The sequence below is a fragment of the Caballeronia terrestris genome (assembly GCF_001544515.1).
GTDB classification, from domain to species: Bacteria; Pseudomonadota; Gammaproteobacteria; order Burkholderiales; family Burkholderiaceae; genus Caballeronia; species Caballeronia terrestris.
In genome coordinates this window covers 1-115,343 of sequence record NZ_FCOL02000011.1, presented here as the reverse complement: position 1 = coordinate 115,343, position 115,343 = coordinate 1, and the positions used below count along the sequence as shown (strand labels likewise).

Annotated in this window: 93 protein-coding genes and 2 pseudogenes (1 of these 95 running past the window's edge); 40 read left to right on the top strand and 55 right to left on the bottom strand. The window is 65.0% G+C overall.

Features of this window, described 5'->3' with window-relative positions:
* Nucleotides 1–1,934: the 3' portion of a xanthine dehydrogenase family protein molybdopterin-binding subunit gene (locus AWB67_RS12245; protein ID WP_087656502.1), read on the top strand. The gene continues 289 nt to the left of window position 1, outside the view; only the last 1,934 of its 2,223 coding nucleotides appear in the window; the start codon falls outside the window, past its left edge; it ends in the stop codon at nt 1,932–1,934.
* 107 nt (nt 1,935–2,041) lie between these two features.
* On the top strand, nt 2,042–2,629 hold the full coding sequence (locus AWB67_RS12240) for a nucleotidyltransferase family protein (protein ID WP_087656501.1): 588 nt from the start codon (nt 2,042–2,044) through the stop codon (nt 2,627–2,629).
* 139 nt (nt 2,630–2,768) lie between these two features.
* On the opposite strand, the gene AWB67_RS12235 is transcribed toward AWB67_RS12240, so the two are convergent.
* Entirely contained in the window at nt 2,769–3,461 is a 693-nt protein-coding gene (locus AWB67_RS12235) for a glycosyltransferase family 2 protein (RefSeq protein ID WP_087656500.1), read from the bottom strand.
* A gap of 221 nt (nt 3,462–3,682) precedes the next feature.
* Here AWB67_RS12235 and AWB67_RS12230 point away from each other — a divergent pair, with 221 nt between their 5' ends.
* The 7 genes and pseudogenes from AWB67_RS12230 to AWB67_RS12205 all read left to right on the top strand — a co-directional run bounded on the left by AWB67_RS12230 (nt 3,683) and on the right by AWB67_RS12205 (nt 10,946).
* On the top strand, nt 3,683–5,158 hold the full coding sequence (locus tag AWB67_RS12230; protein WP_235025121.1) for a UdgX family uracil-DNA binding protein: 1,476 nt from the start codon (nt 3,683–3,685) through the stop codon (nt 5,156–5,158).
* A 106-nt stretch (nt 5,159–5,264) separates the two neighbouring features.
* Complete coding sequence (locus tag AWB67_RS12225) at nt 5,265–5,759, top strand: hypothetical protein (RefSeq protein WP_087656499.1); 495 nt, start codon at nt 5,265–5,267, stop codon at nt 5,757–5,759.
* Between the two features lie 39 nt (nt 5,760–5,798).
* Nucleotides 5,799–5,947, top strand: a pseudogene (locus tag AWB67_RS41810) (type II toxin-antitoxin system VapB family antitoxin); the annotation flags it as partial.
* A 205-nt stretch (nt 5,948–6,152) separates the two neighbouring features.
* Nucleotides 6,153–8,453: an FdhF/YdeP family oxidoreductase gene (locus tag AWB67_RS12215; protein WP_087656498.1), complete on the top strand. Its 2,301-nt coding sequence runs from the start codon at nt 6,153–6,155 to the stop codon at nt 8,451–8,453.
* Nucleotides 8,454–8,525: 72 nt separating this feature from the next.
* Nucleotides 8,526–9,104, top strand: a complete 579-nt coding sequence (locus AWB67_RS12210; protein WP_087656497.1) for a glycosyltransferase family 9 protein — start codon at nt 8,526–8,528, stop codon at nt 9,102–9,104.
* Between the two features lie 28 nt (nt 9,105–9,132).
* Nucleotides 9,133–9,285, top strand: coding sequence for a hypothetical protein (locus AWB67_RS41420; protein ID WP_181505605.1), 153 nt, complete (start codon nt 9,133–9,135; stop codon nt 9,283–9,285).
* Between the two features lie 110 nt (nt 9,286–9,395).
* On the top strand, nt 9,396–10,946 hold the full coding sequence (locus AWB67_RS12205) for a methyl-accepting chemotaxis protein (RefSeq protein WP_087656496.1): 1,551 nt from the start codon (nt 9,396–9,398) through the stop codon (nt 10,944–10,946).
* Between the two features lie 60 nt (nt 10,947–11,006).
* On the opposite strand, the gene AWB67_RS12200 is transcribed toward AWB67_RS12205, so the two are convergent.
* From AWB67_RS12200 to pdxR, 3 genes are read right to left on the bottom strand one after another with little or no spacing between them, the layout of a single operon-like run.
* Nucleotides 11,007–11,321 (bottom strand): hypothetical protein, encoded by a 315-nt coding sequence (locus AWB67_RS12200; protein ID WP_200822215.1) that lies wholly within the window; start codon nt 11,319–11,321, stop codon nt 11,007–11,009.
* Nucleotides 11,322–11,336: 15 nt separating this feature from the next.
* On the bottom strand, nt 11,337–12,518 hold the full coding sequence (locus tag AWB67_RS12195) for a M20 aminoacylase family protein (protein ID WP_087656495.1): 1,182 nt from the start codon (nt 12,516–12,518) through the stop codon (nt 11,337–11,339).
* Between the two features lie 45 nt (nt 12,519–12,563).
* A complete protein-coding gene (gene pdxR, locus AWB67_RS12190; protein WP_087656494.1) occupies nt 12,564–14,039 on the bottom strand; it encodes a MocR-like pyridoxine biosynthesis transcription factor PdxR in 1,476 nt (491 codons plus the stop codon).
* A 138-nt stretch (nt 14,040–14,177) separates the two neighbouring features.
* Here pdxR and gabT point away from each other — a divergent pair, with 138 nt between their 5' ends.
* Both gabT and AWB67_RS12180 read left to right on the top strand, forming a co-directional pair.
* A complete protein-coding gene (gabT, locus tag AWB67_RS12185; protein ID WP_087656564.1) occupies nt 14,178–15,461 on the top strand; it encodes a 4-aminobutyrate--2-oxoglutarate transaminase in 1,284 nt (427 codons plus the stop codon).
* A 16-nt stretch (nt 15,462–15,477) separates the two neighbouring features.
* Nucleotides 15,478–16,926 (top strand): NAD-dependent succinate-semialdehyde dehydrogenase, encoded by a 1,449-nt coding sequence (locus AWB67_RS12180; protein ID WP_087656493.1) that lies wholly within the window; start codon nt 15,478–15,480, stop codon nt 16,924–16,926.
* Between the two features lie 45 nt (nt 16,927–16,971).
* Here AWB67_RS12180 and AWB67_RS12175 read toward each other — a convergent pair whose 3' ends face one another.
* The gene (locus tag AWB67_RS12175) at nt 16,972–17,550 is read right to left on the bottom strand and encodes a copper-binding protein (RefSeq protein ID WP_087656492.1); all 579 of its coding nucleotides are present in this window, start codon (nt 17,548–17,550) and stop codon (nt 16,972–16,974) included.
* A 158-nt stretch (nt 17,551–17,708) separates the two neighbouring features.
* On the opposite strand from AWB67_RS12175, the gene AWB67_RS12170 reads away from it, so the two are divergent.
* Nucleotides 17,709–18,872, top strand: a complete 1,164-nt coding sequence (locus tag AWB67_RS12170) for a metallophosphoesterase (protein WP_087656491.1) — start codon at nt 17,709–17,711, stop codon at nt 18,870–18,872.
* Nucleotides 18,873–19,135: 263 nt separating this feature from the next.
* On the opposite strand, the gene AWB67_RS12165 is transcribed toward AWB67_RS12170, so the two are convergent.
* Entirely contained in the window at nt 19,136–19,609 is a 474-nt protein-coding gene (locus AWB67_RS12165) for a hypothetical protein (protein WP_087656490.1), read from the bottom strand.
* A gap of 382 nt (nt 19,610–19,991) precedes the next feature.
* On the opposite strand from AWB67_RS12165, the gene AWB67_RS12155 reads away from it, so the two are divergent.
* The 4 genes from AWB67_RS12155 to AWB67_RS12140 all read left to right on the top strand — a co-directional run bounded on the left by AWB67_RS12155 (nt 19,992) and on the right by AWB67_RS12140 (nt 24,006).
* A complete protein-coding gene (locus tag AWB67_RS12155; protein ID WP_087656488.1) occupies nt 19,992–20,690 on the top strand; it encodes a GntR family transcriptional regulator in 699 nt (232 codons plus the stop codon).
* Between the two features lie 31 nt (nt 20,691–20,721).
* Nucleotides 20,722–21,513, top strand: coding sequence for an SDR family oxidoreductase (locus AWB67_RS12150; protein ID WP_087656563.1), 792 nt, complete (start codon nt 20,722–20,724; stop codon nt 21,511–21,513).
* A gap of 24 nt (nt 21,514–21,537) precedes the next feature.
* The gene (gene kce, locus AWB67_RS12145) at nt 21,538–22,470 is read left to right on the top strand and encodes a 3,5-dioxohexanoate:acetyl-CoA acetone transferase (RefSeq protein ID WP_087656487.1); all 933 of its coding nucleotides are present in this window, start codon (nt 21,538–21,540) and stop codon (nt 22,468–22,470) included.
* A gap of 207 nt (nt 22,471–22,677) precedes the next feature.
* Nucleotides 22,678–24,006, top strand: a complete 1,329-nt coding sequence (locus tag AWB67_RS12140; protein WP_087656486.1) for an MFS transporter — start codon at nt 22,678–22,680, stop codon at nt 24,004–24,006.
* 1 nt (nt 24,007) lies between these two features.
* Here the strand turns inward: AWB67_RS12140 and AWB67_RS12135 are convergent, their stop codons facing one another.
* Genes AWB67_RS12135 through AWB67_RS12120 form a run of 4 tightly spaced genes read right to left on the bottom strand, consistent with a single transcriptional unit; the run spans nt 24,008 to nt 26,860 of the window.
* The gene (locus tag AWB67_RS12135) at nt 24,008–24,589 is read right to left on the bottom strand and encodes a hydrolase (RefSeq protein WP_087656485.1); all 582 of its coding nucleotides are present in this window, start codon (nt 24,587–24,589) and stop codon (nt 24,008–24,010) included.
* A gap of 23 nt (nt 24,590–24,612) precedes the next feature.
* Nucleotides 24,613–25,119 carry a peptide-methionine (R)-S-oxide reductase MsrB gene (gene msrB, locus AWB67_RS12130; RefSeq protein WP_087656562.1) on the bottom strand — a complete coding sequence of 169 codons (507 nt, stop codon included), beginning with the start codon at nt 25,117–25,119 and terminating at the stop codon, nt 24,613–24,615.
* A 56-nt stretch (nt 25,120–25,175) separates the two neighbouring features.
* Nucleotides 25,176–25,937: an ABC transporter permease gene (locus AWB67_RS12125; RefSeq protein ID WP_087656484.1), complete on the bottom strand. Its 762-nt coding sequence runs from the start codon at nt 25,935–25,937 to the stop codon at nt 25,176–25,178.
* Nucleotides 25,934–26,860 carry an ABC transporter ATP-binding protein gene (locus AWB67_RS12120; RefSeq protein ID WP_087656483.1) on the bottom strand — a complete coding sequence of 309 codons (927 nt, stop codon included), beginning with the start codon at nt 26,858–26,860 and terminating at the stop codon, nt 25,934–25,936. The genes AWB67_RS12125 and AWB67_RS12120 overlap by 4 nt, the downstream gene beginning before the upstream one ends.
* Before the next feature lie 104 nt (nt 26,861–26,964).
* On the opposite strand from AWB67_RS12120, the gene AWB67_RS12115 reads away from it, so the two are divergent.
* From AWB67_RS12115 to AWB67_RS12085, 7 genes are all read left to right on the top strand, one after another.
* On the top strand, nt 26,965–27,435 hold the full coding sequence (locus AWB67_RS12115) for a 2,4'-dihydroxyacetophenone dioxygenase family protein (protein WP_087656482.1): 471 nt from the start codon (nt 26,965–26,967) through the stop codon (nt 27,433–27,435).
* 57 nt (nt 27,436–27,492) lie between these two features.
* Entirely contained in the window at nt 27,493–28,491 is a 999-nt protein-coding gene (locus AWB67_RS12110) for an AraC family transcriptional regulator (protein ID WP_087656481.1), read from the top strand.
* Nucleotides 28,492–28,631: 140 nt separating this feature from the next.
* Nucleotides 28,632–30,422 (top strand): acyl-CoA dehydrogenase, encoded by a 1,791-nt coding sequence (locus AWB67_RS12105; protein ID WP_087656480.1) that lies wholly within the window; start codon nt 28,632–28,634, stop codon nt 30,420–30,422.
* A gap of 57 nt (nt 30,423–30,479) precedes the next feature.
* Entirely contained in the window at nt 30,480–31,331 is an 852-nt protein-coding gene (locus AWB67_RS12100) for a 3-hydroxybutyryl-CoA dehydrogenase (protein ID WP_200822214.1), read from the top strand.
* Between the two features lie 8 nt (nt 31,332–31,339).
* The gene (locus AWB67_RS12095) at nt 31,340–32,632 is read left to right on the top strand and encodes an NAD(P)/FAD-dependent oxidoreductase (protein ID WP_087656478.1); all 1,293 of its coding nucleotides are present in this window, start codon (nt 31,340–31,342) and stop codon (nt 32,630–32,632) included.
* A gap of 86 nt (nt 32,633–32,718) precedes the next feature.
* Nucleotides 32,719–33,636 (top strand): LysR family transcriptional regulator, encoded by a 918-nt coding sequence (locus AWB67_RS12090; protein ID WP_087656477.1) that lies wholly within the window; start codon nt 32,719–32,721, stop codon nt 33,634–33,636.
* Entirely contained in the window at nt 33,633–34,535 is a 903-nt protein-coding gene (locus tag AWB67_RS12085; RefSeq protein WP_087656476.1) for a DMT family transporter, read from the top strand. Before AWB67_RS12090 ends, AWB67_RS12085 begins: the two co-directional genes overlap by 4 nt.
* Before the next feature lie 3 nt (nt 34,536–34,538).
* On the opposite strand, the gene AWB67_RS12080 is transcribed toward AWB67_RS12085, so the two are convergent.
* Genes AWB67_RS12080 through AWB67_RS12070 form a run of 3 tightly spaced genes read right to left on the bottom strand, consistent with a single transcriptional unit; the run spans nt 34,539 to nt 37,478 of the window.
* On the bottom strand, nt 34,539–35,189 hold the full coding sequence (locus tag AWB67_RS12080) for an ankyrin repeat domain-containing protein (RefSeq protein ID WP_087656475.1): 651 nt from the start codon (nt 35,187–35,189) through the stop codon (nt 34,539–34,541).
* Between the two features lie 7 nt (nt 35,190–35,196).
* Nucleotides 35,197–35,781 carry a c-type cytochrome gene (locus AWB67_RS12075; RefSeq protein ID WP_087656474.1) on the bottom strand — a complete coding sequence of 195 codons (585 nt, stop codon included), beginning with the start codon at nt 35,779–35,781 and terminating at the stop codon, nt 35,197–35,199.
* A gap of 20 nt (nt 35,782–35,801) precedes the next feature.
* Entirely contained in the window at nt 35,802–37,478 is a 1,677-nt protein-coding gene (locus AWB67_RS12070) for a pyrroloquinoline quinone-dependent dehydrogenase (protein ID WP_374729815.1), read from the bottom strand.
* 324 nt (nt 37,479–37,802) lie between these two features.
* Between AWB67_RS12070 and ydiK the strand changes: the two genes are divergently transcribed.
* Together ydiK and AWB67_RS12060 are read left to right on the top strand one after the other, a co-directional pair.
* On the top strand, nt 37,803–38,930 hold the full coding sequence (ydiK, locus tag AWB67_RS12065; protein ID WP_235025120.1) for an AI-2E family transporter YdiK: 1,128 nt from the start codon (nt 37,803–37,805) through the stop codon (nt 38,928–38,930).
* Nucleotides 38,931–39,112: 182 nt separating this feature from the next.
* Nucleotides 39,113–39,589: a DUF6572 domain-containing protein gene (locus tag AWB67_RS12060; RefSeq protein WP_087656472.1), complete on the top strand. Its 477-nt coding sequence runs from the start codon at nt 39,113–39,115 to the stop codon at nt 39,587–39,589.
* A gap of 233 nt (nt 39,590–39,822) precedes the next feature.
* Here AWB67_RS12060 and AWB67_RS12055 read toward each other — a convergent pair whose 3' ends face one another.
* The 5 genes from AWB67_RS12055 to AWB67_RS12040 all read right to left on the bottom strand — a co-directional run bounded on the left by AWB67_RS12055 (nt 39,823) and on the right by AWB67_RS12040 (nt 44,772).
* A complete protein-coding gene (locus tag AWB67_RS12055; protein WP_087656471.1) occupies nt 39,823–40,524 on the bottom strand; it encodes a hypothetical protein in 702 nt (233 codons plus the stop codon).
* Nucleotides 40,525–40,624: 100 nt separating this feature from the next.
* Nucleotides 40,625–41,734 carry an enoyl-CoA hydratase/isomerase family protein gene (locus tag AWB67_RS12050; protein WP_087656470.1) on the bottom strand — a complete coding sequence of 370 codons (1,110 nt, stop codon included), beginning with the start codon at nt 41,732–41,734 and terminating at the stop codon, nt 40,625–40,627.
* On the bottom strand, nt 41,731–41,892 hold the full coding sequence (locus AWB67_RS40785) for a hypothetical protein (protein WP_159964835.1): 162 nt from the start codon (nt 41,890–41,892) through the stop codon (nt 41,731–41,733). The genes AWB67_RS12050 and AWB67_RS40785 overlap by 4 nt, the downstream gene beginning before the upstream one ends.
* Before the next feature lie 11 nt (nt 41,893–41,903).
* Nucleotides 41,904–43,610: an AMP-binding protein gene (locus tag AWB67_RS12045; RefSeq protein WP_087656469.1), complete on the bottom strand. Its 1,707-nt coding sequence runs from the start codon at nt 43,608–43,610 to the stop codon at nt 41,904–41,906.
* Nucleotides 43,611–43,638: 28 nt separating this feature from the next.
* Entirely contained in the window at nt 43,639–44,772 is a 1,134-nt protein-coding gene (locus tag AWB67_RS12040) for an acyl-CoA dehydrogenase (protein ID WP_087656560.1), read from the bottom strand.
* A 217-nt stretch (nt 44,773–44,989) separates the two neighbouring features.
* Between AWB67_RS12040 and AWB67_RS12035 the strand changes: the two genes are divergently transcribed.
* Both AWB67_RS12035 and AWB67_RS41415 read left to right on the top strand, forming a co-directional pair.
* Nucleotides 44,990–45,970: an AraC family transcriptional regulator gene (locus AWB67_RS12035; protein ID WP_235025119.1), complete on the top strand. Its 981-nt coding sequence runs from the start codon at nt 44,990–44,992 to the stop codon at nt 45,968–45,970.
* Between the two features lie 52 nt (nt 45,971–46,022).
* Nucleotides 46,023–46,169 carry a hypothetical protein gene (locus tag AWB67_RS41415; RefSeq protein ID WP_200822213.1) on the top strand — a complete coding sequence of 49 codons (147 nt, stop codon included), beginning with the start codon at nt 46,023–46,025 and terminating at the stop codon, nt 46,167–46,169.
* A gap of 4 nt (nt 46,170–46,173) precedes the next feature.
* Here AWB67_RS41415 and AWB67_RS12030 read toward each other — a convergent pair whose 3' ends face one another.
* Nucleotides 46,174–46,833 (bottom strand): hypothetical protein, encoded by a 660-nt coding sequence (locus AWB67_RS12030; RefSeq protein ID WP_087656467.1) that lies wholly within the window; start codon nt 46,831–46,833, stop codon nt 46,174–46,176.
* A gap of 265 nt (nt 46,834–47,098) precedes the next feature.
* Complete coding sequence (locus AWB67_RS12025) at nt 47,099–48,394, bottom strand: MFS family transporter (RefSeq protein ID WP_087656466.1); 1,296 nt, start codon at nt 48,392–48,394, stop codon at nt 47,099–47,101.
* A gap of 265 nt (nt 48,395–48,659) precedes the next feature.
* On the opposite strand from AWB67_RS12025, the gene AWB67_RS12020 reads away from it, so the two are divergent.
* On the top strand, nt 48,660–49,682 hold the full coding sequence (locus tag AWB67_RS12020; protein WP_087656465.1) for a DUF2891 domain-containing protein: 1,023 nt from the start codon (nt 48,660–48,662) through the stop codon (nt 49,680–49,682).
* 4 nt (nt 49,683–49,686) lie between these two features.
* Here the strand turns inward: AWB67_RS12020 and AWB67_RS12015 are convergent, their stop codons facing one another.
* The 4 genes from AWB67_RS12015 to AWB67_RS12000 form a co-directional block, all read right to left on the bottom strand.
* Nucleotides 49,687–50,616: an SMP-30/gluconolactonase/LRE family protein gene (locus AWB67_RS12015; RefSeq protein WP_087656464.1), complete on the bottom strand. Its 930-nt coding sequence runs from the start codon at nt 50,614–50,616 to the stop codon at nt 49,687–49,689.
* Between the two features lie 39 nt (nt 50,617–50,655).
* Nucleotides 50,656–52,233: an aldehyde dehydrogenase (NADP(+)) gene (locus tag AWB67_RS12010; protein ID WP_087656463.1), complete on the bottom strand. Its 1,578-nt coding sequence runs from the start codon at nt 52,231–52,233 to the stop codon at nt 50,656–50,658.
* 242 nt (nt 52,234–52,475) lie between these two features.
* Entirely contained in the window at nt 52,476–53,648 is a 1,173-nt protein-coding gene (locus tag AWB67_RS12005; RefSeq protein WP_087656462.1) for a hypothetical protein, read from the bottom strand.
* 177 nt (nt 53,649–53,825) lie between these two features.
* On the bottom strand, nt 53,826–55,385 hold the full coding sequence (locus AWB67_RS12000) for an MFS transporter (protein WP_087656461.1): 1,560 nt from the start codon (nt 55,383–55,385) through the stop codon (nt 53,826–53,828).
* A 227-nt stretch (nt 55,386–55,612) separates the two neighbouring features.
* Between AWB67_RS12000 and AWB67_RS11995 the strand changes: the two genes are divergently transcribed.
* From AWB67_RS11995 to AWB67_RS11985, 3 genes are all read left to right on the top strand, one after another.
* Entirely contained in the window at nt 55,613–56,086 is a 474-nt protein-coding gene (locus AWB67_RS11995; protein WP_087656460.1) for a universal stress protein, read from the top strand.
* A gap of 88 nt (nt 56,087–56,174) precedes the next feature.
* Nucleotides 56,175–56,891 (top strand): helix-turn-helix domain-containing protein, encoded by a 717-nt coding sequence (locus AWB67_RS11990; protein WP_087656459.1) that lies wholly within the window; start codon nt 56,175–56,177, stop codon nt 56,889–56,891.
* 127 nt (nt 56,892–57,018) lie between these two features.
* Nucleotides 57,019–58,314: an SUMF1/EgtB/PvdO family nonheme iron enzyme gene (locus AWB67_RS11985; protein WP_087656458.1), complete on the top strand. Its 1,296-nt coding sequence runs from the start codon at nt 57,019–57,021 to the stop codon at nt 58,312–58,314.
* Nucleotides 58,315–58,319: 5 nt separating this feature from the next.
* Here the strand turns inward: AWB67_RS11985 and AWB67_RS11980 are convergent, their stop codons facing one another.
* A complete protein-coding gene (locus AWB67_RS11980; RefSeq protein ID WP_087656457.1) occupies nt 58,320–58,973 on the bottom strand; it encodes an HAD-IA family hydrolase in 654 nt (217 codons plus the stop codon).
* A 54-nt stretch (nt 58,974–59,027) separates the two neighbouring features.
* Entirely contained in the window at nt 59,028–59,558 is a 531-nt protein-coding gene (locus tag AWB67_RS11975) for a hypothetical protein (RefSeq protein ID WP_087656456.1), read from the bottom strand.
* 181 nt (nt 59,559–59,739) lie between these two features.
* On the opposite strand from AWB67_RS11975, the gene AWB67_RS11970 reads away from it, so the two are divergent.
* Entirely contained in the window at nt 59,740–60,819 is a 1,080-nt protein-coding gene (locus AWB67_RS11970; protein WP_087656455.1) for a glycosyl hydrolase, read from the top strand.
* A gap of 27 nt (nt 60,820–60,846) precedes the next feature.
* On the opposite strand, the gene ggt is transcribed toward AWB67_RS11970, so the two are convergent.
* The 6 genes from ggt to AWB67_RS11940 are packed head-to-tail and all read right to left on the bottom strand — an operon-like array spanning nt 60,847 to nt 67,948.
* On the bottom strand, nt 60,847–62,487 hold the full coding sequence (gene ggt / locus AWB67_RS11965) for a gamma-glutamyltransferase (protein WP_087656454.1): 1,641 nt from the start codon (nt 62,485–62,487) through the stop codon (nt 60,847–60,849).
* A gap of 7 nt (nt 62,488–62,494) precedes the next feature.
* A complete protein-coding gene (locus tag AWB67_RS11960; protein WP_087656453.1) occupies nt 62,495–63,370 on the bottom strand; it encodes an ABC transporter permease in 876 nt (291 codons plus the stop codon).
* The gene (locus AWB67_RS11955; RefSeq protein WP_087656452.1) at nt 63,370–64,314 is read right to left on the bottom strand and encodes an ABC transporter permease; all 945 of its coding nucleotides are present in this window, start codon (nt 64,312–64,314) and stop codon (nt 63,370–63,372) included. Before AWB67_RS11955 ends, AWB67_RS11960 begins: the two co-directional genes overlap by 1 nt.
* A gap of 5 nt (nt 64,315–64,319) precedes the next feature.
* Nucleotides 64,320–65,825 (bottom strand): ABC transporter substrate-binding protein, encoded by a 1,506-nt coding sequence (locus AWB67_RS11950; RefSeq protein ID WP_087656451.1) that lies wholly within the window; start codon nt 65,823–65,825, stop codon nt 64,320–64,322.
* A gap of 30 nt (nt 65,826–65,855) precedes the next feature.
* Entirely contained in the window at nt 65,856–66,926 is a 1,071-nt protein-coding gene (locus AWB67_RS11945; protein WP_087656450.1) for an ABC transporter ATP-binding protein, read from the bottom strand.
* On the bottom strand, nt 66,923–67,948 hold the full coding sequence (locus tag AWB67_RS11940; RefSeq protein WP_087656449.1) for an ABC transporter ATP-binding protein: 1,026 nt from the start codon (nt 67,946–67,948) through the stop codon (nt 66,923–66,925). The genes AWB67_RS11945 and AWB67_RS11940 overlap by 4 nt, the downstream gene beginning before the upstream one ends.
* A gap of 119 nt (nt 67,949–68,067) precedes the next feature.
* Between AWB67_RS11940 and AWB67_RS11935 the strand changes: the two genes are divergently transcribed.
* Nucleotides 68,068–68,934, top strand: coding sequence for a LysR family transcriptional regulator (locus tag AWB67_RS11935; RefSeq protein WP_087656448.1), 867 nt, complete (start codon nt 68,068–68,070; stop codon nt 68,932–68,934).
* Nucleotides 68,935–69,291: 357 nt separating this feature from the next.
* Here AWB67_RS11935 and fae read toward each other — a convergent pair whose 3' ends face one another.
* The gene (fae, locus tag AWB67_RS11930) at nt 69,292–69,825 is read right to left on the bottom strand and encodes a formaldehyde-activating enzyme (RefSeq protein ID WP_087656447.1); all 534 of its coding nucleotides are present in this window, start codon (nt 69,823–69,825) and stop codon (nt 69,292–69,294) included.
* Nucleotides 69,826–69,885: 60 nt separating this feature from the next.
* A complete protein-coding gene (locus AWB67_RS11925) occupies nt 69,886–71,796 on the bottom strand; it encodes an AAA family ATPase (RefSeq protein WP_087656446.1) in 1,911 nt (636 codons plus the stop codon).
* Nucleotides 71,797–72,292: 496 nt separating this feature from the next.
* Here AWB67_RS11925 and AWB67_RS11920 point away from each other — a divergent pair, with 496 nt between their 5' ends.
* The 3 genes from AWB67_RS11920 (at nt 72,293) to AWB67_RS11910 (ending at nt 76,246) form a co-directional block, all read left to right on the top strand.
* On the top strand, nt 72,293–73,540 hold the full coding sequence (locus AWB67_RS11920; protein WP_087656445.1) for a LysR family transcriptional regulator: 1,248 nt from the start codon (nt 72,293–72,295) through the stop codon (nt 73,538–73,540).
* Nucleotides 73,541–73,791: 251 nt separating this feature from the next.
* Nucleotides 73,792–75,861, top strand: a complete 2,070-nt coding sequence (locus AWB67_RS11915) for an NAD(+) synthase (protein WP_087656444.1) — start codon at nt 73,792–73,794, stop codon at nt 75,859–75,861.
* 76 nt (nt 75,862–75,937) lie between these two features.
* Nucleotides 75,938–76,246, top strand: a complete 309-nt coding sequence (locus AWB67_RS11910) for an ElaB/YgaM/YqjD family protein (RefSeq protein ID WP_087656443.1) — start codon at nt 75,938–75,940, stop codon at nt 76,244–76,246.
* A 1-nt stretch (nt 76,247) separates the two neighbouring features.
* On the opposite strand, the gene AWB67_RS11905 is transcribed toward AWB67_RS11910, so the two are convergent.
* From AWB67_RS11905 to AWB67_RS11880, 6 genes are all read right to left on the bottom strand, one after another.
* Nucleotides 76,248–77,918: an ATP-binding response regulator gene (locus tag AWB67_RS11905; RefSeq protein WP_087656442.1), complete on the bottom strand. Its 1,671-nt coding sequence runs from the start codon at nt 77,916–77,918 to the stop codon at nt 76,248–76,250.
* Between the two features lies 1 nt (nt 77,919).
* Complete coding sequence (locus AWB67_RS11900; protein ID WP_087656441.1) at nt 77,920–78,918, bottom strand: ATP-binding SpoIIE family protein phosphatase; 999 nt, start codon at nt 78,916–78,918, stop codon at nt 77,920–77,922.
* Nucleotides 78,903–79,283 (bottom strand): anti-sigma regulatory factor, encoded by a 381-nt coding sequence (locus tag AWB67_RS11895; RefSeq protein ID WP_268808006.1) that lies wholly within the window; start codon nt 79,281–79,283, stop codon nt 78,903–78,905. The genes AWB67_RS11900 and AWB67_RS11895 overlap by 16 nt, the downstream gene beginning before the upstream one ends.
* Before the next feature lie 17 nt (nt 79,284–79,300).
* Entirely contained in the window at nt 79,301–79,681 is a 381-nt protein-coding gene (locus AWB67_RS11890) for an STAS domain-containing protein (protein WP_087656439.1), read from the bottom strand.
* Between the two features lie 2 nt (nt 79,682–79,683).
* Nucleotides 79,684–80,550, bottom strand: coding sequence for an STAS domain-containing protein (locus AWB67_RS11885; RefSeq protein ID WP_087656438.1), 867 nt, complete (start codon nt 80,548–80,550; stop codon nt 79,684–79,686).
* Between the two features lie 175 nt (nt 80,551–80,725).
* On the bottom strand, nt 80,726–81,145 hold the full coding sequence (locus tag AWB67_RS11880; protein WP_087656437.1) for a hypothetical protein: 420 nt from the start codon (nt 81,143–81,145) through the stop codon (nt 80,726–80,728).
* A gap of 172 nt (nt 81,146–81,317) precedes the next feature.
* Between AWB67_RS11880 and AWB67_RS11875 the strand changes: the two genes are divergently transcribed.
* Nucleotides 81,318–81,890, top strand: coding sequence for a 4'-phosphopantetheinyl transferase family protein (locus AWB67_RS11875; RefSeq protein ID WP_327365729.1), 573 nt, complete (start codon nt 81,318–81,320; stop codon nt 81,888–81,890).
* Here AWB67_RS11875 and AWB67_RS11870 read toward each other — a convergent pair.
* From AWB67_RS11870 to AWB67_RS11845, 6 genes are all read right to left on the bottom strand, one after another.
* Nucleotides 81,880–82,845, bottom strand: coding sequence for a GNAT family N-acetyltransferase (locus AWB67_RS11870; RefSeq protein ID WP_087656558.1), 966 nt, complete (start codon nt 82,843–82,845; stop codon nt 81,880–81,882). The two genes, AWB67_RS11875 and AWB67_RS11870, sit on opposite strands and share 11 nt — an antisense overlap.
* A 75-nt stretch (nt 82,846–82,920) precedes the next feature.
* Nucleotides 82,921–83,763 (bottom strand): formyltransferase family protein, encoded by an 843-nt coding sequence (locus tag AWB67_RS11865; protein ID WP_087656436.1) that lies wholly within the window; start codon nt 83,761–83,763, stop codon nt 82,921–82,923.
* A 3-nt stretch (nt 83,764–83,766) separates the two neighbouring features.
* Nucleotides 83,767–85,944, bottom strand: a complete 2,178-nt coding sequence (locus AWB67_RS11860) for a TonB-dependent siderophore receptor (protein ID WP_087656435.1) — start codon at nt 85,942–85,944, stop codon at nt 83,767–83,769.
* A gap of 36 nt (nt 85,945–85,980) precedes the next feature.
* Entirely contained in the window at nt 85,981–87,345 is a 1,365-nt protein-coding gene (locus tag AWB67_RS11855; RefSeq protein WP_087656434.1) for a lysine N(6)-hydroxylase/L-ornithine N(5)-oxygenase family protein, read from the bottom strand.
* Nucleotides 87,346–87,366: 21 nt separating this feature from the next.
* Nucleotides 87,367–92,361 (bottom strand): non-ribosomal peptide synthetase, encoded by a 4,995-nt coding sequence (locus tag AWB67_RS11850; RefSeq protein ID WP_087656433.1) that lies wholly within the window; start codon nt 92,359–92,361, stop codon nt 87,367–87,369.
* A 10-nt stretch (nt 92,362–92,371) separates the two neighbouring features.
* Entirely contained in the window at nt 92,372–101,836 is a 9,465-nt protein-coding gene (locus AWB67_RS11845) for a non-ribosomal peptide synthetase (protein ID WP_087656557.1), read from the bottom strand.
* Between the two features lie 251 nt (nt 101,837–102,087).
* Here AWB67_RS11845 and AWB67_RS11840 point away from each other — a divergent pair, with 251 nt between their 5' ends.
* A complete protein-coding gene (locus AWB67_RS11840) occupies nt 102,088–103,848 on the top strand; it encodes a cyclic peptide export ABC transporter (protein WP_087656432.1) in 1,761 nt (586 codons plus the stop codon).
* Between the two features lie 36 nt (nt 103,849–103,884).
* On the opposite strand, the pseudogene AWB67_RS11835 reads toward AWB67_RS11840, so the two are convergent.
* The 9 genes and pseudogenes from AWB67_RS11835 to AWB67_RS11795 form a co-directional block, all read right to left on the bottom strand.
* Nucleotides 103,885–104,153, bottom strand: a pseudogene (locus tag AWB67_RS11835) (nucleotidyltransferase family protein).
* Between the two features lie 40 nt (nt 104,154–104,193).
* Nucleotides 104,194–105,129 carry an ABC transporter substrate-binding protein gene (locus AWB67_RS11830; RefSeq protein ID WP_087656556.1) on the bottom strand — a complete coding sequence of 312 codons (936 nt, stop codon included), beginning with the start codon at nt 105,127–105,129 and terminating at the stop codon, nt 104,194–104,196.
* Between the two features lie 56 nt (nt 105,130–105,185).
* Complete coding sequence (fhuF, locus tag AWB67_RS11825) at nt 105,186–105,983, bottom strand: siderophore-iron reductase FhuF (protein WP_087656555.1); 798 nt, start codon at nt 105,981–105,983, stop codon at nt 105,186–105,188.
* A gap of 164 nt (nt 105,984–106,147) precedes the next feature.
* A complete protein-coding gene (gene fhuB / locus AWB67_RS11820) occupies nt 106,148–108,247 on the bottom strand; it encodes a Fe(3+)-hydroxamate ABC transporter permease FhuB (RefSeq protein WP_087656431.1) in 2,100 nt (699 codons plus the stop codon).
* A complete protein-coding gene (locus tag AWB67_RS11815; RefSeq protein WP_087656430.1) occupies nt 108,244–109,077 on the bottom strand; it encodes an ABC transporter ATP-binding protein in 834 nt (277 codons plus the stop codon). The genes fhuB and AWB67_RS11815 overlap by 4 nt, the downstream gene beginning before the upstream one ends.
* Nucleotides 109,074–110,081, bottom strand: a complete 1,008-nt coding sequence (locus tag AWB67_RS11810; RefSeq protein WP_087656429.1) for a TauD/TfdA family dioxygenase — start codon at nt 110,079–110,081, stop codon at nt 109,074–109,076. Before AWB67_RS11810 ends, AWB67_RS11815 begins: the two co-directional genes overlap by 4 nt.
* 17 nt (nt 110,082–110,098) lie before the next feature.
* Nucleotides 110,099–110,332: an MbtH family protein gene (locus AWB67_RS11805; protein WP_087656554.1), complete on the bottom strand. Its 234-nt coding sequence runs from the start codon at nt 110,330–110,332 to the stop codon at nt 110,099–110,101.
* 112 nt (nt 110,333–110,444) lie between these two features.
* Nucleotides 110,445–111,077 (bottom strand): RNA polymerase factor sigma-70, encoded by a 633-nt coding sequence (locus tag AWB67_RS11800; protein ID WP_087656553.1) that lies wholly within the window; start codon nt 111,075–111,077, stop codon nt 110,445–110,447.
* 188 nt (nt 111,078–111,265) lie between these two features.
* Nucleotides 111,266–111,955 (bottom strand): HD domain-containing protein, encoded by a 690-nt coding sequence (locus AWB67_RS11795; protein WP_087656428.1) that lies wholly within the window; start codon nt 111,953–111,955, stop codon nt 111,266–111,268.
* A 163-nt stretch (nt 111,956–112,118) separates the two neighbouring features.
* On the opposite strand from AWB67_RS11795, the gene AWB67_RS11790 reads away from it, so the two are divergent.
* Nucleotides 112,119–113,078: a GlxA family transcriptional regulator gene (locus AWB67_RS11790; RefSeq protein ID WP_087656427.1), complete on the top strand. Its 960-nt coding sequence runs from the start codon at nt 112,119–112,121 to the stop codon at nt 113,076–113,078.
* A 132-nt stretch (nt 113,079–113,210) separates the two neighbouring features.
* Nucleotides 113,211–115,148 carry a bifunctional sugar phosphate isomerase/epimerase/4-hydroxyphenylpyruvate dioxygenase family protein gene (locus AWB67_RS11785; protein WP_087656552.1) on the top strand — a complete coding sequence of 646 codons (1,938 nt, stop codon included), beginning with the start codon at nt 113,211–113,213 and terminating at the stop codon, nt 115,146–115,148.
* Nucleotides 115,149–115,343: the final 195 nt, after the last annotated feature.

Sequence of the window (115,343 nt, the reverse complement as noted above, 5' to 3'; positions counted from 1 at the left end):
TGCGCTACAGCAACGAGCCGGTTGCAGTAGTGGTCGCGGACACGCTGGAGCGTGCCACCGATGCCGCGCGCCGCGTCACCGTGCGCTACGAAACCGCCGCGCCGACCGCCGATTTCCAGCGCGAAAAGCCGCGCGCCTACGCGCCGGAAAAGATGAACAACCGCCCGGTGACGACGAAGCGCGGCGACGTCGATGCCGGCCTGCAGCAAGGCCCGACGCGGCTCGACGCCGTCTACACGACGCCCTACGAGCACCACAATCCGATGGAGCCGCACGCAACACTTGCCCGCTGGGACGGCCCGAATCTCACGCTCTACGACGCCACGCAAGGCGTTTCAGGCGCAAAAAGCGCGGTCGCGAAGCTGCTCGGCATCCCGGACGCCAATGTGCGCGTGATCTGCCCGTTCGTCGGCGGCGGGTTCGGCTGCAAGGGCTCGGTTTGGTCGCACGTCGTGCTCGCCGCGATGGCCGCGAAGCAGACCGGGCGGCCCGTGCGGCTCGTGCTGGAGCGCACGCAGATGTGGGGCCTCGTCGGCAACCGGCCGTTCACCGAGCAGCACATGCAGGTCGCCGCCCGCGACGACGGCACGCTCACCGGCATGCGCCACGATTCGATCTCGACCACTTCGACCTTCGAGGACTGGACCGAAACCTCCGCGATCGTCTCGCGCATGATGTACGCGGTGCCGCATCAATCGACGTCGCACAAGCTGGTCAAGCTCGACATCGGCACGCCGACGTTCACGCGTGCGCCCGGCGAGACGAGTGGATCGTTCGCGCTGGAATCGGCGATGGACGAAATGGCGTCGCAATTGCGCATGGACCCGATCGCGTTTCGCCTGAAGAACTACGCCGAAACCGAGCCGCAGGAGAAAAAGCCCTGGTCCAGCAAGGCGCTGCGCGAGTGTTATCAGGCGGGCGCGGATAAATTCGGCTGGGCGCGGCGCAATCCGAAGCCGCGTTCGATGCGCGACGGACATACGCTGATCGGCATGGGCGTGGCGTCGGCGACGTATCCAGCGAACCGCAGCGAGGCGTCGGCGATCGCGCGCATCCTGCCCGACGGCACCGCGATGGTCGCCTCCGGCACGCAGGATCTCGGCACCGGCACCTATACGGTGATGACGCAGGTCGCCGCCGATGCGCTTGGTTTCGCGCCTGAGAACGTGCATTTCGCGCTCGGCGATTCGTCGCTGCCGAAGGCGCCGGTGTCGGGCGGATCGCAGTCGGTTGCGAGTGTTTCGCCAGCGGTGCGCGCCGCCGCGACCGAAGCGCGCGACCGGCTGATCGCGCTCGCGCTAGCCGATAGCGGCTCGCCGCTCGCGGGCGTCGCGCGTGACGATGTCACGGTCGAGAACGGCTGGGTCATGAGCCGCTCGACGCCGTCGAAGCGCGATCCGGCGGCGGCGATCATCGCGCGAAACGGCGGGAAGCCAGTCGAGGCGTCGGCGACGGTCAAGCCGGGCGGCGAGAAGCAGCAATATTCGTTTCACTCGTTCGGCGCGGTGTTCACCGAAGTCCACATCGATGAAGACCTCGGCACGATTCGCGTGGCGCGCGTGGTCGGCGTGTACGACGTCGGCAATCTGCTGAACGCGAAGACGGCGCACAGCCAGTTGATGGGCGGCATCGTGTGGGGGATCGGGACGGCGCTGCTCGAAAAAAGCGATCTCGACGCGCGCTACGGCCGCTATACGAACGCAAATCTCGCGGAGTACCACGTGCCGGTGAATGCGGATATCGGCGCGCTGGATATCTCGTTCGTCGGCCCGGGTGATCCGTATATCAACCCGCTCGGGGCGCGGGGGATCGGCGAGATCGGGATCACGGGGGTGTCGGCGGCGATCGCGAATGCTGTTTATCACGCGACCGGCGTGCGCGTGCGCGACCTGCCGGTGACCCTCGACAAGGTGCTGACGAAGCAGTCCGTGTAAGTGTCAAACCCGCGCGACACAACTTCGCGCGGGTTTTTTGTGACAACTTGCGACTGCCTTCGACGCGCTGCACAATCGACGCCATCCCCCTTTGCGACGGACCGGCCATGACCTTTTCATCGAATGCGACCGGCGTTCTGCTCGCCGCTGGTCTCGGCACGCGTTTCGACCCCTCCGGCATCCACAACAAGCTGCTAGCGACGCTGCCCGACGGTACGCCGGTCGTGTTCCAGTCGGCGCGGCGGTTGTTGTCGGTGGTGGCGCAGGTGGTCGCCGTCGTGCGGCCGGGCGCGGAAAAACTCGCCGATGTGCTGAACGAAGCGGGCTGCGACGTGATTTTCGCGATCGATGCCGAGCGCGGCATGGGCGCGACGCTCGCCGCCGCGGTGCGCGCAAGGTCCGACGCGGAAGGCTGGCTGGTCGCGCTCGGCGACATGCCGTGGATCGAGCCGCAGACGATCGAAGCGGTGGCACGCGCGCTCGACGGCGGCACGCCGCTCGTGGCGCCCTACTATCGCGACCAGCGCGGGCATCCGGTGGGTTTCGGGCGCGCGCACGCGAAGGCGCTCGGAACACTCGACGGCGACGCCGGCGCGCGCTCGCTGATCACGCTCAACCCGGTGCGTCGTATCGATGTAGACGATCCGAACATCCTGCGCGATGTCGATTTGCCGGGGGATTTGGGGATGGGGTGAAGGTTTTGGGTCGGCTGGCGTGGCGCGGCTCTGCCGTGCGCGACCACAGCCGCGACACTTCCCAACGCGCGATTGAGCAGCGCGCAGGCCGCGCTGACTTGCCGCAATGAAGCGGAACGTTCCGCGCTTCGAACGTCGATCAAGCCGCCATTGCCCCGACCGGGTCCGCAGGCGTGAAATAACGCCGCCCGGCTTCCACCAGCGTCGCTCCGAAGCCTTTCTTCGCCCGAAAATCCGTCCGTGCGCTCGTCACCACGCGCGGCGCCGCGCTCCATTCGATATGCGCGCCCGTCGCGATCAGCGATTCGACGAGCGCCACATCCTCGCTCGACTCCAGCGGCGCGAAGCCGCCCGCGCGCAGATACGCATGCGCCGACACCCCGAGATTCGCGCCGTGAATGTGCCGATGACCATCGGCATCGGTGTAGGTCGCGCCGAAATGCGCCCGCACCTCGGCGACATGCGGCGACCAGTCGCGCACGCCGACCACGCCGCACACGGCATCGGCGCAGCAGTCGAGTTGCTGCACGAGCCAGTCGTCGGCGACGGTGGTATCGGCGTCGGTGAACGCGAGCCAGCGCGCCCCGAGCGCGAGCGCCCGCTCCGCCCCGTGCGCGCGCGCCATGCCGACGTTGCGCGCGTCGATGACCGTCACGTCGGCGCCGAGCGCGCTTGCGATGGCTTCGGTGTCGTCGGTGCAACTGTCGAGCACGACGATCACGCGGACCTCTTCCCCCAGCAATTGATGATGATTCGCGGCGCGCTGGGCGCACGCCACGCATTCCCCGATGTGCGCTGCCTCGTTGTGGGCGGGTATGACGATGCCGAGCATGTTGTTGACTCCGTTCGTATTGGTTCGGCGGGCCGTTGCCGGCGGCCGCGATGCGGAGCGTTCAGCAAACACTGTTCCCAGCGTTTCACGTTGTGCAACGACGGCTAACCCCTTGAGAACAAAGGGCCTGATCATTTCGAAAAAGTTGCGGCGACGGCGTGGGCGTCGTTAGAATACTGTATGGATATACAGTACTTTCATCGATTTTTGCCGATCCAGTCATGCCGTTGAACAGCGTCGTCATCGAACCGTCCTATGCCTCGTGGCGCGACGCCGCGCGGGACCTGCTCGCGCGCGGCATCTCGCCGGAGGGGCTCTTGTGGCGAGAGGCATCCGACTCGGCGACCGTGTTCGGCACCATCGATCCCATCCCGGACGCGCCCGGCGCGCCGCCGCCCGTGAAGATCGCGCGCGGCTTTCTCGACATGATCGAGACAGCCTCGTGCTATCGCGTGCGCGACCGCTGGCCGTTTCTCTACAAGGCGCTCTGGCGCTGGACGCAGGGCGATCGCGCGGTCGCCTCGCTGGACGACCCCGACGGCCGGCGCCTGCATGAGATGGTCGAAGCCGTGCAGGCCGAAGAGACGCACATGAAGAAGTTCCTGCGCTTTCGGCATCGCGATCCGTCGCTCGGGCCGCCCGAGTTCATCAGTTGGTTCGAGCCGGTGCACGACCTGCTGGAGCACGCCGCGCTCAGTTTCGCGACGCGCATGGGCAGCGCCACCTGGATGATCGCGACGCCGCACGGCGCCGCGTTCTGGGATGGCGCCCTGCTGCGCGTCGATCGCACGAGCGAGCCGGAGCCGAAGCCGACCGAACTGGCGTCGCCGGGCGAAGCCGTCAGCGGCGACGCGATCGAAGCGCTCTGGCTCGCGTACTACGAAAGCACGTTCGCCCCGGCGCTCGCCAACGCAGCCGAGATGGCGTCGCACATGCCGGTGCGCTACTGGAAGAGTCCGCCGGACGCGAAAGCCGATCCGGCGCTGATCGGCCGCCCCGATCCCGGCGCGCGGCGCGACCGCCGTCCGCGCAACGTGCCGCCGGAGATGGAAGTCGCGATCGACATGGAGCCGCTCGACGGGCCGTCGCTCAAGACGAAGCCCCCCTCCCTCGATGCCTGCAAGCGCTGCGCGCTGTGGCGCAACGCGACGCAGCCGGTCGGGGGGATCGGGCCGGCGAACGCGCGGATCATGCTGGTCGGCGAGCAGCCGGGCGATCAGGAGGACCTGACGGGCAAGCCGTTCGTCGGGCCGGCGGGCAAGCTGCTCGACGAAGCGCTCGCCGAGGCGCAGATCCCGCGCGAGACGCTCTATCTGACCAACGCGGTGAAGCACTTCAAGTGGGAGCCGCAGGGCGAGGAGCGCGTGCAGCAGCAGCCCGCGCAGCGCGAGCGCGAGGCCTGCCGCCACTGGCTCGACGAGGAACTGGCGCGCGTCGCGCCGAAGGTCGTCGTCGCGCTCGGGGCGACGGCGCTCAAGTCGCTGACGGGACATCGGACGGCGCTCTCCGAGTATCTCGGCAAGACGATCGAGCATCGCGGACGGCTGGTCGTGCCGACCTATCACCCGTCGTACGTGCTGCGCGTGATGGACCCGAAGGTACGCGACGAGGTATTCGGGACGATCGTCGAGGCGCTCGTGTTCGCGAGCCAGATCGCCGACGGCACCGCCAGCGTGAGGACGCCGCTCAAGGCGTGAAATTTTCGGGCGTGTGTGATGAAACAGGACGTAACCGGCGTCAACGTTCCTGTAAGCCAAGCGTTAATACGGGCGTTACCTTCACGCTTCGAGGCACACCGCTCACATGGCCGCTCTCCCGTTCTCAGAACTTCGCCAGCAAAAACAACGTACTGCGCTCGTGCCGAAATCGGCCGGGCAGCTCCGGGCGGAACATGACCGGATCGTCGCGCGCGTGCGGCTCTTGCTGAACGTGACGATCGCGCTGGCGCTCGCCGGCTTCGCCGCGATCGTTTGGCTGCCGTTTTCGCCGGTGCCGGCCGAGTTTCGCTTCGGCGCGCAGGAGGTGCTGGGCGTCGCGGTGTTCGCGGGGTGTTTGTTCGTGCTGCATGAGCGCACGGAACTAATGCTGCGGTTGTACAACTTCGAACCCGTCGAGCAGACGACGCAAGGTGAATTGCGCGCGCTGCTGCATCGGTTGCCGGAAGGCGCGTCGTACCAGAGCGCGCTCGCGGCGGATAACCGGACGTTTGTGACCGGCGAGATCGAAGCGATTCGCGAGCGCGCGGGAGCGTTCGTGCCGAAGACTCTTCCCGCCGATGACGGGAATGGGGAGACGTGAGCACCGGCGCCGCGCACGTCATTAGCCCTCGATGACGATTTGCTCGCCAAGGCGCAAGCCTTGACGGGCCTCATGGAAGAATCAGTGTTGGTTCGTGAAGCGCTGCGCGCGCTGATCGAGGTGAAAGCGCGAGACGCCTGAGCCGTCTCGCCGAAACCGAGGCCGATCTCGAACCCGTTCCCCGACGCAAACTGAAGGAATCGTGGTGCGCTAATCTGCAACCTGTCGCGCCATCGCCGCCGCGACCGCAGCCGTCAAGCAGGAAAACTGGAAGCCGCCGCTCCGCAATCGCGGGCCGGCGGCTTTCGTTTTGCTGAACGTTGCAAAAACCGCCGCATCGAGCCTGTTTATTGCTCAATCCACGATTAAACCAGTGTTCGTGGAGAAGAACGCATGAGCAAGCCACCCCGCATCGAAAAATACGACCACCCGGCCGGCGGCTGGGGATCGGTGAAATCGGTCGCGTCGATCCTCGTGAAAGAGCACGTTGCGCTGAACGGCGCGCGCATCCTGATGCACCAGAACAAGCCCGACGGCTTCGCATGCGTCAGTTGCTCGTGGGCCAAGCCCGCCGATCCGCATCTCTTCGAATTCTGCGAAAACGGCGCGAAAGCCACCGCGTGGGAAGTCACGACGAAGCGCTGTACGCCCGAATTCTTCCGCCATCACACGCTGGCCGCGCTCGAAGCGTGGACCGATTTCGAGCTCGAATCGCAAGGCCGCCTCACCGAGCCGATGCGCTACGACGCCGCCTCCGACCGCTACATCCCGATCGCCTGGAGCGAAGCCTTCGACGAAATCGGCGCGCAGTTGCGCGGCTTCGATCCGAAGCGCGTGGTGTTCTACGCGTCGGGGCGCGCGTCGCTCGAAACGTCGTACATGTATCAGCTCTTCGCTCGCATGTACGGCACGAACAACCTGCCGGACAGCTCGAACATGTGCCACGAGAGCACGTCGGTGGCGCTGCCGGAGACGATCGGCGTGCCGGTCGGCACCGTGACGCTCGACGATTTCGATCACACCGACTGCTTTTTCTTCTTCGGCCACAACACCGGCACGAACGCGCCGCGCATGCTGCATCCGCTGCAGGACGCGCGGCAGAAACGCAACGCGCAGATCATCACGTTCAATCCGATCAAGGAGCGCGGGCTGGTGTCGTTCGCGAATCCGCAGTCGCCGGGACAGATGCTTTCGTCCGATGAAACCCGCATCAGCACGCAATTTCACCAGGTGAAGATCGGCGGGGATATCGCGGCGGTCACGGGCATCTGCAAGGCGCTGATCGAAGCCGATGACCGCGCGCGCGAAGCAGGCCGTTCGCGCGTGCTCGACGCCGCGTTCATCGCCGGGCACACGCACGGCTTCGACACCTTCGCCGACGCCATGCGCGCCGCGAACTGGACCGATATCGAAGCCGAAAGCGCCTTGACGCGCGCCGCGCTCGAAGGCGCCGCGGCCGAATACGCGAAGGCGAAGGCCGTCATGATCCTGTTCGGCATGGGCATCACGCAGCATCGGGAAGGCGTGCTCGCCGTGCAGATGCTGACCAACCTGATGCTGCTCGGCGGCAACATCGGCAAGCCCGGCGCGGGAATCTGCCCGATTCGCGGGCATTCGAACGTGCAGGGGCAGCGCACCGTCGGGATCACGGAGAAGCCCGCGCTCGTGCCGCTCGACAAGCTCGCCGAGCTGTATCGCTTCGAGCCGCCGCGCGACGAAGGCATGGCGACCGTCGACATCTGCGCGGGCGTGCGCGACGGCACCGTCGACGCGTTTCTCGGACTCGGCGGCAATTTCGCGCGCGCGACGCCCGATCAGGACGTGCTGGCGCCCACGTGGAAAAAGCTGCCGCTCACCGTGCAGATCGCGACGCACCTGAACCGCAGCCATCTGCTGCACGGCCGCGCGTCGTACTTGCTGCCGTGCCTGGGGCGTATCGAAGTCGACCGGCAGGCGGCCGGCGCGCAGATCGTCACGGTCGAGGACAGCACCGCGTGCATCCACGCATCGCAAGGGTTCGCGACGCCGGCGAGCGAGCATTTGCTGTCGGAGCCGGCGATCGTCGCGGGCCTCGCGAAGGCGACGCTCACGCCGGAAAGGGGTTCCGTCGACTGGGACGCCTGGGTCGGCGACTATTCGCTCGTGCGTGAGGCGATCGAGCGCACGTATCCCGACCAGTTCAATGACTTCAACCAGCGCATGTCGCAGCCGGGCGGCTTTCACCGGCCGCTCGCCGCCGCGCACCGCGAATGGAAGACCAAAACCGGCAAGGCCAATTTCATCACGCCGGAAGGCATGGGCGAGGACCTCGACATGCGCTTCGACGGCGAGCGCACGCTGCGCCTCATGACCACGCGCGGCGACAGTCAGTTCAACACGACCGTTTATTCCCTTGACGATCGCTTTCGCGGCATCTTCAATACCCGTCAGGTGTTGCTGATGAATCGCGACGACATGACGCGCCTGGGCCTCGCGGAAGACGAAGCGGTGACGGTCTCGACCGTCGCGAACGACGACGTCGAACGCAAGCTCGACGGGCTGCGCGTCCACGCGTTCGACATCCCCGCCGGCTGCGTGATGGGCTATTACCCGGAGTGCAATCCGCTGATCCCGCTCGCGCACCACGCGAAGCGCAGCAAGGTGCCGGCGGCCAAGGCGGTTCCAGTGCGGCTCCAGGCGATGGCGAAGGCATGAGCGTCGCGCTGGCACGATGCATGCTGACTCGGTCGGCTGATCAAAAATCTCATGCCCCTTGCAGGAGCCGCGATGCGAAGCCATCCCCTCACCCCGCTCGCCGACGAACTCGCGCTGATGCCCGACGCGCCCGCCGCGCCGTACGGCGCCGTCGAGCAGGATCCGGACTATGACGAACTCGTCGCGTTTCATGGCATCGAGCGCGAGCGGCTCGTGCTGATCCACCCGGGCAGCCACGGCGCGGCGCCCGCGTGGCCCGTCGAGCGCTACGCCGAAGTCGCCGACCAGCTCGCCGCCGACGGCTGGCAGATCGCGATCGTCGGCGATGCGCTCGAGCCGGAGCGCACCGGCGCCGTCCTGGGCGCGATGCAGACGGCCGCGCTCTTTCTCGCCGGCACGATGTCGCCCGCGACGCTGACGCGCCTGATCGGCGACGCCCGCTTCGTCCTGAGCGACGACGCCGCGCTGCCGTCCCCGGTCGCCGCGGCGCGCGAACTCGGCACGCCGCAGATTGCGCTGGACGAACGCCCCGGCGACGCAACCAGCGAAGCCATCGCGATCGATGCGCGCGCCGCGCTCGCGGGCGAGGACACCGCGCATCCGGGCGACCCGTTCACGCTGCACACGCCCGCGCTGCATGCCGCAGCCTGAGCGTTCCTACCTGACGACGAGTGCCACCATGAACTACGAGATGCAGACCAGCCCCGTTCCGGACCCGATCGCCGATCCGAACCGCGACCCCGAAGCCGATCCATTGACGCCGCCGTCGCCCGGGCATCGTCCGGACGAGCCCCAGCACCCCGACGCCCCGCCTGATAAGGACCCGATTTAAAGACGTTTAAGGGTTTTCCCGCCCCTAAAACCGCGCCGCGCACTGCCGTAAAGCCCTCATGCGCGGCCTTTCGCCGCGCCCGGACTATTCATACAGGCGGCTGGCGGAACATGAACAAACTGACGTTGAATCAAAAGCTCGGCTCGATGATCGCCGTGCTGTGGATCGGGCTGATCGCGATCGGGATCATCGGCGCGTGGCAAAACCGCGCGTCGATGATCGACGACCGGCGCGAACAATTGACGGCGCTCGTCGGCGAGGCGCACAGCGTTGCCGTGCACTATCAGGCGCTCGCGGCAAATCACAAGTTGAGCGAGGACGAAGCGAAGCAGAAGGCGCTGGAAGTGATCGCCGCGATGCGCTACGGCCGCGACGGCTACATTTCGATCAACGACTCGCGTCCCTTCATCGTGATGCATCCGATCAAGACTTCGCTGAACGGTCAGGACGTGTCGAATTTTGCCGATCCCCAGGGCACGAAGCTCTTCGTCGAGATCGTGAAGGCGGGCAACCAGCAGGGCGGCGGCTTCGTCAGTTACCTTTGGCCGAAGCCAGGCAACGAGAAGCCGGTCGGGAAGCTCAGCTACTCGCAGCGCTTCGCCCCGTGGGACTGGTATCTCGTCACCGGCATGTACATGGACGACGTGCAGGCCGCGTTCTACGCGAGCGCCCTGCGCTGGCTCGCGATCACGGCGCTGCTCGGCGTGCTCGCGACCGTCGCGATGCTGCTGGTCCTGCGCAGCATCAAACGCAATCTCGGCGGCGATCTCGAACTCGCGGTGAGCGCGGCGCACCGCATCGCGCGCGGCGATTTGACGACGCCGGTACGCGTGAACGCCAACGATACGTCGAGCCTGCTGTATGCGCTCGCGGCGATGCAGAGCGGTTTGGTCGAGACGGTGTCGCGCGTGCGTAACGGTACGGAAAACATCAACGTCGGCGCATCGGAGATCGCGGCGGGCAATACGGATCTGTCGCAACGCACCGAGCAGCAGGCGGCAGCGCTCGTCGAGACGGCATCGAGCATGGACGAGATGACCGCCAACGTGAAGCAGAATGCCGACAGCGCGACGCAGGCGGCGCGTTTGGCCGAACAGGCGGCGGACGTGGCGACGCGCGGAAGCAGCGTAGTCGATGACGTCATTCAAACGATGACGCGCATTACCGACAGTTCGAAGCAGATCGGAGACATTATCGGCGTGATCGACGGGATTGCGTTTCAGACGAATATTCTTGCGCTGAATGCCGCGGTGGAAGCGGCGCGCGCGGGTGAGCAGGGACGCGGATTTGCGGTAGTGGCGGCGGAAGTTCGCAGCCTGGCGCAGCGCTCGGCGACGGCGGCGAAGGAAATCAAGGCGCTGATCGAAACTTCGACGCAGACGGTGGAAGAAGGTGCGTCCCTCGTAACGAATGCGGGCGCGACGATGGGCGAAATCGTGCAGTCGGTGCGGCGTGTGAACGAAATCCTCGATGAAATCAGCCACGCCTCGCGCGAGCAAAGCGCGGGGATCGAGCAGGTGAATCGGGCGGTAGTCGAGATGGATCAGGTGACGCAGCAGAACGCCGCGCTGGTCGAGGAAGCTGCTGCGGCGGCACATTCGCTCAAGGATCAGGTCGATGTGCTGCGTGAGGCGATCGAGAGTTTTTCGTTGCCGGCGTAAGCGCAATTCGGAGCGGCTAAGGCTTCGGAACGGACAAAGCCCCGCAGATGCGGGGCTTTGTCATTTCGATTCCGGCGGCGGAGGTTGATCGAGCGGCTCTAGCGGAGTGATACGCAAGTGCTGCTTCAACGAAGGGTTGTATAGCGCCAGAACCTCGAACGCGGTAATCCCCAGGCGTCGCGCTATCTTGTCATCGATCTGGTTTTCCATACTCGACAACGGCCATTCAGCCTTGAGCGCGCCAGCGATGAACGGATCGATGTCCGCACGATTCACCGCGCACACAACCAGTTTTTCTTCCTCTTCGTCGTAGGAGACTACAAAGGAGCGGATGGGGAGTGTCGGCGAAATAGACCCTCGCGCTTTTATGCGCATAAAGTTTTATAAAACTTATTGCGAAAGATACCGTTCGACAAGCCGCGTCCAGTATGCCGCGCCGATCGGAAGGTTCCTGTCGTTGAAGTCGTAGTGCGGGTTGTGGACCATGCAGCCGTCCTCGCCTGCTCCGTTGCCGAGCCTTAGGAACGCGCCGGGCCGCTGCTGCAGCATGAACGCGAAGTCCTCGCTGCCCATCAGGATGTCGGCGTGCGCGACGACGTTCTCCTCCCCCACCAGTTCGCGCGCCACCTGCGCGGCGAATTCGGTTTCCGCGTCCGTGTTCACGACGACCGGATAGCCCTCCTCGTACTTCACCACCGCTTTCGCCCCGTAACTCGCCGCCTGCGCTTCGACGAGCGCCGAAATGCGGCGCTTGAGCAGCGCGCGCACGTCCTCGCTAAAGGAGCGCACGCTCAGCGCCATCGTCGCTGAATTCGGGATGATGTTGTTCGCCGTGCCCGCATGCAGCGAGCCGATGGTCACGACCGCCGGCTGCGACGGATCGACGTTGCGCGCGACGATCGTCTGCAGCGCCATCACGACGCTCGACGCCACCACGACCGGATCGACCGTCAGGTGCGGCCGCGCCGCGTGCCCGCCTAAGCCTTCGATTGTGATCGTCACTTTGTCGCCCGCGGCCATGAACGCGCCCTTGCGGAACAGGAAGACGCCCGGCGGCATGCCCGGATGGTTGTGCACGCCGAAGACGGCGTCGCAGGGAAAGCGCTCGAAGAGGCCGTCGGCGATCATTTTCTGCGCGCCGCTCGGCACGCCGTATTCCTCGGCCGGCTGGAAATAGAGGTGCACGGTGCCGCTGAAGCGCTTCGTGCGCGCGAGCTGGCGCGCGGCGCCGAGGAGCATCGTCGTGTGGCCGTCGTGGCCGCACGCGTGCATCTTGCCGGGCGTCGTGCTGGCGTACGGCTTGCCGGTCTGCTCGACGATCGGCAGCGCGTCCATGTCGGCGCGCAGGCCGATGCTGCGCGAGCCGTCGCCGAGTTTTAGCGTCCCGACGACACCCGTCCCGCCGATACCGCGCGTGACCTGCCAGCCCCATTCGGCGAGTTTTTCGGCGACGAGCGTGGAGGTTGCGAATTCTTCGTAGGCGAGTTCCGGGTGCTGGTGGATGTGGTGGCGGATTTCGCGAAGGGATTCGGCGTCGTCGGTGAGGTCGGGGATCGTGGTGTAGGTGGTCATTGTGTTCTCGGGGCGGGCGGGCGAATTCGACATTATGGATATCGGCTACCGATTAATAAACCGGTCCACCACTCCCGCCAGCGTCTCAAAAGCCGGCTCGATTTCCTCATCCGGCACGCACGCATACCCGATCAGCAGCCCTGACGCCGCGCGATCCCGCCGCGCGAAATAACCCGACAGCGGCCGCACGACGATGTTCTCCTCCAGCGCCCGCGCCGCGACCGCCCGGTCATCGACGCCCTCTGGGAGCCGAAGCACCAGATGCAGCCCGGCATCCCCGCCCGCGATCGTCAGCGTCTCGCCGTAGCGCGCCGCGATCGTCGCGAGCATCAACTCCCGCCGCTGCCCGTAGAGCGCCCGCATCCGCCGGATATGCGACGTGAAGTGCCCTTCCGTGATGAATTCCGCGAGTACCGCCTGCTGCAGCAACTGCCCTTCGCGATACAACTCCGCCGATGCCGTCGCGAAACTCGCCGCCAGCGCCTCCGGCACGACGATGTACCCGATCCGCAGTCCCGGAAACAGCGTCTTGCCGAAGCTGCCGACGTAGATCACCTGCCCCGACGCATCCAGCCCCTGCAGCGACGCGAGCGGCCGGCTGCCATAGCGGAACTCGCTGTCGTAATCGTCCTCGATGATCCAGCAGCGGTTTTGCCGCGCGTATTCGAGCAGCATCCGGCGTCGCGCGAGGCTCATCACCATGCCCAACGGATACTGATGCGACGGCGTCACCAGGATCAGCTTAGGAGGATTCGCAAGATCGTCGGACGAAGGCGCGATGCCTTCTTCATCGACGGGAATTGCCTTCAGATCAAGCCCCGAAACCTGCAAGACGCTTCTCACGCCCCAATAGCACGGGTCCTCGGTCCAGATGGTGTCGCCGGCATCGGAGAGCAGGCGCACGGCGAGATCGATCGACTGGTGGATGCCGGTCGTCACGATGATCTGCTCCGGCGAGCAATGCACCGAGCGCGACGTGCGCAGGTAATCCGCGAGCGCATGCCGCAGCGACGCGAGCCCGCCGCCCGGCGCGTAGGTCAGCAGATCGGGCCGCAAGCGCCGCCAGTATTTCGCGTGCAGCCGGCTCCAGACGCGCGCCGGAAAGCGCGACACGTCCGGCACGCCCGGCATGAACGCCCCGCCCTGGCGCTTGGAAACGCCCGCGCCCGCGATCAGCCGCTCGCCACGCGCCGACAGCACGGCGGGCGCTGCCTCGACCGCCGACGGCAGCTCGTCGAAAACGATCTCATCGGGCGCGCTGTCGGCGACGAACGTGCCGCGCCCCGTCGCCGACGAAACATAGCCCTCCAGCGCGAGCTGCTCGTACACCTGAGTAACGGTATTGCGCCCGACGCCCAATTCCGCCGCCAGCAAGCGCGACGACGGCACCTTCGCCCCCGCCGGCAATTCGCGCGACAAGATCGCCTGCTGCAACAGCCGATGCAGTTGCCGGTAGATCGGCTGGACGCTGCCGCGGTCTAGCCGCTGCGCCAGCCAATCAGACAAGACGCTCGCAGGCATCGAATTGGCTCCTATATATTTATTGAAATGGCTCTGAACTTGAGAGCCAAATCTTACTATAGTCACCACACCTACTCTGAACCAGCCGCGCCCCGCGCGAAGGAGATCCAAGCCGTGACGAACCCTGCCCAAAGCACTCTGAAAAACGCCGACCTGCAAGCCCGCAAGAACGCCGCGACGCCGCGCGGCGTCGGCGTGATGTGCGATTTCTACGCAGCGCGCGCCGAGAACGCGGAGTTGTGGGACGTCGAAGGCCGTCGTTTCATCGACTTCGCCGCCGGCATCGCCGTGTGCAATACGGGTCACCGCCATCCGAAAATCGTCGAGGCGATCCGCGCGCAGCTCGATTGCTTCACGCACACCGCGTATCAGATCGTTCCCTACGAGTCTTATGTTTCTCTCGCCGAAAAAATCAGCGCTCGCGCGCCCGGCGATCATCCCAAAAAGACCGCGTTCTTCACGACGGGCGCGGAAGCTGTCGAAAACGCGGTGAAGATCGCGCGCGCGGCGACCGGCCGTCCGGGCGTGATCGCGTTCACGGGCGGCTTCCACGGCCGCACGCTGATGGGCATGGCGCTGACCGGCAAGGTCGCGCCGTACAAGATCGGTTTCGGGCCGTTCCCGTCGGACGTGTTCCACGCGCCGTTCCCGAATCCGCTGCACGGCGTCACCGTCGAGGATTCGCTGCGCGCCATCGAGCATCTCTTCAAGGCCGACATCGAAGCGAAACGCGTCGCGGCGATCATCTTCGAACCGGTTCAGGGCGAAGGCGGCTTCTATCAGGCACCGCTCGAATTCGTGCGGGCGCTGAGAAAAATCTGCAACGAGCACGGAATTATTCTGATCGCCGATGAAGTCCAGACGGGCTTCGCGCGCACCGGCAAGCTCTTCGCGATGCAGCACTACGACGTGGCCCCCGATTTGATGACGATCGCGAAGAGCCTCGCGGGCGGCATGCCGCTGTCGGGCGTGGTCGGACGCGCGGAAATCATGGACGCAGCCGCGCCCGGCGGCCTCGGCGGCACGTATGCGGGCAACCCGCTCGCGGTGGCATCGGCGCATGCTGTGCTCGACATCATCGAGAGCGAGAAGCTGTCGGAGCGCGCGGTCGTCCTCGGCGACAAGCTGAAGGCGAAGCTCACGGCGCTCAAGAGCGATGTGCCGCAGATCGCCGACGTGCGCGGCCCGGGCGGCATGGTCGCGGTGGAATTCTGCAAGCCCGGCACGACCGACGGCGACGTCGATTTCACGAAGCGCGTCCAGACGCGCGCGCTGGAACGCGGCCTGTTGCTGCTCGTCTGCGGCGTGTACGGCAACGTGGTGCGCTTCCTGTTTCCGCTCACCATTCAGGACGCTGTGTTCGACGAAGCGCTCGCCATCCTGGAAGACGTGCTGACCGAAACGGTCGGCGTGGCGGCTTGATATAGGAGTGTTCTCAATGAATCTGAAAGACCCGGCGCTCCTGCGTCACGACGCTTATATCAATGGCGAATGGCAAGGCGCCGACGATGGCGCGACTTTCAAAGTCGTCGATCCGTCGAATGGTGTTTCGCTCGGAACCGTGCCGAAGATGGGCGCGACGGAAACGCGCCGCGCGATCGACGCAGCCAACGCGGCGTGGCCCGCGTGGCGCAAGAAAACAGCGAAGGAACGCGCCGCGATCATGCGCCGCTGGTACGAGCTGATGATGGAAAACGCCGACGATCTCGCGCTGATCCTCACGACCGAGCAAGGCAAGCCGCTCGCCGAGGCGAAGGGCGAGATCGGTTACGCGGCGTCGTTCATCGAATGGTTCGCGGAGGAAGGAAAACGCGTCGCGGGTGACACGCTCGCCTCGCCCGCCGCCGACAAACGCATCGTCGTGACCAAGGAGCCGATCGGCGTCTGCGCCGCGATCACGCCGTGGAATTTCCCGGCGGCGATGATCACGCGCAAGGTCGGGCCGGCGCTCGCGGCGGGCTGTCCGATCGTCGTGAAACCCGCCGAAGCGACGCCGTTTTCCGCGCTCGCGATGGCCGTGCTCGCCGAGCGCGCGGGCGTGCCGAAGGGCGTGCTGAGCATCGTCACCGGCGATCCGAAGGCGATCGGCGGTGAGATGACGAGCAATCCGATCGTGCGCAAGCTGTCGTTCACGGGATCGACCGCGGTCGGGCGGTTGCTCGCGGCGCAAAGCGCGCCGACGGTCAAGAAAGTGTCGCTGGAACTGGGCGGCAACGCGCCGTTCATCGTGTTCGACGATGCGGATATCGATGCCGCAGTCGAAGGCGCAATCGCGTCAAAGTATCGGAACAGCGGGCAGACTTGTGTGTGCACGAACCGGTTTTACGTGCACGAGCGTGTTTATGATGCGTTCGCATCCAAATTGGCTGAAGCCGTCGGCAAGCTCAAAGTCGGACGCGGCACGGAAAGCGGCGTCGCGCTCGGACCGTTGATCAACGAAGCAGCGGTACTGAAAGTCGAATCGCATATCGAGGACGCGCTGAATAAGGGCGCATCGATCGTTGCTGGCGGCAAGCGTCACGCGCTCGGCCACGGCTTCTTCGAACCGACGGTTTTGACCGGCGTCACGCCGGACATGAAAGTCGCGAAAGAAGAAACGTTCGGACCGCTCGCGCCGATTTTCGAATTCTCGTCGGATGAAGAAGTCGTGCGAATGGCGAACGACACGGAATTTGGACTGGCTGCTTATTTTTACAGCCGCGATATCGGTCGCGTTTGGCGCGTAGCGGAAGCGCTGGAATACGGCATGGTCGGCATCAATACCGGTTTGATTTCGAACGAAGTCGCGCCGTTTGGTGGTGTGAAGCAATCCGGTTTAGGCCGCGAAGGCTCGCATTACGGCATCGATGATTATGTCGTCATCAAGTATCTGTGTATGGCGGTTTGATTCGCCAATAAAAACGGCCTGGCAATAAATCGCCAGGCCGTTTTTCTATTTCGGCTTCACTTCAACCGCAGCCGCTGAAACGAATACTGCGTGGATGGTATCACCGGGTTTAAGCCCTTTGGTATCGATGTCGTGCGGAATATCGAACGTATCGGTACGCCACGGGCCGCGCAGCGTAATCGTGCCGTTCTTGCGATTGATGCTCTGAACGGTCGCGAGAATCTCGACCTGCCGCGCCGATTCGAATCCCGACGCTCCCGAAGCCGGCGCATAAACCGACGTATCGACGCGCTTGCGAATTCCCTTGTCGGCGCCGGATGCTTTCTCTGCGGTCACGAGTAGCGCATTCTTGTAAAGCACATCGACCTGATCGCCGACTTTCAATTGATCGAAATTGTTGACTTCATTGCTGACGACCACCGTCGTCACGACGCCTTTCGCGCCGCGCAATGTCAATGTGCGCGTGGTGGCATCGATACCGATGATTTGCGCCTGCAAATGAACCGGCTGCGCGGCGCCAGCGATTTTCTGCGCCGATGTCGCAAGCGAATCGTTTTGAGCGTAAGCGGAAATCGTAATAGCCGATGCCGCGATAATCAGCGCCGCACTCCATTTTGCTTTCATTCGATATCTCCAGAGAATTGACGCGCGAAAACAATTTATACCGCGCGCATTTACCCGCTGTCCACCCCACTGGGGCGCGGTCTTAAGCGAACCGGTAGAATCGGCTACGTCCCCGGCGCGGCGTCACGCCGCCCGCCTTTTCCTCCTTCAGGCGCTCTATGCGACGCTCCGCGTTTTTTCTTCGCGTCATCGGTATCGGCATCCTGTTTCACCTCTACGTCGGCATGCGGCTGATTCCGGCGATGCCCGTCGGCGCTCCGCTGCGCTGGCTCGCGGCGCTCGTGCTCGTCGCATCGATCCTGCTGATTCCGCTCGGCATGTCCGCGCGCACGATCGAACAGCAGCCGCTCTCCGATCGCCTCGCCTGGATCGGCCTGATCGTGATGGGATTTTTCTCATCGCTGCTCGTGCTGACTTTCGCGCGCGACGTGGTGCTGCTCGTGATCCACCTGGTCGACTGGGCGCGCGGCGCGCCGGTCGGCTCGCCCGGGTTCGTCGCCTGGAGCGCGCTGGCCGTGCCGGCGCTGGCGGTGCTGTCGTCGGCGGTCGGGTTCTACAACGCGCGGCGGCGGGCGCCCGTCGTCACCGTCGATGTGCCGATCGACAACCTGCCCGCCGCGCTGAACGGCTTCACGATCGTGCAGATCAGCGACATCCACGTCGGGCCGACCATCAAGCGCCATTACGTGGAGCGGATCGTCGCGGCGGTCAACGGGCTCCAGCCAGATTTGATCGCGGTAACGGGCGATGTCGTCGATGGCGCCGTGCCGCATCTCGCCGATCACACGCGGCCGCTCGGTGAACTGAGCGCGCGGCACGGCGCGTTTCTCGTGACGGGCAACCACGAGTACTACTCCGGCGCTGAAAAATGGATTGCGGAATTCCGTCGGCTCGGCCTGACGGTGCTGATGAACCAGCACGTCGTGGTCGAACACGACGGCGCGCGCGCGATCATCGCGGGCGTGACCGATTACAACGCGGGCAGCTTCGACCCGTCGCACAAGAGCGATCCGGCGGCGGCGCTCCGCGGGGCTCCCGCCGATGCCACCGTGCGTGTCCTGCTCGCGCACCAGCCGCGCAGCGCGCCGGCCGCAGCGGACGCCGGTTTCACGCTGCAACTCTCCGGGCACACGCACGGCGGGCAGTTTTTTCCGTGGAATTTCTTCGTGCGGCTGCAGCAGCCGTTCGTGTCTGGTCTCGACAAGCTCGGCGGACTCTGGGTCTACACGAGTCGCGGAACCGGCTATTGGGGACCGCCAAAGCGGCTCGGAGCGCCATCGGAGATAACGCGCCTGCGTCTGGTGGCGGGTTCGGGCGTATAGGAGGAAAAAGCGAGGTGGCCATCCGTATTGCTTCGGATGGCCTGGGGAAAACGACGGGATTTCGCTGAGATACAACTCTATCCCGCGTTCCGCGCTCGGGGAAAGCGCGCCGTCCGGCGGACCTCAAAGGGCCCTTTCGGGCCACCGGACGTCCGTCGCTGGCGGTCGGGGAAACTGCCAATCAACGGAAGCGAGAAGTTACCGAGGCGCGGACCGCGGCGATACTGGAAAACTCCGACAAATCCGAAAGGCGCGTCGGAAAATTACGCGCCGGCTTGCGCGCCGATATCGACGGAAACGCGCGAGCCCGCCTTCATCGCCGAGGCCTTGGCCGCGTCGCTGGCCTGCACGGACATTTCCGCGCCCTGAGCGTCCTTGAGCGTCACGACGCCGGTTTTTTCGTCGGCGCTGACGATTTCCGCGATGCGCGCGGCTTGTTCGCCGTCACCAAGCATCGTCAGGTGGACGCGGCGAGTCGTCGTGCCGAACACGCGCTGGCCGCTTTGCAGCTTGTCGAGATTCGGGACGTCCGCGCCGACTTCAAGCGTCGCGGTGCCGCCCTGTGCGTCGTCGATCGTGACGATGCGCCTGGCCGCGTCGACCGATTTCACCGTTCCCGAGACCTGCATCGACGCTTCGCCATCGAGCGTGGCAGCGCCCGGCGCGGCGTTCGCGGCGAGCGAGGCGGCGGCAAGAATGGCGACGGACGAAATATGCGAAAGGAATTTGACGTTCATGATATTGCTCCGGCTGGGACTTGGGGATTTTCTCGCAGCGATCATTTCGATCGGGGTGAAAATCGCGAGAGAAACGAGTCTGTTTTTCGAGATAACCCTTGTCAACCCATTCAGTTTCTTTCCGCTATTCCTTATTTCCGAGACAACCGCATTAATCGCTGATATTCGGCAATTTGTTGCGGGGCATTTTTAGCTCAATCTAAAAGCGATTAATCCGCGTTGAGTTACTCCACGTCCGGTTCACCGGTGCTCCGTGTTTTCCCCTACGCCGTCGACGTTGACATTGCCACCTGCGGATACGACACTGCGTACCACTGTGATCACAGGTCACACATCGCAGAGAAAGGAGTCGTCGGTGGGAATTCGTTCGGTCCAGCACGCCATGCCCGCGCTCGAAGTCGTCGCGCACGAGACGATGGCGGGCAAGGTGTATCAGCAATTGCGCGAAGCGATCATGAGCGGCCGCTTCGCGCCCGGCCAGGCGCTCAGCCTGCGCGGCGTCGCGGAAGCCGTCGGCTCGTCGACGATGCCGGTGCGCGGCGCGCTCACGCGTTTGCAGGCGGAAGGCGCGCTCGTCGACGGGCCCGGCCGCGCGCTGATGGTGCCGCCGATGACGTTCGACTTGATCGAGGAACTGCGCGACGTGCGCATCGCGCTGGAGGGCTGCGTTGCCGAGCGCGCGGCCTCGCGGATGACCGATGCGCACCTCGCCGCCGTCCAGCAAATCTATGACTCGATGCGCGCGCACGTAGAAGCAGGAGATGCCGCCGCCTACCTGCGCGCCAATTTCGCGTTCCACACGAGCATCTACACGCACGGCGCGAGCGACATCACGCTCGCCACGATCCAGAACATGTGGATGCGGATCGGGCCGTTCCTGAACATGGTCGCGCCCGACATCCCGCACATGCGGCGCTCGATGGCCGCGCACCGGCGCATCGTCGATGCGCTCTGGCGCCGCGACGGCGTTGAAGCGCGCGCCGGCATCGCGCAGGACATCGGCGACGCGGCGGGCGATCTGAGCGAGCGACTTCGGGATAACGACACGCCCGTCGCAAACGTCGCCGCAGCATCGCGCTGAAAACAATCACTGGAGGAAACAACGCATGGATATGACAGCACTCGAACTTCTCGCGCCGCGCGCTGGCTTGCGCGTTCTGATCACTGGCGGCGCATCGGGCATCGGTCTCGCCATCGCGAAGGCGTTTCTGTCGACGGGCGCGCGCGTGCACGTCTGCGACATCGACGGCAAGGCGATCGACACCCTCGCCACCGCGACGCCCGGCATCACCGGCACGCGTGCCAACGTCGCCGACGAAGCCGACGTCGCGCGCGTCTTCGACGACGTCAATCGCGAACTCGGCGGCCTCGACGTGCTGATCAACAACGCGGGCATCGCCGGTCCGACGGGTGGCATCGACGAAATCGAGGCGTCCGACTGGGAAAAAACCGTCGACATCAACCTGAACAGCCATTTTCAGTTCACGCGGCGCGCCGTGCCGATGCTGCGCCACGCGGCGGACGGCGGCGTGATCGTGTTCATTTCGTCGGTGGCCGGACGGCTCGGATACGGCTTTCGCACGCCCTATTCGGCGACCAAATGGGCGGTCGTCGGGCTGGCCAAGAGCCTCGCGATCGAGCTCGGCCCGGACAACATCCGCGTGAACGCCGTGCAGCCGGGCATCGTGAAGGGACCGCGCATGGAAGGCGTGATCGCCGCGCGCGCGAAGCAGCTCGGCATCAGCTACGAAGACATGGAAGCACGTTATCTCGAAAAGATTTCGCTGCGCCGCATGGTCACGCAGGAAGAAGTGGCGGCGAGCGTGCTGTTCCTCGCCTCGCCCGCTGGCAGCGCGATTTCGGGACAGGCGCTGTCGGTCTGCGGCAACGTCGAAACCCTCTGATACATAGGTCACGGACAAAATCTCATGGCAACCACTCGCAAAGTCATCATCACCTGCGCCCCGACGGGCGCGATCCACACGCCGTCGATGTCGCCGCATCTGCCGGTCACGCCCGATCAGATCGCAGACGCCGCGCTCGCCGCCGCCAAGGAAGGCGCCGCGATCCTGCACCTGCACGCGCGCGATCCCGAAAACGGCCGCCCGACGCAGGACCCCGCCGTCTTCGAGCGTTTCCTGCCGCGCGTGAAGGTCGAAACCGACGCCGTCATCAACCTGACGACGGGCGGCAGCCCGCACATGACGGTCGCCGAGCGGCTGAAGCCCGCGCATCATTTCCAGCCGGAAGTGGCGTCGCTGAACATGGGATCGATGAACTTCGGCCTCTATCCGATGCTCGACCGCTTCAAGGAGTTCAAGCACGACTGGGAACGCGAGCATCTCGCGAACAGCCGCGACCTCGTCTTCAAGAACACGTTCGCCGACATCGAATACATCCTGACGTCGTGCGGCGCGAACGGCACGCGCTTCGAGTTCGAGTGCTACGACATCTCGCATCTCTATAACCTCGCGCATTTCGTCGACCGCGGGCTCGCCAAGGCGCCGTTCTTCGTCCAGAGCGTGTTCGGGCTGCTCGGCGGCATCGGCGGGCATCCGGAAGACCTCGCGCATATGAAGCGCACCGCCGATCGCCTGTTCGGCGACGACTTCGTCTGGTCGATCCTCGGCGCCGGGCGCAACCAGATTCCGCTGGCGACGCTCGGCGTGGCGCAAGGGTCGAACGTGCGCGTCGGGCTCGAAGATTCGCTGTGGATCGCGCCGGGCAAGCTCGCCGAATCGAGCGCGGCGCAAGTACGCAAGATCCGCCAGGTGATCGAAGGGCTGTCGCTGGAAGTGGCGACGCCGCAGGAAGCCCGCGCGATGCTTGCGTTGAAAGGCGGCGACAACGTCGCGTTCTGATTCCGCACCCGCATTTATCTCAAATCATTAAAAAATCCGGAGACAACCGACATGAAAACCGCAACAAACAGCAAGCGCACCGGCCACTCGCGTCGATGAAACGCGCAAACGGGCTGCGGCCCGCCGTCGCCGGCCGGCTGCCGGCCCTCGCCTAACCGTTTCGGCTCCGCGCGGCCGCCCCGCCGCCGCGCACCTTCTGGAGTAACCATGTCAACGCACAACGCGCCAACACAGCAATCGTCGCTGAACAAGCTATTGATCAGGAAGCTGATGCCGCTTCTCGTGATCGTCTACGTGATCAGCTTTCTCGACCGCACGAACATCGCGCTCGCGAAGGCATCGATGGGTATCGACCTCGGCATGTCTTCGGCCGCTTACGGGCTCGGCGCCGGCCTGTTCTTCCTGACCTACGCGCTGTTCGAAATCCCGAGCAACCTCGTGATGCACAAGGTCGGTGCGCGCTTCTGGATCACGCGGATCATGATTACGTGGGGGCTGCTCTCGATCGGCATGGCGTTCGTGCGCGGTGAGACGTCGTTCTACGTGATGCGGCTTCTGCTCGGCGCGGCTGAAGCGGGGCTGTTTCCGGGCGTGATGCTGTACCTGACGTACTGGTTCGGCCGTGAGGAACGCGCCCGGGCGACGGGCTATTTCCTGCTCGGCGTGTGTATCGCGAATATCGTCGGCGGGCCGCTTGGCGGCGCGCTGCTCGAACTCGACGGCGCGCTCGGCTTTCACGGCTGGCAGTGGCTGTTCGCAATCGAAGGGCTGCCGGCGGTGGTACTTGCTTATGTCGTCTGGAAGGTGCTTCCGGATTGTCCGACGACGGCGTCGTGGCTCCCGCGCGCCGAAGCCGAAGCGCTGGAAAAGCGTCTCGCCGCCGAGCAGGATAGCCGCAGCGGCGGCCGTTCCGCGCATTCGTTCCGTACGTGCTTGCGCGACCGTCAGGTCTGGCTCGCGATCTTCGTGTATTTCTGTCACCAGTTGACGATCTACACGACGATCTTCTTTTTGCCCGGGATCATCGGGAAGTCGGGGCATTTTTCGCCGTTCACGATCGGGCTTTTGAGCGCGACGCCCTGGCTCGCTGCCGCAGTGGGAGCCGCGACGCTGCCGCGCTTCGCGAGCGATTCTGTGCGAAGCCGCCGGATTCTCGTCGGCGGATTGGTGGTGATGGCGTCGGGTCTCCTGATCGCCGCTTATTCGACGCCCGCGATCGGCCTGCTCGGCGTCTGCCTGTCGGCGTCGATGTTCTTCGTCGTGCAGTCGATCATCTTCACGTTTCCGTCGTCGCGATTGTCCGGCAGCGCGCTCGCGGGCGGCCTCGGGCTCGTCAACTCGTGCGGGCTGCTCGGCGGATTCGTCGGACCGACCGTCATGGGCCTGATCGAGCAATCGACCGGACGCGCGATGAACGGGCTCGTGGCGCTGGCTGTCGCGTTGGTCATCGCCGCGGTGTGCAGCCTGCGCCTGAGGCACGGCGCGGAAGACCGTCAGACGACGGTGGGAACGGCGGCGGCGCGCGAAGCGGTCTGACTTAAACCAGCGCCGCGATCACCTGCTCCGTCGAGCGAATGCGCCCGACGCGCGGAAACACGTAGCGAAAGGTGGATTCGTGCGTATCGGCGTGGAGGTCGCTCATCGCGTCCTCGACAAAAATCTGCTGATAGCCGTGCTCGAAGGCCGCGCGCGCCGTCGATTCGACACCGACATGCGTCGCGATGCCGCCGAGCACGATCGTCTCGATGCCGCGCCGGCGTAACTGAAGATCGAGTTCGGTGCCGTAGAACGCGCCCCACTGCCGCTTCGTGATCACGACATCCGACGCCTGCGCGCCGATCTCCGGACACAGGTCCGTCCAGCCGGCGGGTTCGGCGGCGGGCGGCGCCTGGCCGGCATCGGTGATCGGCCGCAAGCCGCCGGGCGCGCCGGGGAACGCGACCTTCACCAGCACGACGAGCGCATCGAGTGCGCGGAAACGGTCGGCGAGCGTGCGCGCGTTGGCGAGGACGTCGGCGGCGCTGTACGGCTGCACCGGCAACGCGGCAATGCCCGCCTGCAAGTCGATCAGGACAAGCGCGGTGGAACGGCTTTCGAGCCTGAAATCGTCGATAGTCATTTGAATCTTCCCGTGACCGTGAATCAAACCGCCTTCGGCGCAAACGTCATCGCGATGCCGTTCATGCAGTAGCGCAGACCGGTGGGTTTCGGGCCGTCGTCGAAGACGTGGCCGAGGTGGCCGCCGCAGCGCCGGCAGTGCACCTCGTTGCGCTCCATGCCGAACGACGCGTCCGTGCGCGTGGCGACCGCGCCGTCGAGCGGCTGCCAGAAGCTCGGCCAGCCGGTGCCGCTCTCGAACTTCGTCTTGGACGAAAAGAGGTCCAGCCCGCAGCCCGCGCACGCGAAGACGCCCGCGCGATGTTCGTCGTTGAGCGGGCTCGTGAACGGCCGCTCCGTGTTTTCCTGGCGCAGTACCTTGTATTGCGCGGGCGTCAGCAGCTTGCGCCACGCGGATTCGCTGCGGGTGATTTCGTATGACGTGGCGGCGGACGTCTGCGCCGACGCCGATCCCATTGCGCGCCACGACCCGGCGCCGCCCGCGACCGTCGCCGCGAGCGCTCCGAGGAAACTGCGTTTGGTGCCTTTCATGATGGTCACCCGAAAGATTCGCCAATCCATGTTAGACGCGCCAGGATGCCTGGTTACTATGCTTTGAGCCGATAACCCGTCCGAAAGATCCACGCGGCGATGCCCGTGAACACGCCGAGGAACACGAGCGTCATCGCAAGACTCACGCCGACGCTCACGTCCGCGAGTCCGTAGAAGCTCCAGCGAAAGCCGCTGATCAGGTACACAACCGGGTTGAACAGCGCAACCGCCTTCCAGAACGGCGGCAGGATGTTGATCGAGTAGAAGCTGCCGCCGAGGAACGTCAGCGGCGTGACGATCAGAAGCGGGATCACCTGCAGCTTCTCGAAGCCGTCCGCCCAGATGCCGATGATGAACCCGAGCAGGCTGAACGTCACCGACGTGAGCAACAAAAACACGATCATCCAGACCGGATGATCGATGCGAAGCGGCACGAAAAGCCGCGCGGTCACGAGAATGATGAGGCCAAGCACGACCGATTTCGTCGCCGCCGCCCCGACGTAGCTCACGACGATCTCCAGATGGGAGATCGGCGCGGAGAGCAGTTCGTAGATGGTCCCGGTGAATTTCGGAAAGTAGATGCCGAACGATGCGTTCGAAATGCTCTGGGTCAGGAGCGACAGCATCACGAGCCCCGGCACGATGAACGCGCCGTAGCTGATGCCTTCGACTTCCGGAATGCGCGAGCCGATCGCGGCACCGAACACGACGAAATAAAGCGACGTCGAAATCACCGGCGACACGATGCTCTGCATCAGCGTGCGCGCCGTGCGTGCCATTTCGAAGCGGTAGATCGCGCGCACTGCGTGGAGGTTCATGCGGTCTCCCTGACCAGACTCACGAAAATGTCTTCGAGCGAGCTTTGCGTCGTCTGAAGATCCTTGAACTTGACGCCGGCTTCATCGATATGGCGCAACAGCGCGATGATGCGGCCCGGTTCATCGTGGGCGTCGTAGGTGTAGATCAGCTCGGTCCTGTCAGTGGATAGCTCCATGCCGTAGCGTTCGAGCGCGGCGGGCACGTGGTCGAGCGCGTGATCGAGTTGCAGCGTGAGTTTCTTCTGCCCGAGCTTGCGCATCAGTTCCGCCTTCTCTTCGACCAGGATGATCTCGCCGCCGTTGATCACGCCGATGCGATCCGCCATCTCTTCCGCTTCCTCGATGTAATGCGTGGTCAGGATGATCGTCACGCCGCTTGCCTGCAGCGAGCGCACGAGCTGCCACATGTCGCGCCGCAGTTCGACGTCGACGCCGGCGGTGGGCTCGTCGAGAAAGAGGATGTCGGGTTCGTGCGAGAGCGCCTTCGCGATCAGCACGCGCCGCTTCATGCCGCCCGAGAGCGTGATGATCTTGTTGTCCTTCTTGCCCCAGAGCGAGAGCGACTTGAGCACCTTTTCGATATGCGCCGGATTCGGCGGCTTGCCGAAGAGGCCGCGGCTGAACGAGACGGTAGCCCAGACGGTTTCAAAGGCGTCGGTGGTGAGTTCCTGCGGCACGAGGCCGATCATCGCGCGGGCGGCGCGGTAGTCGGTCAGGATGTCGTGGCCGTCGACGACGACGCTTCCCTCGCTCGGATTGACGATGCCGCAGATCGTGCTGATGAGCGTCGTCTTGCCCGCGCCGTTCGGGCCGAGCAGCGCGAAGATTTCGCCGCGCCTGATCTCGAGGTCGATGCCCTTCAGCGCCTGAAAGCCAGACGCGTACGTCTTGCCGAGCTTCGATACGGTGATGATTGTTTGCATGGCGTGGACAATATCAGATACCGTCGAAATCGGCTCGACCGGCCGGGCCGCCTGTCACAATGACGCGGTGCAACAGCCGATGCATTCAACGAGGAGCGAGAGCCATGCTGTTCGAACAAATCGAAACCGCCTGCATCAACGATGCGGACGTCCCGTGGGTGCCGTTCACGCCGTACAGCGACAAGGTGTTCGTCAAGTATTTCAAGCTCGACCCGATCCGCGGCGAAGTCATCGCGCTGCTGAAGGCGCCCGCCAGCGGCGAGATGCCGATCCATCATCACACCGGCACGGTGATCGTCTACACGGTGCAGGGGCGGTGGAAATATCGCGAGCACGACTGGATCGCCGACAAGGGCAGCATCGTGTACGAGGTGGCAGGATCGAGCCACACGCCGCAGGCGCTTCCCGGCGACGAGGATATCGTGACGCTCAACATCATCCAGGGCGAACTGCTGTTCATGAACGAGCGGCAACAGGTGATCGCGATCGAGAACTGGCGCAGCGGCTGGGACCGCTACGCGGCCTATTGCGCGGCGAACGGCATCGAGCCGCGCGATCTGACGGCGTTTCGTTGAGCCATCAATACGGGCGTATGACAAAATAGGCCACGCTCCCGGCTCGCTAAAAACCTCTTGAACCCGCTTTCCGCCACCGTTCCCATCTCGGTCGTCAACGGCTTTCTGTCGGGCGCCGACCGTCGAGCCATCGCGCGGCTCGCCGAGCGCTCGGGCATCCCGCACGAGTTGCTGCGCGAGCCGGCCGCGCGCGTGACGCAGGAACAGTTCTCGACGCTCTATCGCCTGCTCGCGATGGAACTCGATGACGAAATGCCCGGCATCTTCAGCCGGCCGCTGCGCAACGGCACGCTGAAATATCTGTGCCTGAGCCTGCTCGACGCATCGAAGTTGGAGATCGCGTTGCATCGATTCGGGCAGTTCTTCCATCTGATCCTCGACGACTTTCGCCTGCAGTCCCAACGCGACGGCGCGCTCGGCTACGTCGAAATGATCGCGAATCCGGATGGGCCGAAGGTCAGCAAGCTGGGGTGCGTCCTGATGCTCAAGCTCGTGCACGGCGTGGCGTCGTGGCTTATCGGACAGAAGATTCCGCTCGCGGAAGTCGATTTCGATTTCGCGCGTCCGCCGCAAGCGGGCGATCACGCCGATCTCTTTCCCGGCCCCGTGCGTTTCGGCTGCGAGACGACGGGTATTCGTTTCGATGCCGCTTATCTCGACATGCCGATCCGCCAGCGCAAGCCCGACCTGAAGAAGTTTCTCGCGCGTGCGCCGGAGGACTGGATCTTCGTCTCGTTCGCCGAGCAGATGACCTCACATCGCGTGCGGCAATACATGGCCGAGCGGCTGCCGGGGACGCCGACCGTCGATGCCGTCGCGCAGGACCTGCACCACTCCGTGCGCACGCTGTGCAGGCGGCTTGCGGCCGAAGGCACCACGTTTCAGGCGATCAAGGACGAAGTGCGGCGCGATATCGCGATTCATCGGCTCACGCGCTCGGGCGACGCGATCGCGGAGATCGCGTATGACGTGGGGTTCGATAACCCAACGGCGTTTCACCGGGCGTTCCGACACTGGACGGGAAGCACGCCGAATGCGTACCGGAAGACCATCTGAGGGTTTGCACGAAAGCGGCCTGATTTGTCAATCAAAGGGCAGATTCGGATACGTGCGATAGCGAGGTAAGGCGCTACGATCGGTTATTCGCATTGCACCGCGCGCAGTGAAGCGCGGACCCCATACGGAGACAGACAAAGATGACCTACACCGCCCCGCTGAAAGACATGTTGTTCGTGATCGACGAACTCGCCAACATCGCCAACGTCGCCACGTTGCCGGGCTTCGAGGACGCCACGCTCGAAACCGCGCAAGCCGTGCTCGACGAAGCCGCGAAGTTCAACGGCGAGGTTCTGGCGCCACTGAATATCAAAGGCGACAAACATCCGAGCGCATGGCACGAGGGCGTTGTCACGACGTCCGCCGGCTTCAAGGACGCGTTCCGCCAGTTCGGCGAAGGCGGCTGGCAAGGCGTGATGCATCCGTCCGAGTTCGGCGGACAGGCGCTGCCGAAACTCATCGCCACGCCGTGCATCGAAATGCTGAACAGCGCGAACATGTCCTTCGCGCTCTGTCCGTTGCTGACCGACGGCGCCATCGAAGCGCTCCTGACCGCCGGTTCCGACGACCTGAAAGCGCGCTATCTGCCGAAACTCATCGAAGGCAAATGGACCGGCACGATGAACCTCACCGAGCCGCAAGCCGGCTCCGATCTCGCGCTCGTGCGCACCCGCGCCGAGCCGCAAGGCGACGGCACGTACAAGGTGTTCGGCACGAAGATCTTCATCACGTACGGCGAGCACGACATGGCGGAGAACATCGTCCATCTCGTGCTGGCGCGCACGCCGGATGCGCCCGAAGGCGTCAAGGGCATCTCGCTCTTCCTCGTGCCGAAATTCATGGTGAACGAAGACGGTTCGCCCGGCGCGCGCAACGACGTGCATTGCGTCTCGATCGAACACAAGCTCGGCATCAAGGCGAGCCCGACCGCCGTCCTGCAATTCGGCGATCACGGCGGCGCGATCGGATACCTGATCGGCGAGGAGAATCGCGGCCTCGAATACATGTTCATCATGATGAACGCGGCGCGTTTCGCGGTTGGCGTGCAGGGCATCGCAGTGGCGGAGCGCGCGTATCAACTCGCCGCCGCGTATGCGAAGGAGCGCGTGCAAAGCCGCCCCGTCGATGGCTCCGCGAAGCAGTCGGTCGCGATCATCCATCACCCGGACGTGCGCCGCATGCTCATGACGATGCGTGCGCTGACCGAAGGCGCGCGCGCCCTCGCCTACGTCGCCGCCGCGCATTCGGACATCGCCCATCATTCCGACGATACCGCCAAGCGCGCCGACCACGCCGCGATTTACGAATACCTCGTGCCGGTCGTGAAAGGCTGGAGCACGGAGATGTCGATCGATGTCGCGAGCCTCGGCGTGCAGGTGCACGGCGGCATGGGCTTCATCGAGGAAACGGGTGCGGCGCAGCACTATCGCGATGCACGCATCCTGACGATCTACGAAGGCACGACCGCGATCCAGGCCAACGACCTGATCGGCCGCAAGACCGTGCGCGACGGCGGCGCGGCGGCCCGCGCCATCCTTGCGCAAATCGATGCGACGCTCGCCGCTCTCCAGCAGCACGACGGCGCCGCCTTCGATGCAATGCACAGCCGTCTGCAAGCGGGCCGCGTCGCGCTCGCGAACGTCGTCGATTTCGTGCTGCAGAACACGAAGAGCGATCCGAACGCCGTGTTCGCGGGCAGCGTCGCGTACCTGAAGCTCGCGGGGATCGTGCTGTCGGGCTGGCAGATGGCGCGCGCCATGATCGCAGCGACGCAAAAGCACGCCGCCGATCCGTCGTTTTACGACGCGAAGATCGCCACCGCGCACTTCTTCGCCGATCACATCCTGCCGCAGGCCGCCGCGCTGGAGGCGTCGATCGTCAGCGCGAAGGGCAACCGGAGCGTCCTCGCGCTGGACATCGACCAGTTCTGAATTTGCGCTGGTTACAATGACTGACCGAATCCAACCCGGCAGACAGGAGCAATGCAAATGAAGATCGAAACCGTCGGCATCGTCGGAGCAGGAACGATGGGCAACGGCATCGCGCAGATCGCGGCGGTCGCGGGCCTCAAGACCATCATGATCGACGTCACCGATGCCGCGCTCGCAAAGGGCGTCGCGACGCTCACCGGCAGCCTCGCGCGCCTCGTCTCGAAGGACAAGCTCGACGCCGCCACGCGCGACGCCGCGCTCGCACGCATCGAAACGTCGACGGATTACCAGCGCCTGGCCGCCGCCGACATCGTGATCGAAGCGGCGACCGAGAACGCCGACCTCAAGATCCGCATCCTGAAGCAGATCGAAGCCGTCGTGCGGGCCGAGGCGATCATCGCGTCGAACACATCGTCGATTTCGATCACCGCGCTTGGCGCCACGCTCGACAAGTCCGAGCGCTTCATCGGCATGCACTTCTTCAACCCGGTGCCGCTGTTGCCGCTCGTCGAAGTGATTCGCGGCGTGCAGACGAGCGACGACACCGCGACCAGCGTGCGCGAACTGACCGAAAAGCTCGGCAAATCGCCGATCGGCGTGAAGAATTCGCCGGGCTTCGTCGTCAACCGCATTCTCGTGCCGATGATCAACGAGGCGTTCTTCGTGCTGCAGGAAGGCGTCGCGACGGCCGAGGAAATCGATGAAGGCATGAAGCTCGGCGCGAATCATCCGATCGGGCCGCTCGCGCTGGCCGATCTGGTCGGGCTGGACGTGTGCCTCTCGGTGATGGACGTGTTCCTGAAGGACTTCGGCGATTCGAAATATCGCGCGTGTCCGCTGTTGCGCGAACTCGTCGCGGCGGGGCATCTCGGGCGCAAGACCAAGCGCGGCGTGTACCGGTACGACTGAACGGCCGCATGATCGTCGAAGATCACAACTACTACCACGCCACCGTCCGCGATAAGGCCATCTATAAACCGCTCGCGGGCCGTGTCGATGCGAAGGTGTGCATCGTCGGCGGCGGGTTTGCGGGCGTCAACACGGCGCTCGGGCTCGCGGAACGTGGCGTGCAGGACGTCGTACTGCTGGAGTCGCATTACATCGGACGCGGGGCGTCGGGCAGGAACGGGGGCTTCGTGTTCGGCGGCTTCTCACTCGGCGAGGAGACGTTGCTCGCCGAACTCGGCGCCGACAAGGCGCGGGCGTTGTACGCGGGGACGGTCGCGTCGGTGGAACTGATCCGCGAGCGGATCTCGCGTCACGCGATCGAATGCAGCGTGGAGGACAGCGGCGTCATCCTCGCGAACTGGTTCCGCAACGATGCCGCGATGCTGCGCCGCCAGCGCGTCCTGAAGGACGCGTTCGGCATCGAGTGGGACTACCTCGACCGCGCCCGCATGCGCGAGCGCATCCATAGCGAGCGCTATCACTCGGGGCTTTTCGAGCCCAACGCGCTGCATTTTCATCCGCTCGACTATCTGCGTGGCATCGCGCGTGTCGCCGAAGCGCGGGGCGTACGGCTGCATGAGGCGTCGCCGGTTACATCGCTCACGCGCGAAGGCGCCGGGTGGATCGTCACGACCGCCGCCGGCAGCGTGCACGCCGAGCACGTCGTGCTGTCGTGCGGCGGTTATCTGGCTGGCCTGCGACGCGAGATCGACGCGAGCATCCTGCCTGTCGCCACCTACATCCTCGTGACGGAGCCGCTCGGCGCGCGTCTCGCCGATTGCTTCGGTACGCGCGCCGCGATCTACGACACGCGCTTCGCCTTCGACTATTACCGGCCGCTCGCCGATACACGCATTCTCTGGGGCGGGCGGATTTCGGTGCTCGACCGCTCGCCCGCGCAGGTGAAAGCGCTGCTGACGAAGGATCTGCTGAAGGTGTTCCCGTCGCTGACGGGCATTCGCGTCGATTACGCGTGGTCGGGGCTCATGAGCTACGCGCGCCATCAGATGCCGCAGATCGGGCAAAGCGAGCCGAACCTGTGGTTCGCGCAGGGCTTCGGCGGCCACGGCGTCGCACCGACGACGCTCGCTGGCGAGACCATCGCATCGGCCATCGCGGAAGGCGGCGACGGCTGGAAGCAGTTCAGCCGCTTCGGGCTGGCGTCGGCGTTCAAACCGGCCGGGCTGCTCGCGGCGCAGTTGAGCTATTCGCGGGCGCAACTGAAGGACCGCTACAGCGAATTCATCGAAGGAATTTTGTAGGCGACGCAGCCCTCCTCGCCGTTATGGACGCGCGCTCACGTTTGGCCGTAGGATTCCCCCGGTAAACCCGTTCGATGGAGTCGAACATGTTGTCCGAGGAAGAACTGGCCCTACTCGATGCGATCCGCGAAACCGGCAGTCTCTCGCGCGCCGCCGCACGCCTGGGCAAAGCGCCATCGACGGTCTCGCACGCCGCCCGCCAGCTCGAAACCCGCTTCGACGCCCTTCTGTTCGACCGCCGCCGCTATCGGCTGCAACTGACGCCCGCAGGGCATCTGCTCGCGGAGGAAGCGGCGCGCCTGATGCTCGACGTCTCGCGGATGACCCAGCGCGTGCGCCAGATCGCAAGCGGCTGGGAAGACCGGCTGTGGATCGTCTCCGATGAAATCCTCGAATTCGATACGCTCCTGCCCGTAATCCGCGCCTTCGATGCGCTCGATTCCGGCGTCACGCTGCGCTTCACGCACGAGGTGCTGAGCGGCACCTGGGAAGCCTTGCGCGACGGCCGCGCAGACCTGATCGTCGGCGCGACCAACGAACCGCCCGCGATCCCCGGCCTGCGCTGGTTCGAACTCGGCGTGATGGAGTGGGTGTTCGCGGTGTCGCCGCGCCATCCGCTCGCATCCGTCGACGGTCCGCTCAGGCGCGAGCTGATCCTCGCGCACCGGGCGGTCGTGGTGGCAGATTCGTCGCGGATGTCGGCGGGGCGCGCGTATGGGCTGCTCGGCGGACAGGCCGCGCTCGCCGTGCCGAACATGCGGGCCAAGGTACTTGCGCAGCGGCAAGGGCTGGGGATCGGCTGGCTGCCGCGGCATCGGGTTGCATCGCTCATGAAAAGCGGCGAGCTGATCGAGAAACCGACCGCCGATCCGCGCGAACCGAACACGCTGTATGTCGCGTGGCGCGGCGACCACGAAGGCCGCGCGCTGCAATGGTGGCTCGAACAGTTCCGGGAGCCGCGGCTGGCCAGGCTGCTGGTCGAAGGGCTTGCCGTCACGCCATGAGTGAGAAACCCACCACCACCGCCCCGCCCTGGCTGAAAATCGCGCCAGCTCTCTTCCTGCTGCTGTGGTCGAGCGGATTCGTCTTCCTGAAGCTCGGCCTCGCCTACGCCGATCCGCTGACGTTCCTCGCGCTCCGCTACGCCTGCGTCGTCGCGATTCTGACCGTGCCGTTCGTCGCGATCCGTCCGCCGCTGCCCGCGAGCCGCGCCGGCTGGCTCCATCTCGCGATGGTCGGCCTGCTGATCCAGGCGGGGTATTTCGCGTTCACTTACCTGAGTTTGAAGGCGGGCAGCACGCCTGCGGAAGTCGCGCTGATCACGTCGCAGCAGCCGATTCTGATCGGCCTGCTCGCGCCGGCGATCGCCGGAGAGCGCGTCGATGCGGTGCGCTGGGCGGGTCTCGCGCTCGGCGTGGCGGGCGCGGGGATCGTCATCCTCGCCCGCTCGACGGTACATCCGGGCGCGCCAATCGGCATCCTGTTCGCGGTGCTCGCGCTCCTTTCGATGACCGCGGGCACGCTCTATGAAAAGCGCTTCGGCGAGGCCGGGCATCCGGTAACGGCCAATCTCGTGCAGTACGCGGTCGGCCTCGCGGTCTCGGCGCCGCTCGCCGTGCTGCTCGAACCGATGCACATCGTCTGGAGCGGCGGCCTCTTCGCCTCGCTCGCCTATCTCGTGCTGGCGAATTCGATTGTTGCGATCTCGCTCTATCTCGCGATGATCCGCTACGGCGAAGCGTCGCGCGTGTCGGCGCTGTTCTTCCTCGTGCCGCCGTCGACGGCGGTGATCGCGTTCCTCCTGCTCGGCGAGCCGATTCCGCCGCTCGCCTGGGCCGGCATGGCGCTCGCGGCGATCGGCATCCTGCTGGTGATGCGCAGCGGTTCGGGCGCGCGCCGGTAGGTTTCAGTGGCCGGAGAGCAATAACGCGGCGTGCGTCGAGCCGGTCTGCTCGGCGATGTCCTTCGCCGTCAGCCCGCGATCGTCGCGCAGGTCGCGGTTCGCGCCGCGTTCGAGCAAGAGCGACACGGTCTGCGTCTGGTCGTAGCCGGCGGCCCACATCAGCGCAGTGAGGTGATTGCGATAGGCCGCGTTCACCTCGATGCCCGCGTCGAGCAGTTGCCGCACCACGGCCGTGCGCCCTTTCCCCGACGCATATTCGATCGCCGTCTTGCCGATGCGGTCGGCGGCGTTCGCGTCGGCGTGATGCGCGAGCAGGAGCGCGACGATTTCCTCGTTGCCGTCGAACGCGGCGGCCATCAGCGGCGTGACGCCCTGCACGTCGGCCTGGCTCACGTTCGCGCCGCGCTCGATCAGCATGCGCGCCATCGGCGTCATGCCCTTCTTGCACGCGCTGATGAGCGCCGTGTCGCCGATGCGGTTGCGCGAATCGATCGCCGCGCCCTGTTCGAGCGCCCGCGTGACGCCCGCCTGATCGCTCGCGCGCACGGCGTCGAGCAGTTGCGCGTTCACGCCGAAGGCATCCTGCGCCGCCGATGCGCCGCTCGCGGCCAGCAGCGCGAACGCCGCCGCACATCCGATGCGCCTGATCGTCATGTCGTGGTCATTGCAGATTGGCGACGTAGTTCGCCAGATTTTCGATATCGGCGTCGGACAGCGTCTTGGTGACGCTCGTCATGCTGCCCGCGTCGTTCGTGCGCTTTCGGGCGCGGAAATCCCCGAGTTGCTTGACGATGTACTGATACTGCTGCCCCGCCACGCGCGGAATCTCGTTTTGTCCGGTGAAACCGCCGAGGTGGCACATCGTGCACAGCACTTCCTCCGATTTCTTGCGGCCCGCGTCGACTTTCACCGGATCGGCCTTGAACACGATCGGCGCGGGTTTTTGCGCGGCGAAATAATCGGCGAGATCGTGCATGTCGTCGGGCGACAGGTTCGCCGCCATCGGACTCATCTGCGGATCGCTGCGGCGGCCCGCCTTGAAATCGCGCAATTCGAGATAGAGATAGCGTGCGGTCTGCCCGGCGAGGACCGGATAGTCGGGATTCGTCGAATTGCCCATCTGGCCGTGGCACGCCGCGCAGACGACGGCTTTTGTCTTGCCCGCTTCTGCATCGGCGCGCGCGGCGAGCGGCAGCGCGGCGAGCGAAGCAAGCGCCGCCGCGAGCAAAAGATTGATTCTCCGCATCCGGCGAGCGTCCCGGCGGTTCAAGGCAGCGCGAACACGAGCACGGCGTTGCCGCGCTTGAAGTCGAGCTGCGTGTTGCCGCCCGCCGCTACCGCGACGTACTGCTTGCCGTGCACCGTATACGACACCGCCGGCGCGTTCACCCCCGCGCCGCACTGGTATTCCCAGAGTTTTTTGCCGGTCGCGGCATCGAATGCGCGGAAGAGACCGTTGCCTTCGCCGTTGAAGACGAGCCCGCCCGCAGTGGCGAGCACGCCGCCGATCAGCGGCTGCTCGGTCTTGAAGCCCCACGCAATTTTCCCGGTATCGACGTTCACCGCGACCAGCCGGCCCCATTGCTGTTCCGAAGCGATCACCTTGAATGCGCCGCCGAGCCACAGCTTGCCGCCGGGATAGGCGACATCCTCGACCTGATACGTCATCGGCTGATGCAGGTTCGCCGCGTAGGCCATGTGCGTTTTCGGGCTGTAGGCCATCGGCGACCATTCGACGCCTCCGTTCGCCCCCGGCAGCATGCGCGCGCCGTCCGGCGTGGGCAGCGTCCAGACGCCCTCCTGCGGGATCATCGCTTCAGATATGCGGATCAGCCGGCCGTCGCGCCTGTCGTGCACATAGACGTAGCCGCTCTTGCCGCCGTGGATCACGCCGGGGATCGTCTGGCCGTTCTTGTCGCGGACATCGACCAGGATCGGAGGACTCGCAGCGTCGAGGTCCCAGACGTCGTGCGCGATGTACTGGTAGTGCCACTTGTATTTTCCGGTCTCGAGATCGATCGCGACGAGCGAATCGGTGTAGAGATTGTCGCCGGGGCGAATCGCGCCATACAGGTCCGGCGAAGGATTGCCCACGACAAAAAACACCGTGTGCGTCTGCCGGTCGACGGCGGGGGCCATCCACACGCCGCCGCCGAGCGTGCGATAGAAATCGCCGCCCTTCGATGCGAGTTGTTGCTTCTCCGCCGCGATATCACGCTTCATGTTGCGGCCGACCGCGTCGTTTTCGGCCCAGACGCCTTCGTGGCCGGTCTCGGGGATCGTGTAGAAGGTCCAGAGCAGATCGCCCGTGTTCGCGTTGAAGGCCTTCACGAAGCCGCGAATCCCGTATTCGCCGCCGTTGGTGCCGATCAGCACCTTGCCGTCCACGACAACCGGCGCCATCGTCTCCGAATAGCCGAGTTCGGGATCGGCGATCTGCGTTTGCCACAGCAGGCGCCCGGTCTTCGCATCGAGCGCGACGAGTTTCGAATCGAGCGTGCCCATGAAGAGGCGGTCGCCGGCGATCGCCACGCCGCGGTTGTTCGGGCCGCAGCAGAAAGTCGTGACCGGCCCCATGCGGTGTTTGTAATGCCAGAATTCCTTGCCGGTGACGGCATCGATCGCGTAGACGTGGTTGTAGGACGTCGTCAGGAACATCACGCCGTTCGAGACGATCGGCGCCGTTTCCATCGACTCCATTACGGCCGTCTGGAAGATGAAAGCGGGCCGCAGCTTCGACACGTTCGTCGTATTGATCTGCGTACTCGGCGCGTAGCGCGTTTCCGCATACGAGCCGTTCGAATGCAGCCAGGACGCGGGATCGTTCGCGGCGCTGTCGAGCTGCGGCTGCGTGACAGGAAGCAGCCCGTCGGGCACCGGGGAACCTTGCGTGGTTGCCGCGTTCTGTATTTCATCGGCAGCGGGGACGGCGGCGCTCCACATCAGCGTGCCGCAGATCAACAGTGGGACAAGATTGGTACGGGACCCGGCCATGACAGTCTCCCGATATTTATTGTTGTAAGGCGGTTGATTGAGCAAGATGCTTCCCGCGATCCGCTCGGCTAGAGAATAGGCAATTTGAAACGGCTTTGCCAAAATTACTAATGCTCCGACTTAAAACGTATGCGGTGAAAGGCTTCTGTCGGCTGCGGATGCAATTCCCGTGATTTTGAGTAGTATGGTTTGATGATGCGGGCATCATGCTTCCGCCTGAGGCACGCGTCGCGTAGTGCACAATGCGCTACCGCCGTTACAAGGGAATCCAAATTGAATCCACGCCAGCCGGTCGACATCGCCCGCATTCTGCTGATCATCGCGATCCTTTCCGCGCTGACGATCGGCAGCCTTTATGTCCTGCGACCGTTCCTGCCGGGCCTGATCTGGGCGACGACGATCGTCGTCGCCACATGGCCGATGATGAAGGCGATCCAGCGGCGCTGCGGCAATCGCCGCTGGCTTGCCACGACGATCATGATCCTGATCCTGCTGATCGTGATCGTGCTGCCGCTCTACCAGGCGATCTCCACGCTCGCCCTGCACGGCGGCGAGATCATGGCGGCGATCAAGGGCCTGCCGTCCTACGCGCTGCCTCCGCCGCCGTCGTGGATCCACGACGTCCCGCTCGCCGGCGCGCGCATCGCACGCGAATGGCAGACGCTCTCCGACGCCGGCCCCGGCGGCCTGCTCGCGAAGATCGAACCGTACGTGACGATCGCCGCGCGCTGGATGCTCGGGCACGCGGCGGTCGTCGGCGTGTTCGTGATCCACATGTTCATCACGGTGATCATCGCGGGCATCCTGTACATGCAGGGCGAACAGGCGGCGGCGTTCGTCACGCGCTTCGCCACGCGCATCGCGGGCCTGCGCGGCGGGGAAGCGATCAAGCTCGCCGGACTCTCGATCCGCGCGGTCGCGCTCGGCATCGTCGTGACGGCGGTGACGCAGTCGGCGTTGGGCGGCATCGGCCTGTGGATCGCGGGCGTGCCGGCGGCGGGCATCCTGACCGCCGTGATGCTGATGTTCTGCCTCGCGCAGATCGGGCCGCTGCTGCCCTTGCTCGGCAGCGTCGCGTGGCTCTTCTGGCACGACGCGACGATCGCCGCGAGCCTACTGCTCGTGTGGTCGGTCATGATCGCGATGCTCGACAACGTGCTGCGGCCGCTTCTGATCAAGCGCGGCGTGAACCTGTCGATGCTGCTGATCCTGTCGGGCGTGCTGGGCGGCATGTTCGCGTTCGGCATCGTGGGGCTGTTCATCGGACCGGTGATCCTCGCCGTCACCTCGACGCTGCTCAACGCATGGATCAACGAACAGCCGCCGCTCCCGCAAGTCGCCGATACGACGGCGCCGACCCGCGACGCCGTTACGCAAGCCCGGCATCCGAGGGATGCTTGACGGCGTAATTTTTCGCGAACGATGGAGTCGATTTAAGACGTATCGTATGGACGCAAATGCGCGACGATTGCTGCAGATCGCGACGTGTTGCATTCACGCCCGGATTGAATGTTTAGGATGGCGTACTCCATTACAATACGCGCCTTGAATATTTGCCCGTTCGCGGGCGCGGGGGAATTGCCATGTCTTTGCTCGATGTGGACTCCATCGATTACATCGGCGTTAACATCCTCTACAAAAACGTCCACGTCGGCATTTTCGACGATCTCGACTGGGACGACGAAGCCACGCATTTCGCGTTGCTGACGAAGAAAATCGATCGGTATACACAGTACATTCGTTCCGGCCAGTTGCTGGCCGGCTATCCCAACGTGCGCGGTTTCGACATCGTCTTCGAGTACGTCGCCACCCTGCCGATGACGCCGTCGGCGGCGCGTTTCTGGACGACCCGCGAACAGATCATCCGGATGTCGGGGTTCGAGGTGCGCAGCCGGACGGTGGACGTGCGGCCGGCGTTGGGATTGCTCGAGCCGGGGGATTTACCGGCATCGGCGGATGACGAAGTCGAAGTCGATGCGGCGCCGCTGTTGCTCGCCCCGCGGTTGAATCAGGATGACGCGCCCGCGATGCCTTCGCTGCGGCATGTCGTGTCGATTTGAGGTGAGGATTTGCGGGACTGGAACGCAGGAAGCGACTGGAACCGACCCTACAACATGGCTGACGAGGACATCGACACGAGCGACATCCCCGAACTGGGGGGTGGTGATTTTTTGAACGTGCCGAATTGCGCGCGCCGCCCAAGCAAGCCGTGACGTTCAAAACATAAATCGGCGCCATGGAAGAAAGACAAGCGGCCAGCCCTCCGGGCTCGGCCGCTTTTTTACGCGCGTCGTTATCTCACGCTCCCGAGAGCCGACGTAGCCACCGCCGGCACCGAAATCCCGTTGGTCTTCGCGTACTGCACCGCCTGCGACAGCGTCGACACGAGCGATTGCAACTGCCCTGGCGCCGCCTGCGCGATATAGGTCGCCGCCTGCGTCGTCGCGGGGTTCGATCCCGCCTGCAGCAACGAAGACATGCTCATCGTATTGCTCACCGCGCCGAGATCCGACTGCAGCCCAGCGTACTGGCTCACGCCCTTGCCGAGCGACGCCAGCCCCTCGCTGAACGCCTGCTTGCTCGCACCCGTCGGCGCGGGCGTCGACGAGCGGTTCGCGAACGCCTGCATCAGCGACTGCGACACGCTCTGCTGCGTCCCGCCCATCTGCGACAGCACGCTCGCGCTCGGCAACGCGCCGGCGCCGCTGGAACCGCCCGCCAGCAACCCCGCCGCCGATTGCGCCTGGCTCGCGACGCCCGTCATCCCCATCGACGATGCGAGCGTCGACTGCCCGCTCAGCACCTGCTGGTTCGCGCCAAGGTAGTTCTGCACGAGCGAACTCAGCGCCGAAGGCTCCGCCGCGCCGTTGGCAGCCGGCTCCGCTTTACCGCTGCCGAAGCCGAATTGCTGCAGATTGAGCTGCGCGTACGAAGCAGCGGGCGCGATGAGCACCGCCGCCGCCAGCATTGCGATCCAGGATGCGCGTTTCGCCATGTTCGGAATCTCCCTTTAAATTGTCCGATGATCGATCGAGCCCTTTCGACCGGCGGTCATTTCAGCGGTTCGTCCCGTTAACATTTGCTTGCGAATTACTTCAGCTTATTGCGGCGCCCAGGTCTGCGAGCGGATGCATCTCGCGCCGCCACGGCGACGCCAGAAAGTGCTGCACGCGCTCGGCGCGCACTTCGGCGAGCGTCGCGGGCGCCCAGCGCGGCCGCTGGTCCTTGTCGACGATCAGCGCGCGCACGCCCTCCAGGAAATCGCCGTCGCTGATCGCGCGGTACACGATCCCCATTTCCATCCGGAAGCAGTCCGCGAGCGACATGTGGCGTCCTCGCAGGAGCGCGCGGTGCGTGACTTCGAGCATCGTCGGGGAGTGAGACGTGAGCGTGGCGAGCGTCGCGGCGCCGAATTCCGTCGACGTGTCGCCCGCGAGGCTCGACACGATGCGCTCCACCCCGCCGCTCGTCGCGCCGCCGAAATGGCGCCGGATCTGCGCGCGATGTGCGTCGAGCGGCGCGTCGCGTTCGATGTTGGCGGGCGGGACGAACACGCGCCGCAGCGCGTCGAGCGGCTTATCCCAGGAGAGCGCTTCGATCCGCTGCATGAAATCGCGCAGCCACGCCGACGGCACGCAGACATCCGCGAGACCGTACGCGACCGCGTCCGCGCCGCCGAGCATCGCGCCCGTGAGACCGGCGTACAACTCGACATCGAGCGGCATCCGGCGCATGAAATACGTCGCTCCGACGTCGGGCAGCATGCCGATGCGCGTTTCCGGCATCGCCATCTTCGTGCGCTCGGTGACGACGCGCAATGCCGCGCCCTGTGCGAGCCCCATGCCGCCGCCAAGCACGATGCCGTCCATCAGCGCGACGACCGGCTTCGGAAAATGATGAATCGCGTAATCGAGCCGGTATTCGTCGATGAAAAACGGCAGCCACGGCGTGTTGCTGCGCGCGCCGTCGTAGAGCGCCCGGATGTCGCCGCCCGCGCAGAACGCCTTTTCGCCCGCGCCGCGCAGCACGACCGCGGCGATGGCGTCGTCGTTGCGGCAGCGCTCGAAGGCATCGGCGAGCAGCACGATCATTTCATGCGACAGCGCATTCAACGCGCGCGGCCGGTTGAGCGTCACGATCGCCACCCGGTTGACGATCTCGAAGCCGATGACCGGCTCGTCCTGAGCCACGCTTTGCGTGCTCATCGCGTGCTCCACCCGTTGAAATCGGTGCCCGCGATGAAGAATTTCGGACCGTGGCCGGTGGTCAAGATCGCGGGGGCCTTCAAATTTTCAATCGTTTGTTGCAAATTCAGCAGGCCGTCGGACGTGAACGCATTCGCCTCGCGTTTGATTTCGATCATTGCGTCCATCCTCAGTCGGCCTTCGCGCTCTGGCGCAACTCCGGAAAATCCTCTTCCCAGAACTCGAATTCACCGCGCGCCGCGCCTTCCGCCCGCGCCGCTTCCTGACGACGCAAATCAACCCGTCGGATTTTTCCCGAAATCGTCTTAGGCAATTCCGCGAATTCGATGCGCCTGATGCGCTTGTACGGCGCGAGCCGTTCACGCGAAAACGCAAACACGCTGCGCGCGAGTTCCGGACCGATCGTAAAACCGTGCCGCAGCGTGACGAACGCCTTCGGCACGCAAAGCCGCAGCGCGTCGGGGCTCGGCACGACGGCCGCCTCGGCGATCGCCTCGTGCTCGATCAGCACGCTTTCCAGCTCGAACGGACTCAGCCGGTAGTCGGACGACTTGAACACGTCGTCGGCGCGGCCGATGTAGGTGAAATAGCCGTCCGGCGTGCGTGCGGCCACGTCGGAGGTGCGGTAATGGCCGTCGCGCATCGCGTTCGCGGTTGCGGCGGGGTTGTCGGCGTAACCGGTCATCAGGCCGAGCGGCGGTTCGTCGACGGGCAGCGCGATTTCGCCTTCGTCGGCGGGATGGCCGTCGGGATCGAGCAGCGTCACGCGGTACCCAGGCAAGGGCCGCCCCATCGAGCCGGGCACCAGACGCTGGCCCGGCGAGTTTGCGATCTGCGCGGTGGTTTCGGTCTGGCCGTAGCCGTCGCGGATCGGCACGCCCCACGCGGCCTGCACGCGCTCGACGACCTCCGGATTGAGCGGCTCGCCCGCGCCGACGATCTCGCGCAGCTTCACCGCGTACGATTTCAGCGGCTCCTGCACGAGCATGCGCCAGACGGTCGGCGGCGCGCAGAGCGTCGTGACTTCGTGGCGCACGAGAATCTCCAGCGTGCGCGCGGCATCGAAACGGCTGAAGTTGTAGATGAACACGCAAGCGAGCGCGTTCCATGGCGCGAAAAAACAGCTCCACGCGTGTTTCGCCCAGCCGGGCGAGCTGATGTTCCAGTGGACGTCGCCGGGTTGCAGCCCGATCCAGTACATCGTCGACAGATGGCCGACCGGGTAGCTCTGGTGCGTATGCGCAACGAGTTTCGGCTTCGACGTCGTGCCGGAAGTGAAGTACAGCAGGTACGGATCGGCGGCGTTCGTTTCACTTTGCGCAACGAATTCCGGCGACGCGTCGTAAGCGGCATCGAGCGGGAGCCAGCCTGCGCGCTCGCCGCCCACCGCGATACGCAGCGATGGCACTTCGACCTCGTCGAACTTGTGCAGTTCGTTGCCATCGACGATCACGTGCTGCACGCGCCCGTGCGCAATACGGTCACGCAGGTCCGCGCTCGCGAGTTGCGTCGTCGCGGGCAGCACGATCGCGCCGAGCTTCATCGCGCCGAGCATCGTGTCCCACAGTTCGACGCGGTTTGGCAGCATCAGCAGGATGCGGTCGCCGCGCGCGACGCCCAGATGCTTCAGATGATTCGCCACGCGCGCCGATCGCTCGCTCATCTGCGCGAACGAAAATCGCGTCTCGGCGCCGCTTTCGTCGACGATCGCGAGCGCGGGCGCATCGTTGCCGCGCGCCATCGGATCGAAGTAATCGAGCGCCCAGTTGAAGCGATCGAGCACCGGCCAGCGGAAATCGCGGTACGCGGTGTCGTAGTCGGTGCGGTGGTGCAGCAGGAAATCTCTCGCGTCGATAAAAGCGTCGGCCGGGTTCATCGTGTCTCCAGTCGTTTTTATGGGTTGCCTACAGTTGCCGAGCGATCACCATCCGCTGCACTTCGCTCGTCCCTTCGTAAATCTGCGTGATGCGTGCGTCGCGATAGTGACGCTCAACCGGATAGTCCTGCAGATAGCCATATCCGCCGTGAATCTGGATGGCGTCGGAGCAGACACGCTCGGCCATTTCGGACGCATACAGCTTCGCCTGCGACGCCTCCGACAGGCACGGAATGCCTTCGGTCCGCATGCGCGCCGCATGCAAGATGAGCAGGCGGGCGGCGTTGATCTGCGTCTGCATGTCGGCGAGCATGTTCGCGACCGACTGATGCTCGTGGATCGGCCGGCCGAACTGCACGCGCTCGTGGGAATACGCGCGCGCCGCGTCGAAGGCCGCGCGCGCGATGCCGAGCGCCTGCGCCGCGATGCCGATGCGCCCGCCCTCCAGATTCGACAGCGCGATCTTCAGCCCCTCGCCGCGCGCGCCGAGCAGGTTCGCGGCGGGAATCGCGCAGTCATCGAAGGTGATCGGGCACGTGTCGGACGCGCGGATACCAAGCTTGTGCTCCGGCGGGCCAACGTTGAAGCCGGGCGTATCGGCCGGGACGATGAACGCGGAGATGCCCTTCTTGCCGAGGTCCGGATCGGTGACGGCGAAGACGATCGCGATACCCGCCCGCGCGCCGTTCGTCACGAACTGTTTGCTGCCCGAGAGCACCCACTGCCCGTCGCGCTCGACGGCGCGCGTGCGCAGGTTGTTCGCCTCTGACCCCGCCTGCGGCTCGGTAAGGCAGAACGCGCCGATCACCTCGCCGCTCGCCAGTTTCGGCAGATACTGGTTTTTTTGCGCGTCGGTGCCGAATTTCAGGATGGGCCCGCAGCCGACCGAGTTGTGCACGCTCATCAGCGTCGCGCACGAGGCGCAGCCCGCCGCGATTTCCTCCATCGCAAGCGCATAGGCCGTGTAGTCGCTATAGGTGCCGCCGAGTTCCGCCGGCACGATCATGCCGAGCAGGCCGAGTTCGCCGAGCTGGCGGATCACGGCGTCAGGGATTTTCGCTTCGCGGTCCCACTGCGCGGCGTTCGGCGCGAGCACTTCGCCCGCGAATTCGCGAGCGGCGTCGCGGATCATGCGCTGCTCTTCGGTGAGGAAACTGTCGATCATGGTGGGCTCTGGGAATGGGGCGGGATGCGCTTCGGAGCTGGGTTACACTTTCGACCCGAGGCTCGGCGGCCGCGCGGAATCAAGGCGTTGCGACCGAGTCTAGGCAATCGCGGCACGTTAGCCCAGCCCCAAAACGATCACGCTATCTGAGCGCTTTCGCCACCTAGTGACAACCCCAACGCACAAACCCGCGCGCGAACGCGGATCGATCTCGGTGAGCCTCGTCGAAGAAGCGCTGCGCTGCGCCGAAGCTCGCGGCATCGCGCGCGGGACGCTGCTCGCCGCCGCCGACATCGCGCCCGCGACGCTCGACTCGTCGCGCGCGCGGGTGTCGCCGGCGCAGTACGGCAAGCTGTGGAACGCCACCGCCGACGCCCTGGACGACGAATTTTTCGGCCAGGACCGCCATCCGATGCGGCGCGGCAGCTTCGTGCTGCTGTGCCACGCGGCACTGAGTTCGCGCGACGGCGCGCAGGCGCTCAAGCGCATCGCGAACTTCCTGCGCCTCGTGCTCGACGATTTGAGCTTCGAACCCGATATCGATACGACGCGCGTGCGCATCCGCCTGCGCGACCGTCGCGAGCCGAAAAGCATGTTCGCGTACGCGACGGCGTTCATCCTGATTTACGGCGTGCTGTGCTGGCTGGTCGGACGACGGATTCCGGTGCTCGCCGCGCACTTGCGCTGCCCGGAGCCGCCCGCAAGCGACGAATACCGCCTGATGTTCTGCGACGACCTGTACTTCGACCAAGCCGCGTCGTATGTCGATCTGTCGCCGGAATGCGCAGCGCTGCCAGTCGTGCAGACGGTCGCATCGCTGAAATCGTTCTTGCGCGGCGCGCCCGCCAATTTTCTCGTCAAGTACCGCAATCCCGATTCGCTCGCGGCCCGCGTGCGCCGCCGTCTGCGCCAGCTTCCGCCCAGCGATTGGCCCGACAGCGACCGCGTCGCCGCCGCGCTGAACATGGCCGAGGCGACGCTGCGCCGCCATCTGAAGCAGGAAGGCGTGACGTATCAGGCGATCAAGGACGGCTTGCGGCGCGACCTTGCGATCTCGCGTCTCGCCGACACGAACCAGACGATCGCCGAAATCGCCGATGCGCTCGGTTTCGCCGAGCCGAGCGCGTTCCGGCGCGCGTTTCGCAAGTGGACGGGCGTGCGGCCGGCCGATTACCGGCGCTCGGAATCGGCCTAAGAGCCCGAAGCCGCTGCTATAGTGAATCTCCCCTCGGCCCAAGGAGCGCACCATGACGAAGCCCAAGACGGAAGCCCCGGCAGAAGACGCACCGCTGAATGAAGAAGAACGCCTCGACGAAGCGCTCGAAGAGAGCTTCCCCGCGAGCGATCCGATCGCGGTCCATCCCGATCCGGAAGAGAAGCCAGCGAAGAAGTAAAAAGTCAGTTCTCGTCGGTACTGGCGAGCAGCGCCGCCAGTTTCTCGACGTGCTGCAGCAGCAGTTTCTTGTGCTTGTCGATCTGCTCGAGCCGCCCGGAGAGGTCGGCCTTGGCGGCATCGCCCAGTTTGTCCGAGGCGAGCAGTTCCTCCGCTTTCGGCGACATCCCGTCGAGCTGAAGCAGCGCCAGTTGCCGCTCCAGCCGCCGCAAGTCCTGCAGCAGCAGGTCGCGGTTGCGCCTGAACACCAGATCCCGCCGATGCGACTCCGCCTGCTGCAACGCCTGGTCGGCGATGCGGCGGGTGGCTTCCGTCTGCGATAAAAGCGGCTCCGGGCCGCGCAGCACCGGGCGCTTCGGCGCCGGGTGCGCCGTGCCGCGAAACACGGCGACGGGCGATTCCTCGTCGAGCGCGCGCTGCGCCTCGGCCGGGATATCGGCGCGCCCGCGCCGTTCGTCCATCCAGTGCGGCGGGAGGCCCGTGACCGTCTCCACGCCCCGCACGAATTCCTCGCTGAAATCGCGCCGCCCCGCCACGATCAGCTTCATGTGCGACGGCGAGAACGTCATCATCCGCGCAAGCCGCGACGCGCCGCCGGGCGAGCCCGTCAGCACGTTCAGATTCGCCTGCCACACGTGATACAGCGCTTCGTCGAAATCTTCCATGGGCTAGTCTCCAAGCAGACGGACGCGCTCAAGTGCGCTATTCGCTTCGTTCGCTGGCCGTGACCGCGCGAGAGCCGTGTCCAGTTCAGGCCCGCGCGCCGCGTGCGGGCTCTTCGTTTCACCGCAATCTTAACGTCATCTCGAAATCAATCGATTCACATGTTCCGCTTTTCGCGCGGCAACAACAACGTCGGCCGCAAACAAAAACGCACGGCGCGAAGGCCGTGCGTTTTTCAGTGCATCACATGCGGCGATCGAAGCCGGTTCACGGTTCGTTGCGCAGGTAGCCTTCCTTGCTCGGATCGCGCATGCGCAGCGAAACGATCAGCGAGATCGCGCACATCACTGTGACGTACCAGTAGAACGTCGATTCGCTGCCGATCGACTTCATGTACAGCGCGACGTATTCCGCCGAGCCGCCGAACACCGCGTTCGCGACCGCATACGACAGCCCGACGCCGAGCGCGCGCACTTCCGGCGGGAACATTTCCGCCTTGATGAGGCCGCTGATCGACGTATAGAAGCTGACGATCGCGAGCGCGATGATCACGAACACGAACGCCATCACGGGGCTCGTCACGTCCTTGAGCGCGTGCAGCAGCGGCACCGTGCAGAGCGTGGCGAGCGCGCCGAAGCACAGCATCGACTGGCGGCGGCCGATGCGGTCCGACAGCGCGCCGAACACCGGCTGCAAGATCATGTAGACGAAAAGCGCCGCCGTCATTACGTTGCTGGCCGTCTTCGCTTCCATGTGCGCCGTGTTGACGAGGTACTTCTGCATGTAGGTCGTGAATGTGTAGAAGATCAGCGAGCCGCCGGCCGTGAAGCCGACCACCGTGAGGAACGCGCGCTTGTGCATCATCAGGCCGCGCAGCGTGCCGGCTTCCTTGCGCTGGCGTGACTCGGCGGTCGTCGTTTCATCGAGCGATTTACGCAGATAGAGCGAGACCAGCGCCGCGCACGCGCCGATGAAAAACGGAATGCGCCAGCCCCAGGCCTTCAGTTCATCGACCGAAAGGAACAGTTGCAGCACGACGAGCACGAGCAGCGCCGCAAGCTGCCCGCCGATCAGCGTCACGTACTGGAACGACGCGAAGAAGCCGCGCCGCCGTTTCAGCGCCACTTCGCTCATGTAGGTGGCGCTGGTGCCGTATTCGCCGCCCACCGACAAGCCCTGGAACAGTCGCGCGAGCAAGAGGAAAAACGGCGCCCATGCACCGATGCTCGCGTAGGTCGGCAGAAAGCAGATCACGAGCGAGCCGCCGCACATCATCAGCACGGAGATCATCATCGCGTTGCGGCGGCCGTGCTTGTCGGCGATGCGGCCGAACAGCCAGCCGCCGATCGGACGCATCAGGAAGCCCGCCGCGAAAACGCCGGCCGTGTTGAGCAACTGCGTGGTGGAGTTGCCGCTCGGGAAGAACGCGGCCGAGAAATACAGCGCGAGGAACGAGTAAATATAGAAGTCGAACCACTCGACGAGATTCCCCGACGAGGCGCCGACGATCGCCATGACGCGCCGCCGAGTGTCTGCTGCCTGTGAAAGTGTAAGGTCGGCCATGAAGGTCTGTTTCCTTTTGTCGCTTGTTTGAATGGCGGCGGGCTGGCCGCTTTTCGTTGCCGGCCGATCGACTGAGTCGACCGCCCGGGCCGCTCTGCTGGCGTTCGCGCGGAAGTTTATACGACGATCGGCGTAAAAGCTTAACCGCCGCAACGTGCCTACGTAGTTACCCCTAGGACAAACTTTATCGATTTTTTATCGATAAAGTGTCGCGTCGAGATTCGCGGCATCTTACATTTCCCTGTTTGAAAACGACGAGGCGCTCATGACCACCCAAACACCCATCGCCCTGGACGGCACGCTTGCATCGAAGTTCGCGCGCGTCGCGCTCGGACACCTGACGCGCGAATATCCGAACAAGCTCGATCACGTCATGGCGAGCGCCGAGGACTTGCAAGGCCCGCGCGCGCTGCATCCGATCTTCTACGGCAGCTACGACTGGCATTCCTGCGTGCACGGGTACTGGCTGATCGCGCGGCTTTTCGACCAGTTTCCGCAATTGCCGGAAGCGGAGCAGATTCGCACGCTGATCGACGCGCATGTGACGGAGGCGAACGTCGCGGCGGAAGTCGCATATCTGGAGCGCCCCGCCGCGCGCGGCTTCGAGCGTCCGTACGGCTGGGCGTGGCTGTTGGCGCTCGCGGGCCAGCTTCGTTCGATGGACTCCGGCGAAGGCCGCCGCTGGGCCAACACGCTGCAGCCACTCGCCGATGCGTTCGTCGCGCGTTTCGTCGAATTCCTGCCGAAGTCGACATATCCGCTGCGCGTCGGGACGCATTTCAATATGGCGTTCGCCCTGTCGCTTTCGATCGGCTACGCACGGCAGACGCGCGATGCGGCGTTCGAGACGCTGATTATTGAGGCGGCGAAGCGCTGGTATCTGCACGACGAGGCCTGCCAGGCGTGGGAGCCGGCGGGCGACGAGTTCCTGTCGCCGTCGCTGATGGAGGCGGAATTGATGCGGCGCGTGCTGCCTGCGGGCGAGTTCATCGGCTGGTTCGACCGCTTTTTGCCGCAGCTCGCCGCGCGCGAACCGGCGGCGCTCTTCTTGCCCGCGACCGTCACCGATCGCAGCGACGGCAAGCTCGCCCATCTCGACGGCCTGAATCTGAGCCGCGCGTGGTGCCAGCGGTCGATCGCACGGGCGCTGCCGGCGGGCGATGCGCGCGTCGCGCTGCTCGAAGCCGCTGCGGACGAGCATCTGGCGTCGGGGATCGCGCACGTCGCGGGGGATTACATGGGCGAGCACTGGCTCGCGACGTTTGCTTTATTGGCGCTCGAAGCGTGACTTTTCAGCCGCCTTTGACGCCCTGCGTATTGACGTAAACCGCATACAACCCGTGGCTCGCGGCCATGAACAGCCGGTTGCGATGCCGCCCGCCAAAGCACACATTGGCGCAGCGCTCGGGCAGCGCGATATGCCCGATCGCCTCGCCTTGCGGCGTGAAGATGCGCACGCCGTCGAGTTCGTCGGTGCCCATGCCCCAGCCGCACCACAGGTTGCCGTGCACGTCGACGCGAAAACCGTCCGGCGTGCCCGCGCCCGCATCGATCAGTTCGCGGCAGTTGCTGAGCGCTCGGCCGCCCTCGGCGACATCGAACGCGTAGATCTTGCGCGGCGTCGCCCGCGATTCGACCACATACAGCACCGATTCGTCCGGCGAGAACGCCAAACCGTTCGGGCCAATGAAATCGTCGGTCATCAAGGTCACTTCGCCGCTCTGCCCGTCGATGCGGTACACGGCGGGCTTCAGTTGCGGCGCCTGCTGCTCGCCTTCATAGAAGCCGTCGATGCCGAACGTCGGGTCGCTGAACCAGATCGATCCATCCGATTTCACGACAACATCGTTCGGCGAATTCAGCGGTTTGCCCTCGAAGCGGTCGGCGAGCACCGTGATCGATCCGTCGTATTCGGTGCGCGTTACCCGCCGCGTCAGGTGTTCGCACGACACGAGCCGCCCTTCGTGGTCGCGCGTGTGACCGTTCGCGTTGTTCGACGGCTGGCGGAACGTGCCGACCTCGCCCGTCGCTTCGTCCCAGCGGAGGATGCGGTTGTTCGGAATGTCGCTCCACAGCAGATAGCGGCCGTCGGCGAACCAGACCGGGCCTTCGGACCAGCGCGCGCCCTCATAAAGACATTCCACCGATGCCGCCGCAATCCGCAGCGCATTGAACCGCGGATCGAGCACACGCACGGAGGGATCGGGGTAGCGGCGTTCCATTTTTTGTCTCCTTATATTCGCAGTAAGCCGCTATCGTAATTAATTGGGGCCGAGTTCGCCGTCCCGCAGTCGCCAAAGGTTCAGCGGATTGTCGTCGGCGAGCGACTGTGGCAGCAACGCAGCCGGCAGATCCTGATAGCACACCGGGCGCAGGAAGCGCTCGATCGCCAGCGCGCCGACCGAGGTCGATCGGCTGTCGGAAGTCGCCGGGTACGGCCCGCCGTGGACCATCGCGTACGACACCTCGACGCCCGTCGGAAAACCGTTCGCGAGGATGCGCCCGACCTTGCGTTCGAGCACCGGAATCAGGCGCTTCGCGAGCGGAAAATCGTCACCTTCGAGATGGAGCGTCGCCGTCAACTGGCCCTCCAGCCGGCGCGCGACCTTGATCATCTCGTCCTCGTCGGCGCATACGACGATCAGCGACGTCGGCCCGAAAATCTCGTCCTGCAACTGCGGCGTCGTGAGGAATTGCTCCGCGTTCGCCTGATACAAGGCCGGCAGCGCGCTGCACGCGGCATCGGTGGAGGCGCCGGTCGCCATCCGCGCCACGCCCGTGGCGTCGCGCTGTTCGATGCCATCGGCATACGCCGCCGCGATGCCCGCCGTCAGCATCGTCTGAGCGCCCTTCTTGTCGAGCGCGGCCGAGGCGGCGTCGATGAATTCCTGAAGGTGCGGCCCTTCCACCGCGATTACGAGTCCCGGACTCGTGCAGAACTGGCCGACGCCGAGTGTCACGGAATCAACGAAAGCGGTCGCGAGCGCGTCGCCGCGCACGGCGAGCGCGCCCGGCAGCGCGAACAGCGGATTCACGCTGCTCATTTCGGCGAAGACGGGAATCGGCTCGGGGCGCTTCGACGCGATGTCGAGCAGCGCCAGCCCGCCGCGCCGCGAGCCGGTGAAGCCGACCGAGCGGATCGCCGGATGCGCGACGAGCGCCTCGCCGATCGCGTTCCCGGCGCCGACGACGAGCGAAAACACGCCTTCGGGCAGGCCGCTGTCGGCCACCGCCTTCTGAATCGCACGTCCGACCAGCTCCGACGTGCCGAGGTGCGCCGGATGCGATTTCACGACGACGGGACACCCCGCCGCGAACGCCGACACCGTATCGCCGCCCGCCACCGAGAACGCGAGCGGAAAGTTACTGGCGCCGAACACCGCGACGGGGCCGACCGGAATCTTCTGCAGGCGCAAATCAGGACGCGGCAGCGGCTTGCGGTCGGGCTGCGCGGAATCGAGCGTCGCGTCGAGCCAGCGACCTTCGCGCACGAGCGACGCGAAAAGCCGCAACTGACCGATCGTGCGGGCGCGCTCCCCTTCGAGCCGCGCTTTCGGCAGCGCGGATTCGGCGTGAGCGCGCTCGATCAGCGCATCGCCCAGTCCGACGATGTTGTCCGCGATGGCTTCCAGGAATTGCGCGCGCGTTTCGAGCGGTGCGCGGCGGTAGGGCTCGAACGCGGCTTCCGCCAGTTCGCAGGCACGCGCGACTTCAGCCGCTCCGCCGCCGCCGAAGACCGGTTCGAGGTCGGCGTTGCGGGCCGGGTCGAACGCCCGGAGCGTGGCGTCGGAACCTCGCACCGCCGTTGCGCCGATCAGCATTTCTCCGGTGATCTTCATGTCCTGAACTCCTTGATGAGCCGCGCGTGGCGCCAAGCGCCCGCGGACTGCGATGGTTGGAATGGCCGTGGCCGTCGTCGCATAAGAAGCGGCCAGCGGGCGGGACGTGTCTTGAAGTGACTCGCGCTGACGCCAAGCGTTCCGCACAGGGTGGAAGGCACGCAATCGCGATGCTCGCTCCCGCGCAGTCTAGTACGTGATTTCAAGTTGTCAAACAAGCGACACGGCTTCGCCTAACAACCTTACACCAGCGAACCGAGCACCTTCAGCAGAATGCTCTTGATCGGCACCTGTGTCGCGGCTGCGACCAGCATCGGCAAAGCGGCGGGCGCGACGATCGTCGCGATGCCGCGCTTCGAGAGCGGCACGGCCCGCATGCTTTTCGCCGACGTGTAGAGCACCATCACATCCGCGGTAGCGCCGAGTTCAGGCGCGTCGAGCATCGCGGGCGGCGCGGTGTGATCGCCCTCGATCCAGCGCCTGCGCACCGCGCGCCCATGATTCGCGACGAGCGCGCCGTATTCCGCTTCAGCGCGGCGCTTGGCCGCCGCGAGCGCCTTCACGAAGCACAGCATCGGCAGCAGGAAGACGATCGAGAGCACGACCGCCACCGCCGTCATCGGCAAGCGCAGCGCGGTGACGGTGCCGCCGTGAAACAGGATTTCGTGCGCAAAGGACGACGCCGCGACCGCCGACAGCCCGAACACGACCGGGCTGAACATCGTCAGCGAGCGCTCGATGAAACCGATGCCGCCCGCGCGATCCGGATGCGTCGGCACGAACGAGAGCGGCAATTGCGCGATCCGGTGAAACAGCACGCACATCAGGACGAGGCGCCACAGCCAAGCAAAGCACAGTGCCATGAAGAGCGGCCGCACGACGAGCAGATACCACCAGCCGCCGAAGCCGATCCGCCCGCCGTTCGCCGTAACCTCCGCCGCCCAGCGCAGCGGCTCGTCGCCGTAGGTCCACGGGCCGAACGCGACGCCCGCCACGATCGCGACGCCGATCAGCACCCACGCGAGCGTGCGGTCGCGCAGGCGCGCCGTGTCGGCGAGGATCTGGTGGAAGCGCGGTTCGTCGGCGGGCGTGACGATGCCGCCCATTTTGAAGAGCGCGAGAAGCCGCGGCACGAGCGCCGCACCGACGCCCTCCGCGATCACGAAGCACGGTATCGCGATAAGACAGCGCGCGTGGATGTCGAAGTGCGACAGCAGCGACTCGCCGGCAGCGCCCTCCGACGTCCTGCGCAGAATGAAGCCCCAGACGGCGATCGGCAGCCAGGTGAAGACCGCGAGCAGAATCGCACGGCGCGCGACGCCCAGGCCCTCCCGAGGAATCAGGCCGATGCGGCGTTGCAGGCGGATCGCGAAATCGTCGCGGATAAGGGAGAAGCTGGAGAGATCGGGGTTCATCGTCGTTTTCCGTTGCGTGTTTCCGGCTTCGCATCGCGTGATTGCCGCGGCTTCATGCCGGTACAGCAAACAACCACACCGATTGTTGCGAAAAGGGACGCACTTCTACGGAAGACGCCGCGTCGCGTCAACGATTGCGATTCTTTTTGACGATAGTAGCCGCGCGCGGCGCGCGGGTCACCCCTGCTGTTCGGCAGGCGCGGGCGCTGTCGCGGGCGCCGCCACCGTTCCCGCGCGGCGGAACGTGATGTGCGAAATGCGCCGCACCAGCAGCGCCGCCGCGAGCGCGGCGATCGCCGTCAGCATGACGCCGATGTGGATCGACTGCACGAGCGCCTCGCGGGCGGCATCGACGAGTGCTTGCGCGTCGAGGCCGGTCGGACGCAGATCGGCGAAGAGTGCCTGCCGCAAGCCCTCGTCGATCAGGATGCGCGGATCGGCGAAGCGCGGCAGCCAGGTGGTGGCCGCCGGCTCGCCGATCACCCGCATCGTCCGTTCGACGACGTTGCGGTAATGATGGGCGACGATCGTCGCGACGATGCTCGTGCCGAGCATGCCGCCGACCATACGCGTCGATTGCAGGAGCGCCGTCGTGATGCCGAAGCGTTCGCGCCCGGCGATCTCCTGCCCGAACACGTTCAGGTTGTTCAGGATGAAGCCGAGCCCGATGCCGATCCCCGCCATCGGCAGTTCGATCCAGACGTGCGGCGTCGACGCCTTCGCGAACGCCAGCGCAATCGACGCGCACAGCAAGAGCCCGAACCCGATCGTGAGGATCAGCGTCGGCTTCGGCAGATGAATCACGATGCGCGTGTTGATGACGCTGCCGAGCGCGATGCAGGCGGCGATCGGCGTCGCGAGCAGCCCCGCCTGCTGCGGCGTCAGGCCGAAACCGCCTTGCAGCAGCAGCGGCGCGAAGAAAATCAGCGAAAACATCACGAATCCCGCCAGAAACGACAGCGTGAACAGCGTGACGAGTTGCGGGTCGCGGAAGATGTCGAGCGGGATGATCGGGTGCGTCGCGCGCTTTTCGCAGATCAAAAGCGCCGCCGCGCCCGCGATCACGCACGCGGCGAGCGCGAGGTTGCCCGTCGTCATGCCGTCCTTCGGCACCGCTTCGATCAGCGCCTGCAGGCAGCCGAGCGTCGCCGCGACGAGCCCCGCGCCGAGCCAGTCGATGCGCACGTCGCCCTGGCGCGGACGGTGGAAGTTCGGCAGATGCGCCCAGATGAAATAGAACGCGGCCACGCCGACCGGCAGGTTGATCAGGAACGTCGAGCGCCAGCCCCAGTGCTGGCTCATCCACCCGCCGAGCGACGGCCCCGCCGCCGTGCCGATGCCGTACGCCGCTGCCATCACGACCTGCCAGCGCACGCGGGCGCGCGGATCGGGGAAGAGATCGGGGATCGCGGCGAACGCCGTGCCCACCATCATCCCGCCGCCGATGCCCTGCAAGCCCCGCGCGAAAACGAGGAACAGCATGTCGTTCGCGAGCCCGCACAGGACGGACGCCACCGTGAACGTGACAACCGCCGCGATGACGAAGCGTTTGCGGCCGAAATAGTCGCCGAGACGCCCGAAGACCGGCACCGTCACCACCGACGCCAGCAGATACGCGCTCGCGATCCACGCGTAGTACTCGAAGCCGTGCAATTCGGCGACGATCGACGGTAGCGCCGTGCTGACGACCGTCTGGTCAAGCGCGACCAGCATGTTGACGAGACCGATGCCGAGCATCGCGAAAAGTGCGTTTCTGAACGGCAGGGCGGGATTGGACTGGGTCACGAGTCGGCTTTTAAGCGGCTGCTGGTTTAACTTACCCCTGAATTGTAAGGCAACTTTTATTCTGGGCCGCCGCGATCAAAATGATCGGAACACGGCACTCGTCAATTTCTGCCGGGTCAGACGGGTGCACGATCTTCCACAGCGTTCTCAACGTTCCACGCAAATATCGGAGGTTTCGCATGTTCAAACGCATCGTCGTCGCGATCGACGGCAGTCAGACTTCTCGCCGCGCGTTCGAGGCCGCGCTCGATCTCGCGCAGATCCACGGCGCCGTTCTGCAACCGTTTTACGTCGTGGAAAACACGCCGCTCTACTTCGACGTGCCGGGCTACGATCCGTCCGCGCTGCGCACGCAACTGGTCGAGCAGGGCAAGACGCTCGGCTCCGAATCGATCGAGGCGATGAGGGCGCGTGGCATCGAAGGCGACGTGGCGATCGGCGAGGCGACGTCGCTCGAGGATGTGTCGGCGCTCGTGCTCAAGGCCGCGCGCGACTTCAACGCCGATCTGCTCGTGATGGGCACGCACGGTCGCAAGGGCTTTCAGCGGCTGATTCTCGGCAGCGTCGCCGAAAGATGTTTGCGGCAGGCGACCTTGCCAGTGCTGCTGATTCCGTCGGCGGCGGGAAGTGAGAATCCAGCGGAACAATCCTAAAAGATTACGGCGCGCGTCATTATGTCGCCCGGGCGTGGGAGGCGTCGGTGGGAGAATGGTTTGTCATCGATCAAACTCCGAGCGCGCCATGTCCCACGTCCACGCCCTGCAAGCCCGCCGTCACGTCGCGCATTGTTCGGAGTGCGCGATGCGCCATCTTTGTGTGCCTGAAGGCCTCACCGCCGAGGAAACCGGCAAGCTCGAAGACGTCATCTCCGCGACACGCGCCGTGCGCCGCGGCGACGCCCTCTTCCGCGCCGGCGACGCGTTCGAGTCGCTCTACGCGATCCGCTCGGGCTCGATCAAGACGGTCGTGTCGCGCGAAGGCGGCCGCGAGCAGGTCACGGGCCTGCATCTCGGCGGCGATGCGCTCGGACTCGACGGCATCGGCGAAAACCGGCACATGTGCACCGCGATCGCGCTGGAAGATAGCTCTGTGTGCATCGTGCCCTACTCGAGTTTCGAGCGCATGTGCCGCGAATCCGGCTCGATCCAGCGGCGGCTGCACCAGATGATGAGCCGCGAAATCGTCCGCGAGACGAATCAACTGACGACGCTCGGCTCGCTGCGCGCCGATGAGCGCGTCGCGCGCCTTTTGCTCGATTTGTCCGCGCGCTTCACGCGGCGCGGCTACGCGGCGGCAGAATTCACGCTGCGCATGACGCGCGAGGAGATCGGCAGCTATCTCGGCATCACGCTCGAAACCGTGAGCCGCACGCTGTCGCGCTTCCAGGCGCGCGGCCTGATCGATGCGCACGGCAAGCTGATCCGCATCCGCGATTTTGCGGGCCTGCGCGCGATCTGAAGAATTTCGCCTGCGCCTGATCTGACGAATTTCGCCGGTCGTGGGATGATTGCAGATCGTTCGCGGGTGGCATGCGGTCTGCTACCCGTTAGTCTTTCTGCTCGTCCTGCTACGGAGACCTGGCGACATGAATCGCGACCCTGCCCCGCGTCATCCGCTGCTGGCACGCCTCACCGATGCGCGCCGCACCACCGATGCCCTCTTCGACATCGTCAAGCCTGAATATCTGTATGAGCGACCGATCGCCGAGCGGCATCGGATCGTGTTTTATATCGGGCATCTCGAAGCCTTCGACCGCAATCTCTTCGACAAGCGCCTGTTCGATCTACCGAGCGCGAATCCTGAATACGACCAGCTTTTCGCGTTCGGCATCGATCCGGTGGACGGCGGCCTGCCGACCGACCAGCCGCACGAATGGCCGTCGCTCGACGCGGTGCGCGCCTACACGCAGCGCATTCGCGACGATATCGACGCGCGCTTCGATCCGCTGGATATCGCGAAGAATCCCGTATCGACCGGGGAAGCCGATCCCGCGACGCTGCTCGAAGTCGCGATCGAACACCGGCTGATGCACGCCGAGACGCTCGCATACATGCTGCATCAATTGCCGCTGCATCAGAAGTCGGGGCCGACGCTACCCGCGGAGCCGGCCGCTGCCAGCGATCTCGCGCGCGACATGGTGCACGTGCCGGCAGGAACCGTGACGCTCGGATTGGAGCGCGGCGCGGGCGTCTTCGGCTGGGACAACGAGTTCGGACGGCAGACGGTCGAGGTGCCCGCGTTCGACATCGACCGGCACATGGTGACGAACGCCGATTACCTCGCGTTCGTCGATGCGGGCGGCTATGCGAATCGTGCGTACTGGAACGATGCCGATTGGGCCTGGAAGGAAAGCGAAGGCATTGCGAACCCGGCGTTCTGGCGGCGCGAGGACGGCGAACGTGGCGCCTGGAAGCTGCGCACGATGTTTGAGGAAATCGCGCTGCCGCTCGACTGGCCGGTGTACGTGAGCCACGCGGAAGCAAGCGCGTACGCGCGCTGGACGGGCAAGGCGCTACCGACGGAAGCACAATGGCAGCGCGCGGCCGATGGCGTGCCGCAAGGCGCCGAGGGCAATTTCGATTTCCGTCGATGGGAGTCGGAGTCAGTGCGTGCCAATCCGGAGAACCGGAGCGCGTTCGGCGTGCAAGGGCAATACGGGAACGGCTGGGAATGGACGTCGACGACATTTGGCCCGCTGCCCGGGTTCGAGCCGTTTCCGTTCTACCTTGGCTATTCGGCCAATTTCTACGACGGGAAGCATTATGTGATCAAAGGGGGGTCGCCCAGAACCGCCGCCTGCATGCTGCGGCCGAGCTTTCGCAACTGGTTCCAGGCGCATTATCAGTATGTTTATGCGGGGTTTCGGTGCGTTGGCAAATGAGGACATTACGCTGAGCCGCGTTCGCGGCTCATCACCCGCTCCAACTCCTCGAACTCGCTGATCACGGGCACACGCCGGCTCAATGCGCCCTGCACGCTGTCACTGAGCCGATACCCCACCACCTGCACGCCCGCCGCAAGCCCCGCCTCGACCCCGGCAAGACTGTCTTCGATCAGCAGACAACGCTGCACCGGAACACCCATCAACGATGACGCATGGACGATCAGGCCCGGGTCCGGCTTCCACGACTGGACCTCGTACGCGCTTGCGATGCGGTCCTCGAAGTACGGCAGAAGCCCCGTGACGCCGAGGCACATTTCGATCTTGTCGCGCGGCCCGTTCGACGCCACGCATTTCTCCATCGCAAGCCCGCTCACCAGTTCCAGAGCGCCGCGCATCGGCTTGAGTTCGCGCGCGAAGACCTCCGTCGAACGCATGCGGAATTCGAGCGTGAAGCGGTCGATGTCCATCACCGGGAAGTCTTCGAGAAGCGACTGCGCGAACTGGGCGAAGCGGCATCCGCGAAACCGCTCGAGGACCTGCTCGTCCGACACCCGCGCGCCAGAGTCGCCGAGGATGCCCGCGATGACCCGCGCCGACAGCGTCTCGCTATCGACGAGCGTGCCGTCGCTATCGAAAATGATGGCTTCGATATTCACTGCTCGACCTCAGGATTATTCAGGAAGACCCGATCTTACAGGTCGCGCCGCCGCTCAGCCCGCATCGCCCGCGCTGTAGAGATGCCGCATGCCGCGCAGATGCTCGGCGACACGCTGCATCAGCGCGACCGCATCGCCGATGCACAGCAGCCCTTCGCTCGCGTCTTCATCGCGAAAGAGCGGCTTGCCGTTGTCGGACGCGTCGATTTTCAGGCCACCGAAAGTCGCTTCCGGGAATGGCTCGCCGGAATGCACGGTGATCACGTTGCCGCGTCGGATCGCATCGCGCACGCGGGCGAGGAACTGAATCTCGGGCGCACGCGATTCGTCGATGTGATGATCCGACAGAAAATCGCCTATCGCGAGCAATGCGTTCGACACGAGCACGCGTTGCATCGTCGCGTGTGGAAGAAGCTCGGAATCCGATGCGATGACCAGCGCCGGCTCGTGCCTGCGCTTCAACTCCACGCCCCTCAATGGTGGCGACTGCGCGCCGGCATCGAGCGCCATCGCGAGCACCTTTAGCTGTTGCTCGATCAGGCCGACCGCGTCGTTGCTTGAATGCTTCGAGCCGCGCTTTTCCATCAGATGCTCCTCTCTCGTGAATTTGCCTGGTTTCGCAGCAAGGCCCATGCCCCGGCACGGCTGTGAAACGAAACGCGATTCAAGAACGCGGCCCTTTTAGCCGTAAACGGAGGTTATTGCAGCCCCAACCTCCGCGAACATGCCCGTCAGCACACCCGATTCACGCAGAAAATTCCTCTCGATGATGCTGGCCTCAGCAGGCGGCGCGATGCTCGCGGCCTGCGGCGGCGGTGGAGGCGGCGGCAGCGCGGCACAGGTCGACAGCGTCGGCAAGGCGAACGCCGCACCGCAGCCTGCGGTAACGGTCCCGCAACAAGCCGCCGCATCCACCGACAGCCTCTTCTACGGCATGAACGGCCACATGGCGTGGGGCAACGGCATCTACAAGACGATGTCGGCCGCCGATCAACTCGCGATCCTCAAGGACCTCGGCGTGACCAGCTACCGCTGCGACACCGCCGACAAGGGCATGTCGAAAACGCTCGCCGACGCTTTGACCGGACCGTTCGCGGGCAGCGGCGTATCGATCCTGCCAGTGCTCAACCCGATCTCGGCGGGATGGGACTGCAACAGCTCGGAATCGGCAGCGTACACGCTCGGCTACGATCTCGGCGTGAACTGCACGAAGCCGTTGAAGGGGCTGGTCAAGTACATCGAATGCGGCAACGAGCTCGACGTGGCCCTCAAGATCGGCGGCGACGGCAGTCTGTCCACCGACTGGAACCCCGCGTGCTGGCCGTCGTTTCGCGGCGTGCTGCGCGGCATGATCGACGGCGTGAAAGCGATTGATCCGACGATCCAGTGCGGCGTGAACGTCGGCATTCCGATGGCGTATCGCGCGCTGCAGATGCTGTGGAACGGCATCTCGCCCGACGGCAGCGCACAAGGCGTCGCGGGCGCCGCCACGCTGCGCTGGGAGTTCACGAGCTACCACTGGTACAAGAGCTCGGGCGACATCCAGTGCGGCGGACGCAACCGCGCGTGCGTGGACGTGCTGCAGGTATTGAAGGACTCGTTCAACGTGCCGATCTGGCTGACCGAGTGGGGCTGGTCGGGCAACGCGGATACGCAGCAGTCGGCGGCCGATTACGTGACGAAGGCGCTCACGCAGTATCGCTCGATCAAGGACAAGTACAACATTGAATCGGTGATGATGTACGACGTGATCGATGCCAGCTACGGCTTGATTCAGGCCGACGGTGCGACGCGCAATGCCGCCTACGCTGCGTTCAGGAATTTCGTGGCGGCGAATCCGGTGTGAGGGCTATCGCCGCCTGACTTTCGCAGACTAAAACCCCGCCGCCAACCCATCACGCCGGCTATCACTAGCCGCGACATACCCGCGCTCCGGCTCGTTGCGATCGAGCTTCCAGATGTACTGGCCGGAGCCGAAGTCCATATAAGGATCGTCGATGGACTTGATCGTGTGCCCCATCGATTCCAGCGCCGTCGCCGTCGTCCTGCTCAACGTCGATTCGATGTCGATCGTGAAGTCGCGGTTCACCTTCCAGCGCGGCGCGTCGCACGCGGCCTGAGGCTGCTGGCCGTAGTCGAGCATCCGCACGATCGACTGCACGTGTCCTTGCGGCTGCATGTCGCCGCCCATCACGCCGAAGCTCATCACCGCCTCGCGCGCGCCGTTCACCTCCTGCGTGAGGAACGCCGGAATGATCGTATGGAACGGCCGCTTGCCGCCTTCCACGACGTTTGCTGACTTCGGGTCCATCGAAAATCCGCAGCCGCGATTCTGCAGCGAGATGCCCGTATCCGGCACGACCACGCCCGAGCCGAAGCCCATGTAGTTCGACTGGATGAAGCTCACCATCATGCCGCGTTCGTCGGCGACCGACATGTAGATCGTCCCGCCCGCCTTCGGCATGCCGAAGTCGAAATGCCGCGCGCGGTTCGGGTCGATCAGCTTCGCGCGCTCGGTGAGATAGGCGTCGTCGAGCATCTGCTCGGGCGTGACCTCCATCGAGCGCGGATCGGCCACGTACTGGTAGAGGTCCGCGAACGCGAGCTTCATCGCTTCGATCTGCAAATGCTGCGATTCGATGTTGTCCACCGTCAGCGACTTGACGTCGAACTTGTCGAGGATGCCGAGCGCGATCAGCGCCGCGATCCCCTGCCCGTTCGGCGGAATCTCATGCACCGTGTAACCGCGATAGTCCTTCGCGATCGGCTCGACCCAGTCGGCACGGTAGCCGCGTAAATCGTCGGCCGTCATCGCGCCGCCGTGCTGCTTCGCGAACGCCGCGATCTTTTCGGCCGTCTCGCCTTCGTAGTACGCGCGAGGGCCCGCTTCCGCGAGCATGCGCAGCGTCTTCGCGTGACCGGGGAAGCGCATCAGTTCGCTCACCTGCGGCGCACGGCCGCGCGGCATGAAGACATCGGCGTAACCCGGCAGGTCCTTCAGTTCCGGCACTGCCGCCGCCCACTTGTGCGCGACGATGTTCGCGACCGCATGCCCGCGCTCGGCGATCTCGATCGCGGGCTGCATCAAATCTCCGAACGGCAGCGAGCCGAACTTGGCGTGCAGCGCCTCCCATCCGGCGATCACTCCCGGCACCGTCACCGTGTCCCAGCCGCGCTTCGGCTGGATCGCGACGCCGCCGCTGTCCTCGCCGTACTTGCGCCTGAAGTAATCGACGTTCCAGGCCGCCGGCGCCACGCCCGACGCGTTCAGGCCGTGCAGCTTCGCACCGTCCCACACGAGCGCGAACGCGTCGCCGCCGAGACCGCACGAGACCGGCTCCACGACTGTGAGCGCGGCGGCGGCGGCGATCGCGGCATCGACGGCATTGCCGCCTTGCCACAACATGCGCAAGCCGGCCTGCGCCGCGAGCGGATGCGACGTCGACACGATGTTGCGGGCGAACACCGGCATGCGCGGTGTCGGATAAGGGTTCTGCCAGTTGAATGAAGTCATTGGGCGATCAGAGTTCGCGGGGATCGAGGGCGTCGCGCAGTCCGTCGCCCAGCAGGTTGAAGCCGAGCACCGCCAGAAAGATGGCGATGCCGGGAAAAATCGACATCCAGGGCGCCTGGTCGACGAAGTCCTTTGCGGTGTTCAGCATCGAACCCCACGAAGGCGCCGGCGGCAGTTGCCCCAGGCCGAGAAACGAGAGGCTCGCCTCCGCGATGATCGCCATCGCGACGGTGAGGCTCGCCTGTACGATGATCGGCGGCAGCACGTTCGGCAGGATATAGCGCACGATGATCCGGAAGTCGCCGAGGCCGATCGCGCGCGCGCCTTCCACGTAGTCCTCCGCCTTCACGCTCAGCGCCTGGCCGCGCGTAAGGCGCACGAAGCGCGGCATCGCCGAGACGCCGATCGCGATCATCGCGTTGGTCAGGCTCGGCCCGAGAAACGCGGCGAGCGCGATCGCGAGGATCAGGAACGGGATCGACAGCAAGGCATCGGCGATACGCGAGATCACGCCGTCGACGAGCCTGCCGAAGTAGCCCGCCAAGAGCCCGAGCGGCACGCCGACCACCACCGCGATGCCGACCGACACCACGCCCGCCAGCAACGAGGCGCGCGCGCCCCAGATCATGCGGCTCAGCACGTCGCGGCCGAGTTCGTCGGTGCCGAACCAGTGCGCGGCATCAGGCGCCTTGCGCACGGTCATGAAGCTCGCCTGGATCGGATCGTAGGGCGCGAGCCACGGCGCCAAGAGCGCGATCACCACGACGAACACGACGATCAGCGCGCCCGCGACGGCGGCGCGATTCTTCATGAACTTCGCGACGCCGCGATGCCGCCTGCGCGGCAGCTTGTCGACGGTATCGGTAACGGGGAGCGTGGCCATCAGCTTCTTCTCAGCCTTGGATTGAGCAGGATATAGAGCACGTCGGCAAACAGGTTCACGACGATGAAGCTCACCGCCGTCACGAGCACCACGCCCTGCACGACCGCGTAATCGCGATTGAACACGGCATCGACGATCAGCTTGCCGAAGCCCGGAATCGTGAAGACCTGCTCGGTCAGCACGGCGCCCGCCAGCAGTTCGCCGAACAGAAGCGCGAGCACGGTGACGATCGGAATCAGCGCGTTGCGAAACGCATGCTTGACGACGACCGTGCCGCGCAACAGCCCCTTCGCGCGCGCCGTGCGGATGTAGTCGGTGCGCAGCACGCTCAGCATCGCGCTGCGCGTGTGGCGCATCAGTTGCGCGCCGAGCGCGGCGCCCAGCACGAACGCAGGCATCAGCATGGTCTTGATGCTCATCCAGAAATCGTCCGATGGCGATACATAGCCCGACGACGGCAGCAGATGCCAGCGCACCGACACGACGAAGATCAGGATGATGCCGAGCCAGAAGTTCGGTATCGACATGCCCGATAGCGCGAGAATATTCGCGCCGTAGTCGAGCGCGCGCCCCTTGTTCGCCGCCGAAAGCACGCCCAGCGGTAGCCCGATGCCAATCGCGAGAATCATGCCCATGACCGCGAGTTGCAGCGTGACGGGGAGCTTCTGCGCGATCAGCGTCGTGACCGGGACATCGGTTCGGATCGACGCGCCGAGGTCGCCGCGCAGAAGGTCCTTGATCCACAGCGCGTATTGCGCGGGAACGGGTTCGTCGAGGTGATACTTCGCGCGCAGCATCGCGATCACTTGCGGGTTCTGGTCCTCGCCCGCCATCGCGAGGACCGGGTCGCCGGGCAGCATCTTCTGCAAGCCGAAGATCATCATCGACACGAGGATCAGTGTCGGAATCGCGACCAGCACGCGGTTGGCGATGATGCGCAACATGTCGGTTACCCCTTGACCGTGACGCCCCGCAGGCGGATCAGCCCGTCCGGGTAAGGCGTGAAGCCCTGCACTTTCTTCGAGAGCACGTACGGCCACGGCTGCACGTAGAGATAGACGATCGGGGCTTCGTCGGCGAGGATTTTCGAGGCGGCATCGTAGAGCGGCTTGCGTTCCGCGACCGTCGATTTCACGCGCGCGTCGCCGAGCAGGCGATCCACTTCCGGGTTGCAATAGAGGCCGTAGTTCAGGTTGCCCTTGCAGCTCACGAACTGATGCAGGTTGCCATCCGGATCGATACGGCCCGACCAGCCGAGATAGAGCAGCTCGAAGTCGCCCTTGTGCGCGGCGTTGAGCGCTGCGGCGTAGTCGGTCGGGCGCAGTTTCAGGTTGATGCCGGCTTCCGAGAGCATCGCCTGCAGCATCTGCGCCATCTGGTTCGATACCGTGTTGTTGCCGAACGTCAGCTCCACGTCGACCTTGTCGTAGCCCGCCGCCTTGAGCAGCGCCTTCGCCTTCGCGACATCGCGCTTCGTGGTCGTGATCGACTTCACGTAGTACGGGCTCGATGCCGGCAGAGCCTGGTTCGCCGGCGCGAAGATGCCGCCGCCGATCACCTGGTTGATCGCGTCGCGGTCGATTGCGAGTTCGAACGCCTCGCGCACGCGCTTGTCCTTGAGCGCCTTCGGGGCACGCGCGCTGTTCGAGATGTTGAACGTGAGGTCGTAGAAGCCGAGGCCCGGGATCGAGACGAAGTTGAGGTTGCGGTCGTTCTTCACCGCGTTCACGTCCGATGGCGCGAGGCGTTCGAGCATGTCGAGCGAGCCCGAGCGCACGTTCGCGAGTCGCACCGTGCTGTCCGGCACCGGCTGATAGATCACCTTCTGGATCGGGTATTTGTCGGCGTCCCAGTAGCCCGCGAATTTCTCCAGCACGACACGGTCGTTCTGTACGCGCTGCACGAACCTGTACGGCCCCGAGCACACCGGATGCGTAGCGACGCCCGCATCGTCCGCGAGCGACTTCGGCGCGAGCATCATGCCGGCGCGGTCGGTGAGCGTCGCGAGCAGCGCCGAATCGGGCGCCTTCAGCACGAGATTGACGGTGCTGTCATCGACCACGTCGACATGATCCACCGACGCCAGTTCGCTCTTGCGATTGCTCGCCGGCAGCGAGCGCGAGCGGTCGATATTCGCCTTCACCGCCGCCGCGTTGAACGGTTCGTCGTTCTGGAACTTCACGCCCTGGCGCAGTTTGAACGTCAGCGTCTTGCCATCGGCGCTCGTGCTCCACGAGGTCGCGAGCATCGGCACGATCTTGAGGTCCGGCGAAATATCGACGAGCGAGCTGCACAGCGAATTCAGCACCATGCGATCAACCACCTGGCTGCTACGCGCCGGATCGAGCGTGCCGATGTCGTCCTGCAGGCCGATGCGGATCGTCGATTGCGCCATCGCGCCGCCTGAACCGACGACGCCGACAGCAAGTAGCCCGGCTACAAGAATGTTACGCATGCGGTCTTTCCTTCGAGTTGGAATGATGATCTACGTGGCGTCGGTCGCGGCCTGACGCTCGCGATAGACGGCAAGGCGCTCGGCGAGCTTCGCGCTCACGCTCGACTGGAGCGGGGCGCCGCCGCCCGCGTTCTGTATCTCGCGCCAGAAATGACACGCGACGAGCCGGCCGCCGTCCACCGTCTCGCTACGTGGCGCCGCTTCGCGGCACAGCGGTTTCGCATGCGGGCAGCGCGGATGGAAGCGGCAGCCGGGCGGCGGCGCGGTCGGGCTCGGCAGGTCGCCCGTGAGCGCCACGCGCTCGCGCCGCTGACGCGGGCTGCTCGCGGGAATCGCCTGCAGGAGCGCCTGCGTATAGGGATGCAGCGGCGTGTCGAAGAGCGCATCGACGTCCGCCAGTTCGACGATCTCGCCGAGATACATCACCGCGACGCGGTCGCTCATGTGGCGGATCACCGCCAGATCGTGCGCGACCATGACGAGCGTGAGGCCGAGGTCCTGCTTCAGCTTTTCGAGCAGGTTGATCACTTGCGCCTGCACCGAGACGTCGAGCGCGGAGACCGGCTCATCGCCGACGATCAAACGCGGCTCGCCCGCCAGCGCGCGCGCAATGCCGATGCGCTGGCGCTGGCCGCCGGAAAATTCGTGCGGATAGCGGTCCGCGTATTCGGGCTGCAGGCCGACCGTGCGGAGCAGTTGCGCGACGCGTTCCGCGCGCGCCTTGCCGTGCGCGAGGCCGTGCAATTCGACCGGCTCGCCGATGATGCGCCCCACCGTCATGCCCGGATTGAGCGATGCGAACGGGTCCTGAAAGATGATCTGCAATTCGCGGCGCAACTGACGCATCGCGCCCGCGCCCAGATGCGTGATGTCCTTGCCCTGATAGATGACCTGGCCTTCGGTGGCATCGATGAGACGCAGCAGCAGACGCCCGAGCGTGGACTTGCCGCAGCCCGATTCGCCGACGATCGCAAACGTCTCGCCCTGCTCCACCGCGAACGACACGCCGTTCACCGCGTACACCGTCGGCGCGCGCGAAAAGAGATGGCGCGTGCCGCCGAAGTGTTTGGTGAGACCGCGAGCTTCGAGGATCGCGCTCATGCAGCCACCTCGCGCGCTTGCATCGCGTGCGCAGTCTCCACCGGCGCGACCCAGCACGCCACGCGATGCGCATCGTTCACGCGCTTGTCGGGCGGCGTCTCGTCGATACAGCGCGCTTCGACAAACGGACAGCGCGGCGCGAAGCGGCAGCCTTTCGGCATGCGCTCGGGCGATGGCACCGAGCCGCGAATCGTCGCGAGCTGCCCCTCGCGCTTGCCGACGGAAGGAATCGCGCCCATCAGGCCGATCGTGTATGGATGCTGCGGATCATCGAAGATTTCGGCCACCGGCCCGTACTCGACGATGCGCCCCGCATACATCACCGCGACGTGATCCGCCACTTCGGCGACCACGCCCAGGTCGTGCGTGATCAGGATCATCGCGGTGCCGGTTTCGGCCTGCAGGTTGCGCACGAGCGAGAGCACCTGCGCCTGGATGGTGACGTCGAGCGCGGTGGTGGGTTCGTCGGCGATCAACAATTGCGGGCGATTGGCAAGCGCCATCGCGATCATCACGCGCTGGCGCATGCCGCCGGAAAGCTCATGCGGATACGCGTCGAGCCGGGTTTCGGGCGCGGGGATGCGCACGAGTCGTAGCATCGCGAGCGCTTCGGCACGCGCCTCGGCGCGCTTCAATCCACGATGCCGCTCGACGCATTCCGCAATCTGGTGTCCGACGGTGAACGCTGGATTGAGCGACGTCATCGGCTCCTGGAAGATCATCGACATGCGGTTGCCGCGCACGTCCGCGAGTTCGCGCTCGGGCATCGCGAAGAGATCGCGGCCGTCGAACATCGCCGTGCCCGCTACGACGTTCGCGGGCGGGCTCGGCAAGAGGCCCATCAGTGCGAGCGACGTCACGCTCTTGCCGCAGCCCGATTCGCCCACCACGCACAGCGTTTCTCCGGCGTTCACCGAGAGCGAGACGTCATCGACGAGATTCGGCGCCTTCGGATCGCGGGAAAACTTGAGGGAGAAGCCCGTGACTTCCAGCACCGGCCGGCGCTCGAAAGGCTTGTTCATGGTTGGCTGCTCCAGCGCACATCGATGTCCGGGAAAAGTCGTTACGCAATTATGTCCAACACGGCACATCAGAAAATATTAAACTTTCTTAACCTCATTCAAGTTATTTTTAAGTTTCGATGCTTACGATCCGCATGCTCAAGACTTTTCGCCTGGTCGCGCGGACCGGCTCGTTCGCCGCCGCCGCGGACAAGATCGCGTTGACGCAGGCCGCCGTGAGCTTGCAGATGCGCGGCTTCGAAGAGGCGCTCAAGCGTGATTTATTCGATCGCAGCGGCCGCCAGATCACACTGACGCAGCAGGGCCGCGAGATCGCGCCGAAGGTCGAACTGATCCTCGACTTGATGGCCGAACTCGAAGCGAAGCCCGCCAGGGCGATGCAGGGGCCGGTGACGATCGGTGCGGTCGTGTCGGTGATCGGCGCGTTGTCGCTGTGCGTCGCGGGGCTGAAGACCGCGCATCCGTTGCTCGACGTGCGGCTGCTCTCGGCGCGCTCCGACGAACTGACGGTCATGGTCGAAGAAGGAGAAGTGGACATCGCGGCAGTCGTCGCGCGCCCGGACGATACGCTGCCCGAGGGCCTCACGTGGACGCCGCTCTATACCGAGCCGCTAATGCTCGTCGTGAACCGCGAAGTCACCGATACCGATGCGCAACGCATCCTGCTCGCGCACGGCTTCCTGCGCTTCGACCGGCGCGTGCGCACGGGGCTCGTCGTCGATCAGGCGTTGCAGACGCTCGGTCTTCAGGTGAAGGAATATCTGGAGCTGAATTCCATCGAGACGATCGTGGCGCTCGTGCGCAAGAACGTCGGCGTGACGGTGCTGCCAAAGCTGCATCGCGGCGACTGGGAAGCCGATCCGTCGCTACGGCTAATTCCGATCGTGTATCCGCCGATCACGCGTACGGTCGGCATGATCCAGCGCGCGTCTTATGCGCAGACGGGTATCACCGATGCGATCGTCGCCATGCTGCATTCGGATTGAAGCGTCGTAACGGCGATTGCGCGAATTGTGGGTTAAGTCGGCGGCTCATCGGCCAATTGAAATCAAGGTCGCGGAGATAAACTGGTTTCCGTGGTGCAGAACAACGCACCGCGCGCGGCAAGCCTCCAGGTCGACTGAGCAAACGGACTTACCCTAACCCTGTACCGTAAAGCAGTGACGTGCGATTCGAACCGCGCCGTATCCGATGTCAGCAGCGACGTAACGCAGCACATCTGTTCCGCTGTAGCCGTAACGCAATGTTCATCGATGTTGTAGGCAGCAAGTGTAAGACGCACTGCCCCGCTCCGGCTTCGCCGGGCGGGGCTTTGCTATTTGGTGAATCGCCGACGCGGACGTTCAGCTCCAGTCGTCCATATCGTGCTTGATGGTGTGGCGATTCGCGATCAGCGTCTCCACGCTCGGCTCGTTGTTCATCGCACGCTGGATCGCGAGCTTCGTCGCTTCGTAGTTCGTGCGGTACATGTCCTTCTTGTCGAGGTTCGGATCGCTCACGCAACGCGGATCGATCCAGACGAGACTGATGATGCACAGATCGTTCGCCTGATCTTTCGGCAAGATGCCTTCGATCAGGCAATCGACGATCGCATCGGCCGTCGCGGATTGCACGACGCCGCCGAACAGGTCGATGGTCGCCATGTCCTTCAGCGTGACCTTCGGGACGATCATCGTGGCGGGCCGCACCATCTGGTTGCAGGCGCGGATCGCGAACATCGCCGTGTGGCCCTTGCTTTGCGCCATCATGTTCGCGAACGCATGACCGACCGGGCCGTCGACGCGCCCGATCAGGATCTCGGGCATCGCGTCGGTCGCCTGGCCTTCGGCCGCCATGACGGTTGCTTCGCCTGCGCGGAACGTCAGGTCGATACTCATGGATCAAACTCCTTAGAAGAGTTGCACCGAACAGACTGACGGACGCAAGGACGATGCCAATCAAGCGGCTTCTCTCTCCTCGGCAAGATGCAAACCGTCCTTGCGCGCCCGGTGCTCCTCGATCAGCCGATACACGGTCGAGCCCGGCACCGTCTCCGATTCGAGCAGTTCCCCGGCGATCGCCTGCAACACTGGCTCGTTGTCGCGCAACAGTGTGTAACAGGCTTCGTTCAGTTCCTTGAGCAGAATGTTCGCGTGCTCGATCGACGCCTTCATCTGCAAGCCCGCGTACTGCTGCGGCAACGCGGCGAGGCTGAAGAGATTGCCGTCCGCATTGAAGCCGAACTTCGACACCATGTCGAGGCCGATTCGCGATGCTTCCTGCAAGTCCTGCGCGGCGCCGCTCGATGCTTCCGAGAACGTCAGCAATTCCGCGTTCCGTCCGCCGAGCAGCACCTGAATCTCGTTGCGCATTTCGGTCTCGCGATACAGGTGCTTGTCCTGCATCTTCGTGATGAGCGCGACGCCCAATGCGCCGCCGCGCGGCAGGATCGTCACTTCTTCCAGCACGCCCGTGCCGAGCAAAGCGGCGACGAGTCCGTGGCCCGCTTCATGAACCGCGATGCGCTTGCGTTCCTCTTCGTTGAGCGCACGCTCCGCGCCGCTCACATCACCGATGCGCGCGATCTTGATCGCTTCGACGAAGTGCTTCGACTCGACCACGCTCTCGCCCGCCTTGCGCGCAACGAGCCCCGCCTGATTGACGACCATCGCGAGCGTGGCGGGCGAAAGTCCCGTCGAGAGGCGCGCGAGTTGCCGGAAATCGATGTCGTCGGATTTCGTCGTGAGCCTGTCCGCATAGAAGCGGAAGATCTCCGCGCGGTCTTCGAGGTCGGGCAGGCGAACCTGCACCGTGCGATCGAAGCGGCCCGGACGACGCAGCGCTTCGTCGAGATTGTCCGGGTGATTCGTCGCGGCGACGATGATCACGCCCTCGTTCGATTCGAAGCCGTCCATCTCCGCGAGCAACTGGTTGATGATCCGGTTGCTCTCCGATTCCGCGGGACCGCCGCCTGTGTCGGTGCGCTTCGCGAGGCCGTCGGCTTCATCGATGAAGATGACGGTCGGCGCGTTCTTGCGCGCCATTTCGAACAGATGCTTGACCTTCTGGATGCCGACGCCGTAATACTTCGCGCTGAAGTAGCTTCCGGTGATCGAGATGAAGTTCGCGCCGCACTCGCCCGCGAGCGCCTGCGCGAGACGTGTCTTGCCGACGCCCGGGCCGCCGACCATCAAGATGCCGCACGGCGCGCGCAGGCCCATGCCGCTGAATTGCTTCGGGTCGGTGAGGTACGCCTGGATGTCCGAAAGCGCGGCCTTCGCTTCGCCTGCGCCGATCACGTCGTCGAACGTGAGTTCGGGCGCCCTGCCGAGCAGCTGCGCGCCGCCCGTCATTTCACGGCGCATGAACCAGACCATTCCTCCGATCAGCAACAGCGGCAGCAGAAGGCTAAGGGCGTCGCGCGTTTTGTCGAACGCATCCATCAGACGCGCCGAATCCGAACGGATGTTCGCATCTGGCAGCCAGACGAGCTGATACGGCGATTGCGCGTCGGTCTTCATTTCGCTCAGCAGGAGCGCATTCGAAAACGACGAGTTGTGGTCGGTGACGAAGTACTTCGCGCCTTTCTTCGTCGACACGAGAATCGCGCTCGGGCTAACGCCGATCGCCGTCACGTCGTGCGCGCGAATATCGCGCAGCATCTCTGAGGCGTCGCGCTCTTCGCGGGTCCACGCGGCGGTGTCATCGCGCATCTGGCTCGCGACGCCGTTTAGTGCGGGCGTCAGTCCGGTCTTTTGCTCGTGACGCAAGAGCAGAACACTCACGAGTCCGGCGATGGCAGCGGTTGCCAGGCCGAGTTTGATATACCGCGCAGATCGAGACCACAAGGAATTTTTAGCCGGTTTCATATTCCATACCTAAAGCGGGCCACATCATGGGCCCGGACGCTGGATCAGCGTGTTCGAGTGAGGGGGACGCACCGATCGCAGCGCGGCATCGAAACATTAATGTCATGCGCGCGAGACTCAGCCGTAATGCCCAATTCAATTCGGTAAAAACGACATGAACTCCATTGCCCGCTTACCGATTACTGAATTTAACGCATTATGCCCGCGAGTGTTTTGTTTACAAATTGGGGAAAAGGCCCTTATTAAGGGTTAATTCAAGGCTTTTGATTGGTGCCCGAGTTAATCCAGTGCGCTGAAGAATAATGCGCCTGTCGAACGACGCATGAAACCAATCGGGCGTGCTTTAAAAATCGAAAGAGCTGCCATTGCCCGCGCGCATGCTGCACGCGTGTTTCTCATGCAACGCGATAAACCAAATAGATGGCTGCGTGCGCTCTGTTGCAGGGCCATCCGCCCCGCTATACTCGATCGCAAATTCCAGGTATCAAGGCACGCAATGGACAACCCTGAACTGCTCAACCTCGCTTACTTGCGCGCCTTTCGGCTGGTCGGCCAGACCGGCAGCGCAACGCGCGCGGCGGCGGCATTGTTCAGGGCGCAATCCGCCGTCACGCGTTCGCTGCAGGAACTGGAAACGGCGGTCGGTGAGCCTCTTTTCGAGCGCCGTCCATCGGGCATGTTGCCGACGCCCGCCGGCCGCGCGGTGCTGCAGCGTTGCGAACGAATCTTCGCCGAGCTGGAAGAGCTCGCCAAATGGTGCGCCGCGCGTCAATCGCGGAGGCGTTCGGTGACGGATAACGCGTTGCCCGCCTACTTGCTCAACACCCGTCGATTGCAATTGTTCTCGACGCTTGCACGGCACCGGCACATGCCGAGCGCCGCGCAGACGCTCGGCATCAGCCAGCCGGCGGTGAGCAGCGCGATTCGGATCATGGAGAGCGGCGCCGGGATGCAACTTTTCTATCGTAGTCCGCGCGGGCTGCTGCTGACGAGCGAGGGCGAGACGTTCGTGCTGCACGTGCGCCGCGCGTTGAACGAACTGCGCCATATTCCCGACGACATCGCCGCGTTGCACGGCAGCATCCAGGGCTACGTGACCGTCGGCGCGCTGCCACTCGGCCGCACTCGGATCCTGCCGGAAGCGATTGCGCGCGTGGCGGCGAAGTATCCGGGCGTGCGCGTCGTGACCGATGAAAGCGCATACGACTTGCTCGTCGCGGGCCTGCGTTCCGGCGATATCGATTTCGTGCTCGGCGCCCTGCGCGCAAACGATGCCGCAAGCGGCCTCGCCAACGAGCGGCTCATGTCGGAGGACCTGGTCGTACTGGCGCGTCGCGATCATCCGCTCGTGGGCACGAGCGGGCTGTCGCTGAAGCAGCTATCGTCTGCTCAATGGATTCTGCCGCGCAGCCACGCTCCCGCGCGCGGCATGTTCGAAGCGCTTTTCCGGCGGGCACGCCTGAAGCCGCCGATGCCGACCGTGGAAACCGCCGATCTCGCTGTCATCCGTGGCGTGCTGATGCAGACCGACATGCTCGCGGCGCTCTCCGCGCAGCAACTCTTCTATGAGTGCGAGTCGGGACAGCTCGCGGTGCTCGACATCGAAATGCAGAATACTCAACGCGATATCGGCCTGATCGTGCGCGCGGGCGGCACGCCGTCGCCGGCGGCGCGCGCGCTGATCGACGCGATACGTCTCACCGTCGACAAGGTCGCGCGCACGACGCTCGTCGCGATGCATTGAGCGCGTTCAGGCGTCGTCAGTTGAGGCGCGGTCGCGCCGATGCTTATCGGCATCGAGCGGCTCATGGCGAGCTTGCTCATCACCCAGCGACCGTCGCGCTGCTTGGCTTCAGCGCCGACCGCTAATCTCGCATCGCGCGCCCGCGCACAGAAAGCGCGGGCATCGCGCCCATGCGCCCGCTGCTAAAATCCCTCCAGATCAGCGCAAGCGTCTACCAACGCTGCGTCACCCGTACCGAGGGATTGTTCAGAATGGCCAAGTCTTTCTTCAACCTCTACAGCCACGATTTCGCGCGGGTCGCCGTCGCGGTGCCGAACTGCCGCGTCGCCGATCCCGCGTTCAACGCAGCGCAGACGATCGAGGTCGCGAAACAAGCCGCCGCGCGCCGCGCCGCGCTCGTCGCGTTCCCCGAGCTGGGCCTCTCCGCCTACACCTGCGACGACCTCTTCCATCAACGCGCCCTGCTCGACGCATGCGAAGAAGCGCTTGCTCAAGTCGCAGCGGCATCGGAGCGCTTGCCGCTCGTACTGATCGTCGGGCTGCCGCTCCGCGTCGAGCACAAGCTCTTCAACTGCGCAGCGATCGTGTCAGGCGGACGCATCCTCGGCATCGTGCCCAAGAGCTATCTGCCGAACTACGGCGAGTTCTACGAGGCGCGTCAGTTCAATCCGGCCGATAGCGCATCGGTCACGCAGGTCGATGTCTGTGGCCAGCAAGTGCCGTTCGGCGCGCATCTTCTCTTCGACGTTCCCGGCATCCCGTTCTTTCGCTTTCACGTCGAGATTTGCGAGGACGTATGGGTGCCGATCCCGCCCTCGTCGTTCGCCGCGCTCGCGGGCGCGACGGTGCTCGTCAACCTGTCGGCGTCGAATATCGTCGTGGGCAAGTCGGGGTATCGGCATCAGCTCGTCGGGCAGCAATCCGCGCGCTGCCTCGCGGCATACCTGTACACGTCCGCCGGCCGCGGCGAGTCCACCACCGATCTCGCGTGGGACGGCCAGGCGCTGATCTACGAAAACGGCTCGCTGCTGGCGGAGTCCGACCGCTTCCTGAACGAGTCGCACGTGTTATGTGCAGACATCGATCTAGAACGCCTCTCGCGCGAACGCATGAAACAGACGACGTTCGGCCAGACCGCGCACCGGCATCGCGATGAGGTCGCGAAATTCAGCGTGGTGCAGGTGCCGTTCACGATCCCCGAGGATGAGCATCTGCCGCTCGAACGCGCGGTCGAGCGCTTCCCGTACGTTCCCGCCGATTCGCGCCGCCGCGACGAACGATGCAGCGAGGTTTACAACATTCAAGTGCAGGCGCTGATCCAGCGGCTCGGGGCATCGAAGATATCGAAGGTTGTGATCGGCGTTTCGGGCGGCCTCGATTCGACGCATGCACTGCTTGTCTGCGCAAAGGCGATGGACCGCCTCGGCCTGCCGCGCTCGAACATTCTCGGCTATACGATGCCGGGTTTCGCGACGAGCCACCGCACGCTGCAGCAGGCGAAGGATCTGATGAAGGTGGTCGGCTGCTCGGCCGAGGAGATCGACATTCGCCCCAGTTGCCTGCAGATGCTGAAGGACCTGGGGCATCCGTACGGCGAAGGCACGGAGCAGTACGACATCACGTTCGAAAACGTACAGGCGGGGGAACGCACCAATCACCTCTTTCGTCTCGCGAACTTCAACAACGCGATCGTGATCGGCACCGGCGACCTGAGCGAACTCGCGCTCGGCTGGTGCACCTACGGCGTCGGCGATCACATGTCGCATTACAGTGTGAACGCGAGCGTGCCGAAGACGCTGATCACGCATCTCGTGCGCTGGGTCGCGGAGTCGGGACAGATCGGCACTTCAGGAACGGAGGTGCTCGAGCAAGTCCTCGATACCGACATCAGTCCCGAACTCGTGCCGGGCAAGTCGAGCGGCGTGCTCGAACAGAAGACCGAGAGCGTGATCGGGCCGTATGAATTGCAGGACTTCAGCCTCTACTACATTCTGCGGTTCGGCTTCACGCCGTCGAAGGTCGCGTTCCTCGCGCATTCGGCGTGGAAGGACAAGGAGCAAGGCGCGTGGCCCGAAGAGGCCCACGTCATGCGCAACCAGTACGCGCTCGCGGACATCAAGCGCAATCTCTCGATCTTCGTCGATCGCTTCTTCAGGACGAGCCAGTTTAAACGGTCCTGCATTCCGAACGCGCCGAAGGTTGGCTCGGGCGGATCGCTCTCGCCGCGCGGCGACTGGCGCGCACCGAGCGATTCGGAGGCCACGGTCTGGAAGCAGGACGTCGAGCGCATCCCGGAGTCGGCCGACGGCGAAGCGTCATGAGCACGCGCGGCACGGTTATTGCGACCCACCATCGACTTTGAGCATATTCCGGCCCCACACAAACAAGGAGCAAGCAATGAGTGACGACACCTCAAATTCATCCAATGGTGGTACTTCAGCGCAAGGCGTGAAGCCTTCGATCCGCGCGACGTCGCGTCCTTCGGACGATACGGACGGCTCGTCCGCCGCAGCCGCCACGAAGTTCGAAGCCGCACGCAAGTTGCGGCTGGTGCAGGGAAAACTCTCGGAGGCGCAGGACAACCTGAAGCTCAAATACCGCATGGCCGCCGATACCACCGACGACTTCGTGCACGACAACCCATGGAAAGCGATCACGATGGCGGCGCTCGCCGGACTCGTGATCGGGATGCTTGCAGCGCGTTAAGCTAGTGCGCAGGAAAGGCAGCTAGGCAGGCGTAGAGATCGTCGATCGGCATGGGCTTCGCGAAGTAGTGATCGAAGCCCGCGTCGTCGGCGTTTTCGCGAAAATCGGGCGTGGTGTAGCCGCTCAGCGCCACGAGAAAGAGCGCGCGCCCGAGCGCCTTCTCGCGTAGACCGCGCGCAACTTCGAAGCCGGTTATGTCGGGCAAACCGATATCGATGACCGCCACCGTCGGCATGAATGCGTCCGCCGCATCGAGCGCCGATGCTCCATCGTAAGCGACCTCGCACTCGTGGCCGCTCATCGTCAATAATGCTTCGAGCGCTTCAGCAGCGTCGCGGTTGTCATCGACGATCAGGATGCGTTGCGCGCGCTGCTGCGGCGCCATGACCATGTTGATGACATCGTCGGGCAGCGGCTCGTACACACGCGGCAGTTTGACCACAAACGTCGTCCCGCGCCCGACTCCCGAGCTCTGAACATCCGCCGATCCACCGTGATCCTGCACGAGGCGCTTCACAACGGTAAGACCGATGCCGAGCCCCGCATCCTGCCGGCCGATCGCGGTCGATGCCTGCGCAAAGAGATCGAAAACGCGCGGCAGCATCGCAGGCTCGATGCCAATGCCGTGATCCGTCACCTCTATGACCACCTCCTGCTCCGAGGCCTCGACCTTCACGACGATCTCATCCGGCTCCGACGTATAGCGCGCCGCATTGTGCAGAATATTGCTGAACACCTGCTTAAGCCGCGCGACGTCGCCGCGTACCAGCACGGCCTCTTGCGGATAAACCGTCCTGATCCGGTGCGCGCGCCGCGTGACTTCGGCGGCGGTCATCTCCAGCGCACCGGTGATGAGATCGTCGATGCGCGCGACTTCCGTATGCAGATCGACCTTGCCGCGCGTGAGCCGCGATACGTCGAGCAGGTCGTTGACCATGCGCGACAACTGCGCCGTCTGCCGTCCGATCAGCGCGAACGTATCGGCCTGTTCGCCCGTTGCCGGTTTACCGCGTCCGGCCACTTCGAGCGCGAGGCTGATCGCCGCGAGCGGATTGCGCAACTCGTGCGCGAGCATCGCGAGGAACTCGTTCTTGCGCACGTCCGCTTCTTCGAGCTCGGTCTGCTTGCGCCGCAATTCGCCGAGCGTCAGCAGCATTTCGCGATTCTGCTGCTCCAGTTCCTCGACGGGCGTCTGCGCCTTGCGGCGCGTCAGTTGATCGACGAGCACGCTCAGCTTGTCGAGCGTCAGGCGCGGCTTGTCGCGCGGCAGCAGCATCTCAATCGTGACGGTCGTGCCGCGGCCCGGTTCGGTATCGACGTTGAACGCATCGGCCATGCGGCGGCTGCCGGGCAAGCCCATGCCCGGCGTGCCTTCATGATGCACGCCGCTCAAAATCTGATCGAGCCTCGCGATACCCGGCCCCTTGTCGGCGATCTGCGCCACGATGCACTGCGAATTCGCGTGCTCCGCCGAATCGCCGACGAGGAACGTCAGCGTGCCGCCACCCGCGAATTGCACGGCATTGCGCGCGATTTCGGAGACTGCCGTGACGAAGCGCGTGCGTTGCAGATCGTCGAGGCCGAACAGCTCGCCGATCTGCCGCGCGCGATCGCGCGTTGCGACAAGACTCAGGTTGCTCGCGATCGGCGTGGAGAGGATTCGATGCAGCATGTCAGGCCGCCTTGACGACGACGATCGACGCGTCGTCGTTGTCGCGCGCGAAGTCGCGGTGCAGCACATGCGCGATGACGACCGGATGATGTCGCAGCAGGTCCGGGTGGCGATTCAGGTTCCAGCGCGTGGACAGGCCGTCCGTCGTCGCGATGAACACGCTGCGCACGTTCCAGTCCACCGTGCTCTCGCGCACGAGCCGCATGTTGTAGCCGACGGTGCCATCGGTCGAGACGAGATGCTGGTTGACCTCGCCCGTGTTCACGATCGCGACGATGTTGCCGACGCCCGCATACTTCATCGATTTCGCCTTCGGATCGAACTTCGCTGCGGCCATCACGGCGCCGCGTGTCGAGCGCATCGCTTCGTGCGCCGCGCGCAGGACGTCGGCGGGCGTGTCGTCGCGATTGCGCTGGCGGAACACGTCCACCGCGCGGCGCGATGCCTCGCTCGCGAGCGGTCCGTGGCCGAGCCCGTCGAGCAGCGTGAGCCACAGGATGCCGTCGTCTTCGAGCGCGCTCCAGGCGTCGCCGCAAATCTGCTGGCCGAGCTTCGGCGTCGATTTCGCACCGATGGTCCATGCGCACGGCTTCGCGGCGCTTGCGCCCTTGCTCCCGATGCGCGCGAGCAGCACGGTGCCACCGCCCGCGATCGAATAGAAATCGAAGAGCGCAGACTGCCGCTCGATGGTGCCGAGTCCCGCACCGAGACTGCCACCAGTGGAAAAACCATCCGTGCGCGCAGCCTCGACATTGACGATGCCCGGCCCCCGGTCCACTGCCACGATCTCCAGCCCGCTGCCCGTGCAATCCGCATAAGGCGCGATGTGGATCGTGCCGCTTCTCGCATACTTGAGGATGTTAGTGGCCGCTTCGCTCACGACAAGTGACGCGTCGGCCTGGACACGTTCGGTAAGTTCGAGTGACCGCGCGAGCGCGACGACCGAGCGCCGCGCGTGCGCGACGCCGCTCTGGTCCGAAAGATTTATCGTCGCTTCCATTGCACGATGCTCACGCGAGTCCCGCTGCCTACTGCCGAAGTAATTTCGAATTCATTGACGAGCCGCCGCGCGCCGCCCAAGCCGAGGCCCATGCTCTTGGCCGTGCTGTAGCCGTCCTCCAGCGCCTTCTCGATGTTGGGAATACCCGGACCCTTGTCCTCGAAAATCAGTTGAATGCCTTGCCTGCCGTCCTTCTCCAGCTCGATGAGCGTGAGCGTTCCCCCCTGGCCGTGCACGATCGTATTGCGTGCGAGTTCGCTTGCGGCCGTGACGAACTTGGTCCGCTCGAGCGTGCCGAACGAAAGCCGCATTGCCCAGTCCTGCACCGCTTTGCGCGCAAGGTTGACCTCGCCGGGCGTGCGAATTTCCAGGACGACCTGATTTAGCGTGACGATGAAGATTCTCCCGCGTCCGCCGAGGCCTTCAGCATGGCCATGCCCTTGTCGACGTCGAGCGCGGTTCGAATTCCCTTGAGCGTCATGCCGAGTTCCACGAGCGTGATCGCAACCGCGGGACGCATGCCGACGAGCACCGTCTCCGCATCGAGCACGCGCGCCATCGCCGCGATATGCCCGAGCGTGCGGCCGATGAACGAATCGACGATCTCCAGCGCTGAAATATCGATCAGCACGCCGCGGGCCCGGGTCTCCGAGATACGCGTTGTAAGGTCTTCCTGGAGACCCAGCACGAGTTCGTCATGCAATTCGATCTGGATCGACACCAGAAGAAACTCGCCCAGCTTGAGAACCGGAATCTGCTCCATCTTCAATCGCCCGATTTGACCGCGCCCAGCTTGGTAACGGTAAGGTTGACACGGCGCAGCGCGATCTTCAGCGCCTCCGCAAGCGTCGCTTTTGTCACCACGTCGCCGAGATCGACGCCAAGATGGACGATGGTTTGCGCAATCTGCGGACGAATGCCGCTGATGATGCATTCCGCGCCCATCAGCCGCGCGGCCGCCACGGTCTTCAGCAGATGCTGTGCCACGAGCGTGTCGACGGTCGGCACCCCGGTGATGTCGATGATCGCGATCGCCGCTTCGTTCTCGACGATCGCGTTGAGCAGACCTTCCATGACGACCTGCGTGCGTTCGCTGTCGAGGGTGCCGATGAGCGGCAATGCGACGATCGAATCCCACAGTTTGACGACGGGCGTCGTTAAGTCGAGCAACTCCTGCTGCTGGCGTTCGATCACTTGCTGACGTTCACGTTGATACGAATCGACGGTGACAAGGCCGAGCTTGTCGAGCACCTGGCTCAGTTTCCAGAATTCTTCCGCGAGACGTTCGGGGCTTGCTTTGAATGCGTCGCGCAGTGCGTCGAACAGCGGCTTTTTCAGCGAGAAGATAAAGACGGCCGTTTCCGAGGAGGTGAAACCCTGAATCACGCGTTCGCGCGAGAGCGCTTCGAGGTGCAGGCGCACGCTGTCCCAAGCCTGGCCTGAAAGGTCCGCATCGTAGTCGTTGGCAACAGCCCGCGCAAATTGTGCGAGGAAAGCGCGCGACGATTCCTTGAGCTCGGCTTCGGAAATCACGCCCTGGCGCGCCGTCGCGAGTTGTTCGTTGATCCAGTCAGTCAGAATGTTCGCTTCGTGCTTGCCGACGATATCGGCGAGGCCGTGAGGTTCGCTCAAGTGCTTCTCCAGTTTTGTGTTCTTGGTTTCCTAAACCGGCAACATGATATAGCGGTTGGAGAAGGCATGAAATCTATTCGACACGCAAAACGTTTGCGTGGGGTGCTTTAGCGGCGGCGATTGCCGATCGTCAAGGCTAATTGGCAATAATTACCCAAATGGATTTATGCAGGAATTATTGCCGAGGCGGCTGCGGATTGTTCGCCGGATTCGTATCGAACTTCATGACGCGTTCGATGCCGTCCGGACCGGCAAGAGCCGTCAATTCCGCGTGCAATTGATTGGCCGTTTCTTCGCGGTAGATCTCTTCACCGTCCACGTACACGGTAAAGACCCTTAGATACTTCGCCTTCTTCTCCGGACTATCGACCGACGCGCGCGTCCACTCATAAAGCGGATAGTTGTCGGGGTCCGTTCTTTCCGCTTCGGTCACGTAGTCCATGAATGCGTCGAACTGGGACTTCAGCGTGGCGTTATGCGCGCGCAAGATGTCGTGAAGCGGGTCGAGTGCGGGATCGGCGCTACCCTCGCGCAACGCCTCCGCGAATTTCGCCGAAACCGCGATCCTGATCTGGAATTGCCATGTGCTTGCCATGCTCTCCTCGCTTTCGATGATTTATGCGTCGCTGGCATAATCCCATGGACTTATTTTGCACGCGTCGGAATTCATGATCCCGTTAGTCGTTGTTCCCTTACCGCCGGAGTGTCCAGCCGATGTTTCGCTTTGGCGCATCGATATCGCATTTGGCGCGCGATTAGACGATCCGATGTTTGCTTCGCTCTCCGATGACGAACGCACGCGCGCCAACGCCTTTCATCGCAGCATGGATGCGCTGCGGTTCGCGATGGTTCGCGCGGCATTGCGCGGGTTGCTGGCGGAACGGCTCGGCATCGCGGCTAAAGACGTGCGGTTCGTCAGCGACAAGGCGGGACGTCCATCGCTAGCGGATGAGAACACGCACGCCATCGATTTCAACGTCTCGCATTCGGGCAATCATGGGCTGATCGCGTTGTCAGTGCGAAGACGCGTCGGGGTGGATATCGAAGAGCGTGCGACGCAATTCGACTGGCGCACGGTAGCGGAGATCGCGCTCAGTCCGCACGAGCGCGATGCCGTCGGGCAACTCGATCTCCAAGCGCAAACGGACGCCTTCTACGACATCTGGGTCACGAAGGAAGCGATATTGAAAGCGCTCGGCGTGGGCATCACGAAGGGCCTGCAGCACTTCTCCGTGTGGCCTCGTCGCGACGACGTGCAAGGCATCGCCACCACGCCGCTTTCCATGCCGCCGGGTTACGCGGCTTGCCTCGCATGGTCGGCGGCTGCGTTCAGAACTTGAAGTCGCTGAAAAACTTCTCGCGCTCGATGACGGTCAGCGCCGCGCGCTTGTGCGGGAAGTCGAATTCCTTGAGCGTGTAGAACCCCATCCGGTGCATGTATGCGATGTGCCGCACGTGATCGACGCGCGGTTCGCCCACGAGCCGCTGCGTGCGCGGTTCGTCGATGAACATGTAGTGCAGCACGCCGCTCCACCACGCCCTCAATTTGCCCGCGCTTTGAAACTGCGGATCGCCGATCAAAAGATGCAGGCCGCGGTCGAAATCGCCCGCGTCGTAGAACGGACCAAGGCGGTCTTCCTGCGCCCAGTAGAACTCGAAGTAGCCGAAGGGCTTGTCGTCGAAGTAGCCGATCATCGGATGCATGTGCGGGTCGGCGCGACGTTCCGCGAGATACGCCGCATGCTCGGTGCGCGTGCCCCTCTGGTCCCAGAAGTGCGCCACGCGATCGAGGTTCATCCATGCGCTGAAAACATCGGCATCGGCCTCCGGGTCAGCGGTGCGCAAGCTAAAAGTCATGTCGATCTGCGGAACGTGGCGCTCGTAGATCGTGCCTTCCGCGTTAATAGGACGCACCGGATGGCGCCGCCCGTTGGTCTCCGTGTAGCTAAGCGGCATGTCGCCCGATGCGCTCGCCTTGAGCCAGGGACGCTGCTGCTGCCAGAAGGTACGGCGCGAAGTCGTAAGCAGCAACTGGCCGTCGCGATGAAGCGCTTGGTCGACCACGCCTTCCGCAATCGCTCGCTCGACGAAGGCATTGGTCGATATCGCTTCTGAAAGTGGCAAAGCAAGCGTCGCGCTCTGGCGGTCCGCTTCGGGGCAGAAGAGTTCGCCGAGCGCGGGCAAGAGCGCTTCAGGCGCAAGATCTAATCGCCACGCAAAGAGCGTGCGGTCAATCGGTGTATCGATAGCGGCGGTCAAACCGGCCGTCGCCTCAGGATGAAAACGTACGTTCATCGTCATGTCTCCGGCATTTGACTGGGTGGTGTGCGTCGTGGCTCGAAATCACACGACGCGTTGAAGACGCCATGTTCAGATCACCTCCTTCGCAAAACTCTCGGCCATCGTCGCGAGGCCGCCTTCGAGCGCGGGAAAGAGGCTCTTGTTGAAGTTGTTCCAGCGCAGTTCGAGGATCGTGTCGTTCGGGTCGATGTCGGTTTCGAGCAGGTCGAAGATCACTTCGCCCGAATCGATGCCGTTATCGACGTAATGAAACGACGCGCCGGTTTTATCGACCGGTGGCACGGTCCGCGTCTCACGCGTGAACCAGTCGATGACCTTCTCGCCGCGCGCGCCATATAACGCATCGAGCGTCGCATAGGCGCCGCGTCGCTCGTAGCGCGAACCGAGGCGCGTCACGCCCGGATGGATGTTCGCAATCCGCCGATGAAAGAGCGCACCGGGCCGCATGAGTTCATCGAGGATCACGAGCAATCCGTCGAGCACGACGAAATCGGCTTCGAGTTCGATCAGCTTGTCGAGCAGTTGCCGCTCGAAAGCGCTTTTCTGCGCAACACGCTCCGGCGCATTGAGCGGCAAGCGCCGGTAAGCCGAAGGAATCGCATGCAGCAGGCTGTTCACGGACTTGCCCTGCACCTTCAGGTTCGACGGATAGATCCACTGCTTGCCCGGCGTGCACGAAAAGCCGTAATGCATGAGCTTTTCCTGATCGACGGGCGATCCTTCATCATCGTCATAGATGACGCCGTCGAGCGAGTAGAGATCGCCGAGTTCCGTTTCGTTGAGCCGCCCGACGAGATATTCGAGCGGCGACTTCATGTAGCGCAGGCCACCCTTGTATTCGATCTGCTGCCCGGCGCGATCGGCTGCGGCATTGCGCAGCGACAGGATATAAACGAGTTTCTTCTTGGACATGGATCACCAGTTGTAGCGGGCGCTCGCGATCACCGTGCGCGGATTGCCGTAGAAGCACGCCGATGACGACTGGCAGCCGCTCACGAACGTGCGATTGAAAATGTTCGAAGCGTTCACCGCGAAGCGCCAATGGCGATTGTCATAGTGAACGGCCGCGTCGTACACGGTGTAGCTCGGCACGTAGAGTGAGTTGTCGGCGGCACCCGCGAGGCCGCTTTGATAGCGGATACCCGCCCCGACACCGAAGCCTTCGAGCGGGCCCGCGTGCCACGTATAGTCGGCCCAGAGCGAGGCCATCTGACGCGGCAGCGGAATCGACACCGGCCACTTGCCGAGCGTGTCGTCGTTCGCGTCGATGTTCTTCACGTCCTGATACACGTAGGCTGCGATCACCGACAGATCGCGCGTCACGTTGCCGACCGCGCTCAATTCGATGCCGCGCGAACGCACTTCGCCCGTCTGCACGGAGAACGTGCTGGTGGGATCGGTGGGATCGGGCGTGAGGACGTTCGTCTGGTTGATCTGATAGACGGCCGCGTTCAGCATCAGGTTCTTGCCCGCCGGCTGCCAGCGCAGGCCCGCTTCAATCTGCCGGCCTTTAGTCGGCGAAGGCAAACCGCCGTCGGCCATCTTCACGCCGATGATCGGATTGAACGACGTCGAATAGCTGATGTACGGTGAGAGCCCGTAGTCGCCGAGGTAAGTCAGCCCGACGCGGCCCGTGAACGCGCTGTCGTTCTGCTTCGTCTGCGTACCGCCGACGACGTCGTTGAGCTTCGTATCGGTCCAGTCCTCGCGGCCGCCGACCGTCAGCACCCAGCGCTGCCACTTGATCTGATCCTGCGCGTAGAGACCGAACGAATCGAGCGTCGTGCGCGTATTGGTCTGGCCGAACGAATCGGGGCCGCCGAAGATCGCGGTCGATACCGGCGTGTAGACCGGGTTGTACATGTTGAGGCTCGGCCCGAGCGCGAGCCATTCGCTGTCGGTCGAGTTCTGGCGGTTGTATTCGAAGCCGAGCAGCACGGTATGTTCGATCGGTCCCGTGCCGAAGCGCGCCTGCGCCTGGTTGTCGATGTCGAAGCGGCTGTAGTTCGGCTGGAAGAGCCCGGCATAGCGCGAGAGCGTCTGCTGCGTCGAATCGCTCGCATCGAGACCGCCGCCCCACACCGCGCCGTTATCGAGCGAGAGATGCATCCAGCGCGTGTTCTGGCGAAACGTCCACACCGGATCGAACTTGTGCTCGAACTGGTAGCCGACCGACCACTGCTTCTTGCGATAGTACGAATACGTCGGGTCGCCCGTGTAGAGATTCTCGGAGATCCTGCCGTTCGGATTCGGCAGCACCGTGCCCTCCGCCGGCAGGAAGTTGTTCGACGCATCGCCCCAATCCTGCAGATAGCTCGCGGCAACGGTCAACGACGTGCTCGCGTTCGGCTGCCACGTGACCGAAGGCGCGATCGAAAAGCGCTGCTCCGCATGCGGTCCGGTCAGCGAATTGCCATCGCGCCCGACCGCGAGCACGCGATAGGAGAACGTGCCGTCCTTGTCGATCGTATCGCCGATATCGAACTGCACTTGCTTGCGTGCATAGTTACCAAGCTGCATGCCGACCTCGCGGATTCGCTCGCCATTGGCGAGCTTGCTCTGCACATCGATGATCGCGCCCGGATCGCCTTGTCCGTACAACACGGAGGTCGGGCCGCGCAGGATCGTGATGCTGTCGATCATGTACGGATCGACGCGCCAGCTCGAGAGGTTCAGCGTATTGGGCACCTGCAATCCATCGACGAAAACAGCCGGCGTGAAGCCGCGTAGCGCCGAGTACCAGTCGGAGCGAACGTCCGCGCCATACGACGAAAAGCCCGGCACGTAGCGCAGCGCTTCGTTGATGCTCGTCGCGCCCGTCTCCTCGATCTGCGCGGACGTGACGACGTTGATCGTCTGCGGAATTTCATCGATTGGCGTATCGGTCTTCGTGCCGGTCCTGCTGCGGCGCGCGACGAGACCAACCGTACCCTCGCCTTCCGACGATGCGCTGACCTTCACCGCGGGCAGCGTGTTCGCTACTGCAACGTCCTGTTCCGTGTTGCCTGTGCTTTGCGCATGCGCTGCTGCGCAAAACGCGAAGCTCACCGCCGCGGCGATCAAGCTTCGACGCGTTCGTATTGCCCACTCCATCTTTCCTTTCCCCCGTGATGCGATTTCATTTTTGTTTCAGATGGCGAATGCCATGTGCGCACCATCCTTGTTGCGCGTTTGATTGGTGTTCGTCGGATGATCCGTCGATGCATGCTCGGCAAGGGATGCCGCGATCTCGTCCGAGCGCAGCGCGAGCACAGAGAGCAACGTATCGGAGAGACCGTGGCTGTCTTCGCAGCAGCCTTGCAGATAGATGCGCGGCTTGAAGTGATCAGGCGTCGCGAGCCGATAGTCGCGAGCGACATCGCCCTCGTTCAGCGCATCGCCGAGATGCGGAGCCAGGCCGTCGAGGAGCGCGAGATGCGTGTCGCGTCGATAGCCCGTCGCAAGCACGAGCGCATCGAAGCGTTCGGCGCGCGCGTTGCCGTTCAGGCCGTCGCGCATCGTGAGTTCGATCTGGCCGTTCGCAGCACGCACGGCCGCTTCGATCGCGGTATTCGCGAGCAGCCGATGCCGCGCGTTGTCCGCCACGTTCTGCAGATACAGCATCTCGTAGATCTGCTCGATGAGCGGGCGGTCCACCACCGCGTAATTGGTGTCGCGAAAGCGCTCGATCAGCGAGCGGCGGCCGTCCTTCGACTGCGCGTAGACGACGTCGGTATAAGCGGGGCTGAAGATTTCGTTGACGAACGGCGTATCGTCGGCGGGCTTGAGCGCGTTCGAACGAATCACGAGGCTCGCATCGACATGCGGGAACCGGCGCCCCAGATCGACGAAGACTTCCGCCGCGCTCTGCCCCGCGCCGATCACCGCGACGCGCTTTTTCGGCGCACGGTCACCTGTTCCAACGACGCGATCGATCGACGTCAGATAAGCCGACGAATGGATAACGTTGTGCGGCCCGAGCGCGGCGAACGCCTCCGGCACCTGCGCTGTTCCGCCAACGCCGACCGAAAGCGAGCGCGTCACACGTTGCCGCTCATTGCCTTCGTCATCGCGTGAGAACACGCGCAACGCATCGACCTCGCTGCTGCCCTTCGATGCGAACACCGGTTCGATCGACGTGACGGTTTGCCCATAATGCACGCGCTGATCGAACGCGTCGGCGACCCAGCGCAGGTAGTCGTGAAACTCGAGCCGCGTCGGATAGAAGCTCCTCAGGTTGACGAATTCGTTGAGGCGTCCGCGCTCGAACAGGTAGTTGATGAACGTGAAGCGGCTCTTAGGATCGCGCTGCGTGACGAGGTCCTTCAGGAAGGAAATCTGCATCCGGCAGTCGTCGAGCAGCATCCCGCGATGCCAGCCGAACTCGGGCTGCCGCTCGACGAAACAATGCGCGAGCTTCGAGGTCCGCGCCTCTTCCGCAAGACGCACCGCCAGCGAAAGATTGGACGGACCGAAGCCGATGCCGATCAGATCGAAAACTGTTTCCTTGTGCATGTCTCTGCTCTCACTCGGTTCTTATTGATTGATGGCCGGCGCGTGTTCCGCTCCGGCCGGGACTAGTGCTTCGCGCACGACATGCCTGCCGAGTCCCGCGAAGTTCGGCGTGGCGAAGACATCGGAGATTTCGATGGCAAAGCCAGCGCGCTGCGCGGCATCGACGAAACGCACGACGTCGAACGAGGTGGCGCCTGCTTCGAAGAGGTCGTCGTCATGCGAGAGGGACTGGCCGTCGAAGAGATCGCGCCACACGCGTTCGAGTGCTTGTGCTGCGCGTCGTGCTTTCGCACGGGCGGCCGTATCGAGCAGCGGTTGCGGCGCTGCTTCGACATACGGCGTGCAGGCAAAAAGCGCATGTGCTTCGCCGAGCGCGTCATGCGGTGCATCGACGAACTGCTGTACGGCTGCGAGATAGTCGCTCGACAACGCCTCGACGAACGCCGCATCGACGAGTTCGTTCGCGTAAGAAAACGCGCCCGTCACGCGGCCGTCCGGATGCTCGACGATATCCAGTTCCAGTTCGAAGACGACGCGATGACGCACGTCGTTGAACTCGTCGAGCGCGAGGCCGGCCCAGTCGCGATTCGCCGCGCCTGCCGGGCGCAGGTAGTTGAACATCACCTGGAACAGCGGATTGCCGAGGCCTGCGCGCGGCGCGCTCAACGCGGCGACCACGTCCGCGAACGGCGTGTCCGCGTGGGCGTAGGAGGCGAGCGCCGTGTCGCGCACGGTGTTCAGGATCGTCGCGGGCGAATCGTCGCGGGTGAGCCGCGTGCGCACGACCACCGCGTTGATGAAGAGCCCGAGTGCGTGACGTGCTGCGTCGCCGGTCAGCTCGCGTGTCGAGGCGAGCACGCCGACGGGTTGATCCAGCGCGCCCGTCACGCGATAGAACGCGACGTTCAGCGCGGCGTGCAGGAGCATTGGCAGCGTCGCGTGGGCGTCGAGCGACATCGAGCGGGCACGGCGCACGAGCGCATCGTCGAACTCGAACGCGATGCGGCTCGCAGACCACTGAGGATCGCTCGCGCGGCCCGATGCGGGCGCAGGCAACAGGTCCGACGGAGCGCCGTCGAGTGCATCGCGCCAGAAGGCGAGGCGCGACGGAGGCGCGGACGCGGGCAGCGCGGGCCACGCTTGCGTGACCACTGGCGCAAGCGATGCGCTGGCTTTGAGTGCGGCGTAAGCGCTGCGGATATCTTCGAGCCAGAGATCGATCGAATGCCCATCCGACACGATGTGATGCACGACGAGCGACAGCACGTGATCGTCGTCGGCGAGACGCAGGAGGCGCGCGCGCCAGAGCGACTTCGCGTCGAGCAGATCGAACGGCGTGAGCGCGTCTTCGTCGGTCAGCGCGGTGGCGCGCGCGACGCGTTGCGCATCGTTCGTCAGATCGATCACGGGCAATTCAACTTCACATGCCGTGTCGATGCGTTGGCCGGGCAACGCGCCGTCGCGTTCGACGATGCGCGTGCGCAGCGCCGGATGACGCGCGGCGGCTTGCGCGAACGCTTCGCGCAACGCGTCGATGGCGAGTGGACCGCGCAGCCGCAACGCGACGGGAATGTTGTACGCAGCGCTTCGCGGCTGCGCGCGCCACAGGAACCACAAGCCGAGCTGCGCGGCCGATAGTGGCAGCACGCCTTGCGCATCGGCCACCACAGCAGGCATCGCGACACCAGTCGCACCTTCGGCCACTCGTGCACGCGTCACACGCTGCGCATACTGCGAGAGAATTGGCGCCTCGAAAAGCGTGCGCACCGGCACGTCGCGCGCGAGCCGCTCCGCGACACGCGTCGCCACGCGCACCGCTGCGAGCGAATGCCCGCCGAGTTCGAAGAAATGATCCGCTCGACCGATCCGCTCCGCGCCCAGCATCTCACGCCAGATCGCGGCAAGCGCCGCTTCGGTGCCGGCTTTGGGCGCCTCGTAAGCCCGCTCGCGACGCTTCGGCTCGGGCAGCGCCGCGCGATCGACCTTGCTGTTCGCATTGCGCGGCAGCGCGTCGAGCACGACGATATGCGCGGGCACCATGTAGTCGGGCAGCGTGTGGCGCAGATGCGCGTCGAGTTCAGCGGCATCGGCGCGGGCGGCGCGCACGCGCGCTTCATCGGTCAGTTCGACGTAAGCGACGAGCGCCGCCTGCGCGCCCTTTCCGTTCACGACCGCCACCGCTTCGCGCACATCGTCGTGGGCGGCGAGTTGCGCTTCGATCTCGCCAAGCTCGATCCGCAAGCCGCGCAGCTTCACCTGATGATCGACGCGGCCGATGAAATCGAACACGCCATCGGCACGGCGCCGCACGAGATCGCCTGTGCGATACAACCGCGCTCCCGGCGCGCCGAACGGATCGGGCAAGAAGCGCTCGGCCGTGAGCGCGGGCCTATCGAGATAACCGCGTGCCACGCCCACGCCCTCCCCGCCCAGATACAGTTCGCCCGTCACGCCGACCGGCAGCGGATTCAGCCGCGCGTCGAGCACGTGAGCCGTGCGCGCGCCAACGAGCGTGCCGATCGGCAGATAGGCGCTGTCGGCGAGTTTCGCGGGATCGTCGCCGGAGTTGAACATCCACAGCATCGGCGTGATGACGGTTTCCGTCGGCCCATAGCCGTTGACGATGCGCGCGTTCGGAAACGCCCGGCGCATCAGCGCGAACGCCTCACGCGACGTGGCTTCCCCGCCGACGGTCAGCGAACGCAGCGTCGGCGGCGCGCCGTGCGCGAGCGCCCATTCGGCGAGCTGCGTCGCGCAACCGGGCGGCACGTAGGTCATCGTTACGCCTTCGCGTGTCATCAGCTTGCAGGTGAGCGCAGGCGGCCACAGCGTATCGGCCGTCACGGCCACTGCTGCGCCCGACATGTACTGCGAGAACCAGCCTTCGTGGGCGCCGTCGAAATTCACCGACTGGAACAGCAGGAAGACATCTTTCCCGCCCGCGCCGTAGCGCTTCGCGATCGCCGCGCAATGCAGCGCAAACGAACCGTGATCGACGATCACGCCCTTAGGCTTGCCTGTGGAGCCCGATGTATAGATCGCGTAGGCCGCTTGTTGCGGAGCGACGGCGGGCAGCGTGACGTTCGATGTCGCGTCGTCGTCGAAGAGAGATTCGTCGTCGATCAGCCAGACGCGCGCGTGCTCGGACACGGGCAGCGTGGCCAAGCTCGCGCGCTCCGTGACGACGTGCACGATCTGCGCATCGTCGAGGATTTGCGACAGGCGTTCGCGCGGATGGCTCGGATCGAGCGGCACGAACGCGCCGCCCGACTTCAGCACCGCGATCAAGCCGACAAGCAGATTTACCGAGCGTCCGAGCGCGACGCCCACGCGCATCTCCGCGCTCACGCCCGCCGCAACGAGCCGTTGCGCAAGACGCGTCGCGCGGGCATCGACTTCGCCGCGTGTGAGGGATCGGTCCGTATCCGCGACGCCGCGTGCATCGGGCCGCGCGCGCGCATGATCAGCGATGCGCTCGTGAACGGGCTTGAACGCTTCGGCCTCCTTCGGCGCGTTATCGTTCCACGCGTCGAGCTGAGCGCGCTCCGCGTGCGGCAGCCATTGCAGATCGCCGACAAGCGCATCGGGTGCATCAAGCGCATTCGACAGCAATTCGACGAAGCGTTGCGCAAGCCGCTCGACGGCATCAGCTTCGAAGAGATCGAGCGCGTAGATGAAGCCTGCATCGATCGAACCGTCGTCTCGTTCCTCGAAGCTCAGCGTCAGATCGAACTTCGCGAACGGCGTGCCCGACGGCAACTCTGTCATGCGCACGTCCGCGAGCGGCGGCAGCGGCCGCCGCGCGCCATACGCGGCCATCACCTGAAAGAGCGGATGATGGCTTGCGCTGCGCACGACGCCCAGCGCCTCGACCACCTGTTCGAAGGGCACGTCCTGATGCGATTGCGCATCGATGAGCCCTTGCTGCGTCGCATCGACGAGCGCGGCGAACGGCTCGTTCGGATCGACGCGCGTCGCGAGCGTCAGCGTGTTCACGAAGAAGCCGATGAGGCCAGCCGTCTCGCCCCGCTCCCGATTCGCCGACGGCACGCCGACCTGGATATGCGTCTCACCCGATGCACGCGCGAGCAGCGCGTCGAGCGTCGCGAGCAGCACGGCGAACGGCGTTGCGCGGCGCGCATTGGCGAGCGCCTTCACGCGTTGCGCGAGCGGCGTATCGAGCCTGAACAGATGCCGCGACGCGCGCGCACTGCGCTGCGCAGGACGCGGTGCGGCGCCCGGCAACATCAGCACGTCGCGCGTCGGATCGAGCCGTGCCCGCCAGAATTCGAGCTGACGATCGCGTTCGCCCGCATCGAGCCAGCGGCGCTGCCAAAGCGCGTAATCGGCGTACTGGATCGGCAGCGGCGGCAACGACACCGCTTCGTTCCTCGCATACGAGCGATAAAACGATGCAAGTTCCGCGAGCGCGACATCGGCGGACCAGCCGTCCGAGACGATGTGATGCGTCGTGATCGAGAACCAGTGCGTCGTCGCGTCGAGGCGGATCAGGTGCACGCGCACCAGCGGGCCGTGAGTCAGATCGAAGGGCAATGCTTCATCGGCAGCAGCGATGGCGCTTGCACGCGCTTCGCGTTCGGTGGCGGGCGCGCCGCTCAAATCCACTGCGTGCCACGGGCAGCGCATCGGCGCATGCACCGACTGATGCACGCCGTCCGCGCCTTCCGCGAACGTCGTGCGCAGCGCCTCGTGGCGCGCGATCAACGCATCGCACGAGAGACGCAGCGCGTTCGCATCGAGCGCGCCATCGAGACGCAGCCGCTCGGTGATGTGATACGCCGCTGGTTCGTCGATCATGCGCGCGTGGAGCCACAGACGCGTCTGCGCAAACGACGCCGGCACGCTCGCCGCACGCTCGGCGCGCGGTGGAATGGGCAGCAGGCGGAAGTCGATCCCCGCTGCATCGAGCGTCGTCAGGAAGGTCTTGCGCTGCGCGTCGGGCAGTTTCGCAAAGCGCGCCGCGAGTGAGAGCAAATCGGGTCTTGCAGTCGTCATCCGTCGATCCTCAAAGCGTTTCCAGTTCGCTCAACAGCGCGTCGATCGCGCTCGCGGCGTCTTGTCCGGCATGCGCGCCGCGTTCGGCAAGCGCCCGGTCGATCGTCGATGCAACGCGCGAGAGCGTGCGTTCGTCGAAGAGCGTGCGCAGCGGCAACATCAACGACCAGTGCAGGTTCCCCTGTGCGTTGGCCTGAGTCGCAAGCAGCGAGTGACCGCCGAGGGCGAAGAAGTCGTCGTTGCGGCCGATGGCTTCGAGTCGCAACACGCGTTGCCAGATCGTCGCGAGTTCGCGTTCGGTTTCGGTCTGCGGGGCGTCAATCGTCTTCGTCTCGCGCGACGTCGCGGGCAGCGCGTTTCGATCGCACTTTCCGTTCGGCGTGACGGGCAGCGCATCCAGTTCGATTAGTTGCGCGGGCACCATGTATGCGGGCAGTTGAGCGCGCAGCGCGTCGAAGAGCATCGATTGATCGAGTGCGACTTCGCTGCGTGCGACGTAGCCGATCAACTGCTCGTCGCGCACGATCACGACCGCGTCGATTACGCCCGGCGCCGCGCGCAGGAGCGCCTCGATCTCGCCCGGCTCGATGCGCTGGCCGCGCAGCTTCACCTGCGTATCGATGCGGCCCAGGTAGTCGAGCGCGCCATCGTCGCGGCGGCGCGCAAGATCGCCCGTGCGATAGAGACGCGCGCCAGCCGTGAACGGATCGGGCACGAAGCGCTCGGCCGTGAGCGACGGCCGGCCGAGATAGCCGCGCGCAAGACCCGCGCCGCCGAGATACAACTCGCCGATTGCCCCCTGCGGCACTGGATGCAACGCCGCATCGAGCACATGCAGTTGCAGGTTCGCGATCGGATGACCGATGGGAACGGAGGGCGCGTCGGCATCGCTCGCGGTGCACGTCCAGTGCGACACGTCGATCGCCGCTTCGGTCGGGCCGTAGAGGTTGTAGAGACGCGCGTTCGGCAGCAGTTGCGCCACGCGCGCCACGAGTTCCGGCGCCAGCGCTTCGCCGCTTGCGACGATCCGCTCGATGCTCTTGCAGCGCGCGGCTTCGTTGAACTGGTCGAGATGGGCGACGAACGCCGCGAGCATCGATGGCACGAAGTGCAGCGTGCTCACGCGGTGCGTTTCGATCGCGGCGACGAGACGCGCCGGGTCGCGATGATCGCCGGGCGCGGCGATCGCGAGCTTCGCGCCGACCGCGAGCGGCCACACGAACTCCCACACCGATACGTCGAAGCCGAACGGCGTCTTGTGCAATACGACATCATTCGAGTCGAGGCGATACGCGTCCTGCATCCACGCGATGCGGTTCGCGAGCGCCGCATGCGTGTTGCCCGCACCCTTCGGCTTCCCAGTCGAGCCGGACGTGTAGATCAGATACGCAAGCTGTTCGCGTTCCACTTCGATGCACGCGTCGAGCGTCGTGCCGTGCTGCATCAGTTGATCGACGATTAGCACGCGCACGCCCGAGGCCCCGACACGTTCGCGCAGATGCGCTTGCGTGAGCACGACGGCGGGCTTCGCATCATCGAGCAGATAGCCGATGCGATCGGCCGGGTAGTCGGGATCGATCGGCAAATACGCGGCCCCGGCCTTCAACACGCCGATGAGCGCAACGACCATCTCGAACGAACGCTCGACGCACAGCGCGACCGCCGTGTCCGGTGCAACGCCCGACGCCAGCAGCGCGGCGGCGATGCGGTTCGCGTGGGCATCGAGTTCGGCGTAGCGCATTCGCTGGACCTGGCCGTACGCATCCGCGAATTCGAGCGCGATCGCATCCGGTGTGCTCTGCGCTGCGCGTTCGAATTGCCGATGCAACGGCAATTGCTGCGCCGCGCTCCAGGTCTGCGCGGTCGAGTTGTAGCGGGCTAGCGCGGCGAGATCGTCGGTAGTTGCGATCGAGATCGTGCCGAGCGGCGCGTCGGGATTCGCCACGATGCCGTCGAGGCATGCCGCGAACGCGCGATGCAGCGCGGCGACGCGCGTTTCGTCGATGCGTGCGGCGTCGTAGCCGTAGTCGATCGTCATCGATGCGCCCGCTTCGATCACGAGTGTCACCGCGAAATCGGTTGCTTCGATGTTGCGCAGGTCGCGCATTTTCAACGCACGTTCGTCGCGGCCGGCCCATGCCTCGTCGACCGGATAGTTCTCGAAGACGACAAGCGTGTCGAACAGCGCGCCGCCGCCTTGCCGCGCCCAGCGCTGGATATCGGCAAGCGGCGTGTGCGCATGCTCGGCTGCGGCGGCGTTGTCGCTCTGCAACTCGCGCAGCCACGCCGATGCCGCGCGCTGCGCCAGCGGCGCCGTGATGACGGGAAGCGTATTGATGAAAAGACCGAGCACGGTATCGACGTCGGACAATGCGTCGGGGCGGCCCGCGACAGTCGCGCCGAATGCCACCGACAATTGATGCGTCGTGCGTTGCAGCGCCAGCGCCCATGCGCCTTGCACGAGCGTGTTGGTCGTGACGTGCAGACGCCGCGCCGTATCGATGACGCGCGCCATCGTCGCAGCGTCGAGCGTCGCGCGCAAGACGCGGTTCTTTGCTTGCGCGCTCGCATCGCGTTGCGCGACGAGCGTCGGTTCGTCGAGGCGCGCGAGGCGCTCTAGCCAGAACGTTTTTTCAGCGCCCGTATCGCGTGCGGCGAGCCACGCGATGAAGTCGCGATAACGCGCCTTCGCGGGCGCCGCGAACGGTTGCGGGCGCGGCGGTTCGATGTAGTCAGTGAGCACGTCCGCGAACAGGCGCGCGGTGCTCCATCCGTCGAGCAGCAAGTGATGGCGCGTCCAGACGAGCCGCCATTCGTCGTCGGTCAGGCGAATCAGCGCGACGCGCATCAAAGGCGGTGCGCTCAGATCGAAGCCGCGTGCTCGATCGGCGATGAGCCATGCTTCGAAGGCTTCGCGTTGATCGCGCCAGTCGAGGACATGGAACGGAATCTGCGCCTGACGATGCACGATCTGCATCGGCGCGGCTTCGTCGGGCGTGAAGCTCGTGCGCAACATGTCGTGGCGCGGCACGGCGGCGGCGAACGCGGCGCGCAAACGCTCGACGTCCGGCGACGCCAGCGTCGCGACCAGTTGATTCACATACGTTGCTTGTTCGGGTGCGAGAAGCGAGTGGAAAAGGATGCCCTGCTGCATCGGCGAGAGCGGATAGATGTCGTCGATAGTACGCAGATCATGCGGCAAGCGGTCGAGCGCGGCTTGCGTCAACCCCTTGCCTTGTGCGAGCAGATAGTCGGAAGGCGTCGCGCCGCTGCCGCGTTCGGCGCATGCTGCCGTCATCGCAGCAAGCGATGCTTCAAAGCGCGCGGCCAACTCTTCGATCGTCGCGCGGTCGAATTGCGTAGACCCGTAGACCCAGTGCAGCTTCAACGTGCGCGCGCCATCGTTCGCGTCGATCCATGCGTGAATCGCGAGCGCATTGCCGAGCGGACCCGCCGGATTGCGTTCGCAACCCACGCCGCCGACACGAGGCACCAGCGCGGCTTCGCGTGGGGCGTCGAACTGGCCGAGATAGTTGAACGTCACGCGCGGACGCGGCACGCCGGCCAGTGCGGCGCGCGTGGCGTCGTCGCCGTAGTGGCGCAACACGCCGAAGCCGAGACCTTTGTGTGGCACTGCGCGCAACGCGTCCTTCACGGCGGCCGGCGAGCCGTCTGCGGGTAGCGCCACGGGATAGTGGCTCGTCAGCCAGCCGAGCGTGCGGCTTGCGTCGATATCGTCGAAGAGGGCTTCGCGGCCGTGGCCTTCGAGTTCGAGACGGCATGACGGCTGATGCGTCTTCTCGCCGATCGCTTGCGCGAGCGCCGCGATCAGCAGGTCGATCGTCTGCGTGCGATAGGCGGCATTCGCGTCGGTGAGCGCGGCGCGCGTGAGATCGGCGCCGAGCGTTTGTTCGATGACGACGGCATCGGCGTTCGTCGCACTGGCTTGCGGGTGATCGAGCGCGATGTCGTCGTGCGGGGCGGCTAGCGCGGTCCAATGCGGTACTTCCTGTGCGAACGGCGAATCGGTCTCGCGAGCGGCGCGTGCGAGACGCGCTGCCCAGTCCTGTGCGCGAACGCCCACAGGCGCCAGGCGCACGTTACGACGTTCGCATGCGGCGCGGTAGGCGGTATCGAGATCGTCGAGCAGGAAGCGCCACGACACCCCATCGACGATCACGTGATGGATCGCGAGATACAGCTTCGTACGGCCGTCGGGCAAGGCCGCGGCTAGCGCGCAGACGAGCGGCCCGCGCGTCAGATCGAGCGTACTTTGCAGGGCGTCGAATTGAGCGAGGGCATCGGTTTCGTCTACTGCTGAAGTAGCCGCGAGCGGCAACGTGTCGAACGCTTTCGGCGCCTGGATGAGCGCCCACGTCCCCTGCTCGAAGCGCTGGCTGAATATCTCGTGATGCGTGAGCAGCGCATCGAAGGCGCGCGCAAAAGCATCAAGATCGAACGGCGCCTGCGCATCGAATTCAATCGACTGGTTCCAGTGGCCGCGCTGCGGAATATCGAGCGCGAAGAACCGATGCTGCGCGGGCGTGAGGGTGGCGTTTTGCGTCGCGGGCGCTACGGTGGCCGGCTTGACGGCATCGACCGGCTTGGCGACTTGCGCCAGTTGCGCGACGGTCGGGCCATCGAACAACTGCTTCGGCGTGAAGCGCAGGCCGCGCTTGCGCGTGCGCGCGATCACTTGCAGCACGAGGATCGAGTCCCCGCCGAGTTCGAAGAAATTGTCGTCACGGCCGACATGTTCCGCCTTCAACACTTCCCTCCAGACAGCGGCGAGCGATTCCTCGGCGCTTCCGCGCGGCGCATCGCCAGCGGATACGGCAGGCGCCGGCGCCGCAGCCAAAGCGCGCAACGCGGCGCGGTCGATCTTGCCGTTAACGGTTACCGGCAATGCATCGAGCACGATGAGGACGGCCGGCACCATGTAGTCCGGCAACGTTGCATCGAGCGCATCGCGCAACGCTGTTTCGGCGACGGAACGCACCGTCACGAACGACGCAAGTCGCATGCGCCCTTCATGTTCAACCGCCAACGTTTCGGCATGCGTCACGCCATCGATGGCACAGAGCGCGGCGCTCACTTCGCCCGGCTCGACGCGATAGCCGCGAATCTTCACCTGATCATCGAGACGCCCAAGAAAATCGATACGCCGATCGGCACGCAGCCGCACACGATCACCCGTTCGATACAAGCGCTCGCCGTGTGCAAACGGATGCGGTACGAAGCGTTCGGCAGTCGCCGCCGCGCGGCCCAGATAGCCCCGCGCAACACCCGGCCCGCCGAGACACAGTTCGCCGATGCCGCCAGCCGGCACGCACGCGCCGTGCGCATCGAGCACCAACGCGGACGCATTCGGAAGCGGCCGCCCGAGCGGAACGCCTTGCGTCGAGTGCTTGGAAAGCGTGGCCGTATCGCACGTCAGCGCGCCGACGGTCGCTTCGGTCGGACCATAGTGATTGATCACGCGGCAACCCGGTTTGAGCGATACGATCCGTTCGACCAGCGTCCACGGCAGCGCTTCGCCGCCCGTCACGAGCGCATGCAACGGCAGCACATCGGCCGGATGTTGCGCGTCGAGGAGCGCATGCAAATGGCTCGGCACGATCTTCAGCACGCCGACTTCGCGCGCGCGCATTTCCTGCGCGAAGCGGTCCGGATCGAACGCGCATTGCGCCGGCAGCAGATGCAGGGTGCGCCCCGAGCACAGCGCGCCGAAGAGCGTCGTGTGGCCGAGGTCGGCGGCCACGGTCGAGACCATTGCCATCGATGCGTCGGGCTCGAAGGCCAGTTCGTCGAGCATGCCTTGCACGTAGTCGGCGAGCGCGCGATGCGAGATCGTCACACCCTTCGGCGTGCCCGTCGAGCCAGAGGTGAAGATGAGGTAAGCGGCCTGCTCAGGCGCGGGCGGCAAGCGGCGCGCGGCTGCATTTGCGAGCGACGTGTCTTGAGAGAGCGTATCGATGTCGAGCACTGAAGCGCGGCCGAGCTTTTGCTGCGCGCCGAGCGCCCATTGCGCGCCGCATGCATCGGCGGCGGCGGCGAGGCGTTCCGCAGGCATCGCGGGATCGAGCGGCACCGCATACGCGCCGGACTTCAGCACGCCGACCAGCGCGACCACGAAGCGCACCGACCGCTCGATGCAAATGACAACCGCCTGCTCAGCCCGGGCGCCGCGCTGTTGCAACGCGAGCGCGACGCGGTTCGATGCATCGTCGAGTTCTTCGAACGTGAGTTGCGCGTGCGCGTCGGCGAGTGCGATGCGATGCGGCGTCGCGCTCGCGTGCTGTGCGAAGAGCGCGAGCACGTCAGTGGCGACGAGCGGTAGCGTGCGGCCCTGCTGCGCGTCGTGGAAGGCGGGCGCGTCGGCGCAATCGAGCAGCGTGAGCGGACGCTGCGGATCGCGCACGGCATCCGTAAGCAGCGTCGCGAAACTGGCGAGCCATGCTTCAGCTGTCGCGCTGTCGATGCAATCGAGCGCATGGGCCGCCGTCAGTTCGATGTTGTTTGCATCGTCGGTGAAATCAAGCGCGAAATCGAAGCGCGCGGCGAGATCGGGACCGGGAGTCGCCACCGCCGATGCGTTCGGCAATTGCGCATGCAGCTCGGCATCGAACTGCTGCGCGAACTTCACGCGCAACCATTCGTCGCCGCGACGCACAGGAGGCTTGACCGCATCGAGCACCTGATCGAAGGGCACGTCCTGATGCGCGAACGCAGCAAGCGACGCGGCCCGCACGGCATCGACAAGCGTCGCGAACGTTGCCAGCGGATCGATGCGCGCGCGCAACGCGAGCGTGTTGAGGAACAAGCCGACGAGCCGCGCAGTCTCCGGCCGCTGGCGATGCGCAACCGGCACCGCGACGACGATATCGTTCGCACCCGTCAGGCGATGGAGCCATGCGTCGAACGCGGCAAGCAGAACGGCGAACGGCGACGCATGCGCGCGCCGCGCGAGTTCGCGCACATCGGCCGATACGCTTTCGGACAGCCGCAGCGACACGCGCGCGCCGCGATGATCGCGCTCGGCGGGGCGGGCGCGCTCAAACGGAAGCGCGAGCGGTTCGGGCGCTGCCATCAATGCTTCGCGCCAATGCGCGAGTTGCCGCTTGCCCTCTTCGCCCGCTACGAGTTCGCGTTGCCACTCGGCGTAGTCGGCGTACTGGATCGGCAAGGCGGGCAGCGAAGGTTCGCGCTTTTCAACGAAAGCCGTGTATGCGGCCGCCAGTTCATCGAAGACGCAGCGCGAACTCCAGCCGTCCATTACCGCGTGGTGAGCCGCAAGCATCAGGCGATGCGAATCATCGGCGAAGGTGACGAGGGTTGCGCGCGGCAGCGGGCCTTTCGATAGATCGAACGGTTCGCTTGCGTGGCGTTGAGCGAGTTGGTTCGCTTCGACATCGCGCGGCTTGACGTGAACGATCCGCACCGGCAAAGCCGCATGAATGCGCTGCATGACGATGCCGTCTTCGCTTTCGACGAGCGTCGTGCGCCACGCCTCATGACGTTCAATCACGTGATCGAGCGCGCGTTGCAGCGCGTCAACATCAAGCGCGCCGCGAATGTCCCAATGTCCAGCGATGTGATACGCCGAACCTGCATCGCGCGTTCGCGCCAGCACCCAGAAGCGCTGCTGCGCGAACGATGCGGCGCGATCCGTGAATCGTGCGGCCGTGGCGTTCTTTCTAGCCGCAATTTCCAGCGGACCACTTTCGACGTCGCTTCGATCGATCAGCGTGGCAAGCTCCGCGAGCGAAGGATCGTCGAACAGCGTATCGAGCCGCAGATTAACGCGCCATTCGATACGGATCGCGGCTTGCAACTGCATCGCTGCAAGCGAATCGCCGCCGCGTTCGAAGAAGCGCTCATCGCGACCGATCGGCGTGCGTTCGTTCAATATGCGCTGCCACGTTTGCGCGAGCTTGTGTTCGGTATTGGTTTCGGGCGCTGCGTAGTCGGCTTTAAACGCATGCTCGTCCACCGCGCGCTTGAGCGCATCGCGATCGAGCTTGCCGTTCAGCGTGTACGGCAAACGCTCGAGTCGCACGTAACGATGCGGCTGCCATGCGGCAGGCAAACGCTCGCCGAGATGGCTTTTCAGCGCGACATCGTCGAGCGCTTCATCGTTTGCGACGATGCACGCGGTGAGTTGCGTGCGGCCGTCGGCGGTATCGGCGAGGACGGCGGCGTCTCGCACAGACGGATGCGCACGCAGGCACGCCGCGATCTCGCCCGGCTCCACTCGCACGCCGCGAATCTGCACTTGATCGTCGATACGGCCGAGGTAATCGTAGGCGCCGTCCGCGCGTTCGCGAGCGAGGTCGCCCGTGCGGTAGATGCGCGCGCCCGCGTCGCCCGACGCATCAGGCAGGAAGCGTTCGGCCGTCAGCGCGGCGCGGCCGTGATAGCCGCGCGCGAGACAAGCGCCACCCAAAAGAAGCTCGCCATCGTCGATACGTGCGACGCGCAGACCGATCGGCCGTCCGATGGGCAGCGACGCGTACGCATCGTCGCCTGCAAGTTCGGGCGTGGCGCCGGGTTCGACAGGCCACAGCATCGGCGAAATGACGGCTTCGGTCGGACCATAGCCGTTGATTAGACGCACCGCCGGAAACACGCGCCGCACATGTTCGAACGCCTGCTGCGAGAGCGCCTCGCCACCGAACGCCAGCACTTTCAGCGATGCAGGCACGCCTGCACGCTCGGCGACGCTTGCGAACTCACGCAGATATGCAGGCGGGAACGCCGCAACGCTCACCTTCTCGCGCACGATCAGCGCATGCGCCGCTTCGGGCGCAAAAGGCGGCGGATCGCTGATGACGATGCTCGCGCCCATCGCGAGCGGTGCGAGCCAGCACTCGTGTGCAGCATCGAAATTGACCGACGCGAAATGCAGCAGGCGATCGTCCGAAGCAATCGGCAGCGTGGCGGCGAGCGCATCGCAGTGCGCTGCAAGCGGACCATGCTCGACTACGACGGCCTTCGGCGTGCCCGTCGAGCCGGACGTATAGATCATGTACGCCGCCGCGCGCGGATGGACAACAGCGTCTTCAAACGTGCTCTCTTCACGCGATACTTCGAAGCATTGCGTGAAACGGGCACGCATCGCATCGTCCGCCGATGGATCGACGATGCCGTGCGCAAGACCCGCATCCTTCGCGATCCAGTCGAGGCGCGCGGCCGGATGACGCGGATCGAGCGGCACGAACACGCCGCCCGCCTTCAACACCGCGAGCAGCGCGACGAAGAGTTCGCACGAGCGCTCGATACAGACGCCGACCCGCACCTCCGTCGATACCCCCGCCGCGCGCAGCTGCTTCGCCAGATGCGACGCTCGAGCATCGAGCTCGCCGCGCGAGAGCCTGCTTTCTCCCCGCGTGAATGAAGCAAGCGCAGGCGCTTCTGGATTGAGACGCGCAAGCGCGCGGAGTCGGAGATGCAACGCAGTCGGGAAACTCGTCATGAGCATGAAATCCTTCGGGGCTGGCCGCTTCGGCCAATCGCGGGGCCGCAGGAATTGCGGCTTCATTGGGATGACGAACCGCGCTAAAAAATTTTTACCGCCTTTGGTGCATTTCTCTTAGACGTGGCACGCTCACAGGGCCTAGCCGCCCGCCTCCGGTGCAAGATGCTAAATATTTCGCGTGCCCATCCGTCTAAAGATCAGGAGGCGCATCCCGCGCCCGAGTCTTATCTTTCTGTGACCCATTGCCGATGACCGTTGCCAACGAGCGTTACGACGCCCCGTCCTCACCCGACACCGCCGCACAGCAGTTGCCTGCCGCGCGCCTCATCCTCGCCTTGCTCAAGCGTTCTCGCGGCGCGTTCGCGCTTGCGCTCGTCGCGTGCGTGCTGAACGGCATCGCAAGCGTGATGCTGGTCGCGACGCTGAACCGCGCGCTCTCGCAGCCATCGCTCGCCGATACGTCGCTTGCGTGGCGCTTCGGTCTTTGCGCGGTCGTCGCGCTCGCGACGCGCGTGCTCTCCGGCGTGCTCTTCGCGCGCCTCTCGCAGGACACGATGGCGCAGTTGCGCGAGCACGTCGCGCGACGCGTGGCGGCGGCGGAATTGCGCGATGTCGAGCGCATTGGCGCCGCGCCCGTGCAGTCCGTGCTGACCGACGATGCCACCAACGTCTCGATGCTGTTCTTCGCGCTGCCCAACATCGTGATGCACGGCTCGATCGTGTTTGGTTGCCTCGCCTATCTGGCGTGGCTGTCGTGGCCGGTGTGCGTGCTCGCGCTCGCCGCGATCGTGACCGGCTCGCTCGGCTATCACACCGGCGACAAGCGCGCGATCGCCGCGCTCGAAGCCGCGGGGAAGTCGCAGGACAAGCTCTTCGGCTATCTCGGCGCGCTCTTCGCGGGCGCGAAGGAACTGAAGCTGCATCAGGCGCGCGCGCGGCAATTCGTCGACGGACAGCTCGGCACCGCGATCGGTGAGGTGCGCGATCATCGGCGGCGCGCGTTCAGCGCTTATGCGGTCGGGGTCGGCTGGATCATCTTCCTGTTCTATATGTTCCTCGGCGCGGCGGCGTTCTGGCCGACGCTCGGCGTGCGCGCCGATGCCTCCGCCGCGGCAGGATACGTGGTCGTGTTCCTGTTCATGCTCGTGCCGCTCGACGGCCTCCTGAACAACCTGCCGACCATCAATGCGGCGCGGGTCTCGCTCGACCGCATCGAGAAGGTCATGGCCGAGTTCGGCGGCTCGCCGAGCACGCCGCCGATGGCCGAGAATGCTTCGCACACGCCGTTTTCGACGCTTGCGCTGCGCGGCGTCACGCACTCGTATTTCCATGAGCGCGACGAGCGCATGTTCCGCATCGGACCTGTCGATCTGACATTCAGGCCCGGTGAGCTGGTGTTCATCGTCGGCGGGAACGGCAGCGGCAAGACGACGCTGGCGAAAGTGCTGACGGGGCTTTACGAGCCGGAAGGCGGCGTGATCGAGGTCGATGGGCGGCCAGTCGGCGCGGATGGACGGGCGGCGTACCGGCAGTGTTTCACGGCGGTCTTCAACGACTTCCATCTGTTCGATGCGCTGCTCGGAATCGTCGATCCGAACGATCCTTCGCGAGCCCAGGCCGATGCGCGCGCGAATGCGCTCGTGGCCAAACTCGCGCTCGATCACAAGGTGCAGGTGGTGGACGGCGCGTTCTCGACGCGCGCTTTATCGACGGGGCAAAGGAAGCGGCTTGCACTCGTGATCGCGTATCTGGAGGACCGGCCGTTTTATCTCTTCGATGAGTGGGCGGCAGATCAGGACCCGGCGTTCAAGGCGGTGTTTTACGAGCAGTTGCTGCCGGAGCTGCGTGGGCGCGGCAAGACCGTGGTCGTGATTACGCACGATGATAGGTACTTTCCGCTGGCCGACCGGGTGCTCAAGCTGGAGAACGGAAGTATCGTCAGCGAGCCGCAGGGGGCAAGGGCTGCGCTCAAGATTGCTGAGCCTGCGGGGAATGGGACCGTAGGGTGATGGAAGGCCGGCCGCTTCGAAGAGCGGCCGTTTTTCCTATAAGGGCTGCGCCTGCGCTAGGACCTCTGCGCGAATCTTGAGCGGCAAATCGCCGGGCGTCATCAGATCGACGCGAACGCCAGGAACAGACTCAAGCTCCTCTTGCAAGCCGCCAAGATCAAATAGAGTTGCGCCGGGAAGTGCGTCGACCAGCAAGTCGAGGTCGCTTTCGTCGAACCGAACTCGCGCGGATTCGCTGTCGGAATCCAGCTGACGGCTTCACGGATGGCACTGCGTTTCAGTTCGAGCACAACGGAGGGACGCATGGTGGCTTTCCTTATCGACGATTGCGCGAGATATTGAGCGCTACGGCTTCGGCAGCGCCAACAGCTTCTCAGTAATCATATCCCCCAGCCGCAACGCCGACATCGGCCCGCCGAAACCCCAGATATTCGGCTCGATCAGCGACACGCGCCCTTCCCGCTTCGCCGGCACGAAACGCCACACCGGCGAATTTAGCTTCGTATCGATCGGGACGTTCGCGCCCGTCGCGGTCACGAATAGCACTGACACCTCCGGCTTCTTCAGAAAATCCGCCGACGTCAGATAGATCGTGCCTTCGCGCGTCGGCTTCGACGGCCACAGCTCGACGCCCAGCGCCCGCGCCACGCCCGCCGCCGAGCTGTTGCCCGTGTAGGCCCAGTAACGGTCCGGCAACCCCAGTTCCTGCAGCAACGCGAACTGCGTGCCGCTTCGGCCAGCCGCTGCGAGTCGCGCGGCATCGCGTGCGAGACCCGCATCGAGTTTCGCTTCGACCGCCTGCGTCGCGTCCTCGCGACCCGTAAGACAGCCGATCGTGCGAAAGATCGTGCGCGTCCAGTCGAGCTGCGTCTCTTCGACGCCGCCCTTTTCCACGTCCGGGCTGAACTGGAACAGCACGGTCGGCGCGATGCGGTCGAGCGCGTCGAAGATCGGCGCATGGCGATAACCGACGCCGACGATCAAATCCGGCCGCGTCGACGCAATGGCTTCGAGACTCGGCTCCTGGCGCGTACCGACCTCGGGGACGCCCGCGAAGCGCGCGCTGTCGTAGCCGATCCAGCCCGCGTAATACTCGGGATCGACGAGGCCGACCGGCGTCATGTCGAGCGCGGCGAGATCCTCGGCGAACATGAATTCGAGCACGACGACGCGCTTCGGCTTAACCGTCATCTTGCGGCTGAACTGGGAAACCGTCGGGTTGGTGGCGAGCGGGCCGCACATCGGTTGAGCCGCATCGACCGCGCCGCTCGCGAACGTCATCCACGCGAGTACGGCTACGCTCGTCGCCTTCAGCGTGTGACGCAAACGCGCACCGCTCATCGGTGGATTGCGTCCTGAAGCGCGAGGTCGTCGTCGCTCATCGTCAGTAGTAAGGGGCAGCTTGCGCACAGTTGCGTCTCTCCTGGAATTTCATAGCGCACGCAGCACACGCGGCGCGCGCGAAACGGGCTCGGCAGCAGAACCGATCGCGGCTTCATGTCGCGCAACGGCATGCGCAGCGGATTAGGCTCGCCATCGGGGCCGATCGGGGCGAAGAGCCAGGCGGCGTCATCGTCGGGCGGCTTGGTTGTGGTTTGCTCGAGCACGTAGTCGAGCAGATTGCCCGCGTTGCTCCACAGCACGCGCGGCGCGATGCGCGCCATGCTTGCGAGCATATCGATCACGGCGTGCAGGTGATCGAGGAGTCCGGCGTAGCGGAGCGCGGGATCGCCGGCGGGGGGATGCAGCGCGTTTTCTGCGAAGTAGAGTGCAGCGGGCATGCCTGCGCGCAGCACGAGTTGTGTGCGCGCGGGAGACATGTCGAGGTTGCGTCGTAACAGCCGGGCCGCGACGACACCTGCCGGGGCGGCAAGGCCGAAGTAGTACTTGCTCCATTGCGATAACAGCGCGCGCGCATGCAGATCGGGGTCGCCGCCGTAGAGTTCGGTCATTGCGTCGAGTAATGCGGCGCGATGATCGACCAAGGAGGATAGGGGAATGCGGATGGTTTCGCCGGCAAGGGCAGCGCTGTCGTCATCGGGGATGCCTAGCCAAACGTTTTCTAAATATGGCTTTAGCGCATCAGGGGCGAATAAGGCAAGGCATTGGGAGGTGCTGGGTTGCGTGCATAAGATGCTAACGGCATGCGTTGCGTTAGCGGCTTGCGTTGCTTTAGCGGCTTGCGTTGCGTCAGCGCCTTGAGTTGCGTCAGCGCCTTGAGTTGCGTCAGCGGCCGCTGTAGCAACACGCGTCGCGTCACAGCCATCCACTGCGCCGACAGCCTCCCCGCTCCTCCCGATCACCGTCCGCCCCGCTTCTCACGCCGCGTCTGCACGATCAAAAGCACCAGCAAATACGGCGCTCCGATCAGCGCGGTCAGCACCCCCGCCGGGATTTCCCTCGGCGCGAGCAGCGTGCGCGCCGCGACATCCGCCGCCGCCAGGACGATCGCGCCAAGCGCCGCAGCAAGCCACAGCCGCGTGCCATGCGTGCGCGCCCCGAGCATAGTCGCGAGATGCGGCGCCATCAGCCCGATAAAGCCCACCGGCCCCACCGCCGCCACTGCCGCGCACGCGGCAAGCGTCGCGATCGTCAGCACCAGCGGCCGCAACACGCCGATCGGCAAGCCGAGCGCGACGGCCTGATCGTCGCCGAGCGCGAGCAGATCCAAAGGACGCGCGAGCAGCGCAAAAACCGGCAACGCCAGCGCGCACCACGGCAAAATCATCGCGACCTCGCCCCAACTGCGTCCATACGTGCCGCCGATCAGCCACACGACGAACCGCGCTGGCTGCACGCTCTGCTGCGTGATGAGCCATTGCGCGAGTGTCGTCCACAGCGTCCCGATCACGATGCCCGTCAACGCCACCGCGAGCGGCGCATATTGATGCCTCCGGTTCAAAAGCAGCGTGAGCACGAGCGTCGCGCCACCACCCGCGAGTGCGGCGGCGCCGAGAATCGAATGACCGACGAGCGGCCAGATCATCAGCACGGCGAGCGTCGCGAGTCCGGCGCCCTGCGTCACGCCCAGCACTTCGGGCCCGGCAAGCGGATTGCGCACGATGCTCTGCATCAGCACGCCGCTCGCCGCGAGCAGCGCGCCCGCAAGCAGCGCGCAGAGCAATCGCGGCACGCGCAGATCGAGCAGCATCCGGCCGATGTCGTCGCGATGATGCAGCACGGCGAGCCAGCGCTCAGGACCGAGCCACGTCGGGCCGAACGACGCACCCAAAACCAGCACCGCAGCGCCCGCCGCGAGCAGGATCATCGCGATGACCGGCCACGGCAACGCCGCGATCGCGCGCACGAAGCGCGTGCCGCCGCCCGCCGCTGATCGCTCCGGCCCCGCGTGCAGCACGCCCGACCACGCGGCGCCGCTGCGGATCAATGCGAGCATCAGCGGTGTGCCGAGAAAAGCGATCGCGACGCCGGTCGAGAGCGTCGAGTCGAGGTCGAGGGCGAGCACGGCGCTGTCGGTTACCAGCACGAGCGCGCCGCCCGCCAGCGCCGCCAACGGCACGAGCGCGCCGAGCTTCGACGCCTTCGCGCCGCGCATCTGGCGCAGCAAGTTCGGCGCGATCAGCCCGACATACGACAGCGGCCCCGCGATGCTCACCGCGACGCTCGCAAAGCCGACGGCGACGGTCATCGCAGCGAGCCGCGTCGCGTCGACGCGCACGCCGGCAGCGGCGGCGGCATCGTCGCCGAGGGCGAGCGGATCGAGCGGACGGATCACGAAAGGCAACGCGACGAGCGGCGCCGCGAGCCAGCCGAGCGCGGTCAAGAGCCCTGCCGCGCCCGGCTGGTACAGGCTGCCGCTCGCCCACAGCGAGGCACCGACCACCGTCTGCTCGAAGAAGGCAAGCAAGAGCGTCGTGATCGCGGAGAAGAGCAGCATCGAGACGCTGCCGGCGAGCACGAGCCGCAGCGGCGTCGCGCGCCAGCCGCCGGCGGCCGCCGCGACACACGCCGCCGCCGCGAGCCCGCATGCGAAAAGGAGCGGCACCGACGCCGCGCCCACGAGCGACGGCACGATCATCGCGGCGACGAGGCCCAGTTGCGCGCCGCCCGTGATGCCGAGCAGATCGGGCGACGCGAGCGGATTGCGCGTGAGCGCCTGAAAGAGCGTCCCCGCGACCGCGAGGCAGCCGCCTGCGACGAGCGCCGCCACGACGCGCGGCGCATCGAGATCGAAGAGAAAGATGCCGGCGAGTTGCGCGGCATCGGTGCCGGACGGCGCGGCGAGCCACGCTCGCAATTCCGGCGCGAGGCGCATCGCGGCGACCGCCACGATCAACGCGACGAGCGCCGCGCCGATCACGCCGACGCGATCCTGCGCGGCCCCGCCTACGGCCGACGATGCACGACGCATGCGCTTGCGGGCTGCGAGCGTCGTCATGCGGCAATGTCCTTCTTCGAGCGCACGGGGTGCACGGGGTCATAGGCCGGGACACACATCGGTGCGCCCGTCTGCGGATGCGCGATCTTGAGCATCGGCACGCCGAAGGTCTCGAACAGATGCGGCGGATCGAGCATCGCATCGGGCACGCCGTGCGCGATCACGCGTCCCGCGCGCATCAGCACGATTTCGTCGCTGTAGGCGGCGGCCTGATTCAGGTCGTGCAGCACCCAGACGATCGTCAGCCCGCGCTCGCGATTCAGACGCCGCAACTCGCGCAGGATGTCGAGCTGATGATGGATGTCGAGATAGGTCGTCGGCTCGTCGAGCAGGACGATCGGCGCCTGCTGTGCGAGCGCCATCGCGATCCACGCGCGCTGCCGCTCGCCGCCGGAGAGCGCGGCGACGTCGCGCGTGGCGTCGTCGGAGAGGCCGCTCGTTTCCAGCGCCTCGTCGATCGCTTCGTGGTCAGCGTGCGTCAAGCCGCGCAGCCAGCCGCCATGCGCGTAGCGCCCGTATGCCACGAGCTCACGCACGGTCAGGCCTGCCGGAATCTGGTTGAACTGCGCGAGCATCGTGAGCGTGCGCGCGAGCGCGCGCCGCCGGAACGTGGCGATCGGCGCGCCGTTCACTTCGATTTCCCCCGAGCGTGCAGGCTGCAGTCCCGCGAGCGTGCGCAACAGCGTGCTCTTGCCGCAGCCGTTCGGTCCGCACAGCGCGGTGATGCGTCCCGCGCCGATCTGCAAGTCGAGGCCGTCGAGCACGACGTTGTCGCGGTAGCCGACCGTCAGCGAGCGCGCCGTCAGCGCCGCTCCAACCGTCTTCGTCATCGTTGCGCCGTCCGCTCGCTGTAGCTTTGCGCCATCGCGACGACGACCTTGCGCGGCCCTTCGAACGGATCGCGCGCATGGGCGGTCAGCATGTTGTCGAGCATCAGCACGTCGCCCGTCAGCCATGGAAATACGATGCGCTGCTGTTCCAGCACACCGCGAATCTCGGCGAGCGCATCGGCTTCGATCGGCTCACCGTCGCCGTAGTAGACGTTGCGCGGCACGTTCTCCAGACCGACCGCATCGACGAGCGCTTCCTGCATGTCCTCGTCGAGCGCCGACAGGTGAAAGAGGTTCGCCTGGTTAAACCACACCATGTCGCCCGTCTTGGGATGGCGCGTGACCGCCTGACACCGCTCCTGCGTGCGGAGCAAAAGCTCGCCGTCGTCGCTGTCGCGCCATTCGCAATCGATACCGCGCGCCACGCAGATGCGCTCGACCTCGCGCGGATCGTCCGAGCCGAACGCCTGCTGCCACGGCAAATCGAGCCCTTGCCCGAAGTTGCGTATGTAGAGCAGCTCGCGCTTCGCGAAGCGTGCGACGAGCGCCGGATCGAGCGCGCGGTAGATCGCGCGGCTGTCGGCGATCGGCGTCGCGCCGCCCGAGCGCGCGGCGAGCGCGCAGTGGAACCAGATGCGCAACGGCCACTCGCGCGTGTACGACTGCTCGTTGTGCAGCGGGATCGAGCGATGCGGCGGATATTCCGTCGACGTATAGACGGCGCCCTCGACCTGGCTGCGCGGCGTCGACGCGAATTCGTAGCCGATCAGCGGATGCCCGAACGAGCCGGCGAACTGCTGGAACGCATCGATCGATTCGACGCGAAAGCCTGTGAACAGCACGCCGCCCGCGCGTTCAAGCGTGTCGCTGACGATCGCGCGCAAGAGCGGCGCCGCTTCATCGAGCGAGAGATCGGCACCCGCGACCGGCGAGACGACGGTCGGCAAGCCGGGCTCGATGCGCAGGTCGGCGAGCGTCAGGCGCGGCAGGGAAAGTTGAGTCATGCAGGATTCTCCGGCGCTTACGACGCGACGCCGTCCATGTGGCGGCGCAGGCTCGCGGGACGCATGTCGGTCCACACGGTCTCGATGTAGGCGAGGCAGTCGGCCTTCGCGCCGCTCTTGCCCGCTTCGCGCCAGCCGGCCGGCACGGCGCGGTACGCCGGCCAGATCGAGTACTGCTCTTCGTCGTTGATGACGACCGTGTAGACGACGTCGTCCGCCGGGGTGGTCGAAATGTTTTGAGCTTGAGTCATGTCGGTGGCTTGGTCGGTTGGATTCAGGATCGGCGGCAATTCTGGAAAACGCCGGCTTCATCGAATAGACGTTTGGCGCGCGCGGATTTTTACCGGCGCGCGGGTGCGTGGCTTATGAGCGGTTCGCCGCGGCGTCTTGCCGGCGGCGCGCCCGGCCGCCCAAAAACGCCGGACACGCGACGTTGCGGTCGCCGGCGTCCAGGCAGTCGGCGCAATGCTTCTCGGCATCGCGGACCATGAAGTGCACGAGCGTCTGCGACACGTTCAGCGCGCGCGCCGTGCTCTGCAGCGTTTCGTCGGAGAGACGCACCATCTCGAACGCCGTCCGGCTGCGCGCCGGCAGTTGCGCGAGCGCATCGAAGACGCGGCGCAGCGTGTCGCGCGCCTGCACCTTCGCTTCGGGCGTGAGTTCGTGCGAGGGGACGTCGAGGCCGTCGTCCTCGTCGGCGTGATAGGTGTTTTCGAGGCTCTGGCGGCGGCACGCATCGATCGACGCATTGCGCACCATGCGCGTCACGTAGCAGATCGGGCGGCGCACGGCGTCCTGGTCCGGCAAATCCATGAGCTGGATAAAGACGTCGTGGACCACGTCCTCCGCCCGGCTCGCACAGCCGACGAAACCGCGCGCGAAATTCACGAGCATCGGCCGGTTCGCGATGGCGACATCGAGCAACGTCTCTCGCGCGCGCACGGCGTCGTCGCCATGAGGCACGGCACGCCGGCGCGCGTGTTGAGAGACGAACATCGACGATAGCGCCGTCGATGGCCTGGACGAGTCGAGCACTCCTGCCATTGGTCACTCCGCATATTGAGACAACCCGCAACATACTCTAAACGCGAATCATTCTCAACTTTAACGTTTGCGACGGCAGGGCTTTCGGGTTGATGCGCATGCGCCGGTTTCGTCAACCAGGCGCACACATGCCTATGCGCTCAACCGTGCGCGTGCGCCGGATTGCGGCACGTCGCGGCGTCGTGGTTCGTGTCGTTCCAGGCCGAACCCAGGATGATGCTGCAGAAGTTAAGCCGCTTGTAGCTCGGGTCTTTCAGCGCGAGGACATCGGCCTTGACGTTACCGAACGTGCTCTCGGGCTTCTTGATCGTGCCCAGCGCGAACGCATCGATGATGCCTTCCTTGAAGCGGTCCCCGCGCGGATGCGCGGCCACGACGAGGCGGCGCTGGTCGTCCGTGAATTCGTCGTAGGCGAGACCGAGCACGTCCATCTCGACGCCCGCCGTCACGAGCGCGACCACCGGCTTCTTGTATTGCGGAATGCCCGGCGTCGTGTGCAGCGCGATCGCGTCCCACACCTGCTCGATCTCGCTCTCGCCGATGCCGTAGCGCACGAGGAAATCACGCGCGGCGTTCGCGCCGTCGACTTCGAAGCGATCTTGCGGGCTGCTGTATGCGTCCATCAGGCCCATGTCGTGGAACATTGCGCCGATGTACAGCAGTTCCGCGTCGTATTTCAACTGCTTGCGTTCGCCGGCCAGCGCGCCGAACAGAAACACGCGGCGCGAGTGGTGATACAGCAGATCGGTTTCGGTATCGCGCACGAGCTGGGTCGCGTCGCGCGCCATCGTGCTGTCGGGAATTCGGATGCCTGCGATGATTTCGCTCATTTGGTGTCGCTCCTGATGGCTGGGAAAGAGAGGTCGGCCGATGAATTCAGTGTGAAGGCGCGCGCTTCAAGCGACAATCGCAGCCATGCGTCGATCCCTGCCAAGCGCACGGCGTCTTCTGCCAGCCTTGAAGCGGGCCCCTCCAACCTTCCCTTTCCCGCCGATGCGAACCGTCGCCATTGCGATTTTTCCGGGAGTGCAGGCGCTCGACGTCGCCGGCCCCGTCGATGTCTTTGCGGAGGCCAACGGCTTCATCCCCGGGCACGATGCCTATTCGATCACCCTCGTCGCGTCTGACGCGGGCGCCGTGCGCACCTCGAATGGCACGCGCCTCTTCGCCGACCAGAGTTTCGCCGACGCGCGCGAGCGCTACGACACCGCGCTCGTCGCCGGTGGCCCGGGCCTGCCGGTCGATGCGCCCGAGCCGCGCCTGACGCACTGGCTCGCCGATGTCGCCGCTAGCTGTGAGCGTTACGGCTCGATCTGCACCGGCGCGTTCGCGCTCGGCCACGCGGGGTTGATCGACGGACGGCACGTCACGACGCACTGGCAGAACGCGCCGCAGCTCGCGCAGCAGTTCCCGCGCGCGCGGGTCGAACTCGACCGTATCCATCTGCGCGACGGACCGCTCGTGACGTCGGCGGGCGTGACGGCCGGGATCGACGTGGCGCTCGCGCTCGTCGCGGAGGATCACGGTGCGCAGGTGTCGCTCGCGGTGGCAAAGCGGCTAGTCGTCTTCGCGCAGCGGCGCGGCGGACAGTCGCAATTCAGCCCCTACCTCAGCGCGCCCGCCGACGAAACTTCGCCCGTCGCGAAGGTGCAGGCGCACGTGATGGAGCACATCGGCGAGCCGCTAACGGTGGAGCGGCTCGCGCAGGTCGCCGGCATGAGCGCGCGCAGCTTCGCGCGCGCCTTCGTGCAGCTCGCGGGACTGACGCCGCACGAATTTGTCGAGCGCGCGCGTGTCGACGCGGCGCGCAATGCGCTCGAAAGCAGCGACGCGCCGCTGAAGACCGTCGCGTGGGAGTGCGGGTTCGGCACGGCTGATCGCATGCGGATCGTTTTCGTGCGGCGCCTCGGCGTCAGCCCGAACGATTACCGCACGAGTTTTCGAAAACGCTGACGACACGCCGCATGCTGCACAGCACCAAGGACAAGAGGCCCGCCGCGCGCGATCCTTGACTACACTGGCAATGGCGGCCGGGCACGCACGATGCGAGCCGCACGCCACGACCACGACACCGGGAAAACGATCATGCGCCGAACCATTGCCACCGTGTCGCTCAGCGGGACGCTGCCCGAGAAGCTGGAGGCCATCGCGGCCGCGCGTTTCGACGGCATCGAGCTCTTCGAAAACGACTTCGTCAACTACAAGGGATCGGCCGCCGAAGTGCGGTCGATGGTCGCCGATCTCGGCCTCACGATTGATCTCTACCAACCGTTTCGCGACTTCGAAGGCATGCCCGAGGCGCAGTACCAGCGCAGCCTGGAACGCGCCGAGCGCAAGTTCGACCTGATGCAGGAGCTGGATGTATCGATGGTGCTGTGCTGTTCGAACACGTCGCCGCTAACCATCGACGACCCCGAGCTCGCGGCCGCGCAACTGCATGATCTGGCGACACGCGCGGCGGCGCGCAATCTGCGCGTCGGCTTCGAGGCGCTCGCGTGGGGCCGCAAGACGAATCTGTACGGTCAGGCGTGGGAGATAGTGCGGCGCGCCGATCATCCGCACCTCGGGTTGATCCTCGACAGCTTTCATACGCTTTCCCTGAAGGACGATCCGGCGGGCATCGCCGACATTCCCGGCCACAAGATCTTTTTCCTGCAAATGGCCGACGCGCCGCTCCTCTCGATGGACGTGCTGCAATGGGCGCGCCACTACCGCTCGTTTCCGGGACAGGGCCAGTTCGACATGGCGACCTTCCTCGAGCAGGTGCTGCTCGCGGGGTACACGGGGCCGCTGTCGCTGGAAATCTTCAACGACGTCTTTCGCGAGACGCCGAACCGCCGCATCGCCGTCGATGCCATGCGCTCGCTGCTCTATCTCGAAAGCCAGGTGCGGCAAAGTCTGGAGAACCCCGCGTCACGCGACGACACGCGCGAAAATCAGCGTCAGCGCGTGCTGCAGCGAATCGAGTTGTACAGCCCGCCGGCTTTGCCCGATATCGCGGGGCTGTCGTACATCGAATTCGCCGCCGATGAAGCGTCGGGGGAAGCGTTCGGCAAGCTCCTGCTGCAACTCGGCTTCCGGCGCGCGGGCAAGCACCGGTCGAAGGCGGTCGTGCTGTATCGGCAGGGGGACGTCAACCTGATCGTCAATGCGCAGCCGAATTCTTTCGCGCGCCGGCGCTTCGACACTCACGGCCTTTCCGTCTGCGCGATCGCCGTGCGCACAACCGATCCCGAGCGCGCCGTCGGACGCGCGACCGCGATGCAGTCGAAGCGCTACGACGGTCCCGTCGGTACGTCCGAGCAGCAGGTTCCGGCGGTCGTTTCTCCGGGCGGGAGTCTGGTCAGTTTCGTGTCGTCGGCGCTCGGGCCGAACGGTCTGTACGAAGCCGATTTCATCCTCGACGAGGAAGAAGACGGCGCGCCCGACGCGGGTCTCGAACACATCGATCACGTCGCGCTCGGGCTTGCGGTCGATCAACTCGACACGTGGATCCTGTTCTCGCGCGCGGTGCTCGGCCTGGAGCCGGGCGAGAGCCTGGAACTCGCCGATCCGTTCGGTCTCGTGCAGAGCCGCGGCGTCGCGAACGCGGACCGCAGCATGCGGCTCGTGCTCAACGTGTCGCCAGGGCAGCGCACGCGCACCGCGCGCACGGTCGCGGCGGGCGGCGGCGTGACCGTGCATCACATCGCGCTGAGTTCGCACGACATCTTCGACAGCGTCGCGCGCTTGCGGGCGAGCGGTACGCGCTTCGTCCCGATCTCCCCGAACTACTACGACGACTTGCTCACGCGCGTCGATATCGATCCGGGCCTGCTCGCGAAGATGCGCAGCGCGGGCGTGCTGTTCGACCGGTCGCCGGCGGGCGACTACTTGCACGTTTACACCGAGAGCATCAATGACGGGCTGTTCTTCGAAATCGTCCAGCGCGTGAACGCATACGACGGATACGGGGCCACCAACGCGCCGGCGCGGATGGCGGCTCAGGCGCAGAAGCAGACGCAGGAAGAGGGGAACGCATAAGGGCTTGGGCTGCGCGTTGGGCTTGGGCTGCGGGTTGGGCTTGGGCTGCGGGTTGGGCTTGGGCTGCGGGTTGGGATTGGGCCGCGCGTTGGGCTTGGGCTGCGCGTCGGGCTCGGGCCGGAAATTTTCAAGCTAGATGTCGCCTCAACGATTGGATTTCAGGCGGCTTTTTGCTCTTGCGTTTGAGGGTGTCGA

Coding starts and splice junctions, on each gene's coding strand:
- AWB67_RS12240 (WP_087656501.1), top strand. CDS start 2,042: ATGACCTTTTCATCGAATGCGACCGGCGTTCTGCTCGCCGCTGGTCTC.
- AWB67_RS12235 (WP_087656500.1), bottom strand. CDS start 3,461: ATGCTCGGCATCGTCATACCCGCCCACAACGAGGCAGCGCACATCGGG.
- AWB67_RS12230 (WP_235025121.1), top strand. CDS start 3,683: ATGCCGTTGAACAGCGTCGTCATCGAACCGTCCTATGCCTCGTGGCGC.
- AWB67_RS12225 (WP_087656499.1), top strand. CDS start 5,265: ATGGCCGCTCTCCCGTTCTCAGAACTTCGCCAGCAAAAACAACGTACT.
- AWB67_RS12215 (WP_087656498.1), top strand. CDS start 6,153: ATGAGCAAGCCACCCCGCATCGAAAAATACGACCACCCGGCCGGCGGC.
- AWB67_RS12210 (WP_087656497.1), top strand. CDS start 8,526: ATGCGAAGCCATCCCCTCACCCCGCTCGCCGACGAACTCGCGCTGATG.
- AWB67_RS41420 (WP_181505605.1), top strand. CDS start 9,133: ATGAACTACGAGATGCAGACCAGCCCCGTTCCGGACCCGATCGCCGAT.
- AWB67_RS12205 (WP_087656496.1), top strand. CDS start 9,396: ATGAACAAACTGACGTTGAATCAAAAGCTCGGCTCGATGATCGCCGTG.
- AWB67_RS12200 (WP_200822215.1), bottom strand. CDS start 11,321: ATGCGCATAAAAGCGCGAGGGTCTATTTCGCCGACACTCCCCATCCGC.
- AWB67_RS12195 (WP_087656495.1), bottom strand. CDS start 12,518: ATGACCACCTACACCACGATCCCCGACCTCACCGACGACGCCGAATCC.
- pdxR (WP_087656494.1), bottom strand. CDS start 14,039: ATGCCTGCGAGCGTCTTGTCTGATTGGCTGGCGCAGCGGCTAGACCGC.
- AWB67_RS12180 (WP_087656493.1), top strand. CDS start 15,478: ATGAATCTGAAAGACCCGGCGCTCCTGCGTCACGACGCTTATATCAAT.
- AWB67_RS12175 (WP_087656492.1), bottom strand. CDS start 17,550: ATGAAAGCAAAATGGAGTGCGGCGCTGATTATCGCGGCATCGGCTATT.
- AWB67_RS12170 (WP_087656491.1), top strand. CDS start 17,709: ATGCGACGCTCCGCGTTTTTTCTTCGCGTCATCGGTATCGGCATCCTG.
- AWB67_RS12165 (WP_087656490.1), bottom strand. CDS start 19,609: ATGAACGTCAAATTCCTTTCGCATATTTCGTCCGTCGCCATTCTTGCC.
- AWB67_RS12155 (WP_087656488.1), top strand. CDS start 19,992: ATGCCCGCGCTCGAAGTCGTCGCGCACGAGACGATGGCGGGCAAGGTG.
- AWB67_RS12150 (WP_087656563.1), top strand. CDS start 20,722: ATGACAGCACTCGAACTTCTCGCGCCGCGCGCTGGCTTGCGCGTTCTG.
- kce (WP_087656487.1), top strand. CDS start 21,538: ATGGCAACCACTCGCAAAGTCATCATCACCTGCGCCCCGACGGGCGCG.
- AWB67_RS12140 (WP_087656486.1), top strand. CDS start 22,678: ATGTCAACGCACAACGCGCCAACACAGCAATCGTCGCTGAACAAGCTA.
- AWB67_RS12135 (WP_087656485.1), bottom strand. CDS start 24,589: ATGACTATCGACGATTTCAGGCTCGAAAGCCGTTCCACCGCGCTTGTC.
- msrB (WP_087656562.1), bottom strand. CDS start 25,119: ATGAAAGGCACCAAACGCAGTTTCCTCGGAGCGCTCGCGGCGACGGTC.
- AWB67_RS12125 (WP_087656484.1), bottom strand. CDS start 25,937: ATGAACCTCCACGCAGTGCGCGCGATCTACCGCTTCGAAATGGCACGC.
- AWB67_RS12120 (WP_087656483.1), bottom strand. CDS start 26,860: ATGCAAACAATCATCACCGTATCGAAGCTCGGCAAGACGTACGCGTCT.
- AWB67_RS12115 (WP_087656482.1), top strand. CDS start 26,965: ATGCTGTTCGAACAAATCGAAACCGCCTGCATCAACGATGCGGACGTC.
- AWB67_RS12105 (WP_087656480.1), top strand. CDS start 28,632: ATGACCTACACCGCCCCGCTGAAAGACATGTTGTTCGTGATCGACGAA.
- AWB67_RS12100 (WP_200822214.1), top strand. CDS start 30,480: ATGAAGATCGAAACCGTCGGCATCGTCGGAGCAGGAACGATGGGCAAC.
- AWB67_RS12095 (WP_087656478.1), top strand. CDS start 31,340: ATGATCGTCGAAGATCACAACTACTACCACGCCACCGTCCGCGATAAG.
- AWB67_RS12090 (WP_087656477.1), top strand. CDS start 32,719: ATGTTGTCCGAGGAAGAACTGGCCCTACTCGATGCGATCCGCGAAACC.
- AWB67_RS12085 (WP_087656476.1), top strand. CDS start 33,633: ATGAGTGAGAAACCCACCACCACCGCCCCGCCCTGGCTGAAAATCGCG.
- AWB67_RS12080 (WP_087656475.1), bottom strand. CDS start 35,189: ATGACGATCAGGCGCATCGGATGTGCGGCGGCGTTCGCGCTGCTGGCC.
- AWB67_RS12075 (WP_087656474.1), bottom strand. CDS start 35,781: ATGCGGAGAATCAATCTTTTGCTCGCGGCGGCGCTTGCTTCGCTCGCC.
- AWB67_RS12070 (WP_374729815.1), bottom strand. CDS start 37,478: ATGTGGAGCGCCGCCGTCCCCGCTGCCGATGAAATACAGAACGCGGCA.
- AWB67_RS12060 (WP_087656472.1), top strand. CDS start 39,113: ATGTCTTTGCTCGATGTGGACTCCATCGATTACATCGGCGTTAACATC.
- AWB67_RS12055 (WP_087656471.1), bottom strand. CDS start 40,524: ATGGCGAAACGCGCATCCTGGATCGCAATGCTGGCGGCGGCGGTGCTC.
- AWB67_RS12050 (WP_087656470.1), bottom strand. CDS start 41,734: ATGAGCACGCAAAGCGTGGCTCAGGACGAGCCGGTCATCGGCTTCGAG.
- AWB67_RS40785 (WP_159964835.1), bottom strand. CDS start 41,892: ATGATCGAAATCAAACGCGAGGCGAATGCGTTCACGTCCGACGGCCTG.
- AWB67_RS12045 (WP_087656469.1), bottom strand. CDS start 43,610: ATGAACCCGGCCGACGCTTTTATCGACGCGAGAGATTTCCTGCTGCAC.
- AWB67_RS41415 (WP_200822213.1), top strand. CDS start 46,023: ATGACGAAGCCCAAGACGGAAGCCCCGGCAGAAGACGCACCGCTGAAT.
- AWB67_RS12030 (WP_087656467.1), bottom strand. CDS start 46,833: ATGGAAGATTTCGACGAAGCGCTGTATCACGTGTGGCAGGCGAATCTG.
- AWB67_RS12025 (WP_087656466.1), bottom strand. CDS start 48,394: ATGGCCGACCTTACACTTTCACAGGCAGCAGACACTCGGCGGCGCGTC.
- AWB67_RS12020 (WP_087656465.1), top strand. CDS start 48,660: ATGACCACCCAAACACCCATCGCCCTGGACGGCACGCTTGCATCGAAG.
- AWB67_RS12015 (WP_087656464.1), bottom strand. CDS start 50,616: ATGGAACGCCGCTACCCCGATCCCTCCGTGCGTGTGCTCGATCCGCGG.
- AWB67_RS12010 (WP_087656463.1), bottom strand. CDS start 52,233: ATGAAGATCACCGGAGAAATGCTGATCGGCGCAACGGCGGTGCGAGGT.
- AWB67_RS12005 (WP_087656462.1), bottom strand. CDS start 53,648: ATGAACCCCGATCTCTCCAGCTTCTCCCTTATCCGCGACGATTTCGCG.
- AWB67_RS12000 (WP_087656461.1), bottom strand. CDS start 55,385: ATGCTCGGCATCGGTCTCGTCAACATGCTGGTCGCGCTTGACCAGACG.
- AWB67_RS11995 (WP_087656460.1), top strand. CDS start 55,613: ATGTTCAAACGCATCGTCGTCGCGATCGACGGCAGTCAGACTTCTCGC.
- AWB67_RS11990 (WP_087656459.1), top strand. CDS start 56,175: ATGTCCCACGTCCACGCCCTGCAAGCCCGCCGTCACGTCGCGCATTGT.
- AWB67_RS11985 (WP_087656458.1), top strand. CDS start 57,019: ATGAATCGCGACCCTGCCCCGCGTCATCCGCTGCTGGCACGCCTCACC.
- AWB67_RS11975 (WP_087656456.1), bottom strand. CDS start 59,558: ATGGAAAAGCGCGGCTCGAAGCATTCAAGCAACGACGCGGTCGGCCTG.
- AWB67_RS11970 (WP_087656455.1), top strand. CDS start 59,740: ATGATGCTGGCCTCAGCAGGCGGCGCGATGCTCGCGGCCTGCGGCGGC.
- ggt (WP_087656454.1), bottom strand. CDS start 62,487: ATGACTTCATTCAACTGGCAGAACCCTTATCCGACACCGCGCATGCCG.
- AWB67_RS11960 (WP_087656453.1), bottom strand. CDS start 63,370: ATGGCCACGCTCCCCGTTACCGATACCGTCGACAAGCTGCCGCGCAGG.
- AWB67_RS11955 (WP_087656452.1), bottom strand. CDS start 64,314: ATGTTGCGCATCATCGCCAACCGCGTGCTGGTCGCGATTCCGACACTG.
- AWB67_RS11950 (WP_087656451.1), bottom strand. CDS start 65,825: ATGCGTAACATTCTTGTAGCCGGGCTACTTGCTGTCGGCGTCGTCGGT.
- AWB67_RS11945 (WP_087656450.1), bottom strand. CDS start 66,926: ATGAGCGCGATCCTCGAAGCTCGCGGTCTCACCAAACACTTCGGCGGC.
- AWB67_RS11940 (WP_087656449.1), bottom strand. CDS start 67,948: ATGAACAAGCCTTTCGAGCGCCGGCCGGTGCTGGAAGTCACGGGCTTC.
- AWB67_RS11935 (WP_087656448.1), top strand. CDS start 68,068: ATGCTTACGATCCGCATGCTCAAGACTTTTCGCCTGGTCGCGCGGACC.
- fae (WP_087656447.1), bottom strand. CDS start 69,825: ATGAGTATCGACCTGACGTTCCGCGCAGGCGAAGCAACCGTCATGGCG.
- AWB67_RS11925 (WP_087656446.1), bottom strand. CDS start 71,796: ATGAAACCGGCTAAAAATTCCTTGTGGTCTCGATCTGCGCGGTATATC.
- AWB67_RS11920 (WP_087656445.1), top strand. CDS start 72,293: ATGGACAACCCTGAACTGCTCAACCTCGCTTACTTGCGCGCCTTTCGG.
- AWB67_RS11915 (WP_087656444.1), top strand. CDS start 73,792: ATGGCCAAGTCTTTCTTCAACCTCTACAGCCACGATTTCGCGCGGGTC.
- AWB67_RS11910 (WP_087656443.1), top strand. CDS start 75,938: ATGAGTGACGACACCTCAAATTCATCCAATGGTGGTACTTCAGCGCAA.
- AWB67_RS11905 (WP_087656442.1), bottom strand. CDS start 77,918: ATGCTGCATCGAATCCTCTCCACGCCGATCGCGAGCAACCTGAGTCTT.
- AWB67_RS11900 (WP_087656441.1), bottom strand. CDS start 78,918: ATGGAAGCGACGATAAATCTTTCGGACCAGAGCGGCGTCGCGCACGCG.
- AWB67_RS11890 (WP_087656439.1), bottom strand. CDS start 79,681: ATGGAGCAGATTCCGGTTCTCAAGCTGGGCGAGTTTCTTCTGGTGTCG.
- AWB67_RS11880 (WP_087656437.1), bottom strand. CDS start 81,145: ATGGCAAGCACATGGCAATTCCAGATCAGGATCGCGGTTTCGGCGAAA.
- AWB67_RS11875 (WP_327365729.1), top strand. CDS start 81,318: ATGTTTGCTTCGCTCTCCGATGACGAACGCACGCGCGCCAACGCCTTT.
- AWB67_RS11870 (WP_087656558.1), bottom strand. CDS start 82,845: ATGAACGTACGTTTTCATCCTGAGGCGACGGCCGGTTTGACCGCCGCT.
- AWB67_RS11865 (WP_087656436.1), bottom strand. CDS start 83,763: ATGTCCAAGAAGAAACTCGTTTATATCCTGTCGCTGCGCAATGCCGCA.
- AWB67_RS11860 (WP_087656435.1), bottom strand. CDS start 85,944: ATGGAGTGGGCAATACGAACGCGTCGAAGCTTGATCGCCGCGGCGGTG.
- AWB67_RS11855 (WP_087656434.1), bottom strand. CDS start 87,345: ATGCACAAGGAAACAGTTTTCGATCTGATCGGCATCGGCTTCGGTCCG.
- AWB67_RS11850 (WP_087656433.1), bottom strand. CDS start 92,361: ATGACGACTGCAAGACCCGATTTGCTCTCACTCGCGGCGCGCTTTGCG.
- AWB67_RS11845 (WP_087656557.1), bottom strand. CDS start 101,836: ATGACGAGTTTCCCGACTGCGTTGCATCTCCGACTCCGCGCGCTTGCG.
- AWB67_RS11840 (WP_087656432.1), top strand. CDS start 102,088: ATGACCGTTGCCAACGAGCGTTACGACGCCCCGTCCTCACCCGACACC.
- AWB67_RS11830 (WP_087656556.1), bottom strand. CDS start 105,129: ATGACGTTCGCGAGCGGCGCGGTCGATGCGGCTCAACCGATGTGCGGC.
- fhuB (WP_087656431.1), bottom strand. CDS start 108,247: ATGACGACGCTCGCAGCCCGCAAGCGCATGCGTCGTGCATCGTCGGCC.
- AWB67_RS11815 (WP_087656430.1), bottom strand. CDS start 109,077: ATGACGAAGACGGTTGGAGCGGCGCTGACGGCGCGCTCGCTGACGGTC.
- AWB67_RS11810 (WP_087656429.1), bottom strand. CDS start 110,081: ATGACTCAACTTTCCCTGCCGCGCCTGACGCTCGCCGACCTGCGCATC.
- AWB67_RS11805 (WP_087656554.1), bottom strand. CDS start 110,332: ATGACTCAAGCTCAAAACATTTCGACCACCCCGGCGGACGACGTCGTC.
- AWB67_RS11800 (WP_087656553.1), bottom strand. CDS start 111,077: ATGTTCGTCTCTCAACACGCGCGCCGGCGTGCCGTGCCTCATGGCGAC.
- AWB67_RS11795 (WP_087656428.1), bottom strand. CDS start 111,955: ATGAGCGAAATCATCGCAGGCATCCGAATTCCCGACAGCACGATGGCG.
- AWB67_RS11790 (WP_087656427.1), top strand. CDS start 112,119: ATGCGAACCGTCGCCATTGCGATTTTTCCGGGAGTGCAGGCGCTCGAC.
- AWB67_RS11785 (WP_087656552.1), top strand. CDS start 113,211: ATGCGCCGAACCATTGCCACCGTGTCGCTCAGCGGGACGCTGCCCGAG.